This is a genomic window from Streptomyces sp. SKN60 (assembly GCF_026236535.1).
In the GTDB taxonomy this organism is placed as follows: Bacteria; Actinomycetota; Actinomycetes; order Streptomycetales; family Streptomycetaceae; genus Streptomyces.
In genome coordinates, this window is record NZ_JAHTMW010000019.1 from 1 (window position 1) to 110,839 (window position 110,839).

The 110,839-nt window shown below is 71.8% G+C and carries 111 protein-coding genes, 1 tRNA gene, 4 pseudogenes and 1 riboswitch (1 of these 117 cut by a window edge); of the genes and pseudogenes, 52 read left to right on the top strand and 64 right to left on the bottom strand.

The annotated features are described in order from the left end of the window. The first annotated feature begins 412 nt into the window (after nt 1-412). Together KV205_RS27440 and KV205_RS27445 are read left to right on the top strand one after the other, a co-directional pair. Complete coding sequence (locus KV205_RS27440) at nt 413-1,162, top strand: class I SAM-dependent methyltransferase (RefSeq protein ID WP_265867472.1); 750 nt, start codon at nt 413-415, stop codon at nt 1,160-1,162. A 58-nt stretch (nt 1,163-1,220) separates the two neighbouring features. Then, complete coding sequence (locus KV205_RS27445) at nt 1,221-3,389, top strand: LamG domain-containing protein (RefSeq protein WP_265867318.1); 2,169 nt, start codon at nt 1,221-1,223, stop codon at nt 3,387-3,389. Here the strand turns inward: KV205_RS27445 and KV205_RS27450 are convergent. Continuing rightward, entirely contained in the window at nt 3,383-3,751 is a 369-nt protein-coding gene (locus KV205_RS27450) for a VOC family protein (RefSeq protein WP_265867319.1), read from the bottom strand. The two genes, KV205_RS27445 and KV205_RS27450, sit on opposite strands and share 7 nt — an antisense overlap. Nucleotides 3,752-3,812: 61 nt before the next feature. Here KV205_RS27450 and KV205_RS27455 point away from each other — a divergent pair, with 61 nt between their 5' ends. Then, on the top strand, nt 3,813-4,142 hold the full coding sequence (locus KV205_RS27455) for a deoxyxylulose-5-phosphate synthase (protein WP_265867320.1): 330 nt from the start codon (nt 3,813-3,815) through the stop codon (nt 4,140-4,142). A 34-nt stretch (nt 4,143-4,176) separates the two neighbouring features. Here KV205_RS27455 and KV205_RS27460 read toward each other — a convergent pair whose 3' ends face one another. Continuing rightward, nucleotides 4,177-4,668: an SRPBCC family protein gene (locus KV205_RS27460; protein WP_265867321.1), complete on the bottom strand. Its 492-nt coding sequence runs from the start codon at nt 4,666-4,668 to the stop codon at nt 4,177-4,179. A 291-nt stretch (nt 4,669-4,959) separates the two neighbouring features. On the opposite strand from KV205_RS27460, the gene KV205_RS27465 reads away from it, so the two are divergent. Continuing rightward, nucleotides 4,960-6,552 (top strand): hypothetical protein, encoded by a 1,593-nt coding sequence (locus tag KV205_RS27465; RefSeq protein WP_265867322.1) that lies wholly within the window; start codon nt 4,960-4,962, stop codon nt 6,550-6,552. Beyond that, nucleotides 6,542-8,227 carry a carboxypeptidase-like regulatory domain-containing protein gene (locus KV205_RS27470; protein ID WP_265867323.1) on the top strand — a complete coding sequence of 562 codons (1,686 nt, stop codon included), beginning with the start codon at nt 6,542-6,544 and terminating at the stop codon, nt 8,225-8,227. The genes KV205_RS27465 and KV205_RS27470 overlap by 11 nt, the downstream gene beginning before the upstream one ends. Before the next feature lie 108 nt (nt 8,228-8,335). Here KV205_RS27470 and groL read toward each other — a convergent pair whose 3' ends face one another. The 4 genes from groL to thrC form a co-directional block, all read right to left on the bottom strand. Beyond that, entirely contained in the window at nt 8,336-9,958 is a 1,623-nt protein-coding gene (groL, locus tag KV205_RS27475) for a chaperonin GroEL (RefSeq protein ID WP_265867324.1), read from the bottom strand. Between the two features lie 332 nt (nt 9,959-10,290). Then, nucleotides 10,291-10,500 carry a cold-shock protein gene (locus tag KV205_RS27480; RefSeq protein WP_265867325.1) on the bottom strand — a complete coding sequence of 70 codons (210 nt, stop codon included), beginning with the start codon at nt 10,498-10,500 and terminating at the stop codon, nt 10,291-10,293. A gap of 441 nt (nt 10,501-10,941) precedes the next feature. Beyond that, complete coding sequence (locus KV205_RS27485) at nt 10,942-11,220, bottom strand: MoaD/ThiS family protein (protein ID WP_265867326.1); 279 nt, start codon at nt 11,218-11,220, stop codon at nt 10,942-10,944. 32 nt (nt 11,221-11,252) lie between these two features. Then, nucleotides 11,253-12,554, bottom strand: coding sequence for a threonine synthase (gene thrC, locus KV205_RS27490; RefSeq protein WP_265867327.1), 1,302 nt, complete (start codon nt 12,552-12,554; stop codon nt 11,253-11,255). Nucleotides 12,555-12,571: 17 nt separating this feature from the next. Further along, nucleotides 12,572-12,718, bottom strand: a riboswitch (SAM riboswitch). A 121-nt stretch (nt 12,719-12,839) separates the two neighbouring features. Between thrC and KV205_RS27495 the strand changes: the two genes are divergently transcribed. The 5 genes from KV205_RS27495 to KV205_RS27515 all read left to right on the top strand — a co-directional run bounded on the left by KV205_RS27495 (nt 12,840) and on the right by KV205_RS27515 (nt 21,815). After that, complete coding sequence (locus KV205_RS27495) at nt 12,840-13,784, top strand: glucosyl-3-phosphoglycerate synthase (protein WP_265867473.1); 945 nt, start codon at nt 12,840-12,842, stop codon at nt 13,782-13,784. 38 nt (nt 13,785-13,822) lie between these two features. After that, complete coding sequence (locus KV205_RS27500) at nt 13,823-14,194, top strand: hypothetical protein (protein ID WP_265867328.1); 372 nt, start codon at nt 13,823-13,825, stop codon at nt 14,192-14,194. A gap of 83 nt (nt 14,195-14,277) precedes the next feature. Next, on the top strand, nt 14,278-15,726 hold the full coding sequence (locus KV205_RS27505; RefSeq protein ID WP_265867329.1) for a trehalose-6-phosphate synthase: 1,449 nt from the start codon (nt 14,278-14,280) through the stop codon (nt 15,724-15,726). Between the two features lie 196 nt (nt 15,727-15,922). Further along, nucleotides 15,923-18,223 carry an immune inhibitor A domain-containing protein gene (locus KV205_RS27510; RefSeq protein ID WP_265867330.1) on the top strand — a complete coding sequence of 767 codons (2,301 nt, stop codon included), beginning with the start codon at nt 15,923-15,925 and terminating at the stop codon, nt 18,221-18,223. 127 nt (nt 18,224-18,350) lie between these two features. Continuing rightward, nucleotides 18,351-21,815 (top strand): hypothetical protein, encoded by a 3,465-nt coding sequence (locus KV205_RS27515; RefSeq protein WP_265867331.1) that lies wholly within the window; start codon nt 18,351-18,353, stop codon nt 21,813-21,815. Here the strand turns inward: KV205_RS27515 and otsB are convergent. From otsB to KV205_RS27530, 3 genes are all read right to left on the bottom strand, one after another. Continuing rightward, complete coding sequence (gene otsB / locus KV205_RS27520) at nt 21,803-22,696, bottom strand: trehalose-phosphatase (protein ID WP_265867332.1); 894 nt, start codon at nt 22,694-22,696, stop codon at nt 21,803-21,805. The two genes, KV205_RS27515 and otsB, sit on opposite strands and share 13 nt — an antisense overlap. 68 nt (nt 22,697-22,764) lie before the next feature. After that, on the bottom strand, nt 22,765-23,019 hold the full coding sequence (locus KV205_RS27525; protein WP_265867333.1) for a DUF3263 domain-containing protein: 255 nt from the start codon (nt 23,017-23,019) through the stop codon (nt 22,765-22,767). A 10-nt stretch (nt 23,020-23,029) separates the two neighbouring features. Continuing rightward, nucleotides 23,030-24,295, bottom strand: a complete 1,266-nt coding sequence (locus tag KV205_RS27530; protein WP_265867334.1) for an extracellular solute-binding protein — start codon at nt 24,293-24,295, stop codon at nt 23,030-23,032. A 241-nt stretch (nt 24,296-24,536) separates the two neighbouring features. Here KV205_RS27530 and KV205_RS27535 point away from each other — a divergent pair, with 241 nt between their 5' ends. The 5 genes from KV205_RS27535 to KV205_RS27555 all read left to right on the top strand — a co-directional run bounded on the left by KV205_RS27535 (nt 24,537) and on the right by KV205_RS27555 (nt 28,349). Beyond that, nucleotides 24,537-25,490: an ROK family protein gene (locus KV205_RS27535; RefSeq protein ID WP_265867335.1), complete on the top strand. Its 954-nt coding sequence runs from the start codon at nt 24,537-24,539 to the stop codon at nt 25,488-25,490. Next, nucleotides 25,490-26,635 carry an N-acetylglucosamine-6-phosphate deacetylase gene (gene nagA / locus KV205_RS27540; protein WP_265867336.1) on the top strand — a complete coding sequence of 382 codons (1,146 nt, stop codon included), beginning with the start codon at nt 25,490-25,492 and terminating at the stop codon, nt 26,633-26,635. The genes KV205_RS27535 and nagA overlap by 1 nt, the downstream gene beginning before the upstream one ends. A 128-nt stretch (nt 26,636-26,763) precedes the next feature. Next, on the top strand, nt 26,764-27,705 hold the full coding sequence (locus tag KV205_RS27545) for a 1-phosphofructokinase family hexose kinase (protein ID WP_265867337.1): 942 nt from the start codon (nt 26,764-26,766) through the stop codon (nt 27,703-27,705). Beyond that, the gene (locus KV205_RS27550) at nt 27,702-27,887 is read left to right on the top strand and encodes a hypothetical protein (protein WP_265867338.1); all 186 of its coding nucleotides are present in this window, start codon (nt 27,702-27,704) and stop codon (nt 27,885-27,887) included. Before KV205_RS27545 ends, KV205_RS27550 begins: the two co-directional genes overlap by 4 nt. Nucleotides 27,888-27,923: 36 nt before the next feature. After that, nucleotides 27,924-28,349 carry a hypothetical protein gene (locus tag KV205_RS27555; protein ID WP_265867339.1) on the top strand — a complete coding sequence of 142 codons (426 nt, stop codon included), beginning with the start codon at nt 27,924-27,926 and terminating at the stop codon, nt 28,347-28,349. 89 nt (nt 28,350-28,438) lie between these two features. Here KV205_RS27555 and KV205_RS27560 read toward each other — a convergent pair whose 3' ends face one another. Further along, nucleotides 28,439-29,425 (bottom strand): CBM35 domain-containing protein, encoded by a 987-nt coding sequence (locus tag KV205_RS27560; protein WP_265867340.1) that lies wholly within the window; start codon nt 29,423-29,425, stop codon nt 28,439-28,441. A gap of 119 nt (nt 29,426-29,544) precedes the next feature. After that, nucleotides 29,545-31,200: a diguanylate cyclase CdgB gene (cdgB, locus tag KV205_RS27565; protein ID WP_265867341.1), complete on the bottom strand. Its 1,656-nt coding sequence runs from the start codon at nt 31,198-31,200 to the stop codon at nt 29,545-29,547. A 348-nt stretch (nt 31,201-31,548) separates the two neighbouring features. Between cdgB and KV205_RS27570 the strand changes: the two genes are divergently transcribed. After that, nucleotides 31,549-32,115 (top strand): flavin reductase family protein, encoded by a 567-nt coding sequence (locus KV205_RS27570; protein WP_265867342.1) that lies wholly within the window; start codon nt 31,549-31,551, stop codon nt 32,113-32,115. Between the two features lie 29 nt (nt 32,116-32,144). Here the strand turns inward: KV205_RS27570 and arfB are convergent, their stop codons facing one another. Then, nucleotides 32,145-32,582, bottom strand: coding sequence for an alternative ribosome rescue aminoacyl-tRNA hydrolase ArfB (arfB, locus tag KV205_RS27575; RefSeq protein WP_265867474.1), 438 nt, complete (start codon nt 32,580-32,582; stop codon nt 32,145-32,147). 111 nt (nt 32,583-32,693) lie between these two features. Between arfB and KV205_RS27580 the strand changes: the two genes are divergently transcribed. Both KV205_RS27580 and KV205_RS27585 read left to right on the top strand, forming a co-directional pair. Further along, nucleotides 32,694-33,269: a TerD family protein gene (locus KV205_RS27580; RefSeq protein ID WP_265867343.1), complete on the top strand. Its 576-nt coding sequence runs from the start codon at nt 32,694-32,696 to the stop codon at nt 33,267-33,269. Between the two features lie 77 nt (nt 33,270-33,346). Continuing rightward, nucleotides 33,347-33,874, top strand: coding sequence for an N-acetyltransferase (locus KV205_RS27585; RefSeq protein WP_265867344.1), 528 nt, complete (start codon nt 33,347-33,349; stop codon nt 33,872-33,874). Nucleotides 33,875-33,882: 8 nt separating this feature from the next. Here the strand turns inward: KV205_RS27585 and KV205_RS27590 are convergent, their stop codons facing one another. Together KV205_RS27590 and KV205_RS27595 are read right to left on the bottom strand one after the other, a co-directional pair. Further along, nucleotides 33,883-35,343, bottom strand: coding sequence for a M1 family metallopeptidase (locus tag KV205_RS27590; protein ID WP_265867345.1), 1,461 nt, complete (start codon nt 35,341-35,343; stop codon nt 33,883-33,885). 111 nt (nt 35,344-35,454) lie between these two features. Beyond that, on the bottom strand, nt 35,455-36,000 hold the full coding sequence (locus KV205_RS27595) for a heme-binding protein (protein ID WP_265867346.1): 546 nt from the start codon (nt 35,998-36,000) through the stop codon (nt 35,455-35,457). A gap of 216 nt (nt 36,001-36,216) precedes the next feature. On the opposite strand from KV205_RS27595, the gene KV205_RS27600 reads away from it, so the two are divergent. The 4 genes from KV205_RS27600 to KV205_RS27615 all read left to right on the top strand — a co-directional run bounded on the left by KV205_RS27600 (nt 36,217) and on the right by KV205_RS27615 (nt 39,908). Beyond that, nucleotides 36,217-37,374, top strand: a complete 1,158-nt coding sequence (locus tag KV205_RS27600; RefSeq protein ID WP_265867347.1) for a sensor histidine kinase — start codon at nt 36,217-36,219, stop codon at nt 37,372-37,374. Further along, nucleotides 37,371-38,033 (top strand): response regulator transcription factor, encoded by a 663-nt coding sequence (locus KV205_RS27605; RefSeq protein WP_265867348.1) that lies wholly within the window; start codon nt 37,371-37,373, stop codon nt 38,031-38,033. Before KV205_RS27600 ends, KV205_RS27605 begins: the two co-directional genes overlap by 4 nt. A 67-nt stretch (nt 38,034-38,100) precedes the next feature. Then, nucleotides 38,101-39,312: an FAD-dependent monooxygenase gene (locus KV205_RS27610; protein WP_265867349.1), complete on the top strand. Its 1,212-nt coding sequence runs from the start codon at nt 38,101-38,103 to the stop codon at nt 39,310-39,312. A gap of 95 nt (nt 39,313-39,407) precedes the next feature. Further along, on the top strand, nt 39,408-39,908 hold the full coding sequence (locus tag KV205_RS27615; protein WP_265867350.1) for a hypothetical protein: 501 nt from the start codon (nt 39,408-39,410) through the stop codon (nt 39,906-39,908). A 26-nt stretch (nt 39,909-39,934) separates the two neighbouring features. Here KV205_RS27615 and KV205_RS27620 read toward each other — a convergent pair. Then, nucleotides 39,935-40,669 (bottom strand): annotated as a pseudogene (locus KV205_RS27620) (pentapeptide repeat-containing protein). Nucleotides 40,670-40,775: 106 nt separating this feature from the next. On the opposite strand from KV205_RS27620, the gene KV205_RS27625 reads away from it, so the two are divergent. Continuing rightward, on the top strand, nt 40,776-41,963 hold the full coding sequence (locus KV205_RS27625; protein WP_265867351.1) for an NAD(P)-binding protein: 1,188 nt from the start codon (nt 40,776-40,778) through the stop codon (nt 41,961-41,963). Between the two features lie 67 nt (nt 41,964-42,030). Continuing rightward, complete coding sequence (locus tag KV205_RS27630) at nt 42,031-43,038, top strand: zinc-binding dehydrogenase (RefSeq protein WP_265867352.1); 1,008 nt, start codon at nt 42,031-42,033, stop codon at nt 43,036-43,038. A 145-nt stretch (nt 43,039-43,183) separates the two neighbouring features. Here KV205_RS27630 and KV205_RS27635 read toward each other — a convergent pair. Beyond that, nucleotides 43,184-43,417, bottom strand: a pseudogene (locus tag KV205_RS27635) (zinc ribbon domain-containing protein); the annotation flags it as partial. Between the two features lie 250 nt (nt 43,418-43,667). On the opposite strand from KV205_RS27635, the gene KV205_RS27640 reads away from it, so the two are divergent. From KV205_RS27640 to KV205_RS27655, 4 genes are all read left to right on the top strand, one after another. Then, nucleotides 43,668-44,420 (top strand): DUF6879 family protein, encoded by a 753-nt coding sequence (locus tag KV205_RS27640; protein ID WP_265867353.1) that lies wholly within the window; start codon nt 43,668-43,670, stop codon nt 44,418-44,420. Further along, complete coding sequence (locus KV205_RS27645; RefSeq protein WP_265867354.1) at nt 44,417-45,259, top strand: helix-turn-helix transcriptional regulator; 843 nt, start codon at nt 44,417-44,419, stop codon at nt 45,257-45,259. Before KV205_RS27640 ends, KV205_RS27645 begins: the two co-directional genes overlap by 4 nt. Nucleotides 45,260-45,474: 215 nt before the next feature. Further along, nucleotides 45,475-45,603, top strand: a complete 129-nt coding sequence (locus tag KV205_RS27650) for a hypothetical protein (protein WP_265867355.1) — start codon at nt 45,475-45,477, stop codon at nt 45,601-45,603. A 471-nt stretch (nt 45,604-46,074) separates the two neighbouring features. After that, entirely contained in the window at nt 46,075-47,256 is a 1,182-nt protein-coding gene (locus KV205_RS27655) for a methyltransferase domain-containing protein (RefSeq protein ID WP_265867356.1), read from the top strand. Nucleotides 47,257-47,273: 17 nt separating this feature from the next. On the opposite strand, the gene KV205_RS27660 is transcribed toward KV205_RS27655, so the two are convergent. Continuing rightward, entirely contained in the window at nt 47,274-47,747 is a 474-nt protein-coding gene (locus tag KV205_RS27660; RefSeq protein ID WP_265867357.1) for a GNAT family N-acetyltransferase, read from the bottom strand. Between the two features lie 19 nt (nt 47,748-47,766). Beyond that, nucleotides 47,767-48,690 carry an aminoglycoside phosphotransferase family protein gene (locus tag KV205_RS27665; RefSeq protein WP_374214736.1) on the bottom strand — a complete coding sequence of 308 codons (924 nt, stop codon included), beginning with the start codon at nt 48,688-48,690 and terminating at the stop codon, nt 47,767-47,769. Nucleotides 48,691-48,743: 53 nt separating this feature from the next. Here KV205_RS27665 and KV205_RS27670 point away from each other — a divergent pair. Then, nucleotides 48,744-50,158 (top strand): annotated as a pseudogene (locus KV205_RS27670) (NAD(P)/FAD-dependent oxidoreductase). A 27-nt stretch (nt 50,159-50,185) separates the two neighbouring features. Here the strand turns inward: KV205_RS27670 and KV205_RS27675 are convergent. The 4 genes from KV205_RS27675 to KV205_RS27690 all read right to left on the bottom strand — a co-directional run bounded on the left by KV205_RS27675 (nt 50,186) and on the right by KV205_RS27690 (nt 54,687). Continuing rightward, complete coding sequence (locus KV205_RS27675) at nt 50,186-50,593, bottom strand: hypothetical protein (RefSeq protein WP_265867359.1); 408 nt, start codon at nt 50,591-50,593, stop codon at nt 50,186-50,188. Further along, nucleotides 50,590-52,320: a right-handed parallel beta-helix repeat-containing protein gene (locus tag KV205_RS27680; RefSeq protein WP_265867360.1), complete on the bottom strand. Its 1,731-nt coding sequence runs from the start codon at nt 52,318-52,320 to the stop codon at nt 50,590-50,592. The genes KV205_RS27675 and KV205_RS27680 overlap by 4 nt, the downstream gene beginning before the upstream one ends. Nucleotides 52,321-52,435: 115 nt before the next feature. Further along, entirely contained in the window at nt 52,436-54,517 is a 2,082-nt protein-coding gene (locus KV205_RS27685; RefSeq protein ID WP_265867361.1) for a restriction endonuclease, read from the bottom strand. A gap of 96 nt (nt 54,518-54,613) precedes the next feature. Next, nucleotides 54,614-54,687: transfer RNA gene (locus KV205_RS27690), tRNA-Thr, on the bottom strand. 181 nt (nt 54,688-54,868) lie between these two features. Here KV205_RS27690 and KV205_RS27695 point away from each other — a divergent pair. From KV205_RS27695 to KV205_RS27705, 3 genes are all read left to right on the top strand, one after another. Beyond that, a complete protein-coding gene (locus KV205_RS27695; RefSeq protein WP_265867362.1) occupies nt 54,869-55,966 on the top strand; it encodes an ABC transporter ATP-binding protein in 1,098 nt (365 codons plus the stop codon). Between the two features lie 249 nt (nt 55,967-56,215). After that, a complete protein-coding gene (locus tag KV205_RS27700) occupies nt 56,216-56,629 on the top strand; it encodes a hypothetical protein (protein ID WP_265867363.1) in 414 nt (137 codons plus the stop codon). 30 nt (nt 56,630-56,659) lie between these two features. Continuing rightward, the gene (locus KV205_RS27705; protein WP_265867364.1) at nt 56,660-57,373 is read left to right on the top strand and encodes a nucleotidyltransferase family protein; all 714 of its coding nucleotides are present in this window, start codon (nt 56,660-56,662) and stop codon (nt 57,371-57,373) included. Nucleotides 57,374-57,456: 83 nt separating this feature from the next. Here the strand turns inward: KV205_RS27705 and KV205_RS27710 are convergent, their stop codons facing one another. The 6 genes from KV205_RS27710 to KV205_RS27735 all read right to left on the bottom strand — a co-directional run bounded on the left by KV205_RS27710 (nt 57,457) and on the right by KV205_RS27735 (nt 63,730). Beyond that, on the bottom strand, nt 57,457-59,007 hold the full coding sequence (locus tag KV205_RS27710) for a DoxX family membrane protein (protein ID WP_265867365.1): 1,551 nt from the start codon (nt 59,005-59,007) through the stop codon (nt 57,457-57,459). 95 nt (nt 59,008-59,102) lie between these two features. Next, a complete protein-coding gene (rlmB, locus tag KV205_RS27715) occupies nt 59,103-60,059 on the bottom strand; it encodes a 23S rRNA (guanosine(2251)-2'-O)-methyltransferase RlmB (RefSeq protein ID WP_265867366.1) in 957 nt (318 codons plus the stop codon). 106 nt (nt 60,060-60,165) lie between these two features. Continuing rightward, nucleotides 60,166-61,566, bottom strand: a complete 1,401-nt coding sequence (gene cysS / locus KV205_RS27720; RefSeq protein ID WP_265867367.1) for a cysteine--tRNA ligase — start codon at nt 61,564-61,566, stop codon at nt 60,166-60,168. 99 nt (nt 61,567-61,665) lie between these two features. Continuing rightward, nucleotides 61,666-62,181, bottom strand: coding sequence for a 2-C-methyl-D-erythritol 2,4-cyclodiphosphate synthase (gene ispF, locus KV205_RS27725; RefSeq protein WP_265867368.1), 516 nt, complete (start codon nt 62,179-62,181; stop codon nt 61,666-61,668). Next, a complete protein-coding gene (ispD, locus tag KV205_RS27730; RefSeq protein ID WP_265867369.1) occupies nt 62,171-62,920 on the bottom strand; it encodes a 2-C-methyl-D-erythritol 4-phosphate cytidylyltransferase in 750 nt (249 codons plus the stop codon). Before ispD ends, ispF begins: the two co-directional genes overlap by 11 nt. A 327-nt stretch (nt 62,921-63,247) precedes the next feature. Continuing rightward, complete coding sequence (locus KV205_RS27735) at nt 63,248-63,730, bottom strand: CarD family transcriptional regulator (protein WP_003953493.1); 483 nt, start codon at nt 63,728-63,730, stop codon at nt 63,248-63,250. A 657-nt stretch (nt 63,731-64,387) separates the two neighbouring features. Here KV205_RS27735 and KV205_RS27740 point away from each other — a divergent pair. Next, the gene (locus KV205_RS27740) at nt 64,388-65,029 is read left to right on the top strand and encodes a DUF461 domain-containing protein (protein ID WP_265867384.1); all 642 of its coding nucleotides are present in this window, start codon (nt 64,388-64,390) and stop codon (nt 65,027-65,029) included. An 84-nt stretch (nt 65,030-65,113) separates the two neighbouring features. Here KV205_RS27740 and KV205_RS27745 read toward each other — a convergent pair whose 3' ends face one another. Then, nucleotides 65,114-65,794: a response regulator transcription factor gene (locus KV205_RS27745; RefSeq protein ID WP_116159717.1), complete on the bottom strand. Its 681-nt coding sequence runs from the start codon at nt 65,792-65,794 to the stop codon at nt 65,114-65,116. Beyond that, nucleotides 65,791-67,092, bottom strand: coding sequence for a cell wall metabolism sensor histidine kinase WalK (locus tag KV205_RS27750; RefSeq protein ID WP_265867386.1), 1,302 nt, complete (start codon nt 67,090-67,092; stop codon nt 65,791-65,793). Before KV205_RS27750 ends, KV205_RS27745 begins: the two co-directional genes overlap by 4 nt. Before the next feature lie 260 nt (nt 67,093-67,352). Here KV205_RS27750 and phoU point away from each other — a divergent pair, with 260 nt between their 5' ends. Both phoU and KV205_RS27760 read left to right on the top strand, forming a co-directional pair. Further along, on the top strand, nt 67,353-68,033 hold the full coding sequence (gene phoU, locus KV205_RS27755) for a phosphate signaling complex protein PhoU (protein WP_265867476.1): 681 nt from the start codon (nt 67,353-67,355) through the stop codon (nt 68,031-68,033). A 114-nt stretch (nt 68,034-68,147) separates the two neighbouring features. Continuing rightward, nucleotides 68,148-68,306 carry a hypothetical protein gene (locus KV205_RS27760; RefSeq protein ID WP_265867387.1) on the top strand — a complete coding sequence of 53 codons (159 nt, stop codon included), beginning with the start codon at nt 68,148-68,150 and terminating at the stop codon, nt 68,304-68,306. A gap of 38 nt (nt 68,307-68,344) precedes the next feature. On the opposite strand, the gene KV205_RS27765 is transcribed toward KV205_RS27760, so the two are convergent. Continuing rightward, the gene (locus tag KV205_RS27765) at nt 68,345-68,827 is read right to left on the bottom strand and encodes a GNAT family N-acetyltransferase (protein ID WP_265867388.1); all 483 of its coding nucleotides are present in this window, start codon (nt 68,825-68,827) and stop codon (nt 68,345-68,347) included. Nucleotides 68,828-68,910: 83 nt separating this feature from the next. Here KV205_RS27765 and KV205_RS27770 point away from each other — a divergent pair, with 83 nt between their 5' ends. Continuing rightward, complete coding sequence (locus tag KV205_RS27770; RefSeq protein ID WP_265867389.1) at nt 68,911-69,525, top strand: GNAT family N-acetyltransferase; 615 nt, start codon at nt 68,911-68,913, stop codon at nt 69,523-69,525. 11 nt (nt 69,526-69,536) lie between these two features. On the opposite strand, the gene KV205_RS27775 is transcribed toward KV205_RS27770, so the two are convergent. From KV205_RS27775 to KV205_RS27785, 3 genes are all read right to left on the bottom strand, one after another. Next, a complete protein-coding gene (locus KV205_RS27775) occupies nt 69,537-69,893 on the bottom strand; it encodes a hypothetical protein (RefSeq protein ID WP_265867390.1) in 357 nt (118 codons plus the stop codon). A 198-nt stretch (nt 69,894-70,091) separates the two neighbouring features. Then, nucleotides 70,092-70,763 (bottom strand): hypothetical protein, encoded by a 672-nt coding sequence (locus KV205_RS27780; RefSeq protein WP_265867391.1) that lies wholly within the window; start codon nt 70,761-70,763, stop codon nt 70,092-70,094. A gap of 240 nt (nt 70,764-71,003) precedes the next feature. Beyond that, nucleotides 71,004-71,762 (bottom strand): phosphoglyceromutase, encoded by a 759-nt coding sequence (locus tag KV205_RS27785; protein ID WP_265867392.1) that lies wholly within the window; start codon nt 71,760-71,762, stop codon nt 71,004-71,006. 124 nt (nt 71,763-71,886) lie between these two features. On the opposite strand from KV205_RS27785, the gene KV205_RS27790 reads away from it, so the two are divergent. Beyond that, a complete protein-coding gene (locus KV205_RS27790; RefSeq protein WP_265867393.1) occupies nt 71,887-73,212 on the top strand; it encodes an MFS transporter in 1,326 nt (441 codons plus the stop codon). On the opposite strand, the gene KV205_RS27795 is transcribed toward KV205_RS27790, so the two are convergent. The 3 genes from KV205_RS27795 to mshA all read right to left on the bottom strand — a co-directional run bounded on the left by KV205_RS27795 (nt 73,175) and on the right by mshA (nt 76,893). Beyond that, a complete protein-coding gene (locus KV205_RS27795) occupies nt 73,175-74,860 on the bottom strand; it encodes a glycosyl hydrolase family 28-related protein (RefSeq protein ID WP_265867394.1) in 1,686 nt (561 codons plus the stop codon). The genes KV205_RS27790 and KV205_RS27795 overlap by 38 nt on opposite strands. Before the next feature lie 118 nt (nt 74,861-74,978). Further along, a complete protein-coding gene (locus KV205_RS27800) occupies nt 74,979-75,515 on the bottom strand; it encodes a YbjN domain-containing protein (RefSeq protein ID WP_265867395.1) in 537 nt (178 codons plus the stop codon). Continuing rightward, a complete protein-coding gene (gene mshA, locus KV205_RS27805) occupies nt 75,508-76,893 on the bottom strand; it encodes a D-inositol-3-phosphate glycosyltransferase (protein WP_265867397.1) in 1,386 nt (461 codons plus the stop codon). The genes KV205_RS27800 and mshA overlap by 8 nt, the downstream gene beginning before the upstream one ends. A gap of 160 nt (nt 76,894-77,053) precedes the next feature. Between mshA and KV205_RS27810 the strand changes: the two genes are divergently transcribed. The 3 genes from KV205_RS27810 to KV205_RS27820 all read left to right on the top strand — a co-directional run bounded on the left by KV205_RS27810 (nt 77,054) and on the right by KV205_RS27820 (nt 80,757). Next, entirely contained in the window at nt 77,054-77,866 is an 813-nt protein-coding gene (locus tag KV205_RS27810; RefSeq protein WP_265867398.1) for a class I SAM-dependent methyltransferase, read from the top strand. A gap of 186 nt (nt 77,867-78,052) precedes the next feature. Continuing rightward, a complete protein-coding gene (locus KV205_RS27815) occupies nt 78,053-79,111 on the top strand; it encodes a C40 family peptidase (protein ID WP_265867399.1) in 1,059 nt (352 codons plus the stop codon). A 377-nt stretch (nt 79,112-79,488) separates the two neighbouring features. Further along, on the top strand, nt 79,489-80,757 hold the full coding sequence (locus KV205_RS27820) for a PP2C family protein-serine/threonine phosphatase (protein ID WP_265867400.1): 1,269 nt from the start codon (nt 79,489-79,491) through the stop codon (nt 80,755-80,757). A gap of 62 nt (nt 80,758-80,819) precedes the next feature. On the opposite strand, the gene KV205_RS27825 is transcribed toward KV205_RS27820, so the two are convergent. From KV205_RS27825 to KV205_RS27835, 3 genes are all read right to left on the bottom strand, one after another. After that, a complete protein-coding gene (locus KV205_RS27825) occupies nt 80,820-81,155 on the bottom strand; it encodes a DUF2516 family protein (RefSeq protein ID WP_265867401.1) in 336 nt (111 codons plus the stop codon). 112 nt (nt 81,156-81,267) lie between these two features. After that, a complete protein-coding gene (locus KV205_RS27830) occupies nt 81,268-81,783 on the bottom strand; it encodes a hypothetical protein (RefSeq protein ID WP_265867402.1) in 516 nt (171 codons plus the stop codon). Nucleotides 81,784-81,811: 28 nt separating this feature from the next. After that, complete coding sequence (locus KV205_RS27835) at nt 81,812-82,210, bottom strand: helix-turn-helix domain-containing protein (protein WP_265867403.1); 399 nt, start codon at nt 82,208-82,210, stop codon at nt 81,812-81,814. A gap of 249 nt (nt 82,211-82,459) precedes the next feature. Here KV205_RS27835 and KV205_RS27840 point away from each other — a divergent pair, with 249 nt between their 5' ends. Genes KV205_RS27840 through KV205_RS27865 form a run of 6 tightly spaced genes read left to right on the top strand, consistent with a single transcriptional unit; the run spans nt 82,460 to nt 86,430 of the window. Further along, nucleotides 82,460-82,792 carry a WXG100 family type VII secretion target gene (locus KV205_RS27840; protein WP_265867405.1) on the top strand — a complete coding sequence of 111 codons (333 nt, stop codon included), beginning with the start codon at nt 82,460-82,462 and terminating at the stop codon, nt 82,790-82,792. A gap of 22 nt (nt 82,793-82,814) precedes the next feature. Then, nucleotides 82,815-83,120 carry a WXG100 family type VII secretion target gene (locus tag KV205_RS27845; protein ID WP_265867406.1) on the top strand — a complete coding sequence of 102 codons (306 nt, stop codon included), beginning with the start codon at nt 82,815-82,817 and terminating at the stop codon, nt 83,118-83,120. Continuing rightward, a complete protein-coding gene (locus KV205_RS27850) occupies nt 83,120-84,826 on the top strand; it encodes an RNase A-like domain-containing protein (protein ID WP_265867407.1) in 1,707 nt (568 codons plus the stop codon). Before KV205_RS27845 ends, KV205_RS27850 begins: the two co-directional genes overlap by 1 nt. Before the next feature lie 11 nt (nt 84,827-84,837). Further along, nucleotides 84,838-85,416, top strand: a complete 579-nt coding sequence (locus KV205_RS27855) for a hypothetical protein (RefSeq protein WP_265867408.1) — start codon at nt 84,838-84,840, stop codon at nt 85,414-85,416. Nucleotides 85,417-85,443: 27 nt separating this feature from the next. Beyond that, complete coding sequence (locus KV205_RS27860; RefSeq protein WP_265867409.1) at nt 85,444-85,743, top strand: RNase A-like domain-containing protein; 300 nt, start codon at nt 85,444-85,446, stop codon at nt 85,741-85,743. Between the two features lie 12 nt (nt 85,744-85,755). Further along, nucleotides 85,756-86,430: a contact-dependent growth inhibition system immunity protein gene (locus KV205_RS27865; RefSeq protein ID WP_265867410.1), complete on the top strand. Its 675-nt coding sequence runs from the start codon at nt 85,756-85,758 to the stop codon at nt 86,428-86,430. Nucleotides 86,431-86,466: 36 nt separating this feature from the next. On the opposite strand, the gene KV205_RS27870 is transcribed toward KV205_RS27865, so the two are convergent. Then, nucleotides 86,467-87,030, bottom strand: coding sequence for a GNAT family N-acetyltransferase (locus tag KV205_RS27870; RefSeq protein WP_265867411.1), 564 nt, complete (start codon nt 87,028-87,030; stop codon nt 86,467-86,469). A 58-nt stretch (nt 87,031-87,088) separates the two neighbouring features. Next, nucleotides 87,089-89,449, bottom strand: coding sequence for an excinuclease ABC subunit UvrA (locus tag KV205_RS27875; RefSeq protein WP_265867412.1), 2,361 nt, complete (start codon nt 89,447-89,449; stop codon nt 87,089-87,091). A 221-nt stretch (nt 89,450-89,670) separates the two neighbouring features. Here KV205_RS27875 and KV205_RS27880 point away from each other — a divergent pair, with 221 nt between their 5' ends. Both KV205_RS27880 and KV205_RS27885 read left to right on the top strand, forming a co-directional pair. Then, nucleotides 89,671-90,090: a helix-turn-helix transcriptional regulator gene (locus KV205_RS27880; protein ID WP_265867477.1), complete on the top strand. Its 420-nt coding sequence runs from the start codon at nt 89,671-89,673 to the stop codon at nt 90,088-90,090. A gap of 10 nt (nt 90,091-90,100) precedes the next feature. Next, the gene (locus KV205_RS27885; protein ID WP_265867413.1) at nt 90,101-90,520 is read left to right on the top strand and encodes a VOC family protein; all 420 of its coding nucleotides are present in this window, start codon (nt 90,101-90,103) and stop codon (nt 90,518-90,520) included. 20 nt (nt 90,521-90,540) lie between these two features. On the opposite strand, the gene KV205_RS27890 is transcribed toward KV205_RS27885, so the two are convergent. From KV205_RS27890 to KV205_RS27900, 3 genes are all read right to left on the bottom strand, one after another. Beyond that, nucleotides 90,541-90,894: a hypothetical protein gene (locus tag KV205_RS27890; RefSeq protein ID WP_265867414.1), complete on the bottom strand. Its 354-nt coding sequence runs from the start codon at nt 90,892-90,894 to the stop codon at nt 90,541-90,543. 26 nt (nt 90,895-90,920) lie between these two features. Continuing rightward, a complete protein-coding gene (locus KV205_RS27895) occupies nt 90,921-91,274 on the bottom strand; it encodes a hypothetical protein (protein WP_265867415.1) in 354 nt (117 codons plus the stop codon). Nucleotides 91,275-91,375: 101 nt separating this feature from the next. After that, nucleotides 91,376-91,873 carry an HAD domain-containing protein gene (locus KV205_RS27900; RefSeq protein ID WP_265867416.1) on the bottom strand — a complete coding sequence of 166 codons (498 nt, stop codon included), beginning with the start codon at nt 91,871-91,873 and terminating at the stop codon, nt 91,376-91,378. A gap of 68 nt (nt 91,874-91,941) precedes the next feature. On the opposite strand from KV205_RS27900, the gene KV205_RS27905 reads away from it, so the two are divergent. Then, the gene (locus KV205_RS27905; RefSeq protein WP_265867417.1) at nt 91,942-92,427 is read left to right on the top strand and encodes a MarR family winged helix-turn-helix transcriptional regulator; all 486 of its coding nucleotides are present in this window, start codon (nt 91,942-91,944) and stop codon (nt 92,425-92,427) included. A gap of 97 nt (nt 92,428-92,524) precedes the next feature. Continuing rightward, nucleotides 92,525-93,952 (top strand): MFS transporter, encoded by a 1,428-nt coding sequence (locus tag KV205_RS27910; protein WP_265867419.1) that lies wholly within the window; start codon nt 92,525-92,527, stop codon nt 93,950-93,952. On the opposite strand, the gene KV205_RS27915 is transcribed toward KV205_RS27910, so the two are convergent. From KV205_RS27915 to KV205_RS27930, 4 genes are all read right to left on the bottom strand, one after another. Next, nucleotides 93,942-96,008 carry an AAA family ATPase gene (locus tag KV205_RS27915; protein WP_265867420.1) on the bottom strand — a complete coding sequence of 689 codons (2,067 nt, stop codon included), beginning with the start codon at nt 96,006-96,008 and terminating at the stop codon, nt 93,942-93,944. The genes KV205_RS27910 and KV205_RS27915 overlap by 11 nt on opposite strands. A 74-nt stretch (nt 96,009-96,082) precedes the next feature. After that, nucleotides 96,083-96,724, bottom strand: coding sequence for a TetR family transcriptional regulator (locus tag KV205_RS27920; protein WP_265867478.1), 642 nt, complete (start codon nt 96,722-96,724; stop codon nt 96,083-96,085). A 44-nt stretch (nt 96,725-96,768) separates the two neighbouring features. Next, entirely contained in the window at nt 96,769-98,019 is a 1,251-nt protein-coding gene (locus KV205_RS27925; RefSeq protein ID WP_265867421.1) for a GNAT family N-acetyltransferase, read from the bottom strand. 156 nt (nt 98,020-98,175) lie between these two features. After that, nucleotides 98,176-98,826, bottom strand: coding sequence for an ABC transporter substrate-binding protein (locus KV205_RS27930; RefSeq protein WP_265867422.1), 651 nt, complete (start codon nt 98,824-98,826; stop codon nt 98,176-98,178). A 141-nt stretch (nt 98,827-98,967) separates the two neighbouring features. Between KV205_RS27930 and dtd the strand changes: the two genes are divergently transcribed. Beyond that, nucleotides 98,968-99,393 (top strand): D-aminoacyl-tRNA deacylase, encoded by a 426-nt coding sequence (dtd, locus tag KV205_RS27935; protein WP_265867424.1) that lies wholly within the window; start codon nt 98,968-98,970, stop codon nt 99,391-99,393. Nucleotides 99,394-99,444: 51 nt separating this feature from the next. Here the strand turns inward: dtd and KV205_RS27940 are convergent, their stop codons facing one another. The 6 genes from KV205_RS27940 to KV205_RS27965 all read right to left on the bottom strand — a co-directional run bounded on the left by KV205_RS27940 (nt 99,445) and on the right by KV205_RS27965 (nt 104,444). Then, nucleotides 99,445-100,410 carry a folate-binding protein YgfZ gene (locus KV205_RS27940; RefSeq protein WP_265867425.1) on the bottom strand — a complete coding sequence of 322 codons (966 nt, stop codon included), beginning with the start codon at nt 100,408-100,410 and terminating at the stop codon, nt 99,445-99,447. Nucleotides 100,411-100,431: 21 nt separating this feature from the next. Next, nucleotides 100,432-100,941, bottom strand: a complete 510-nt coding sequence (locus KV205_RS27945; protein WP_265867426.1) for a Fur family transcriptional regulator — start codon at nt 100,939-100,941, stop codon at nt 100,432-100,434. Nucleotides 100,942-101,012: 71 nt separating this feature from the next. Then, the gene (locus KV205_RS27950; RefSeq protein ID WP_265867427.1) at nt 101,013-101,585 is read right to left on the bottom strand and encodes an FABP family protein; all 573 of its coding nucleotides are present in this window, start codon (nt 101,583-101,585) and stop codon (nt 101,013-101,015) included. Nucleotides 101,586-101,839: 254 nt separating this feature from the next. Continuing rightward, nucleotides 101,840-102,706: a hypothetical protein gene (locus KV205_RS27955; RefSeq protein WP_265867428.1), complete on the bottom strand. Its 867-nt coding sequence runs from the start codon at nt 102,704-102,706 to the stop codon at nt 101,840-101,842. After that, nucleotides 102,703-103,575, bottom strand: a complete 873-nt coding sequence (locus KV205_RS27960) for a hypothetical protein (RefSeq protein ID WP_265867429.1) — start codon at nt 103,573-103,575, stop codon at nt 102,703-102,705. Before KV205_RS27960 ends, KV205_RS27955 begins: the two co-directional genes overlap by 4 nt. Next, the gene (locus tag KV205_RS27965; protein ID WP_265867430.1) at nt 103,572-104,444 is read right to left on the bottom strand and encodes a hypothetical protein; all 873 of its coding nucleotides are present in this window, start codon (nt 104,442-104,444) and stop codon (nt 103,572-103,574) included. Before KV205_RS27965 ends, KV205_RS27960 begins: the two co-directional genes overlap by 4 nt. A 123-nt stretch (nt 104,445-104,567) precedes the next feature. On the opposite strand from KV205_RS27965, the gene KV205_RS27970 reads away from it, so the two are divergent. After that, nucleotides 104,568-104,930, top strand: a complete 363-nt coding sequence (locus KV205_RS27970; protein WP_265867431.1) for a DsrE family protein — start codon at nt 104,568-104,570, stop codon at nt 104,928-104,930. 174 nt (nt 104,931-105,104) lie between these two features. On the opposite strand, the gene KV205_RS27975 is transcribed toward KV205_RS27970, so the two are convergent. The 9 genes and pseudogenes from KV205_RS27975 to KV205_RS28010 all read right to left on the bottom strand — a co-directional run. After that, nucleotides 105,105-105,404 (bottom strand): DUF3099 domain-containing protein, encoded by a 300-nt coding sequence (locus tag KV205_RS27975; protein ID WP_265867479.1) that lies wholly within the window; start codon nt 105,402-105,404, stop codon nt 105,105-105,107. Between the two features lie 10 nt (nt 105,405-105,414). Further along, a pseudogene (locus KV205_RS27980) lies at nt 105,415-105,621 on the bottom strand (XRE family transcriptional regulator); the annotation flags it as partial. Nucleotides 105,622-106,105: 484 nt separating this feature from the next. Next, nucleotides 106,106-106,393, bottom strand: coding sequence for a DUF1416 domain-containing protein (locus KV205_RS27985; protein WP_265867432.1), 288 nt, complete (start codon nt 106,391-106,393; stop codon nt 106,106-106,108). A gap of 36 nt (nt 106,394-106,429) precedes the next feature. Then, on the bottom strand, nt 106,430-107,275 hold the full coding sequence (locus KV205_RS27990) for a sulfurtransferase (RefSeq protein WP_265867434.1): 846 nt from the start codon (nt 107,273-107,275) through the stop codon (nt 106,430-106,432). Between the two features lie 170 nt (nt 107,276-107,445). Continuing rightward, a complete protein-coding gene (locus KV205_RS36575; RefSeq protein WP_352021666.1) occupies nt 107,446-107,526 on the bottom strand; it encodes an Ms5788A family Cys-rich leader peptide in 81 nt (26 codons plus the stop codon). A 183-nt stretch (nt 107,527-107,709) separates the two neighbouring features. Next, on the bottom strand, nt 107,710-108,402 hold the full coding sequence (locus KV205_RS27995; RefSeq protein ID WP_265867435.1) for a DUF2993 domain-containing protein: 693 nt from the start codon (nt 108,400-108,402) through the stop codon (nt 107,710-107,712). 103 nt (nt 108,403-108,505) lie between these two features. Next, a complete protein-coding gene (locus tag KV205_RS28000; RefSeq protein WP_265867436.1) occupies nt 108,506-109,705 on the bottom strand; it encodes a hypothetical protein in 1,200 nt (399 codons plus the stop codon). Between the two features lie 10 nt (nt 109,706-109,715). Then, nucleotides 109,716-109,970, bottom strand: a complete 255-nt coding sequence (locus KV205_RS28005; RefSeq protein ID WP_265867437.1) for a MoaD/ThiS family protein — start codon at nt 109,968-109,970, stop codon at nt 109,716-109,718. Between the two features lie 45 nt (nt 109,971-110,015). Beyond that, nucleotides 110,016-110,839 carry the 3' portion of a S9 family peptidase gene (locus KV205_RS28010; protein WP_265867438.1) on the bottom strand. It continues 55 nt past the right edge of the window, so only the last 824 of its 879 coding nucleotides appear in the window; the start codon falls outside the window, past its right edge — the gene reads right to left on this strand; the stop codon is at nt 110,016-110,018.

A 110,839-nucleotide genomic window follows, 5' to 3' on the forward strand; every position in this document is an offset into this window, starting at 1 on the left:
GGTGGGCGCAGCCCATCGCGCAGCGACGCCGTAGGCGCCCTTGACGCGGTGGTGGAGGGGGCCACACTCGGAGAGAGAGGGCGGCCGCACCAGAAGCACACAAGAAACGGCCACCCGCCGACACCTCCACCCGCCGACACCTCCACCCGCCGGGACCCCCGCCCGGAGGGCCCGAGCCCCGCCCCGTACCCGCCGAAGAAACCACCCCGGGCGCGGCCCGAAAACCCCTCCAGGCGGCCCTGGGCGCCCCCTTCCCGCGCCTCCCCCATCCCTCCCGTACCTGGGCTCCGACCACTCCCCGTACACCCGCCAAGCGACCCCCCAAGACCTCACCCCACCACCCCTGACCTGGGCTTTTACGCCCTCCTCCCGTAGCGTTCCTCTTCCACGGAAGGGGACCCGCATGGACCACTTGGACCGCTCGACCCGTACCACCGACGACGTACTCCGCCTCCTCGACAAGCTGTTCGCCGAGGACGCCGACAAGTGGCAGGGCTTCTACGACGACCGGACGCGCCCGGTGCCGTTCTTCGTCGACAAGCCGGACGAGTGTCTGGTCGCGCACGTCGAGGCCGGACTGCTCCCCGCCGGCGGCCGCGTCCTCGACCTCGGGTGCGGGCCGGGGCGGAATGCGCGCTATCTCGCGGAGCGCGGCTTCGCGGTCGACGCGGTGGACCTGTCGGCGGGCGCGCTGGCGTGGGCGCGGGAGCGGGCGGCGGCGTCCGGCCTGGAGATCCGGTTCCTGCACGGCGACGCGTTCACGACGCCCGGTCTCGTGGACGGCGGTCCGTACGACCTGATCCACGACTCGGGCTGCTTCCACCACATCGCGCCGCACCGCCGCGTCACGTACCTCGACTTCCTCGCCCGCCACCTCGCCCCCGGCGGCCACTTCTCCCTCACCTGCTTCGCCGCCGGCCCCGACGGCATGGGCTCCGAACTCCCCGACCCGGCCTTCTACCGCGACGCCTCCCTCCACGGCGGCCTGGCGTACACCGCCGACGCCCTGCGCACGGTCTTCTCCTCCTACGAGGAACGCGAACTCCGCCGCATGCACGACGAACCCGCCGACTCCCCCTCCTTCGGCGAGCCGTTCCTCTGGACCGGCCTCTTCCACCGCCCCGTCGAAAACTCGGTCGGCGGCGTCAGTACTCGCTGTTAGCCTCCTCGCGCTCGGGCCGTCACAAGATCCCGGGCGACCACTGGGGAGGGATACGTACATGTCCGGCAGAAGAAGAGGCGGCGCCAGAGCCGCCGTGGTGGGCGGCTGCCTGGCCGCGGTCGTGGGGGCGGGGGTGGCGGTCCCCGGAGCGGCGTACGCGGTGGACAACCTGCCGCCGAAGCAGCCGCTGGTGCAGGACCTGCAGAACAACTTCAAGCCGTGCGCGACGGGCGACGAACCGTTCTACACGGGCCAGCCGCCGGTCCTCACCGCCCTGCTGTCCGATCCTGCCGAGGACGACAGGATCGGCTACCAGGAGCTGGTGTCCGGCGAGTTCGAGATCTGGTGGACGGACGCGGCCGGCGCCGAGCAGCGTCGCTCGTTCACGACGTACCAGCAGCACAACGACCGGATCCACCGCATCACCGTGCCCTCCGACATCCCCGCGGACACCGTGATCTCCTGGCGCGTCCGCGCCAACGACGGCACGCTGAACGGCGCTTGGAGCTCCGACGCCCCGAGCGGCGCGGCCTGCCGCTTCGTCTACGACAACGAGAGCCCCAAGGCTCCGAGCGTCAGCTCGCCCGAGTTTCCCGCGGAGACGTGGTGGGGTGGCGGGGTCGGCACCTACGGCAGCTTCACCCTGGACTCTCCCTCGCCCGACGTCGTGGAGTACCGCTACAGCCTCATCGACGCTCCGGGCGAGGTCGTCCTCCGTCCGACCGAGCTCGGCGGACCGGTCACGTTCCGCTACGCACCGCTGAGCAACGCGCCGCAGCGTGTCGAGGCGTACGCCATCGACCGTTCGGGGCGGCGAAGCGGGACCACGTACTACACCTTCTACCCGAAGGCGGCGAGCGCTCCCGTCTCCGAGTGGAAGCTGGCCGACCCGGCCGGTTCCACCACGGCCGCCGCCGAGACCGGCAAGGCGGCGCAGGCTGGCGACGGTGTGACCTTCGGCGGCCCCGTGCCCTCGGGCACCTCGCTGACCTCCACCGCCACGCTCAACGGCAGCAGCCACGCCCACCTCACCACGGACACCCCGGCGGTCGGCACCGGCGCAGGCAAGACCTTCGCCATCGGCGCGTGGGTGCGCCCGGCGGCGACCGGCCAGTCGATGACCGTGGCCAGTCAGGATGCCACCGACGAGGCGGCCTACTCCCTGGGCCTCGACGTCCCGGAGGGCGGGCCCGCCGCGTGGTCCTTCGCCATCGGCGACGCCAAGGTCACGGGCGGCGCGCCGGAGACCGGCGAGTGGGCGTACCTGCTCGGGATCTATGACGTGGAGACGGGATACGCCCAGCTCTTCGTCAACGGTCACGAGGTCGGCGCGAAGGTGAAGGCGGCGCCGGCAACGTCCGACGGCGCGTTCCAGATCGGCCGGGTGCTCTCCAAGACCGGCTACAAGCACCGCTGGAACGGTGAGATCGGCGACGTGCGGGCGTACGACCGGCTGGTCGTCCCGGCGGAGGTGTCCGAGCTCGCTCGCCGCAAGCCGAAGCTCCTCGGCCACTGGTCGTTCAGCACCGAGGCCGACGGCGCCACGCCGGAGCAGAACGGCGGAGCGCCGCTGAAGCTCGCGTCCGGCGCGACGATCTACCGGAACACGAACAACAACTGCCTCCCCGACATCGACCCCGACTGCACCTACCAGCCGCCGCCGCTGGTCGGCGACGGCAACCTGCGCCTGGACGGCACCTCCGGTTACGCGGCCACCGAAGGGCCGGTCGTCGACACCGGGAACAGCTTCACCATCGGCGTCCTCGTCCGGATCGCCGACGAGGACGCGACGCGGCCGATGACCGTGCTCTCGCAGGCCGGTGAGCACACCGACGCGTTCAAGCTGCGCTATGAGCCCTCGACGTACTCGTGGCAGCTGATCGTGCCGGAGCGGGACGAGGCCGGCGCGCCTGAGAAGGTCGTCTCCCAGGTCGAGATGCCGTCCGGCAGCAGCGGATGGGGCACCCGCCTCGCGGTGGTCTACGACGACGCGTCCGACACCCTCAAGCTGTTCGCCGACGGCTACACCAACGCCGGGGCGACCACCCACCTTCCCAACGGCTGGAAGAGCACCGGGGCCCTCACGGTGGGCCGCAGCCGGACCGCCGACGGCTGGGGCGAGTACCTGAAGGGCGACGTCGACGAGATCCAGGCCTACGAGGGCGCTCTGGAGGACGACGACATCATCGGCTTGGGTTGGGAGCCCGAGCCCTGCCTCTGCTACTGACCCCCTCGGCGCGGGCTCAGGCAGAACGGGTGACCCGCCGGGTCCGTGAGCACGACGAACCGCTCCGGATCCGGCTGGTACTCCGGCCGACCCGCGCCCAGGGCCAGGAGGCGGGCCTCCGCCTCCGCCAGGTCGTCGACGTCGAAGTCCAGGTGCAGCTGCTGGGGTTGCTCCTGGCCCGGCCAGCGGGGCGGGCGGTAGTCGTCGACCCGCTGGAACCCGAGCATCAGCCCGCCGACGCGCTGCACGGCGGCGAACTCCCCGTGGTTCCGGGGGTGCAGCGGCAGCCCGGTGGCCCGGTGGTAGAAGTCGGCGAGGGCGAGCGGATCGGCGCAGTCGAGGGTGATCGCGGAGAGCTCCATGAGCCCCACCCTAGGCAGCAATTCCGTGGCCGCACGGGAGCCCGGCTCCTACCCTGTCCGCATGGGCCACGCGAAGACCTCGTACGTCTGCCTGCCGTGCCGTGCCTCGTACAAGCAGCCGTACGACGCCTGGCGCGAGCGGCACTGCCCGCGCTGCGCGCGGGTGATGATCCATGCCGGCTCGGCCTTCCAGCCGCCGCGCCGCCGGGACCGAAACGCCTGGCGGGCCCTGTCCGTCGTCCTGAACTCCGGCATCGGCTTCCACAAATCCTGCTGCGGCGGCCCGGGTTGGCGCCCCCGCACCCTCCGCGAGGTCAAGGAACGCACCGCCTACGCCCGCCGCACCGGCGAGCCCGTGGCCCGCGCATTGCTGCGCTACGACCTGCCCTGAGGCGGGCCACGCGGGGCCGACCCACGCGGACGGGTCACCCCGTCCCCGCCGCCCCCGCCATCGTCCGCAAATACCCCGCCAGCCGGTCGTACTGCTCCCGCACCCCCGACTCCATGCCCGCCGCCAGCGCCTGGTCGCGGATCTCCGTGGTCGGCCAGAAGGACGTGCTGGTCAGGGCCGTGCCGCCGTCCGGGGTGGCGTCGAAGGAGAGGATCACGCGGACCGGGTCGGCGTCCGGCATCTGTTCGAAGAGCTCCGTGTAGACGAGGCGCTCGGACGGGACGATCTCCTCGTAGGTGCCGGAGAAGACGATCTCCTGGCCGTCGGGGCCGCGCTGGCCCCAGCGCCAGGCGCCGCCCGGGCGCAGGTCGATGTCGCAGACGGACATGGTCAGGGCGGCGGCGCCGTACCACTGCCGGACGTGCTCGGGGCGCGTCCACGCCTCCCAGACGCGGGTCACCGGCGCGTCGAAGGTGCGGGTGATGACCAGCTCGCGGTCCGCCGGTGTCGTCAGCAAGGTGATCATGTTCGATCACTCCCGTCTGCCTGGGCCGTCTCCGCCAGGTCTCCGCCAGAACCGACCGGATCCTCTCTCCTCAGGATGAACCCGACACACTCGCGCACGCGAGCGCGGAATCCGGTGAACGTGTTCAACCCACAGGCGCTATCGTGCTCCCACGCGGTACGCGATCGACTACGCGACCGCCTTTCCGACCTGTGGGGGGTCTCTCAGATGCGCTCAACGCGCACACTGCCGCATGCCCTCGTGCGCGCGGCAACCGTTTTCGCACTCTCGGCAGGTGTCGCCCTGCCCGCCGTGATCGCGGCCCCTGCCGCGTACGCGGCCACCGTGACCGCCACCACCACCCTGGACGACGGCCGGCTGACCCTCGGGGGGCTGCCGAGCAACGCGCTCTGGGTGAAGGTGAGCGTGCTCGCCTCCGCCGCCGAAGGGGCGGCCGTGCTCGCCGAGACCGACGAGCTCACCTCGACCGGCGCCTACGCATGGACCACCGACGCGCCGATCAAGCTGCCCGAGGGCACCGCCCTCGGCGACTACCCGCTCCGGGTCGACTACCGCCTGCCCGGCGGCCTGCTCACCCAGTGGACCGGCGGGACCTTCGGCTACAAGCTGCACACCGGTGTCTCCTCGGTCGTCTTCGACCGCAAGACCACCAGTTACGACCAGCGGGACGTCGTCCTCTCCGGCAAGGCCTCCACCTGGAACCCGGCCACCGGCGAGCGCACCAGCGCCGCCGAGGGCACCTCGGTGAAGGTCACGCTCAACCTGAAGGACGCCTACGGGCTGCCGCGCACCAAGGTCGCCACCGCGACCACGGCCGCCGACGGCGCCTTCGCCCTGCCCGTCACCCCGGACGCCGAGATCACCGGCGGCTCCGCCGAGGTGCAGGCCGCCACCGACGTCGACCCGGACAACGCGCGCCCGCTGCCCACCGTGGGCGTCGAGAAGCTGACGTACCGGATCACCTCGGACACCAGCAAGTACCGCGTCAACGCGGGCACCGACGTCACCGTCTCCGGCAAGGTCGAGCGCCTGACCGAGGCCGGCTGGCAGGGCTTCGGCGGCGCGCCCGTGGTCTCCACGGGCACCGCGCAGAACTCGTGGGAAACCGCCCTGCGGAACGAGATCGGCTCCGGCGCCACGCTCCAGGACGGCAGCTTCTCGTACCTGGCGCGGGTGCAGTACACGACGACCGGCGCCTACACGGGCCTGCGTCCCTCCGTGTACTGGGGCGCGGGCAATGAGCGTCCGACGGACGTGGCCGCGCTCGCGGTGCCGCAGCAGTTCTCGTACACCGGGCTCTCGCAGACGCTCGACCAGTTCGGTCAGGTCACCATGCGCGGCACCCTCGGGACCAACGGCAGCTGCTACCCGAAGCCCGACTGGGTCGCCCTCCAGGTCTCCCGGGACGGCGGGCGCACCTGGGGTCAGATGACGTCCAGGGCCGTCAGCGACTGGTGCTCCTACGAGTTCAAGGTCTGGGGCTACGACAACGCCCTCTACCGGATCTACCACCCGGAGACGGATCGTTTCGTCACCAAGTACAGCACCGCCGTCCGGCTCTCCCGGATCCCGACCCGGATCGTCAACGTCACCATCAGCCCCTCGCGTCCGCGCACCGGCGGCAGCATGACCGTCAAGGGCCTGGTGCAGCAGAAGGTCAACGGGGTCTGGAAGGCCATGCCGGGCGCGCGCCTGACGCTGTACTACAAGCCCAAGGGCGACCCGTCGTGGTACTGGGCCAAGAAGGACATCCCGACCAACACGTACGGGAACTTCAGCTTCAGCACCACCAACTACGGCGACGGCACGTGGGCCCTCGGCTGGCAGGAAAAGAACGGCTACTTCTACAGCGAGTCGAGGACGATCTATGTCGATGCGCTCTGATCTCCGACGGCTCTCGGCCGTCTCCCTCGTCACGGCGCTCACGGCGCTCACCCTGGGCGCGGCGGTCGGCCCGGCCTCCGCCGAGGACGTTCCGGCGACCCCCGCCGGCCCGGTGGGCATCGGCCGTGCGCTGACCAACGACGCCCAGCGCGGCAGCTTCAAGGTGACCGCCTGGACCGACGCGCCGGAGGCGACCGTCACCACCGTCTCGGCGAAGGTCCGGCAGGGCGACACCGTCCTCGCCGAGATCCCGGCCCTGGAGGAGAACGCGGCGAGCAAGGGCACCTTCGCGCTGCCCGCGGTCGCGACGCTGAAGCTCACCGAGGACGGCGGCACCATCCCGTCGCTCGGCAAGTACGCGATCGACGTCACCGCCACGGACTCGCTGGGCAACACGGTGACCCGCGCCGACGCGGGCACGCTGGACTTCACGCTGAAGCCGCGACTGAACGCCTTCGGCATCGGCGACCCGAGCTGGGCCGACCCGTTCCTGCACCCGAAGGGCGCGCTGGTCGGCGTCCAGCCCGGCTCGGGCGACGAGGTGCCGCTGTCCGGCCGCACCGTGTCGTACGACTACACCGGTACGGACACGACGTTCGGCTCCGCGGTGACCGGGGAGACCGGCGAGTTCACCGGCGAGCCGGTCCCGGTGGAGACGCGGTACGCGTCGACCCAGGCCCGGTTCACCGAGGACAGCGCCGAGGTGCACGGCACCGCGACCTACTACGCGTACACCAGCGGCCAGGAGAAGCAGGCCACGGTCACCGCCTCCGCCGACAAGGTCCGCGCGGCCTCCGGCGAGCTGGTCACCGTCAGCGGCCGGGTCACCGACCCGAACGCCGCCGGCGCCCCGATGGCGGACGTCCCGGTGTCGGCGCGGCTGGGCGGCGGTCTGTCGAAGACCGTGCGCACCGACGCCGAGGGCCGGTTCAGCGTGCAGCTCGTCGCCGCGCCGGGCCGGGACCCGTGGGGCAGCGTGGCGTCCGGCTGGTCGGTCCAGTCGGAGAGCCGGTTCCTCACCTTCTACGCGAACGGGCCGCTGGCCCTGCCCGCCGACTCGGTCACCACGGTGGTCGGGTACAAGCTGGCGACGGACGCGCGGCTGACCGTGTACGGCGAGCTGCGCGCCCCGTACGAGACCTGGATGTCCACCTCGTCCTCGCAGACGGTGGTCCTGGAGCAGTCCCCGGACGGGCAGACCGGGTGGAAGCAGATCGCCTCCACCAGCTTCTACAACAACAACGTGCGGACGCCGTTCACGATCGGCGCCTGGAACAAGGGCGGTTGGTTCCGGGTCCGGCACCTGGCCAACGACTACTTCGGCGAGTCGGCCGGCAAGCCCTTCTACATCGTCCGCACCGACTCGCGGGTGACCGGCCTCAAGGCCTCTCCGGACCCGGTCGCCAAGGGTTCGGCGATCACGGTGACGGGTTCGCTGCAGCACTACACCAGTGGTGCGTGGCGCGGTCTGGGCTACCAGCCGGTGAGCGTGTGGTTCAAGCCCTGGGGCAAGACGGGCACCTGGAAGCAGGTCGCGACCGGCAAGTCCTCGTCGACCGGCGCGGTGTCGGTGAAGACGACGGCGGGCGTCGACGGCTGGTACCAGATCCGCTACTACGGTGACGGCACCCACTTCCAGACCTTCAGCGGTCAGGACTGGGTCGACGTGCGCTGAGCACATCACGGCACACGACCGCATGACTGAAGGGCGGCACCCTCTCGGGTGCCGCCCTTCGGCGTTCGGCTTCGGCTCATCGAGCCGGGAACCTCCGATCCGTCAGGATCAGAAGTCCATGTCACCGCCCGGCATGCCGCCGCCGGCCGGCGCGGCGGCCTTCTCCGGCTTGTCGGCGATGACGGCCTCGGTGGTGAGGAACAGGGCCGCGATGGAGGCGGCGTTCTGCAGCGCGGAGCGCGTCACCTTGGCCGGGTCGATGATGCCCTCGGCGATCATGTCGACGTACTCGCCGGAGGCGGCGTTCAGGCCGTGACCGACGGGCAGGTTGCGGACCTTCTCCACCACGACGCCGCCCTCGAGGCCGGCGTTCACGGAGATCTGGGTCAGCGGGGCGGCCAGCGCCTTGCGGACGATCTCGGCACCGGTGGCCTCGTCGCCGTCCAGCTCCAGCTTCTCGAAGACCGAACCGGCCTGCAGCAGGGCCACGCCACCACCGGCGACGATGCCCTCCTCGACGGCCGCCTTCGCGTTGCGAACGGCGTCCTCGATGCGGTGCTTGCGCTCCTTGAGCTCGACCTCGGTCGCGGCACCGGCCTTGATGACGGCGACGCCACCGGCGAGCTTCGCCAGGCGCTCCTGGAGCTTCTCGCGGTCGTAGTCCGAGTCGCTGTTCTCGATCTCGGCGCGGATCTGGTTCACGCGACCGGCGACCTGCTCGCTCTCGCCGGCACCGTCGACGATGGTGGTCTCGTCCTTGGTGATGACGACCTTGCGGGCGCGGCCCAGGAGGTCGAGACCGGCGTTCTCCAGCTTGAGGCCGACCTCCTCGGAGATGACCGTGCCGCCGGTGAGGATGGCGATGTCGTTCAGCATGGCCTTGCGACGGTCGCCGAAGCCCGGGGCCTTGACCGCGACGGACTTGAAGGTGCCGCGGATCTTGTTGACGACCAGGGTCGACAGGGCCTCGCCCTCGACATCCTCGGCGATGATCAGCAGCGGCTTGCCCGACTGCATGACCTTCTCCAGGAGCGGGAGCAGGTCCTTCACGGAGGAGATCTTGGAGTTGACGATGAGGATGTACGGGTCCTCGAGCGCGGCCTCCATGCGCTCCATGTCGGTCGCGAAGTACGCCGAGATGTAGCCCTTGTCGAAGCGCATGCCCTCGGTGAGCTCCAGCTCCAGACCGAAGGTCTGGGACTCCTCGACCGTGATGACGCCTTCCTTGCCGACCTTGTCCATGGCCTCGGCGATGAGCTCGCCGATCTGGGTGTCGGCGGCGGAGATGGAGGCGGTGGAGGCGATCTGCTCCTTGGTCTCGACCTCCTTGGCCTGGTCGAGCAGCGCACCGGAGACGGCCTCGACGGCCTTCTCGATGCCGCGCTTGAGGGCCATCGGGTTGGCACCGGCGGCGACGTTGCGCAGGCCCTCGCGGACCAGCGCCTGGGCGAGCACGGTGGCGGTGGTCGTACCGTCGCCGGCGACGTCGTCCGTCTTCTTGGCGACTTCCTTGACCAGCTCGGCGCCGATCTTCTCGTACGGGTCCTCGAGCTCGATCTCCTTGGCGATGGAGACACCATCGTTGGTGATCGTGGGGGCGCCCCACTTCTTCTCGAGGACGACGTTGCGGCCCTTCGGGCCGAGGGTGACCTTGACGGCGTCAGCGAGCTGGTTCATGCCGCGCTCGAGACCGCGCCGGGCCTCCTCGTCGAACGCGATGATCTTGGCCATGTGAAGTGGTCCTCCCGGACATGGGGTGGATAACGCTCCAGGACCGCGCCGACGCCCGCGACGGACGGCCCGCGCTCCTCGTGGGTTCCTTCCCCACTCGGTCCGCGACCTCGTCTGCCCGATCCTCGTAAGCACTCTCAGCGTGAGAGTGCTAACGCCAATGATTAGCACTCGCCCTATGGGAGTGCAAGCGACTACGGAGGATCCGCCCATCCTGTGGACGCGCGAGGGGCACCGCGCGCGCCCCGCTCCGGGAACGCACGAGGGGCCCGCATCCCCACCGGGATGCGGGCCCCTCGACGGAAGTGCGTCGGTGGCCGATCGCGCCGCGCTCAGGCAGAGGCGGCGAGCTTGACCATGTCCGCCTGCGGGCCCTTCTGGCCCTGCGAGATCTCGAACTCGACCCGCTGCCCTTCTTCAAGGGTGCGGTAGCCGTCCATCTGGATCGCGCTGTAGTGGACGAAAACATCCGCACCACCGTCGACCGCGATGAAGCCGTAGCCCTTCTCCGCGTTGAACCACTTGACGGTGCCCTGAGCCATGCCTAACTCCCCTATTACTGGCCCTTGCGCGGATCCGCACTTCGCGGACCCGGGTCAGACCCTGCGCCGGAACGCGTCGACCGCGGCTGAATGTATCTGCCCAACTGCCCTCTGCAACAGGTCAATCGGACGAGAATTCTGGGCACGCCGGAAAGGGGAATTGGGGAGAATTTCCTTGATTACGGGGCAAGTCGGGCCCGGCAAACGGCGCAGATGGGGCACAAGGCGCGGGTACTTTGGCTGCTTCTTGTCAGGTCGGGGCGCATTCTCATATGCGTCTGGCATGAGCAGCGGAGGGGGCTTCCCCAACTCTATCGCGCTCAACCATGCAGAATTGCCCCTTCCGCTTCTTCTCGCGGAAGGGGCAATTCTGCACTCATCTGTACTGAACGGTAGTACCGCCAGTAAGTCGGCCGAGGTGACTCGGCTCAGCGCCTCGGCTCAGCAGCCGCCGGCGACCGCCGGAATGATCGAGATGCCGGCGCCGTCCGGCGTCGCCGTCTCCAGGCCCTGCTCGAAGCGCACGTCGTCGTCGTTCACGTACACGTTGACGAAGCGGCGCAGCTTGCCCTGGTCGTCCAGGACGCGGGCGGCGATGCCCGTGTGGTTCTTCTCCAGGTCGGCGATGACCTCGGCGAGGGTGCCGCCCTCGGCGGGGACCTCGGCCTGGCCGCCGGTGTAGGTGCGGAGGATGGTGGGGATGCGGACGTTCACGGCCATGTCTTCGTAACCTCTCAGCGATCGGGCGGGTCTCAGTGGGCCAGGCCCGCGTCGCGGAACGCGTCCAGGCTCGGGCGGATGGTGGCGGTCGCCTGAGAAGTCTCGGCCACGGCGTCCAGGGTCTTGAGTCCGTCGCCCGTGTTGAGGACGACGGTGGTGAGGGCCGGGTCGATGAGACCGGCCTCGACGAGCTTCTTCGTCACGCCGACGGTCACGCCGCCCGCGGTCTCGGCGAAGATGCCCTCGGTGCGGGCGAGGATCTTGATGGCCTCGACGACCTGCTCGTCGTCGACGTCCTCCACGGCGCCGCCGGTGCGGCGGGCGATGTCGAGGACGTACGGGCCGTCGGCCGGGTTGCCGATGGCCAGCGACTTGGCGATGGTGTTCGGCTTCTGCGGCCGTACGACGTCGTGGCCGGCCTTGAAGGCGACGGAGACCGGGGAGCAGCCCTCGGCCTGGGCGCCGAAGATCTTGTACGGCTTGTCCTCGACCAGGCCCAGCTTGATGAGCTCCTGCAGACCCTTGTCGATCTTGGTGAGCTGGGAGCCGGAGGCGATCGGGATGACCAGCTGGTCCGGGATGACCCAGCCGAGCTGCTCGCAGATCTCGTACGCGAGCGTCTTGGAGCCCTCGCCGTAGTACGGGCGGAGGTTGACGTTCACGAAGCCCCAGCCCTCGCCGAGCGGGTCGCCGATGAGCTCCGAGCAGAAGCGGTTGACGTCGTCGTAGTTGCCCTCGATGCCGACGAGGTCGCCGCCGTAGACGGCGGCCATGACGACCTTGCCCTGCTCCAGGTCGTGCGGGATGAACACGCAGGAGCGGAAGCCGGCGCGGGCGGCGGCGGCGCCGACGGCGCCGGCCAGGTTGCCGGTGGAGGAGCAGGAGAGGGTGGTGAAGCCGAAGGCGCGGGCGGCCTCGATGGCCTGGGCGACGACCCGGTCCTTGAAGGAGTGGGTCGGGTTGCCGGAGTCGTCCTTGACGAACAGCTTGCCGGGCTCGACGCCGAGCTCACGGGCCAAGTTGTCGGCCTGCACGAGCTTGGTCCAGCCGGGGTTCAGGTTCGGCTTCTCGGCGACGTCGGCCGGGACGGGGAGCAGCGGGGCGTAGCGCCAGATGTTCGCCGGGCCGGCCTCGATGCGCTTGCGCAGCGCCTCGGGGTCGCCGGTCGGCAGGTCGTAGGCGACTTCGAGCGGACCGAAACAGAGTTCGCAGGCGAAGATCGGGCCGAGCGGGAAGATCTCGCCGCACTCGCGGCAGGAAAGTCCGGACGCGGGACCGAGGTCGACAGAGGCGGTGGCGAAGGTGGTCGCGGATGCGACGGTCTGAACAGCCATGGAGGCGAGGCCCTTTCTCCTCATCTTCCTCGCGACGCACTTCGTCACGAGACGGATTTGGCACCTTCCCTAGTCGGGGGACCTCGCTGGAGGACGAGTAGTGACCGACTGGAGGGTTGCCGGGGCTTCAACGGGCCGTATCCCTCTGCCCCTCTGGATGAGCGGTATTCGATTGTGAGACGCGGTCGGCACCCCGACATGCATCGGGCATCCGCGTTGTTCAAGACTGTAACCGAAGCCTTCGACGGTGGAACCGGTCGTCCGATCCGCGAGATGGAGATCACGTTGCTGGAAGAAGTGGAGCGCTGGCTGTCCCGGCGGTCCTGGTCCGTGGCCGACCGCCCGCTGGAGGGGATCCTCGCCGCCAAGCGGGGTACGACGATCAGCGTCGTGCTGCCCGCGCTGAACGAGGAGGCGACGGTCGGGGACATCGTCCGGGTGATCCGCGGCGAACTGATGAGCGAGTCCGTGCCCCTCGTGGACGAACTCGTCGTCGTCGACTCGGGCTCCACCGACCGTACGGCGGAGGTCGCGGCGGCGGCCGGCGCGCGGGTGGTGGCGCGGGACGCGATCCTGCCGCGGATACCGGCGGTGCCCGGCAAGGGCGAGGTGCTGTGGCGGTCACTGATGGTGACGAGCGGCGACATCGTCTGCTTCGTGGACGCGGATCTCAAGGACTTCTCGGCGGACTTCGTCACGGGCATCGTGGGGCCGCTGCTCACCGATCCGGACGTGGCGTTCGTGAAGGCGATGTACGACCGCCCGCTCGCCGACGCGCCCGGTCAGGGCGGTCGGGTGACGGAGCTGGTGGCGCGGCCGCTGCTCAATCTGCACTGGCCGCAGCTGGCCGGTTTCGTACAGCCGCTGGGCGGCGAGTACGCGGCGCGGCGCTCGCTGCTGGAGCGGCTGCCGTTCCCGGTCGGTTACGGAGTGGAGCTGGGGCTGCTCGTCGACGCGCTGCACACGGTGGGCCTGGACGCCCTCGCGCAGGTGGACGTGGGGGTGCGCAAGCACCGGCACCAGGACGGGCGGGCGCTCGGCCGGATGGCGGCGGCGATCTACCGGACGGCCCAGCTGCGGCTCTCGCGGGGGCACCTGGTGCGGCCGCGGCTGACGCAGTTCGAGCGGAGCGAGGACGGCTTCACCCCTCGTACGTACGAGGTGGACACGGAGGAGCGGCCGCCGATGGTGGAGATCGCGGAGTACGCGGAGCGGCGCCGCGTGGCGTAACACCCGATAATGGGCATTTCTGCCTAAATTTCCGTCCCATGCGGTTCACAAGGGAAACGGGAATCCTGCTGGCGGCGGGGGCACTCCTGCTCACGGGTACGGGTACGGGCACGGCCGACACCTATGTGCCGTCCGCCCTGACCATGTCGGTCCCGCTACGGGACCCGAGCGCGCCCCCAACCCCGAGCACGCCCAGCCCAAGCGAGCCCGCGACCGGACCGAGCCCTTCTGCAGCGGTCTCCACTCCCCCTCCCCCGCACCCCGGCCCCCAGGGCGGCGCCAAGCCCCACGCGACGGCCGGGACCGGCGGCACCGGGGAGCGCCTGTGGCTGCTGGGTGCGCTGGGCGTGGCTCTGGCGGCGACCGGCGCGGTGGCGATGGCGGCGATGCGGGGCCACCGGGACTCCTGAGGCGGCTGGTGCATGGCTGGCCCGAATCCGTACGTCTGGAATCCGCACGTTTGAGCGTTTACCGGACGGGCTAGGTTCGCCGTATGGCTTCTGTCCTCGTGGCATCCAACCGCGGACCGGTCTCGTACAGCGTGCGCGACGACGGTTCGCTGAGCGCACGGCGGGGCGGCGGCGGCCTGGTCTCGGGCCTGAGCGCGGTGTCGTCCGAGGACAGCCTGTGGGTGTGCGCGGCGCTCGGCGCGGGCGACCGGGAGGCGGTGCGGCGCGGGGTGGCCGAGCCCGGGGTGCGGATGCTGGACATCGACCCGGAGGTGTACGCCGACGCGTACAACGGCATCGCGAACTCGGTGCTGTGGTTCCTCCACCACCACCTGTACGACATCCCCCGCGAGCCCGTCTTCGACGCGGCCTTCCGCCGCCGCTGGGCCTCGTACCGCGCCTACAACCGCGCGTTCGCCGAGGCGCTGGCCGCGGCCGCCGACGAGGGCGCGGCGGTGCTGGTGCAGGACTACCACCTGGCGCTTGTCCCCGGGATGCTGCGCGAGCTGCGCCCGGATCTGCGGATCGGGCACTTCACGCACACGCCGTGGGCGGAGCCGGGGTATCTGCGGATGCTGCCGGAGGACATCCTGCAGGAGCTGCTGTGGGGCATGCTCGGCGCGGACGAGCTGGGCTTCCACACGGCGATGTGGAGCGGTGCGTTCATGCAGGGCGCGTCCTTCGACAACGAGTCGGGGACCGCGGTGCCGTACTTCCCGGCGGGGACGGCCTGGCGGGGCGTGGAGCACCGGCGCGGCAGCGGGCCCGGCGCCCAGAAGCGCGTCACCAACGTCTCCGTCCACCCGCTCGGCGTCGACGGCGACGACCTGCGGGCCCTCGCCCACCGTCCCGAGGTGGACGCCCGGCTGGCCCGGCTCCACGCGGAGGTCGGGGACCGCAAGACCATCGTCCGGGTCGACCGCACCGAGCTGTCGAAGAACATCCTGCGCGGCCTCATGGCCTACCGGGAGCTCCTCACCACCCACCCCGAATGGCGCGACCGGGTCGTCCACCTGGCCTCCGCCTACCCGTCCCGCCAGGACCTGGAGTCCTACCGCGCGTACACGGCCTCCGTCGTCGCCCTCGCCGAGGAGATCAACGCCGAGTTCGGCACGGCGGACTGGCAGCCGGTCCTGCTCTCCGTCGAGGACGACTTCACCCGCTCCCTCGCCGCCTACCGCCTCGCGGACGTGGCCCTGGTCAACCCGGTCCGCGACGGCATGAACCTGGTCGCCAAGGAGATCCCGGTGGTCTCCGAGGCGGGCTGCGCGCTCGTCCTGTCCCGCGGCGCCGGCGCGTACGAGGAGCTGCACGCGGACGCCCTCCCGGTGAACCCCTTCGACATCACCGCCACCGCCGACGCCCTCCACCACGCCCTGTCGATGCCTCCGGCGGAACGCGCCGACCGCACCAAGCGCCTCGCCGCCGCGGCCACCGCCCTCCCACCCCAACGCTGGTTCCTCAACCAGCTGGAGGCCCTGCGGGGTTCCTGAGCGGATACCGGACCCTGCCCCTCCCCTACTGCACCCCTATGTACGGGGAGGAAATTCTTCGGGGTCTCCCCCCTCCTCGTGCGGGTCCTTCCGTGCCAGACTCGCCGCGATCGTTCCCCCAGGCGATCCGTAAGTCTCCTACGGAACCACGCGAACCATGCGGCACCCCGCATGTGAGCGAAGGGATCGCGCAGCCTTGAGAAACAAGATTGTCGTGGGCATGACCCTCGGGTCGGCGCTCACCGCACTTCTCGCCGCGGGACTCACCCCCGCCGCGGCGCAGGAGGCCAGGGACAGCAGCCCCGGCGCCACCGCCGCGCCCCGGGCGGACGACCGGCCCGGGCCGCTCAGCAAGCAGCGCAGCGAACTGCGCAAGAAGGCGATCGACCTGGTGGCCAAGGGCAAGGCGAAGGCGAACGCCCGTGGCGTCGTCGAGGTCGCGCCCGGCAAGTTCGCCGAGACCGAGACCACCACCGAGACGCGGCAGGAGAAGATCTTCACGATCCTCTCCGAGTTCGGCGACCAGAGCTCCGGGAAGCTCGGCTCGGTGCCCGGACCGCTGCACAACCAGATACCGCAGCCGGACCGCAGCACCGACAACTCCAACGCCTGGACCGCGGACTTCTCCAAGTCGCACTACGAGGAGCTGTTCAACGGCTCCGGCGAGTCGATGAAGACGTTCTACGAGAAGCTGTCCAGCGGCCGCTACTCCGTCTCCAACACCGTCGAGGACTGGGTCAAGGTCCCCGGCAACGCCTCCACCTACGGCGACAACTCCGTCGAGGACACCGGCGGCTCCTGGGCCTTCATCCAGGACACCGGCGACGCCTGGTGGAACGCCCAGCTCGCGGCCGGCAAGACGCCCGCCGAGATCGACGCGTACCTCGCGCAGTTCGACGTCTGGGACCGCAACGACTGGGACCACGACGGCAACTTCGACGAGCCCGACGGCTACATCGACCACTTCCAGGCCGTGCACGCCGGCATGGGCGAGGACGCGGGCGGCGGCGCGCAGGGCGAGGACGCCATCTGGTCGCACCGCTGGTACGTCAACGGTGACGACTTCGGGCTCACCGGCCCCGACGTCTCCGGCGCCCAGAACAAGGCGGGCGGCGCCCGCATCGGCCAGTCCAAGTACTGGCTCGGCGACTACACCACCGAGGGCGAGAACGGCGGACTCGGCGTCTTCTGCCACGAGTTCGGCCACGACCTCGGCCTGCCGGACTTCTACGACACCAACGGCGGCGAGAACTCCACCGCCTTCTGGACCCTGATGAGCTCCGGCTCCTGGCTCGGCCACGGCGCCGCCGCCAACGAGGGCATCGGCACCCACCCGGGTCTGATGGGCGCCGAGGAGAAGCTGTTCCTCGGCTGGCTGGACTACGCCGACGCGCCGCTCGGCGCCACCGGCTCGTACACCCTGAGCCCCGCCGCCCTCCAGGTCGCCGGCAAGGCGCAGGCCGTCCGCGTCGCGCTCCCCGACAAGACGAGCAGCACCCCGTACGCGACGCCCGCCTCCGGCACGCACGCCTGGTGGACCGGCTCCGCCGACGGCCTCAACCAGTCCCTCACCCGCTCCGTCCCCGCCACCTCGCGGGTCACGGTCAAGGCGAGCGCCTGGTACGAGATCGAGGCCGACTTCGACTACCTCTTCGCCGAGTACTCCGTCGACGGCGGCGCCAACTGGCAGCGCGCGGGTGCGGCCGTCTCCGGCTCCTCGGCCGGCAGGTGGACGACGCTGCGCTTCTCGTACGACGCCGCGGGCCAGCCCTCGCTGTTCCGCTTCCGCTACCAGACCGACGGCGGCGTGCACTTCGCCGGCGCCTTCCTCGACGACATCAGCTTCGCCACCGGCGGCACCACGCTCGCCTCCGACGACGTCGAGCAGGGCACCAACGGCTGGACCGCGCAGGACCGCTGGAAGATCTCCACCGGCACCGAGACGGCCACCTACCCGCGCTACTACCTGGTGGAGAACCGCGAGTACGTCGGCGCCGACGCGCTCCTCGCCGAGGGCCCGTACCAGTTCAGCAAGGGCATCACCGCCCCCGACTGGGTCGAGTTCTTCAAGTTCCAGAACGGCATGCTGGTCTGGTACGTGGACCGCTCGTACGACGACAACAACGTCAGCTCCCACCCCGGCGGCGGCTCGGCGATGGCGGTCGACGCCCGTCCGACCCCGTTCCGCTGGGACGACGGCACCGCGCCCAGCAACCGCCGTCAGCCCTTCGACGCCACCTTCGGCCTGGAGCCGACGGACGCGACCTGCCTCCACAAGGAGGTCCTTGTCGGCAAGGGCAAGCAGCAGACCGTCGCGACGAAGGCCGCCTGCGCGCCCTCCGTCCCCGGCATGCCGGTCTTCGACGACACCGACCCGAACGCCTACTACGACCCGACGGCCCCCCAGGCCAGCGTGAAGGTCGCGGGCCACGGCACGAAGATCACCGTCACCGGCGACGCGGGCGACGACCTGACGATCACGGTGGCGAACCCGTAGGTTCCGCCGCACTGATCCTGTTCAAAAAGGGGCGCCCCGCCTGCCGGGGCGCCCCTTCCCGCTGTTACGCTCCCGTCCACCTGCGGTGGGGGGCACGGCAGGCTTGTGAGTTCCTGGGAGGAACCGGGTGCTTCGACACACCCTGACGCGGGGCGCGTTCGCCGCCGCGACGGCGATCGCGCTGACGGTGGGCGGCGGCCTGACGCCACTGGCGGGGACGGCGACGGCGGAGGAGCCGGCGCCGGGAGAGGTCGTCGTACCGGCGGCCCCCAAACCGTCTCCCACCCCTGGGAGTCCCTACCTTCCCGCCCAGTCGCGGTACGCCCGGGCCGACGCCGCAGGAACCGAGGGCGTCTTCCACCAGGGAGCAAATCAGCAGCTTTTCTGGACCCGCTACGCGGACGGCAGCACCACCCCTGTCACCCGGCCGGACGGCACCGGGACGACCGTCGTCGGCACGGGCACCAGCAGCCTGGCATTCCTCCGCGCGGGGGAGGTCGAGCTGCGCGACATCGACGGCACCTCGCGCCGGATGAAGCTTCCCGAGGGATTGCGGGCCAGCGCGGTCTTCGATTCCACGGTGGTCGCCTACGCGGAAATCCTCCAGCCGGACGGGACGACCACGATCGGTTCGTGGCACCTGCTGTCCCTCAACCCCGACGGAACGGTCCGCGACCTGCCCGTGACCGGCCCGGACGCCGACACCTTCATGGGCGGATCCGCCGCCGGCGACCGTTCGGGCATTCTCACGACGACGCGCGTCCAGGACGAGACGCGCCGGTACGGCTTCGCCTCCACCGAGACGGGACACGTCGGAACACTCACCCCGCCCGTGCCCAAATCCTTCACCCGGGCGAAGCTCTCTCCGGACCGCGTCGCCCTGTACAGCTCCGACAGCACCAACCACAAGGTGCTGGTGGCCTCGCGAAGCGACCTCTCGGCTGCGCCCACCGAGGTCACCGTGGACAACTACCAGGCGAGCGGCACCTCGAACGACCAGTTCGCCATCGTCGGCGACTGGCTCGTCTACGTGTCGTCCCACAGCTCCCTCGACGCCGTACCGATCGCCGGCGGCCCGGCCATCACCCTGCTCCCCAAGGCCTATGTGGTGTCCACACCGTCCGACGGCACCGCCGCCGTGATCGGTGGCTCCGACGCCCTCGACTGGGGCGTCCGCCACGTCACCGCCGACGCCTCGGGCAAGCCCGTGGTGACGATGGTGAAGCCGCTGCCCAACCCCGCGAAGATCCGCGGCATCGCCCTTGCCCAAGGGCGCCTCTCCGTCGTCGACGACAGCATCCCCAACGCCTTCGAGCACGTCCGGGACATCAGCCTCTCCGGCGCCCTGACATACGGGAGCCGGTCGAAGCTCTCCGACATCCCGATGGACCTGTGCAGGGAGGACGACTCCGCCTGCGCCGCGTACATGGCGCTCGGAGACGGACGGTTCATCCGCCGTGTGGACACGGACGACACGAACTGGCGCTACTACATCAACGGTTCCGGGAACTACGATTTCTCCGACCTGTCCCTGCCCGCCGGCGGCAGGATCGACGCTCTCTCCTCCCGCTATCTGGTCCACACCGTCCCCAGCACGTCGACCACGCCCGGCACGCAGACGATCCGGTCGATCAGCGGCGGAATCCTCGAAACGCGCGCACCCGTCGCCGCGGCCCTGTGGAACACCTCGCTGTGGAGCGCGACCGGGGTGAACGGCGCTCTGGCCGCCAAGGACCTGAAGACCGGCAAGGCCGTCGAGACCGTGAACACCGGTGCCCCCTGCGTCCCCGCGGAACTCCAGGCCACTGACCGCTGGCTGTACTGGTCCTGCGGCGCGAACGGACCGGCCGGGGTCTACGACCGTACGGCGAAGTCGTCGAGGTCCGTGCCGTCCGGCGAGGCCCTGCTCGGCGACGGCTACGTCGTCACCCACGACAAGGCAGCCGGAAAGCTCGTGCTCACCGGCGCCGCCGCCGACGGCCCGGCGAGCCGAGTCGTCGGCGCTCTGCCCGACACCGGCGTCTCCCAGCGCCATGTCCGCTGGAGCGTCGACAAGTTCGGCGGCCACCTCGCCTACGTCGACGCCGAGCAGCAGGTGCACGTCGTCGCGACGGGCATCCCCGCGCAGCCACTGGCGGTGCTGGACGGAACGGCGGGGACGTACGTCGACGCCGCCTCCACCGGCAAGTGGCAACTCCTCACCCGTCGGTACAGCAAGCCGGTGGGCTCCTGGACCCTGACGGCCCGCCACGACCGGACGGGCCAGGTCAGCGACCTTGCCGTCGGAGTGGACGCACGCGGAAAGCTGGAGATCTTCTGGAACGGGCGTGACAAGGCCGGCACCCTGCTGGCCAACGGCGCGTACACATGGACGCTCACCGCCCCGCCCGCCGACGGCATCGGCCCCGCCGTCCAGGAGTCCGGCACCGTGACCCTGGTCGGCGGTGCCTCGCTCGCCTCCAGCCGGTTCGTCGGCGTGTCGGGGACCACGAATCATCCGGTCCGGATCCTCGACACACGCAGCGGCCTCGGCGCGCGCAAGGGCAAGGTCGGCCCCGGCGGCTCGATCACGCTCCAGGTCACCGGGCAGGGGCAGGTACCGGCGACCGACGTCACGTCCGTCGCGCTGAACGTGACCGCGGTCAACCCGAGCGCCTCGACGTACGTCACGGTCCACCCGTACGGCACCACCCGCCCCAACGCCTCCAACCTCAACGTGCCCGCGGGCCGGATCGTGGCCGGGATGGTCGTCGTCCCGGTCAAGGACGGCAAGGTCACTCTCTACAACCACGCCGGCAGCGTCGACCTCGTCGCCGATGTGACCGGCTACTACACGACCGGCCAAGGGTCGCTCTTCGAACCGCTCAAGCCGGCCCGGATCGTGGACTCCCGGATCGGGCTCGGCGTCGCGAAGGGCCGGCTGGAGGCAGGCATGCTCGGGTGGGCTCCGGTCCTCGGGCGCGGTGGCGTGCCGAATACGGGCGTCACCGCCGTGGTGCTCCAGCTGACCGCGACGAACCCTTCGGCGGCCACGTTCGTCTCGGCGTACGGCACCCCCTACGCCGACACCTATGTGCAGTCGCACGTCCAGGTGGCGGCCGGGCAGACCGCCTCCAACCTGGTGGTCGTCCCGCTGTACGACGACTCCCTGGCCCTTCTCAACCGGTTCGGCGCGGCCGACGTGATCGCCGATGTCGTCGGCTACTACCGCAACGACGACCTCGGCTCGCTCTTCCAGCCCCTCGCCCCCTCCCGCTCCCTCGACACCCGCGCCGCCATCGGCGCCCCCAAGGCCAAGCTCGGCGGCGGCAGGACGCTCACGCTGACCGTCGCCGGGCGGAACGGGGTGCCGGCCACCGGGGCGACGGCGGTCGTCATGAACGTGACGGCGACCAACGCGAGCAGCGGCACGTACGTGAGCGTGTACCCGTACGGGACGACCCGGCCGAACACGTCGAACCTCAACGTGGCGGCCGGACAGACGGTGTCCAACCTCGTGGTCGTGCCCGTCGTCGACGGCAAGGTCACGCTCTACAACAACGCCGGCACGGTCGACCTCGTCGCCGACGTGCAGGGGTTCTACGCCCCCTGACCGTCCGTCGGCCCGTCCGTCGACTCCTCCGTCCGCTCTTCCGCCATCGCCTCCGCGAGCCCCGCGAGGAGGCCCACCACCGCCGCCGGCCCCGGGACCGTGAGGTCGGCGCGGGCGGCGAGGTCGGGGACCGCGGAGGATTCGGCGGCGGAGCAGACGAGGAGGCCGGGGGTGCCGTCGGAGCGGAGTTTCTCGACGGCCGCGTAGGCGGGGAGGTCGCCGAGGTCGTCGCCCGCGTAGAGGACGGAGCGGGCGCCGGTCTCGCGGAGGTAGTCGGCGAGGGCGACGCCCTTGTCCATGCCCGGCGGGCGGAGCTCCAGGACCATCCGGCCCGGTTCCAGGACCAGGCCGTGGTGGGTGGCGAGGTCGCCGAGGGGGCCCTTCAGGGCCTCGAAGGCCCCCTCGGGGTCCTCGGCGCGGCGGGTGTGGACGGCGACCGCGCGGCCCTTCTCCTCGATCCAGACGCCGGGCCAGGCGCCGATCCGGTCGAGGAAGCCGGGGAGCTCGGCGCGGACCGAGGCGACCCCGGGGTGCGGGGCGGCGGCCTGGACGGTGCCGGTGACGGCGTCCCAGCGCTCCGCGCCGTAGTGCCCGAGGACGACCAGGTGGTCCAGGCCGGGGACGCCGGCGAAGCCCCCGTACCGTACGGCCACTCCGGCGGGGCGGCCGGTGACCACCACGACGGCGGCCACCCGCGGGGCGAGGGCGGCGAGCGCGGGCACGGCGCCCGGGTGGGCGCGGGCCCGTTCCGGGTCGGGGACGATCTCGGCGAGCGTCCCGTCGAAGTCGAGGGCGACGACGGCCTTCTCGGGCCGCGCGAGGAGCGCGGCGAGGCCGTCGCGGCCGGCGGCTGTGGTCGGGTGCGGAAGGCTGCTGACCATGCCCACGACCCTACCCAGGGTCGCCGGTCCCGTCAGCGGGACGGGCAGCGGGACGGTCAGCGGCGCGGTCAGCGGCGCGCACTCTTCTCGTCGCGCACCCGGCGCAGGCGGTTGACCGTGACCGGGTCGTGCGCCAGCGCGCGCGGGTCGTCCAGGAGCGCGTTGAGCAGCTGGTAGTAACGGGTGGCGGACAGGCCGAGCTGTTCGCGCACCGCGCGCTCCTTGGCGCCGGGGCCGGGCCAGGAGCGCCGTTCCACGGCGAGGACGGCCCGCTCGCGCTCGCCGAGCTCGTCGTGTCCCGGGTCCCCGTTTTCGCTCGTCATACAGACCAATTTATTCGGCGTTCTCGGCCGCCGTCGCCTGCCGGGCCAGCCGGGCCAGCACCTCCGCCGGCTTCGCGCCCGGTTGCACCGCCCGGCCGATGTCCTTCTTCACGCTGCTGCTGACCTGCGCCCACGACGTCTTGCCGACCGGCGGCAGCTGGGAGTCCGGCAGGGCCTCCAGGAACTCGCGCAGGTCGGCCGACTTCGGGTCGGACTGCATGGTCGCGGAGGCGGTGACGGTGGCCGGCAGCAGGTCGTTGTCGCCCGCGAACTTCAGGACGTTCTCGTCGCTGAAGACGAAGTCGAGGAAGGCGCCGATCTCCTTGCGGTGCCCGTTCTGCTTGAAGCCCATGATCCAGTCGGCGACACCCATGGTGGCCTTGGCCTTGCCGTCGGTGCCGGGCAGCGGCACCTTGCCGACCTTGACGCCCTTCTTGGCGGCCTCCTGCATGAGGGAGGGGTGCCCGTTGAGCATGCCGACCTCGCCGCGCGCGAAGGCGGCGAAGGCCTCCTTGCGATTCAGCTTGCCGGGGGCGGTGGGGCCGGTGAGGCCGGGGGTGACAAGGTTGTCGCGCAGCCAGTCGAAGGTGCGGGTGTTGGCGTCGGAGTCCAGGTTGTAGTGGCCGGTGGCGTCGATGTAGCCGCCGCCTCCGCTGAGCAGCCACATCATGGTCTCGGCCTGGGCCTCCTCGGGGCCGAGGGGCAGCGCGAAGGGGTAGGTGACGCCCTTCTTCTTCAGCTTCTCGGCGGCGGCGGCCAGCTCGGCCCAGGTGGTCGGGGCCGCGTCGACGCCCGCCTCGTCGAACAGCTCCTCGTTGAAGAAGAGCAGGCGCGTGGAGGCGACGAAGGGCAGCCCGTACTGGGTGCGCTTGTACTCGCCGGCGTCGACGAGCGGGGCCAGGAAGTTGGCCTGGACGGGGATGGACAGCAGCTCGTCGGCGGAATAGAGCTGCTCGGCGGCGGCGTAGTCGGCGTAGGCGCCGATCTGGGCGACGTCGGGCGCCTGGCCGGCCTTGACCATGTCGGCGACCTTGCGGTCGACGTCGTTCCAGGACTCGATCTGGACCTGGACCTTCACGCCGGGGTTCTTCGCCTCGAAGGCGGCGACCAGGCCGTTCCAGTACTTCTTGGTGGAGTCGCCGCCGGTCAGGTCGTAGTCGGCGGCCACGAGCCTCAGCGTGACGTCGCCGCCGAGGACGCCGCAGCCGGAGAGGCCGGCGGTCAGCCCGAGTGTGGTGGCCGCTGCGGCCAGTCCAAGGAATCGTCGCCGCTGCACAGCCGTAACCCACCTTTTGCTCGTCGTCGAGACAATGTTCGACGGCAAGTTTCCCGCATTTTCACCGGAGGTCTACACCACTCGCATATCGCTTCGGCAACGCATCCCACCGCCTGGCGCCGCACCGCCGGGGTTGCCGCGGCTTCGACGGCCGCCGGAGCCGGCCCGAATTTGTATCCGAGCGCAACAATCCTCCGCAGTGGACTAGACCTTTCGACCCCTGACACGCGACACTGTCCCCGTGAGACACGTCATCGCCCTCGATGTGGGCGGCACCGGCATGAAGGCCGCCCTCGTCGGGGCGGACGGCACCCTGCTCCACGAGGCCCGTCGCGCCACCGCCCGCGAGCGCGGGCCCGAGGCCGTCGTCGAGACGATCCTCGGGTTCGCCCAGGAGCTGCGCGCGCTCGGCCAGGAGCGGTACGGCGAGCCCGCCGCGGCCGCCGGCGTCGCCGTCCCCGGCATCGTCGACGCCGCGAACGGCATCGCCGTCTACGCCGCCAACCTCGGCTGGCGCGACGTCCCCATGCGCGCCCTGCTCAGCGAACGCCTCGGCGGCATCCCCGTGGCCCTCGGCCACGACGTGCGCACCGGCGGCCTCGCCGAGGGCCGGATCGGCGCGGGCAACGGCGCCGACCGCTTCCTCTTCGTCCCGCTCGGCACCGGCATCGCCGGCGCCATCGGCATCGGCGGCGAGATCGAGGCCGGAGCGCACGGTTACGCGGGCGAGATCGGCCACATCGTCGTGCGCCCGGGCGGTACGGAGTGCGGCTGCGGCCAGCGCGGCTGCCTGGAGCGCTACGCCTCCGCCTCCGCCGTCTCCCAGGCCTGGGCCGAGGCCTCCGGCGACCCCGAGGCCGACGCCGCCGACTGCGCCAAGGCCGTCGAGTCCGGCGACCCCGCCGCCGTAAGGGTCTGGCAGGACGCGGTCGACGCGCTCGCCGACGGTCTGGTCACGGCCCTCACCCTGCTGGACCCCCGCACGCTCATCATCGGTGGCGGTCTCGCCGAAGCAGGGGAAACGTTGTTCACACCCCTTCGGGCCGCCGTGGAGGAGCGCGTCACGTTCCAGAAGCTGCCCGCCATCGTCCCGGCGGCCCTCGGGGACACCGCCGGATGCCTGGGCGCGGGCCTCCTCGCCTGGGACCTGCTCGCTCAGGGCTCAACCGAATCCGACTCGGAGGTATCCGCCTGATGGCCGTTTCCACAGTTCTCACCGGGGCCCGCGTGGTGCTGCCGACCGGGACCGTCGAGAACGGACGAGTGATCGTCGAGAACGGCCGCATCGCAGGCGCCGCCCATGCGGACGCCACCGCGCTCGACCTGTCCGGCCACTGGCTCGTGCCCGGCTTCGTCGACATGCACAACCACGGCGGCGGCGGCGCGTCCTTCACCTCCGGCACCGTCGACGAGATCCTCACCGGCGTCCGCACCCACCGGCAGCACGGCACGACCACCGTCGTCGCCTCCTTCGTCACCGGCGACATGGACTTCCTGACCCAGCGGGCCGGGCTGCTCTCCGAGCTCGCCGAGCAGGGCGACCTGGCCGGCATCCACTTCGAGGGCCCCTTCATCTCGCCCTGCCGCAAGGGCGCCCACGACGAGACCCTGCTGCGCGACCCCGACCCCGCCGAGGTGCGCAAGCTGATCGACGCCGCGCGCGGCCAGGCCCGCATGGTGACCCTCGCGACCGAGCTGCCCGGCGGCCTCGACTCCGTACGGCTGCTCGCCGAGCACGGCGTGATCGCCGCCATCGGCCACACCGACGCCACGTACGAGCAGACCCAGGCCGCCATCGACGCGGGCGCCACCGTCGCCACCCACCTCTACAACGCGATGCCCGCCCTCGGCCACCGCGCGCCCGGCCCCATCGCCGCGCTCCTGGAGGACGAGCGGATCACCGTCGAGCTCATCAACGACGGCACCCACCTCCACCCCGCCGCCCTGGAACTCGCCTTCCACCACGCCGGCCCCGAGCGGGTCGCCTTCATCACCGACGCCATGGACGCGGCCGGCTTCGGCGACGGCCGCTACATGCTCGGCCCGCTGGAGGTCGAGGTGAAGGACAGCGTCGCCCGGCTCGTCGAGGGCGGCTCCATCGCGGGCTCCACCCTGACCCTCGACCGCGCGTTCAAGCGTGCCGCGACGATCGACGGGCTGCCCGTCGAGTCCGTCGTCCAGGCCATCTCCGCCAACCCCGCGAAGCTGCTCGGCGTGTACGACCGGGTCGGCTCCCTGGAACCCGGCAAGGACGCCGACCTCGTCGTCCTCGACGCGGACTTCGAGCTCAAGGGCGTGATGCGCAAGGGCGCGTGGGTGGTTGAGCCCAAGCTGGGCTGATTTCGCCCGCGCCTTCTCCAGGCGTGGTCCAGGCGGTTGGTCCGGGGGTCTGGGCCAACCGCCTTCTGTTTGGCATGATCAGGGCGCGCCTAGCGACAACACGGGCCAGGACAGGGGGAGGTGGGCCGGTGATCCTGACGGTCACCCTCAACACCGCGCTCGACCTCACCTATCGCGTCCCCGCGCTCCTCCCGCACGCCTCGCACCGCGTCACCCAGGTCATCGAACGCCCAGGCGGCAAGGGCCTCAACGTGGCCCGCGTGCTCGGCGCCCTGGGCCACGAGACCGTCGTCACCGGCTTCACCGGCGGCGCCACCGGCGAGACCGTACGCGGCCTGCTCGCCGCCACCACCGCCGGCCTCCCCGGCCGGGTCCACGACGCCCTGGTCCCGATCGCCGGCGCCACCCGCCGCACGGTCGCCGTCGTCGACGCCGCCAGCGGCGACACCACGCAGCTCAACGAACCCGGCCCGGCCATCTCCCCTACGGAATGGGCCGCGTTCACCGCGCGCTTCACCCGACTCCTCGACGGGGCCCGGGCCGTGGCCCTGTGCGGCAGCCTGCCGCCGGGCATCCACGTCGGCGCGTACGCCGAACTCGTCCGGCTCGCCCGCGCCGCCGGCGTCCCCGCGCTGCTCGACACCAGCGGCGAACCGCTGCGCCGCGGCATCGCCGCCCGCCCCGAACTCATCAAGCCCAACGCGGCCGAACTCGCCCAGCTCACCGGCTCCCGCGAGCCCTACCGCGCCACCCGCGACGCCCGCCGCCGCGGCGCCCACGCCGTCGTCACCTCGCTCGGCCCCGACGGCCTGCTCGCCGCCACCCCCGACGGCCTGTGGCAGGCCGCCCCGCCGGCCCCCGTGAAGGGCAACCCGACGGGTGCCGGCGACTCCGCCGTCGCCGCGCTCCTGGCCGGCCTCGTCGACGGCACCGACTGGCCCACCCGCCTCAGCCACGCCGTGGCGCTGTCCGCCGCGACCGTCCTCTCGCCGGTGGCCGGCGAGTTCGACGAGTCGGCGTACGAGTCCCTGCTCCCCCGCATCACGGTCCACGACCGAGCGGCGGCGTGACCAAGATCAACGCAGGAACGGCCCTGAACACGGCCTTCACGCCGGTACCTGCGCCCGACGCGGGAGGCGATGGCGGGCTTCCTGCGCCCGCCGTGAAGCCTTCATGCCACTTGAAAGCCGTGCAATTTCGGCCATTTTCGCCCGAAAAGCACCTGGACATCATCTGGTTCGCAAATAAATGATCAAACTCCAGAGGAGTTCATCCAAAAGGGTTTTACGTGAAGAAACTGACCGTTGCTGCCGGCACCATGCTTGGAGCCCTCGCGCTGGCTGTTGGCACAACTGCACCTGCTTACGCGGCCGGCTTCTCCGGCTTCCGTAGCTGCAGCACCACGGGGGCCTTCGGCGACTATCAGTACAGCAACTGGTACGGGCCCGATGCCACGATCAAGGTTTCCTTCAGCCTGACCGACAACGCGGCCGACGGGAACAGCGTGCGGATACGCATGATGTCGTTGGATGTCAACGGGGCCGTGACCCACTACCCGTGGCGCTCGAACGCGGGCGGGTACGGCACCACCAGCAAATGGCAGACCACCGCTTCGAACGGCCGGGGACTCTTCGAAATCGGGGTCCAGGTGGCTCGCATCAACAAGGATGGCAGCACCAGGAACTCCTGCGTGAGCTGGAACAAGGCCGGATAAGCAGACTGCCGGGGGCAGGTGCACTAAGGACCGACCCCCATCAGTCCGCTTCTGCGTTGTCCATGAGCCGCCCTCTTCCGGGCAGAGCCTCAGCCCGTTACATGGCCCGCCTTCAGCAGGACTTGGTCAAGTACCGCGTCACACTGGTCACCCGCCTCGCAGGAGATCTTCAGCGCGTTTTCGCCCTTGTTGAGGGAGACATAGGCGTAGGTGTTGGTCCAACCCTTCTCCCAGTCACCTTCCGCCGCCTTGGCGAAGTTGGACATGTTCAGGGAGCGTCGCTGGCCGCTGTTGACGGTCAGCGACGTCTGGGCGTCCTTGCCCGGCACGCTGTACGTGATGTAAAGCGTGTACTCGCCGCTCGCAGGAACGTTAACGGTCCAGCTCGCGGATCCGCCCTGCCCATTGAAATTCACGTAGGCGCCGTCCGCGCCCTTCGCACCCGGAATGTCCCGAGCGAGCGCCGCCGAGCCGCCCAGCTTCAGGGTCGCCGCGTCCTGCTGCGGCAGCGCCTGCGGGGGCTTCGAGGACTGGCTGGGGTCGACCGAGGGGGACTCCGAGACCTGGGTCGGCGCGCCCGTCGGCGAGCCGCCCGTGCCGCCCGCGTCGTTCGTCTTGTCGCCGCTGTTGGCGATCACAGCGGCGGTGATGCCGGCCACGACCACCGCGACGACCGCGACGGCGCCGATCAGCAGGCCCTTGGTGTTGGGGCCCCGGCCACCGCCGCCACGGCCGGCGGGCTGCGCCGGGCCGGGCCGGTGGGTACCGCCGCCGGGGTACGTCTCGGGGGCCGCGTACTGCGGGTTCGGCTGGCCGTAGCCCGGCTGCTGCTGCCCGTACCCCTGCTGCTGCGGGAACGGCGCCTGCGCCTGCTGGTGGCCGCCGTACTGCCGCTCGCCGACCGTGCGGACCTGGTTGTACGAGGTGCGGGGCACGCCCGGCTGCGCGGCCGGACCCGGGTAGCCGTAGCCGCCGCCGGAGGGGGGCTGGGCACCCGCCGCCTGACCGTCGGCGTACAGATAGCCGAACGGATCGTCGTCCTCGGGCTTGTTCGTGCCGTCGTTACCGGCAGCCATCCGGGTCACTCCTTTTCCCTGCTCGCCAGCCGTCGCCGACCGGCCGAGCCTACCTCGTACGGCCGTGCCACCGGTTCGGCGCTTCGTGTACGTCCGGTGAATGACGGCTGCGCGGGGCCCTATCCGGCCCGGCGGTGGACCTTCGACCGGGACCGCTTCTCGATGTACATCCGCTGGTCGGCGCTGTTCAGGACCTCTTCGACGGTCATGCCGCACTCGGCCCAGCCGATGCCGAAGCTGGCCCCGACCCGCACCGCCCGCCCGTCCACCCGGATCGGCGGGATGATCGCGTTCCGCAGCCGGACCGCGAGGTCGGCGGCGTCGGCCGAGCCGAGGCCGTCGGCGAGGACGACGAACTCGTCGCCGCCGAGCCGCGCCACCGTGTCCCCGTCCCGTACGCCCGTGGTGAGCCGGCGGGCGACCTCGATGAGCACGGCGTCGCCGGTGTGGTGCCCGAAGCGGTCGTTGATCGACTTGAAGCCGTCGAGGTCGCAGAAGAGGACGGCGAGGCCCTTCGTGCCGTCGTCGACGTCGCCGCCGGTGGGAGCGACGGAGTGCACATGGCCGTCGTACGCCCCGGGGGCGCCGGCGGCCGGGGAGAAACCGAAGCCGTGCTCGTGCTCGTAGTCGTACTCGTCGTAGCCGTACGGCGGCTCGAAGCCGGGCGTGCCCTCGGGGGCGGAGGCGGCGAAGGGGCGCTCGCAGAGCCGGGCGGAGAGCCGGGAGCGCAGCTCGGCGCTGTTGGGGAGGCCGGTGAGGGCGTCGTGCGAGGCGCGGTGGGCGAGCTGCAGCTCGTGCCGTTTGCGCTCCTCTATGTCCTCGACGTGGGTGAGGAGGAAGCGGGGGCCGTCGGCGGTGTCGGCGACGACGGAGTTGCGGAGCGAGACCCAGACGTACGTGCCGTCGCGGCGGCCCAGGCGCAGCTCGGCGCGCCCGCCCTCGGCGGAGGTGCGGAGCAGGGTGCCTATGTCCTCGGGGTGGACGAGGTCGGCGAAGCTGTAGCGGCGCATCACGGAGGCGGGGCGGCCGAGCAGCCGGCACAGGGCGTCGTTGGTGCGCAGCAGGCGTCCGTGCTGGTCGCCGCCCATCTCGGCGATGGCCATGCCGGACGGCGCGTACTCGAAGGCCTGCCGGAACGACTCCTCGCTGGCCCGCAGGGCCTGCTGCTCGCGCTCCAGGCGTATCAGGGCGCGCTGCATGTTGGAGCGGAGCCGGGCGTTGCTGATGGCGATGGCGGCCTGCGAGGCGTACATCTGGAGCGCCTCGCGGCCCCAGGGGCCGGGGTGCCGCCCGTTGCGCGGGCGGTCGACGGAGATCACGCCGAGCAGCTCGCGGCCGGAGCCCGAGGCGTACATGGGGGCGTAGAGGCGGTCGTGCGGGTGCCACTCGTCCTCGAAGCGGGGTGCGGGGCCCTCGGTGTGCCACTGCGGGACGTCGTCCTCGATGAGCACCCAGCCCTCGGTGTGCGGGATGAACCGCAGGTCGCCCCAGGCCTCGCCCATGGCGAGCCGCCGGTCCCAGGAGGTCCGGGAGCCGACCCGGCCGGTGATCAGGGCCTCGGCGGCGGGGCTGCCGGCGAAGGCGGAGACGATCAGATCGCCGTCGGGGCGCACGAGGTTGACGCAGGCCAGCTCATAGTTGAGGCCCGCGACGATGCCGTCGGCGACTGCCTGCACGGTGTCCGCAAGGCTTCGGGCGGTGTTGAGGTCCGCCACGACCTGATGCAGCTGACGCAGGGTCGCAAGACGGACGTACGGCTCCGACTCGGTCTCCATCGCTCGCTCTCCCCGAGACCTCGACAGCTGACTCCAGGGTTCTCATCGGCTTCATCGGCTTCGTGGTGCACTGTCTCCGCCACTGAATCACAGCGAGCTGTGCACCCGGTACACAGGGTCAACAAATACTGCTCTCTGTGACTCAAGTCACAGGATGTCGCAGGGGTTTGCGAACGGTGGGTGAACGGTGCGGGGCGTGGTCGTAAAGGCCCTCCATGTGCGGAACGTACGGGTCCGGGGGCGGTGGCCGTGAGGGGACCGGTCCGCCGGGTCCTAGGACCGGTGGGGCAGCCCGGCTGGTACCGGGGCCCGATGCCCGCGGGGCCGGGCCCGGATTAGCGTGCGAGGGTGCTGCAGAAGACGCCCGTGACGGCTACCACCGCCCTCGACCTGGCCATCCCTCATGCTGAGGGGGTGAGCAACGACGAGTTCAAGGCCGCCATGTCCCGCCTGGCGGCGGGCGTGGTCCTTGTCACGGCCCACGACCCGGACGACGGGCCGCACGGCGAGGACGTCGGCATGACCGCCACCGCCTTCCTCTCCGTCTCCCTGGACCCGCCCCTGGTCCTGGTCAGCCTCCGCAACGACTCCCGCATGGACGACCTGCTCGCGGACGTGCCCGTCTGGGCGGTCTCGCTGCTCTCCGAGCACCAGCGGCAGGTGGCCGGGCGCTTCGCCATGAAGGGCCGGGTCAGCGACCGTCTCCTCTTCGCCGACCTGCCGTACACCCGCGGCGAGCACAGCTCCGCCCCGCTGATCGGCGGCGCGCTCGCCACCCTGGAGTGCCGCACGGAGAGCCGGGTGGTCGCGGGCGACCACACGCTCGTCATCGGCCGGGTGCTCGACACGAAGCTCCCCTCGGCGGAGAGCGGCCCGCTCACCTACTTCCGCGGGAAGTACCGGACGCTGGGCTGAGCGGGGCGGGGGAGCCTCTGCCGGGCTCGTCAGCTCCAGTCGCGGGCCTGGCGGCCGCGCTTCGTCTCCGCGCGCTGCTTCTTCTCGCGCAGCCGGCGCTCGTTGATGCCGCGCGGGATCTTCGTCGCGCGGCGCGGCTTCGGGGGCGGGGCGGTGGCCTCGGCGAGGAGGGCGGTGAGGCGGACGGCGGCCGTCTCGCGGTTGCGCCACTGCGAGCGGTGCTCCGAGGCCCGTACGGTCACGACGCCGTTGACCAGGCGGCTCGCGAGCCGCTCCAGGGCGCGCGCCTTCCACACCTCGGGCAGCGCGTCGGTCGCCGCCAGGTCGAAGCGCAGCTCCACCTGCGAGTCGCTGGTGTTGACGTGCTGCCCGCCCGGCCCGGACGACCGCGAGAAACGCCACATGAGCTCGGCCTCGGGCAGCGAGACGGAGCCGCGGATGACATACGGACCGGACATGTGTCCCATCGTCCCGGAGCGCCGCACGCCCGTCACCTTCTTTTGGAACCGCAGCAGCTCCCTGTGCGTTAATGCGAGCGACGAGTTCGACACCCGCAGGACCTCAGAAAGGGACATCCCATGGCTGTAAGCCTCTCCAAGGGCGGCAACGTCTCCCTGACCAAGGAGGCCCCGGGCCTCACCGCCGTCACCGTGGGCCTCGGCTGGGACGTCCGTACGACCACGGGCACCGACTTCGACCTGGACGCCTCCGCCATCGGCGTGGACGCCGCGGGCAAGGTCGTCTCCGACGGTCACTTCGTCTTCTTCAACAACAAGTCCACCCCGGACCAGACCATCGTCCACACCGGTGACAACCGCACCGGCGAGGGCGGCGGCGACGACGAGCAGATCAACGTCAACCTGGCGGGCCTGCCGGCCGGCGTCGACAAGATCGTCTTCCCGGTCTCCATCTACGACGCGGTGAACCGCTCGCAGAACTTCGGCCAGGTGCGCAACGCCTACATCCGCATCGTCAACCAGGCCGGCGGCGCCGAGATCGCCCGCTACGACCTGTCGGAGGACGCCGCCGTCGAGACCGCCATGGTCTTCGGCGAGCTCTACCGCAACGGTGCCGAGTGGAAGTTCCGCGCGGTCGGCCAGGGCTACGCCTCCGGCCTGGAGGGCATCGCCCGCGACTTCGGCGTCAACCTCTGACCCCCAGCGCTCCCGCAGGACATCCGCAGAGCCCCGAACCCCGGTACCACCGAGGTCCGGGGCTCTACGCTTTCTCGATGATCGTCGAACCCCTGACCGCCAAGGACCCGTCCGACCTCCCCGGCCCGCTGCTCACCGAACTCACCGCCCTGTACGCGTCGAACGAGGAGTTCCAGCAGCTCAGCGGCGACTTCCCGGACCCGGACCGGATCCTGCCCGAGCAGGTCGCCGCCGCCCTCGCCGACGAACTCGCGCACCCGGACGCCGAGGTGCTGCTCGCCCGCTCCGAGGGCCGGCTTGTCGCGATCGCCATCACCCTCGCCCACCACCCCGACCCGGCCGAACCCGACCCGTGGCTGGGCCTGCTGATGGTCCACGCCGGCGCGCACCGCGCGGGCTTCGGCCGCCGCCTCGCCGCGTACGTCGAGGACTCCTTCCGCTCCCGCGGCCGCGCCGGGCTGCGCCTCGCGGTCCTGGAGAACAATCCGCGGGCGCTGGCCTTCTGGAGCTCGCTCGGTTACGAGGAGACCGCGCGCAGGCCCGACCTGGCGCACGGCCGCCCGTGCGTCGTGATGCGCAAGAGCCTCGGGGCCGTGGCGCCCTAGCCCGCCTCTCAGTCGGTGATGTGCGCGGGCTTCCCGTCCCCGTACAGCCACACGTCCCACACGTCCGACAGGTCCTCCTCCGTCATCGAGTCCACGTACTCCGTGAAGTCCTCGGTGGTGGCGGTGGCGTGCCGGTACTTCGCGGGCCAGCCGGCCAGGATCTCGTAGAAGGTGTCGTCGCCGACCACCTGCCGGATCCGGTGCAGCACCATCGCGCCCCGCTCGTACACGGGCGTGCCGAACAGGTCCTCGGCGGCGGGCGGTCGGGCGGGCGAGTAGGCCCAGGCGTCCTCGTTCGCGTACTGCTTCTCGAAGTTCTTCTGCGCCGGGGTGTGCCCGAAGTCCTCCGCGTACAGCCACTCCGCGTAGGTCGCGAAGCCCTCGTTGAGCCACAGGTCCGACCAGGTCGCGGGCGTGACGGAGTCGCCGTACCACTGGTGGGCGAGCTCGTGCACCAGCGTGCTCGGGTCGAAGGAGGAGGCGGGGAAGACCGGCCGGGTCTGGGTCTCGAGGGCGTAGCCGATGTCGTCGTCGCGCTCGACGACCACCCCGGCGGCGGCGAAGGGGTACGGCCCGAAGTTCTCCGTCTGCCAGTCGAGGATCTCGGGGACGCGGGCGCGCAGCGCGGCCGTCCGCGCGGCCACCTCCGGGTCGGCGGCGGAGAGCACCGGAATCCCGGAGCCGGAGCCGGACCCGGAGCCGGACCCGGACCCGGTCTTGCCGAGGGGGACGGTGCCCGTGCTCGTGTCGTACCGCCCGATCGCGAGCATCGCGAGGTAGCTGGCCATCGGCTCGGCGGCGTGCCAGACGGAGGTGGTGCGCCCGTCGGCCTCCTTGCGCTCGGCGGTGCGGACGCCGTTGGAGAGCGCCGTGAGCCCGGCCGGGACGGTGACGGTGATGTCGTACGCCGCCTTGTCGGAGGGGTGGTGGTTGCCGGGGAACCAGGCCATGGAGCCGGTCGGTTCGCCGAGCGCGAGGGCGCCGTCGGCGGTCTTGAGCCAGCCTTCCTTGGAACCGTCCGAGTCGGTGATGGTCTCCGGGACCCCGGAGTAGCGGACGACGGCGCGGAATTCCGTCCCCTTGTCGATGTCCTCGCGGGGGCGCAGGGTCAGCTCGTTCCCGGCCCGGTTCACGGCGGCGGGCGCGCCGCCGACGGTGGCGTCGCGCACGGTGAGCCCGGCGAGGGCGAGGTTGAAGGCGCTGAGGTCCTGGGTGGCCTCGGCGGTGATCTCGGCGCGCCCGTCGAGCCGGCCGGAGGCGGGGTCGTACGACAGGGTGAGCGCGTAGTGGCGTACGTCGTAGCCGCCGTTGCCCTGCTTGGGGAAGTACGGGTCGCGCAGCCCGGCCGCGCCGGGCGTGCCCTTCACCCCGCCGCTGCCGCCGCTCGTGCAGGCCGCGGCGAGCAGGGCGAGGGCGACGGCCAGGGCACCGGTCCGGACGCGGATGCGGATGCGGCTACGAGTGTTCACGAACCGATCCTAAGCAGACATAAGAAGTCGGCTGTGCGTTCCCGGGCGTTCCTCTATGGACAAACCGACGGCTCCTGGCGGGGGTCCGGGCGCCGTCGGAGTTCAGGAGGTTCAGCCGTTCAGCGACGCCACACCGGCCTGGGCGAACTTCTCGTCCAGGTCCCCGGAGGGCGCGCCCGCGACGCCGATGCCCGCGATCGGACCGCCGTTCGCGGTGACGGGGGCGCCGCCGGCGAGGAAGAGGGTGCCGGGGATGTCCTTCAGGGTCGGCGCGTTGGTGAGGCGCTTGACCAGCTCGGAGGTCGGGGCGTTCCAGGAGACCGCGGTGTACGCCTTCTTCACGGCCGACTCGTAGGACTGCGGGCCCGCGCCGTCGCCGCGCAGGGTCACGACGGTGTTGCCGTTGCGGTCCACGACCGCCACCGACACCCGCTGGTTCTCCTTCTCGGCGGCCTTCAGGGCGGCCTGCGCGGCCTTCGTCGCGGCCTCGATCGTCAGGTGGGTCGTCTGGCGCGTGTTGTCGCCCTCGGCGTCCGCCTTGGCGACGACCGCGGCCGGGGCGGCGGCGGGGGCCGTGGCGTTCGCGGAGACGGCGCCGAAGGTGCCGGCGGCGAGGACGACGGCGACGGTGGTGCCGAGGAGGAACTTCTTCTTCATGGCGGTCTCCTGAGGGGATCGTGAGGGGATCGTGAGGCGTTCGCTCTGCATCGATCCTCCGGCCGGAACCGGTGCCCGCCGGTCCGCGTTCCGGCTGCCGTCGGCGCGCATAGTGGACGACAGGGAGGTCAGCCGATCGGTTGATGCCCCCCTGGCCCTGCCGGGCCAGGATGGATACGTATCCCCAGGTCAAGTGCTACACGGAGCAGGTGGACGATGGAACGGGACCCGGACGCCCGCTGGCTGGCGCGGGTCATGCACGTGGCCTTCTTCCTGCTCCTCGGCGCCTCCCTCGCCCGCTTCCTGCTCCGCCACCCCTGGGAGGAGCGCAGCCCGTGGATCGTGGCGCTGTCCGGCGCGCTCGCCGCGCTCTATCTCCTCGGGCCGGTGCTCGGCACCCGCGCCACCCCGCGCCGGATCGCCTGGCTGGGCACGGTCGTCGCCGTGTGGGTGGTCCTCGTCGTCCTCGCGCCCAGCTTCGCGTGGTGCGCGGTCCCGCTCTTCTACACCGGTCTGCGGACCCTGCCGCACAAGGCGGCGTTCGGCCTGGTCGCGCTCCTCACCGCCTTCGTCGTCTTCGCGCAGGTGCAGCTCTCGCACGGCGGCTGGGACCCCAATCTGATCGTGGCCCCGCCGGCCGTCGCCGCCATCGCCACCGGCGTCTTCGTGCACGCCGACCGGCAGGCGGCCCGCCAGCGCAAGCTCATCGACGACCTGATCCGCACCCGCCGCGAGCTGGCCGCGACCGAGCGCCGCGAGGGCACCCTCGCCGAACGCCAGCGGCTCTCCATGGAGATCCACGACACCCTGGCGCAGGGCCTGTCCAGCCAGCAGATGCTGCTGCAGGCCGCCGACCGCACCTGGGACAGCGACCCGGGGACCGCCCGCCGCCATGTCCGTACGGCCGAGTCGATCGCCGAACGCAACCTCGCCGAGGCCCGCCGCTTCGTGCACGACCTCGCGCCCGCCGACCTCGCCGAGGGCGGCGGCCTGGAGGAGGCGCTGCGCGGGCTCGCGAGCCGGGAGTCGGCCGCGTTCCGGGTCGACGGGCTGCCCGTACCGCTGCCCGACCGGGTGCAGTCGGCGCTCCTGCGCATCGCGCAGGGCGCCCTCGCCAACATCCGCGAGCACGCCGAGGCCGCCTCGGCCGCGATCACCCTGACCTATCTGGACGACCAGGTCGTCCTCGACGTCGCCGACGACGGGCGCGGCTTCGACCCGGCCGTCTCGCGCGCGAACCCGGGGGTGCGCGGCCACGGACTGCCGGCGATGCGGGTGCGCGCGCAGCAGCTGGGCGGCACCCTGACCATCGAGTCCACCCCGGGCGAGGGCACCGTGCTCTCGGCCGCGATCCCGCTGGAGGTACGCCCGTGAACGCGCCGGCAAGCGACCCCGCCCGCGAGCCCGCCCCCGATCCCGTCCGCATCCTGCTCTGCGACGACCACGCGGTGGTCCGCGCCGGGCTGCTCGCCCTCCTTGGCAGCGCGCCCGGCATCGAGGTGGTCGGGGAGGCCGGCAGCGGCGAGGAGGCGGTCGCGATGGCCGCCCATCTGCGGCCGGACGTGGTCCTGATGGACCTCCAGCTGGGCGCGGGCATCGACGGCGTCGAGGCCACCCGCCGGATCGCCCCGACCGGTGTGCACGTCCTCGTCCTCACCACGTACGACACGGACGCGGACATCACCCGCGCCATCGAGGCGGGCGCCACCGGCTACCTCCTGAAGGCCGAGCGCCCGGAGGAGCTGTTCGCCGCGATCCACTCGGCCGCCCAGGGCCGTACGACGCTGTCGCCGCCGGTCGCCAGCCGGGTCATGGACCGGATGCGCGGCGCGGCCGGCCCGTCGCTCACCGACCGCGAGCGGGACATCCTCGGGCAGCTGGCCCACGGCCTCGGCAACCGGGAGATCGCCCGCGCGCTGTTCATCAGCGAGGCCACGGTGAAGACCCACCTGGGCCGGATCTACGCGAAGCTCGGCGTCGACACGCGGGCGGGCGCCGTGGCGGTGGCGAAGGAGCAGCGGCTGCTGCCGTAGGGGCGTCGGGACTGCTACTGTGCGTTGCCACTCAGGCGCACTGTGTCATGTCCTCGTGGGAGCGCACGTGAAGATCACCATCGTCGGCGGCGGGCCCGGCGGCCTGTATTTCTCGATCCTGATGAAGCGCCAGGACCCCTCCCACGAGATCACCGTGTACGAGCGGAACGCGGAGGGGGCGACCTACGGCTGGGGCGTCACCTACTGGGCCGGGCTCCTCGACAAGCTCCGCGCGGGCGACCCGGAGTCGGCGGAGGCCATCGCCGCCGCGTCGGTGACCTGGACGGACGGCGTGGCGATCGTCCGCGACGAGCGGACCGTGCACCGCGGCGACGCCGGCTTCGGCATCGGCCGCCGCCGGATGCTGGGGCTGCTCGCCGACCGGGCCCGCGAGCTCGGCGTCCGCGTCGCGCACGAGCACCCGGTGAGCGGCCCGGACGCCCCCGAGCTCGCCGGCGCCGATCTGGTCGTGGCCGCCGACGGCGTGAACAGCCTGCTGCGCGAGGCGCGCCCCGAGCGCTTCGGCGCCGAGGTCACCGGCGGCCGCAACCACTATGTGTGGCTGGGCACGACGAAGGTCTTCGACTCCTTCAGCTTCGCCTTCAAGGAGACCGAGCACGGCTGGATCTGGTGTTACGCGTACGGGTTCAGCGGCGAGCAGTCGACGTGCGTGGTGGAGTGCGGCCCGGAGACGTGGCGGGGCCTCGGTCTGGACCGGACGCAGGAGGACGACACCCTCCGCCTGCTGGAGAAGATCTTCGCCGACCTCCTCGACGGCGAACCGCTGATCGGCCGCGAGCAGCACGGCGACGGCGCCCCGGCCCAGTGGCTGAACTTCCGCACCCTGACCACCCGGACCTGGCACGACGGCAACACCGTCCTCCTCGGCGACGCCGCCCACACCACCCACTACTCGATCGGCGCGGGCACCACCCTGGCCCTGGAGGACGCCCTCGGCCTCGCCGCCGCCCTGCGCGCCCACGGCTCCGACCTGCCCACCGCCTTCGCCGTCTACGGCCGGCGCCGCCGCGCCGAACTCGTCTCCGCCCAGAGCGCGGCCCGCTACAGCGCCCAGTGGTACGAGAACCTCCCCCGCTACATGCACCTCCCCCCGCACCGGATGTTCGCCCTCCTCGGCCAGCGCCACTCCCCCCTGCTCCCCCACATCCCCCCGCAGCTCTACTACCGCCTCGACCGCGCCGCCGGCAGCCTCGAACCCCTGCGCCGCCTCAAGCGCTGGCTCGGCCCGAAGGTCGCGAAGGCGGCCCACCGGGGCTGAGCCCCGGCCGGGGCGGGGCGGGCCCCGGGACCGCCGGGGCGGGTTCCGGGACCCGCGCGGGGTCCGGGGCGCGGACGGCGTGGGACCATCGACGGGTGCTCGACATCGGCTACTCGCTCTCCCGCCGCTTCCCGGACCCCCCGCAGACGAACTACCGCGCGGCGGACGTCCACTCCCTGCGGCACGACCTGTTCTGCGGCGACGTGTATCTCGCGGACACCGTGAAGGACCAGGAGGTGTCCACAGCCTGGGGATGGGTGCCGGTGCTCGACTTCGCGTGGGCGCTGTGCGACATCGTCGAGCAGCTGGACCGCGACCCGCAGGGCAGCCGCGCCTCCCGCCCCCAGTACGCGGAGCTGGACTTCACCGAGTCCTCCGACCGCATGCTGTTCGAGCGGCGCTTCGGCTGGGTGGACGTCGAGGCCGACTGGATGCCGGGCGACGAACCGGCCCTCACCTTCAACCACGGCGAACTGCGCCGCGAGGCCCGCGACTTCCTGCACGACCTGATCGCCGACCTCACCGACATGCACGAGGGCCTCGCGGACAACCCGGCGATCTGGGACCTCCAGGCCCGCTTCCCCCGCCTCCCCTGACCGGCAGGGGCCAGGAGGTCTTCGACCTACGCGTCCTCCACCCGCACCCCCAACTGCGCCGCGAACACCGGCGCCAGGTCGAGCAGCTGCGCCGTGGAGATCACCGCCCCCGCCAGCGCGTCCACCCCGCGCGCGATCCCGAGCCGCTGCACCGTCCGCAGATCCACGTCCTTCAGCCGCACCCCGCTGAAGTCCGCCCCCGTCAGCACACAGTCCCGGAACTCCACCCTCCCCCACAGCCTTCGGCGTGGGAGGTGCCCCCAAGCACCGCGCCCGCGAAGTCCGGCTCGTCGAGCACGCACCCGTCGAAGACGACGTCCTTCAGCCTCGCCTTCCGAAGGTTCAGATAGTCGATCTTCCCCCCTCTCACCCTCACCCTCCCCCTACGCCCCAGGGGGCGTGGAGGCACCCCCAAACACCGCCCCGTGCAGCTGCGCCCCGCCGAGCCGCGCGTCCACCAGCTCCACGTCCCGCAGCTGCGCCCCCGCGAGATCGGTGCCCACCCCCCGTACCCCCGTGAGCACCGAATCGAGGAGCCGCGCCGCCGTCAGCCGGGCCCCGTCGAGCCCGCAGTCGCGCAGCGCGCAGTCGAGGAAGCGCGCCCCCACGCCGTCCTGGCCGGCCAGGTCCAGGCCGGTGAGCTCCAGGCCGTCATAGTCCCCGTCGGGCTCCAGACCGCCCTCGTACGGCTCCAGCGGGGGCAGCCGGACCTCGGGCTCGCGGGGCCTCGCGACGCCGCCCCGCTGACTCTTCCTCTTCATGGCATCCATCGTGACGCACGCCACTGACATTCCCCCGCCGCCGATGTCACAACCAGGGCCCCGCCACCCGTCCCGTCTTCGTAACCCCACACGAGGGAGACGAGAGATGCGGAAGATCACGATCATCGGCGGCGGCTTCGCCGGACTCACCGCGGCCGTCACCGCCGCCGAGGCGGGCGCCCGGGTCACCCTGTACGAGGCCCACCACACCCTCGGCGGCCGCGCCCGCACCGCCGAGGGCCCGTACCTGACCAACGACGGCCCGCACGCGCTCTACAACGGCGGCCCCCACTGGACCTGGCTGCACCAGCGCGGCCTGATCGGCGAGCTCGCCCCGCTCCCGCTGCGCGAGGCGGCCAGGCTGCGCTTCCACCACCGCGGAGCGCTGCGCCGGGTGCCGCCGCTCGGGATGCTGCGCCAGACGCTCCGTACGGGCGAACAGGCGCCGGTCGACGTCGACTTCCGCACCTGGGCGACCCGCCTCGCCGGCCCGGAGGCGGCCCGCGCCGCCGCCGCGTACAGCGGAGTGGCGCTCTACCACCACGACCCGGGCGCCCTGTCCGCCCGCTTCGTCCAGGAACGGCTGCACCGGGCCGCCGCCCTCCCGCCCGAGGCGCACTTCGTCAAGGGCGGCTGGGGCCGGCTGATCGGGCGGATGGCGGAGCGCGCCCGGCAGACGGGCGTACGGATCGAGACCTCCGCCCGGATCGACGCGCTCGGCGACCTGCCCCGCGACGCCGGCCCGGTGGTCGTCGCGACCGCGCTGCCCGCCGCCGCCCGGCTGCTCGGCGACCCGTCGCTGACCTGGGAGTCGGGCCGCACGGTCCTGTTCGACCTGGCGCTGCGCAGCCGTAAGGGCGACCCGTTCGCGATCTCGGACCTGGACGCGCCGGGCTGGGTGGAACGGTTCACCACCCAGGACCCGGGCCTCGCCCCGGCCGGCCAGGAGCTGATCCAGGCGCAGCTGCCGATCGCCCCCGGCGAGTCGAAGGCGGACGGCGTCGCGCACGCGGAGCGGCTGCTCGACCTGGGCTTCGCGGGCTGGCGCGAGCGCGCGGTGTGGCGGCGCGAGGCGGTGTCCAACGGACGTACGGGCGCGGTGGACCGCCCCGGCACGACCTGGCGGGACCGGCCGGCGGTGGACCGGGGCGACGGCGTGTACCTGGCGGGCGACCAGGTGGCGGCGCCGGGCGTGCTGGCGGAGGTGTCGTTCACGAGCGCGGTGGAGGCGGTGTCGCTGGCGATGCGGGCGGAGCACCTCCGTATCGAACCCCTTGACCTCAAGTCCGCTTGAGGTCAGAGGCTGTACGACGTCGAGCGCATCCGTCGATGCATATCCGTCGATCACCGGGGAGCCCACCATGCACGCCATCCGCCTCCACGCCTTCGGCCCGGCCGAGAACCTGACGTACGAGGAGGTCCCGGACCCGGTCCCGGGCCCCGGCCAGGTCCGCGTCAAGGTGACGGCGGCCGGCGTGCACCTCCTCGACACGGCCCTGCGCGAGGGCGGGACCGGCCCCTTCCCGGCGCCCGCCGCCCTGCCCACCGTCCCCGGCCGCGAGGTCGCCGGCACGGTCGACGCCCTCGGCGAGGGCACCGACCCGGCGTGGCTCGGCCGCCGGGTGGTCGCCCACCTCGGCATGGCACCCGGGGGTTACGCGGAGCTCGCCGTCACCGACGCGGCCCGCCTGCACGCGCTGCCCGAGCACCTCGGGGACGCGGAGGCGGTCGCGATGATCGGCACGGGCCGTACGACGCTCGGGATCCTGCAGTTCACCGAGCTCGGCCCGGACTCGGTGGCCGTCGTCCCGGCCGCGGCGGGCGGCATCGGCACCCTGCTCGTGCAGTACGCGAAGAACGCGGGCGCCGTCGTCATCGGCCTGGCCGGCGGCCCCGAGAAGGTGGCCCGGGTCCGCGCGAACGGCGCGGACCTCGCCGTCGACTACACGGCGCCGGACTGGCCGTCCGAGGTCCGCGCCTACCTCGACGCCCTCGGGAACCGCACCGCGACCGTCGTCTTCGACTCGGTGGGCGGCGACACCGGACGGGCCGCCGTCGACCTGCTCGGCAAGGGCGGGCAGCACCTCGTCTTCGGCTGGTCCGGCGCCGGCCTCCACGACGGCGAGCCGCTCACCTTCACCCCCGACGAACTCGCCGCCCGCGGCATCACCTCGGAGTCCGTCCTCGGCCCCGTCATGCTCCAGAAGGCCGGCGGCGACATCCGCAACCTCGAACTCGCCGCCCTCGCCGCCGCGGCCGACGGCACCCTGCGCCCGGCGGTCCACCGCTTCCCCCTCGCGGAGGCGGCACGGGCCCACCGGGCGCTGGAGACGCGGGGCACGATCGGCAAGGTGGTCCTGATCCCGTAGTCAGTTCTCCGGGATGCTAGATCCCGAGGACGTCCCAGGAGTGCCCCGTCAACTGCCCAGGGCTGGCGGCCCGGGCTTGCTGCTCGGATCATCACTGGCCGTGATGGGTCCCGGCTGCGTCCAGCGCTCACGCGACGAGGGTAAGCGCAGGGGCCTGTGACTCGGCCCCGCAGACCCACATCCACCAACCGCGTAGGGAGATGTTGTGGGACGAGTTCAGGTCGGCGTGCTCAACGAAGCCGCAGGACCTGCATGCGAACCGGGCCTGTGCGGGCCGGTTACGTCTGTCGATGTGGTGGCACAGCGAGCATTCCTGGCTGGTGTATGCCGGATTCACGTACACCAGTGGAACTCCGGCGCGCTTGGCCTTGCAAGCAATGGGGTGCACTTCTCACAAACGGCGCCGCTCACCCTCACTTCACCAGAACTAGTGAACTGCGCACTAATGTTCGCATGCCCCACTAAGGCATCTAGCACCCCAAAATTCGAGCACACAGCCGCGGGGCGCAGCATCGGGCAGCCTCTCAACGATTCGCGAATATTCGAGAATCACGGCGGACAGAACACCATCGGCGGTTCCATCCTGGACGCGGCCCAATCGGGCCATCCGGGCGAGAGGGGAAACGACGTTGGCAAGGCGACTTCGCTTCATCGGCACCAACTCCGGCAACGACGGCTGTCCGACGCTGTACGAAGACCTGGACACGGGTGAGGTCCTGGTACAAGGAGACGCTGTGACCAACCCCGACGACGTGGCCCAACTCCGCAACGTCAAGCCCGGTGAGGGGTTCGTGGTGGTGCCTCGCGTGCTCCTGGCCGACTTCGCGCCAAGGGATGCGGACCGGGTGCCGATGGTGATCAGCTTTGAGGAGTTCGGCGGGATGTTCGAGACCTTCGAGCACACCGCCTGGCGGCTGGAGACCCGCCGCCGGTACGCGTCGGACGAGGAGACGGAGACGTACGCCAGGTTCGCCCGGGGCGAGGATGCCGGATGGGACCTGGACGCCCCGTGGTGTGTGTCCCGGCGCGAACAGTCCGCACTCGGCAAACGGTTCGAGCGGGTACGCATCGTGGACAACCCGCCGAGCCTTGGCCAGCGCTACCTCCTGGACAACGCCCGCCGGAACAGTGCCGTAGGGGAGGACATCCGGAACCTGGGGCGGAGCGACGCCGAGCGGCTGAAGCTCCCCGAGGAGGACTTCTGGCTGTTTGATTCGCGCGTCATCGCACGACTTCGCTTCGATGGTGACGACCACATGACCGGCGTCGAACTGATCACGGACCCGGTGGAGGTCCTGCGCGCCTGCCAGGTCCGCGACGCCGCTTGGCACCACGCGATCCCATACGACCAGTTCGAGGCCCAGGTACCTTCCACCGAGTGAGTACCGACTTCCAACAGGCCCGGGTGGCCCTCGGCGCGCGGCTCCGTGAGCTGCGCGCCGCTCGGGGTTTCACGGGCCGGGAACTGTCGGCGGTGCTGCACTGGCCCCAGTCGAAGGTCAGCAAACTGGAGACCGGACGCCAGACCGCCACGTCCGACGACCTCCACGCATGGGCACAGGCGACAGGGCACCCTGAAGCCGCCGATGAGCTGATCACCCGGCTACGGACTTTGGAGTCCCGATCTCGCTCTTGGCAGCGTCAGCTCGCCGCCGGGCACAAGCCGGTCCAAGACACTCTGACCGCCGAGTACGAGCGGTCAAGGACGCTTCGAGCCTGGCAGGGCTCCATAGTCGTCGGGATGCTCCAGACCCCCGACTACGCCCGCCACGTGTTCAACCAGCACGTCGACCTCCACCAGTCCGTCCGAGACGTGGAGGAGGCCGTGCGGGCCCGCGTGCGGCGCCAGGAGATGCTGTACGCCCCGGGAAAGAGCTTCCACATCGTCATGTGGGAGGCGGCCCTCCACGCCCTCGTCTGCCCGCCGCCGGTGCTGGCAGCCCAACTGGACCGGCTCATGGGCGTTCTCGGGCTCGATACCGTAACCCTGGGAATCGTCCCCCTTGGGGCACCTCTCAGGCTCCCGCCGGCCAACGCGTTCTGGCTGTACGACGACCGCCTGGCCATCGTCGAGGACTGGCACGCGGAACTCTGGCTGAACGATGCGCCGACCGTCGGCGTGTACCAGCGGGTCTGGCAGACACTCGCCGATTCCGCCGTCTACGGCCCCGATGCCCACCGCGTGATCACACGCGCCCGCCGGTCCCTGGACCTCACCTGAGAATCACCACGAACAAGACTCGGCACCGCTCGAATCAAGGCGAATCAGCGCCGCCACGCAGCGCTCTGGACTCCTAACGTGCTTTGAGCTCAAGGCATTCGGAGCGCTGGAGGTGACGGTGAGACATGGCCGAGGAATGGCATCCAAGCGCCAGTCGGTACGCGGTGGACTCGAACGGAACGCTGGGCCGGGTGGACCGCAGTTGCGCGGGGAGCGTGTATCTCCGTCCACCGGGCGGGGGCCGGGAGTGGGCGGTCCCGCCGGACGAGCTGCGGGCGCCGCCGTCGGAGGAGCTGGGCCGGGTCCGCGTCTTCACCACCCCGGTGCCGGCGGTCGAGCAGTGACCGCCCGGACGGTTCTCCGGTTCGTTGCGCACCGGATCAAGCGGCATCCCGATTCGGAAGCCACAGCGTCGGCCCGATGCCTGCATGGCGAGTGCGAGTGGGAAGCCAGGCCCAGCACGGACGTGGGCCACGTGGATGACCAGTGCATGGAGCACACGGGCCGCAACAAGGACCACGCGACGTTCGCCAGGAGGTTTGAGGACGTGGCCCTGGTGGAGCGACTGGAGGGCTCCACGTGAGACTCCCGGCCCTGGCGGTCACCCACCCAGGGCGGGCACATCCCGAGCTGACACGGCTCGACCTGACAGTCCACAACCAAGAGGAGCACGGAATGGGATGGGGAACGGGTAAGGGCGGAAGCGGAGGCAACGGGCAGCACTCCGGCGGGAAGGACCCGGGCACGTCCAAGCCATCGTCGGACACGGCCAAGCCGAAGGACCCGCCGAAGCACAAGAAGGACTAGCGCAGGCGATGACACCCGAACTGTCGGCGTCCGAGCAGATCGCCATGCGCGATCTGCTCGGCGCGGTCAACAACGACCTGGAGAAGCCGTTGGCTCCCGAATGGGAGCGCGCTGCCTGGGCGGTGCCCCGCCACCGCTTCCTCCCGGAACGCATCTACCTGGGCGAGGAGCTGACCCCCTGCGCCCGTGCCGAGGCACCCGAGACATGGCTGCGGGCCGCGTACACCGCCGACTCCGTGGTGACCCAGGTCAACGACGGCCATGACCCCGGCAACCAGGAGCGGTGGGCCTCGTCGTCCGCGTCGGACCCTTCCATCGTGTTCCGGATGCTTGACATGCTGGACGTGGCCGACGGACACCACGTCCTGGAGATCGGTACGGGGACCGGGTGGAACGCGGGTCTCCTGGCCCACCGTGTGGGGTCGAAGAACGTCACGACGGTGGAGGTGGACCCGGTCCTGGCGACGGACGCGGACGTACGTCTGCGCAAGCTGGGCCTGGCACCGACGGTCATCTGCGGGGACGGCGCCCGGGGTCACTCGTCCTCCGGGCCGTACGACCGGGTAGAGGCCACCTGTTCCGTGCGATCCGTCCCTCGGGCCTGGGTGCAGCAGACCCGACCCGGCGGGGTCGTCCTCACCCCCTGGGAGAGCCCGTGGATCTGCTACGGCTTGCTGCGCTTGGAGGTGTCCGACCGGGGCGACGCGTCGGGGCGGTTCTCTCCCCACTCCGCGTTCATGCTCATGCGGGGCCAGCGCACGGACCTGAGGATCTTCCGGGATGTGGTCCGCGACGACCACCGGCCGGACGAGTCATGGACCACGCTGTCCCCGTGGGCGGTCACGGGCGACGACTGGGCGGCCCAGTTCGCCGTCGGCCTCCAGCTCCGCGATGTCTGGCGGACATGGCACGACAACCCCGACGTGGAAGGGGTCGCCTCCAGGTTGTGGGTCGCGACGACCGACGCCACGTCCTGGGCGGCCGTGGACTGGGATGGCCAGTCGGACGACCGGTTCACCGTCTGGCAGCACGGCCCTCGTCGGCTCTGGAACGAAGTGGAGGCCGCGTACGTCTGGTGGGAGCACGTCGGCCGACCCGGCCCGGAGCGGTTCGGGCTGACCACCACCCCGGACGCGGCGGAGTGGGCCTGGCTGGACAGCCCCGACCGGCCCGTTCCCACGTCCGGCTGACCTCTCCTGGCCTGCTGCTACGCCGCACCCAGCGTCTTCAGCGCCCCGTCCGTGAGCCGGTAGACCGTCCACTCGTCCTGCGGGCGGGCGCCCAGGGACTCGTAGAAGTCGATGGAGGGCTTGTTCCAGTTCAGGACGGACCACTCCAGGCGCTCGTAGCCGCGCTCCACGCAGATGCGGGCCAGTTCGGTGAGGAGGGCCTTGCCGTGGCCGCCGCCGCGGAGGTCGGGGCGGACGTAGAGGTCTTCGAGGTAGATGCCGTGGACGCCGCGCCAGGTGGAGAAGTTGAGGAACCAGAGCGCGAAGCCGGCGATCTCGCCGGTGTCGGTCTCCGCGATGTGGGCGAAGGCGGCCGGGCGGTCGCCGAACAGGGCCTCGTGGAGCTGGTCGGGGGTGGCGCGGGCCTCGTCGAGGGCCTTCTCGTACTCCGCGAGGTCGCGGACCATGCGGTGGATGTGGGGGACGTCGGCAGGCCTGGCGGTACGGATCATGAGGTCAGGGTGCACCCCGTCAGGGGTGCCTGGCCAGCAGGTTCCGCGCAATGGACACCTGGTCGGGGTCGAGGGCCGGTGCGCCGTCCTCGACCTCCCACAGCCCGTTCTGCAGCACCCGCCCCAGCGTCCACGCCCGGGCCCGCGCCCGGTCGAGACCGAGCCGCTCCGTGAGCAGGTCGAAGCGCCACCGGGTCTCCGCCGGATCCGGGTCCCACCGGTTCGTCAGCGCCGGGAGCAGCTCGAAGCCGGGGTCGCCGGACAGCGGCTTGGGGTCGATGGCCAGCCACGGCTCGCGCTCGGCGGCCAGGACGTTGTCGTAGTGCAGGTCCCAGTGCAGCAGCCGGTCGCCGGGCTCGCCCATGACCTCCCGTACCGCCGCCGCGCAGTCCCGCAGCAGCGCCGCCTCGTCCGGGTCCGCGAGCCGGGCCGCCGCGGCGGGCGTACGGTCCACCAGCCGCGCCGCGATGTCACCGAGCCGCCGAAGGCCGGGCGGCGCCGGCACCGCGGCAAGCCGGGCCAGCAGATCCGCCAGGATCCCGACCGCCTCGCGCGCGTCCGCCACCCGCGACAGATGCCGCCCTGCATCGGCTCGTTCGAGCAGCATCGTGCCCGTCCCCGGGTCGTGCGCCAGGAGCCGTACGGCCCCGTCCCCCGCCCACGCCCGCAGCGCGACCGGCTCGCCCGCCGTCTCCTCGTCGAGCAGCTGGAGCTTCAGCGCCGCCGGGACACCGTCCCGCGCCACCACCACCGGCAGCACCAGAGACGCGACCCCGTGCATGGACGGGCCCGTCACCCGCAGCCCCCACCGCTCCAGGAACTCCTCCGCCCGTGACGGCAAGGCGGCGATGAAGGCGCGCCCCGCCTCCCCGTTGTACTTCGCCTGCGACGCCGCCAGTTCCGCCGGGATCTCGATCACCCGACCGAGCCTAGGCCTCTGGATCGCCGCCGCGCCCCCGGGTAACCTCCGCGCACGAACCCGGAAGAGGGATACACATGAGCACGACCAGCCCGGCCGGCCCGAGCAGCACCGTCAACGGCGGAATTTCCTTCTGGTACGCGCAGGAGGGCGCCCCCGCGCCCCGCGAACCGCTGCCCGGCGACACGACCGCCGATGTCTGCATCGTCGGCGGCGGCTACACCGGCCTGTGGACCGCCTACTACCTCAAGAAGGCCGTCCCCTTCCTGAACATCACCGTCCTGGAGGCCGCCTTCTGCGGCTACGGCGCCTCCGGCCGCAACGGCGGCTGGCTCTACAACGGCATCGCCGGCCGCGACCGCTACGCCAAGGAACACGGCCACGAGGCCGCCGTACGCCTCCAGCACGCCATGAACGACACCGTCACCGAGGTCGTCGACGTCTGCGCCGCCGAGGGCATCGACGCCGACCTCCACCGCGGCGGCGTCCTGGAAGTGGCCACCTCCCCCGCCCAGCTCGCCCGCCTCAAGGACTTCCACGCCGTCGAGATCGCCTTCGGTGAGAAGGACCGCGAGCTGTACGGCGCCCGCGAGACCGCCGACCGCATCCGCGTCACCGGCGCCGTCGGCTCCTCCTGGACCCCGCACGGCGCCCGCCTCCACCCGGTCAAGCTGGTCAAGGGCCTGGCCGCCGCCGTCGAGGCGCTCGGCGTGACCATCCACGATCCACGCCGGTCACCGAGATCCGCCCCAAGCACGCCGTCACCCCGTACGGCACGGTCCGCGCCCCGTACGTGCTGCGCTGCACCGAGGGCTTCACCGCCTCCCTCGCCGGCCAGCGCCGCACCTGGCTCCCCATGAACTCCTCCATGATCGCCACCGAGCCGCTCACCGACGCCCAGTGGGAGTCGATCGGCTGGACCGGCCTGGAGACCCTCGGCGACATGGCGCACGCCTACATGTACGCCCAGCGCACCGCCGACGGCCGCATCGCGCTCGGCGGCCGGGGCGTCCCGTACCGCTACGGTTCGAAGACCGACAACGACGGCCGCACCCAGCCGCAGACGGTCGAGGCCCTGCGCGAGATCCTGATCCGCTTCTTCCCACAGCTCGCGGGCGTACGGGTCGCCCACGCCTGGTCCGGCGTCCTCGGCGTGCCCCGCGACTGGTGCGCCACCGTCACCCTCGACCGCTCCACCGGCCTCGGCTGGGCGGGCGGCTACGTCGGCTCCGGCGTCGCCACCACCAACCTCGCCGCCCGCACCCTGCGCGACCTCATCCAGCAGGACTCCGGCCAGGCCGGCCCCACCGACCTCACCGCACTGCCGTGGGTCAACCACCGGGTGCGCAAGTGGGAGCCGGAACCACTGCGCTGGCTCGGCGTGCAGACCATGTACGCCGCCTTCCGCGCCGCCGACCGCCGCGAGACCGCCGCGCGCAGCGCCACCACCGACCGCATCGCGGTCATCGCGAACCGCCTCAGCGGCCGGTAGCGCCTACGAGCGGGGGCGGCGCCGGGTTCACATCCCGGTGAGGCTCGCGATCGCGTTCTGCGCCCACTGCTGCGACCCGGCCGTCGCCCCCGCCGCCACCCCGGTGGCGACCGGGGCGAGCGCGCCCCGCAGCAGGGTGAGGGCGCGCCGCAGCCGCCCCGGCTCCGGCTCGGCGGTCCCGCTGATCGTGTCCAGGACCTCGTGGGCCGCCGCCTCGGTGTCCTCGCGCTCCGGGTCGCCGAGCCCCTGCTCGGGCAGCCGCAGCAGCAGCTCCCGTACGAGCTCGGCGAGCTCGGCGTGCTCCGGGGCGACCTCCGCGGCCGCGGTGTGGTTGATCTGGTTCTGGGTGACCTGCTCGTTGCCCACGGCGATCTGGGATCCGGACACCGAGCCGTGGATGTGCAGCCCCGGGGTCTGGTGCTGGGGATCGTTCATGCGGGAGCTCCGTCCTCGTCACTGTGCTGCCGGGCGATCTGCTGATTCATCTCGACCCGCTCGTTGCCCACGGCGATCTGGGCATCCCTCACACCACCGTGCACCGTCACGTGGTTGTTGTACGTGACGTGCGTGGGCGGCGCCGGGTTCTCCTTCTCCGCCCACTCCTTCACCGGCAGCGAACTCTCCAACGCGACCAGCGACACCAGCCCGTTGTGCACCACGCCCACCCCGCGCGTACCGGAGACGGTGCACCTCACGAACCTTCCGCCGGCCTTGTCCATGAAGAACGCCCCCATGTCCGCGCAGTCGGCGAAGTCACTGTCGGAGACGTCCAGAACGGCTTGGTCGCGAGCGAAGAGACCGATCGCCCCCGAGCCGCTCACACTGAGCCGCTCCGCCACCAGACGCCCCTTCCCCAGTGCCCCCACCCCGGCCGACTCCACCTCCCGCACGCCGCAGTCCGCGACGAACAGCTGTGCCTCCTCCGCGACGGCGAAACCCACCATGCCGCGTTCAGCCGTGACATGACGCAGCATCACCCGTGAGAGCCCGATGGCCTCCACGGCCGACAGGGAGAAGTCCCGGAACACCCCGCCCTCCACCTCGGCCGTCGTCCCCGCGTCGCCCCGCGTCTCCAGATGCGTCGCACAGCGCTCCACCCGCACATCCCGGAAGACGGCCTTCCCGCCCTCGTACGCCCGAAGCGCCACGCTCCGCAGGTCCGCGACCCGCACCCCGCGGAAGGTGCCCCGCGAACCCGTACCCGTGACGACGACACCGACGTTGCCGCCCACCACCCGCAGACCGTTCACCTCCGGGGCGCCGCCCTCGGACACGTACACCGCGACGTTCCCGGCCTCGGCGACCTCGCACTCCTCGAACCGGCCGCGCCCCTCCGCCCGCACGTTGATACCGGTGTCCCGGCACCGGACGAACGCGCAACCACGCACCACCGGGTCCGCGCCGCTCACCACCGCGATGCCGTGCTCGGCGCCGCTGACCCGGGTGCGCTCCACCGTGCCGCCCGCCTGCTCCACATACGCGATGCCGTCCGTGTGCACGTCGTCCACGGCGCAGTCCGCCACGGCCAGCCAGCCCTGCCCGTCCGCCGCCAGGGCGGCCTTGCCGATGCCGGTGAACGCGCAGCCGGACACCTCGGCATGCGCGCCGATCACCCGGATGCCGTGGATCCGCGCCCTCGCGAACCGGCTGTCCCGCACCACCACCCGAGCGCCTTCGGTCGCGGCGAGCGCGTTGCCCGTGCCGTCCCGGAACTCACAGCGCTCCACCAGACCGCCCGACCCGGCGAAGACGACCCAGCCGTGCAGCACGGCGGTCTCCCGCAGCGTGACAGCGGTGCCGCGCGCCGCGTACACGGCCCCACACCCCTGATACGCCCGGATCTCCCCCTGCTCCACGGTGAGGGTCCCCGCCTCGCAGCGCACCACGTCGGCGTCCCGCCCCTCGATGACGAGCCCCGACACCCGCACCGCACCGGCGGCGTCGAGGACCGTCCCCTGCGGCGCGCTCACCACGACCGACCCGGGCTCGCCCCGCGCCACCAGCTCGACCTCACCGCGCACGACGAGCGGCCCTGCGTAGTGCCCCGGCTCGATCTCGATCCGCGCCGGCCGCCCCCGCCGCCCCGCCTCCGCGAGCGCGGACGCGATGTCCCCGTACGCCCGGCGTCCGCCCCGCGGCGAAACGACATACCTGACAGCCATCCGCACCTCCCCCAGTGCTCCCCGGCGATCCCAACCCGCATACCACTTTAGGCCGTTGCTCTGACACTCCCCCGTCCCCGAGGGGCACCCCCACCAGACCCCCGCGCCCAGGCGCTCACTCCACCTCGATACCGAAGTCCCCCACCAGTTCCGCGAGCCCGCCCCCGTACCCCTTGCCGCCAAGGACGAAGTCCCAGTCGCCGCCCGCCCGCCGCCGGAACGACCCCAGAACGAGCGCCGTCTCACCCGGCCGCCCGTCCGACACCACCAAGCGGTCCAACTCCGCGCCCGCGTCGTCCCGCAGCACGATCCCCGCGTCCACGAACCCCGCCAGATCCGCGTCCGGGTTCACCTCCGGATCCACCGCGGCCACCAGGACCAACCGGTCGGCACCCGCCGGCAGCGCGTCGAAACCCACCCGTACCGCCGCCTTGTCCCCCGCGGGCGGTGTCACCATCGCCACCGAACCGTCCACCGTGGCCGGGTTGTTGAAGAAGACGAACCAGTCGTCGCCGAGCACCCGGCTCCCCGCGCACACCAGCGCGCAGACATCGAGCGCCACCGACCCCGACCACACCATCCCGAGCAGGTTGAAGTCCTCGTCCGCCTCCACCGGAGCCCGCACCGGCTCCACCAACGTCGGCGTCGGCACCGGCCCGGACGCCGACGCCGCGTCCCCCGACCCGAGCCGGCCTCGCAGCCCGTGCTGCCGCAGCAGCTCCACCAGCTCCGTACCCGATATCAGTGTCAGCGGCTTGCCGTTGGCGAAGGCGTACGAGCCGGGGCCGAACTTCGACGTCGTGACCAGGACCCCCTTGTTCGCCCCGGCGCTCTGCACCGTCCCGAACAGATCCCGCACCGCGCTCGGCGGCACCGTGTTCCGGTACCGCTTCACCTGCACGATGATCGAACCGCCACTGATCGGATCGGGATCCAACGCCTCCACGTCCACCCCGCCGTCGTTCGACCGCTGCGTCGTCACCGCCTGAAGGCCCCGGGACCGGAACAACTCCGCCACCAGACCCTCGAAGGCGATCGGATCCATCGCCAGCAGATCCGGCTCCTCGCCGTCCCCCTGCGACACCACCCCTGAGCCTCCCGAGCCCGAGCCCACCTGCTCCGGCAGCAGCAGCGGCTGCACCGCCACCCGCTCGTCGGGCTTCGCCGAGAGCCGCCCCGACAGCGCCCCGGTCAGGCACTCCAGCGGGCTGACCAGCTCCAGGTTCAGCTCCTCGAAGGTCCGCCGCTCGACCGCCACCGACGCCACACAGACCCGGCCCGCCACCCCCGTGGCCGGATCGACGCCCTCCACGAAGCCGTTCAGCGTCACCCGCTCCAACGCCCCGGAGCGATCCGCGGCGAACAGCTCCCGCAGCGCGAGCAGCACGCTCTGCGCCAGCACCCCCCGGTACAGCGCCCGCCGCTGCGACACCGGCCGCGGGACCTCCTTCTCCTGATCCGTGCTGGGCAGGTACTTGATCCCCTTCGCGGCCGGCACCACCTCGTAGCCCGGCAGGTCCCACTCCAGGGCGAGGCCGCGGGACGCCCGGTCGAACGCGGCCGAGACCTGCCGCGGGAACCCGTCGGGCCACGCCGTCGACGCGTACAGCACCGCCGAGAAGTACTCGACCACCGTGTCCGGATCGCCGTCCCGCAGCGCCGTCCCGGTCCCCGCGATCCCGGCGTTGTGCGCCCGGATCTCGGCCAGCCGCGCCGCCGCCCACTCGTCGTACTGCCTCCGGTACGCCGCCAGCTGCTCGACCCGCCGGGCCTCCGCCGCCTGGGCCGCGTACCAGTCCCGCTCGAACCCGGCCCGGTCCCGGTAGAGGCGCTGGTCCGGCATCGCCACCGGCTCGCCCAGCGGGCCCGGCGCGAACGGCGCCACCTCCTCCGGCTGCCGCAGCCCCTCCACCGAGAACGGCCGGCTCCGGCAGCCCGCGACCAGCAGCCCCTCCAGGGCCGCCACCCGCTCGTCCAGCTCCCGGGTCCGCCGCAGCGCGTCCGCGTCCCGGTGCCGCCGGTACTCCGCCCGCTGCTCCCGGTGCATCCGCGCCACATCGCGCTCGTGCGCCCGCAGCGCCCGCTCGGCGTCCCGCTGCTGCCGCAGCACCGCCTGCTGCCGCCCCTCACGCTCCCGCTGCGCCTGCCGCTGCGCCTCGGCCCAGACCCCGATCAACCCACTGGAACGCCGACCCATCCGCCGCACCCCTCCCCGGTGACACCCTGCGCGCATCCGCCCCCGTAACGCACAAGTGTCCCGGACCCTGAGGGGTCCGGGACACGAGACAGACAGAGCCCCCTGTCGGGTTCGAACCGACGACCCCCGCTTTACAAGAGCGGTGCTCTGGCCAGCTGAGCTAAGGAGGCAGCGAGTGCAGTGTAACGAACCGCCGCCCGCCCCTGGTCGGAAATCTCACGTCCCCCGGACTGCTGACAGATCGGGCATCGCCAGGTAGCGTCACCCGGAGTTCACCCAGGTGGACTACACCACATCCTTCCTTTACTCGGATCGTCCGGCACGTTCCTGCCGGTGAAGGGACACATCACCATGGCTTCTGTCACCTACGACAAGGCGACGCTGGTCTACCCCGGCGCCGAAAAGCCCTCCGTCAACGAGCTGGAGATCGAGATCGCCGACGGCGAGTTCCTCGTTCTCGTCGGCCCCTCCGGCTGCGGCAAGTCGACCTCTCTGCGCATGCTGGCCGGTCTGGAGGACGTCACCGCCGGCGCCATCCGCATCGGTGACCGGGACGTCACGCACCTGCCGCCGAAGGACCGGGACATCGCCATGGTGTTCCAGAACTACGCGCTGTACCCGCACATGACCGTCGCCGACAACATGGGCTTCGCGCTCAAGATCGCCGGCGTGAACAAGAGCGAGATCCGCACGAAGGTCGAGGAGGCGGCGAAGATCCTCGACCTGACCGAGTACCTGGACCGCAAGCCCAAGGCGCTCTCCGGCGGTCAGCGGCAGCGCGTCGCGATGGGGCGCGCCATCGTGCGTGAGCCGCAGGTGTTCCTCATGGACGAGCCGCTGTCGAACCTCGACGCCAAGCTGCGCGTCTCGACCCGTACGCAGATCGCGAGCCTGCAGCGCCGCCTCGGGATCACGACCGTGTACGTGACGCACGACCAGACCGAGGCGCTCACCATGGGCGACCGGGTCGCGGTCCTGAAGGACGGTCTGCTGCAGCAGGTCGACACCCCGCGCAACATGTACGACAAGCCCGCGAACCTCTTCGTCGCCGGCTTCATCGGCTCCCCGGCCATGAACCTGATCGAGGTCCCGATCACCGACGGCGGCGTGAAGTTCGGCGAGAGCGTCGTCCCGGTGTCCCGCGAGGCCATCGCCGCCGCGGCCGCCAAGGGCGACACGACGGTCACCGTCGGCGTGCGCCCCGAGCACTTCGACGTGCAGAGCGCCACCAGCAAGGACGGCCTGGCCGTGACCGTGAACGTGGTCGAGGAGCTCGGCTCCGACGGCTTCGTCTACGGCTCCACCCGCGTCGGCGGCGAGGACAAGGACGTCGTGGTCCGCGTCGGCGGCCGCGAGGTGCCGGCCAAGGGCTCCACGCTCCAGGTCGTGCCGCGCCCGGCCGAGCTGCACGTGTTCTCGACCTCCACCGGCGAGCGCCTCTCAGACTGACGCCCCGCCCCGCCCCCACGCGCCCTCTCCAGGCCGCTCCTGACGGCCCCGTTCCCGCTTGCGGGTGCGGGGCCGTTGGCGTACAGGAGGCATGAAACCCGAAGTCGGCGAAAACCCCGGCAGAACTGGGCAATCGGGCACCCGCCACCACCTCGGCGTCAACACGGGATTCGAAAAGGCGCCTCGAACCGTCCCTCGCGAGAGTGACTAAATGTCGCCAATTCACTACTGGCCGCTACGCTCACCTGCGTGACGCACACTGCCCGCCGTATCGGCCGAACTCTCGCCCTCGTCCTGCCCGTCGTCCTGGTGCTCTCCGGAACGCTCGCGGTGTCCGCCGTTCCGTGGGTCGGCCATGGCTCCGGGACCCAGATGCTGACCGCGTCGTCCACGGACGTCTCCACCCGGGCCAAGTCCCGTGCCCCGCAGGACGTTCTCCGCGACAAGCTCCTCGCAGAGCTCCAGGAGAAGGACCCCGCGGTCGCCCTGACCCACCTGCAGCGCGAGGTGGAGAACCGCCCGTCGCTCGCCAAGCACTGCATGTCGATCGCCCGCTCGCTCGGCACCGCCGCCGTCCAGCGCTACGGCCCGACCAAGGCCCAGACGTTCTCCCGCCCGGTCTGCGACACGTCCTTCGCCTACGGCGTCATGCACGCGAGCTGAGCGGGGCCCGGTCCGCATATCGTTCCGGGTATGAACTCCTCCCCGACGCAGGCCGTGGTCCTGGCGGGCGGCCAGGGCTCGCGGCTCCGCCCGTACACCGATGACCGCCCCAAGCCGATGGTCGAGATCCCGGGCACCGGGACCCCGATCATCGGCCATCAGCTGTCCTGGCTCGCCGCCGAGGGAGTCACCGACGCCGTCGTGTCCTGCGGCCATCTCGCCGAGGTGCTCCAGGAGTGGCTGGAGACCGCCGAGCTGCCGCTGAAGGTGACCACGGTCGTCGAGTCCGAGCCGCTGGGCCGTGGCGGCGGCCTCAAGTACGCCGCCGCGCACCTGCCCGACCCCGACCGCCCCTGGTACGCCACCAACGGCGACATCTGGACCCGCTTCTCGCTGCGCGAGATGGCCGAGTTCCACGCCGAGCGCGACGCCACCGCGACCCTCGCCCTGGCCCGGCCGCGCATCCCCTGGGGCGCCGTCGAGACCGACGCCTTCGGGCACATCACCGACTTCATCGAGGCGCCGCCGTCGCCGTACCTCATCAACGCCGGCGTGTACGTCTTCTCCCCCGCCTTCACCGGCCTCCTGCCGGACCGCGGCGACCACGAGCGCACCACCTTCCCCCGGCTGGCCCGTGAGCGGCGCCTGGCCGGTTTCCCGCTGCCCCAGGGGGCGTACTGGCGGGCCATCGACACCGCGAAGGACCTCACGGAGGCGGCCAAGGAGCTCGCCGCGCAGGCCTGAGCCCTCCGCCTGAATCCTGAGGGCATACGAGAGGGGCTGCACCACGCGTTCGTGGTGCAGCCCCTCTCGCTTGGCCGGATCCGTCAGCCCAGCAGGCCGCCGATCGGGTTCCGCGCCCCGCCCGAGGTCGAGCCGCCGTCCGACGAGCCGCCGCCCGTGCTGCTGCCGCTCGTCGGGGTGCCGCTGGTGCCGCCGGAGGTGGAGTCCGAGGACGACGAGCTCGGCGAGGTCGTACGCGTCTGGCTCGGGCTCCGCGTGGTGGTCGAGGCGCTCGGGCTGCGCTGCTGCGTGCGGGTCGACTCGCGCGCCGACTCCGACGGGGTGGCCTCCTTCGTCGGCTCCTTGGTGCCGGCCGCCCCGCTGGTCGCCGTGGGGCGCGGGCTCTTGGTGGCCGTACGGGACGGGGTGGTCGTGCCCGGCTCGGCCGGCAGCGGCTCGCCCGGCAGGTGGTTGACCGGGTCCTCGTTCGGCCCGGGCACCGTGACCATGGTGGTCGAGCGCACCGCGCCGCCCAGCATCGAGCCGATGAGCAGGGTGAGGCCGACGACCACGGCGGCGACGACGGTGCCGCGGCGCAGCACCCGGCGGCGCAGCTCCCACAGTTCGGAGCGCGGGCCGAGGGTCCGCCAGGCCTCGCCGGCGAGGCGGCCGTCGACCGAGTAGACGGGGGCGCCGGCGATGATCAGCGGCGACCAGGCGGCCAGGTAGATGATGTCGGCCGAGTCGTAGACCGGGACGGTCTTCCAGCTGACGGTCAGCAGGAGGGCGGCGGAGAGCAGGCCGCCGACGACGGCGGCGACGCGCTGCCACAGGCCGAGGACCGTGAGGACGCCGACGACGACCTGGAGGAAGGCGACGGTGAGGCCGGCGCCGACCGGGTGCTGGAGGGCGAAGTCGCGCAGCGGCTCGGCCAGCGCCCAGGGGTGCAGCGAGTTCAGCCACTTGACCATGGAGCCGCGCTCGCCGCCGTCGAAGTAGACGGGGTCGCAGAGCTTGCCCATGCCCGCGTAGATGGAGATGAAGCCGAGGAAGACCCGGAGCGGGAGGAGCACGACCCCGAGGTTCATCCGGCGGCCGGGGTAGTAGGCGTGCCGGACCGCGTCCGCGCCGTGCCGGTGGGCGCCGCGGGCGTCCGGGTCGGCGCCCTGGTCCGCGTACCCGTCGGGCCCGAGCTCGTACACCTCGTCGTACGCCCCCTCCGCGCGCCGCATCGGCGGCAGCAGTGGGGCGGCGGGGCCGGACGGCACGACCGGGGTGGGCATCGTGTCGGTGATGCGCGGGATGGTCTGGGTGGTCGGCTCCAGGGTGGAGACGCCGCCCGGCCGGTCGGGGTCGGCGGAGGCGCGGACGGCCTGCAGCAGTCCGGTCGCGCCGGGGGCCGACTTGCCGGTCCAGACGACGGGCCGGCGGCGGCCCGCGGCGCCGCCGGCGGCGACACCGGTCATCCCGGCGGCTCCGGCGAGCGCCGCGAGACGGGGGTTCGCGGCGAACTTCGGCTGGCCGGCCGCCGCGAGCCGCACACGGAAGCTGGCGTGGTTCACGATCACCTGGGCGGGATCGGAATCCACCTTGACCATGCTCAGCGCGGGCTGATCGTCGAACCCCGGCCGGGGCGTTCTGGTGTCCACACTCATCTAACCGAGTGACGCGCGGTTAGGACACTGCCTTGACGGCCCCGAAATGTCCGAGGCCCGTCAAGATCACGGCCGGGGGGATTAACTCGTTCGGGTCAGCCCATGCGGCGGCGCGCCGCCTCGTACAGCACCACGCCCGCGGCCACACCGGCGTTCAGCGACTCGGCGCCGCCGGGCATCGGGATGCGGACGAGGAAGTCGCAGGTCTCGCCGACGAGGCGGGACAGGCCCTTGCCCTCGGAGCCGACCACGATGACGACCGGGCCGGAGAGCGCCTCCAGCTCGTGCACCTCGGTGTCGCCGTCCGCCGACAGGCCGACGACGGTGAGCCCGGCCTTCTGGTACTGCTCCAGGCAGCGGGTCAGGTTGGTGGCGCGGGCCACCGGGGTGCGGGCGGCGGTGCCGGCCGAGGTCTTCCAGGCGCCCGCGGTCATGCCGGCCGCGCGCCGCTCGGGCACGACCACGCCGTGGCCGCCGAACGCGGAGACGGAACGGACGACGGCGCCGAGGTTGCGCGGGTCGGTGACGCCGTCGAGGGCCACGATCAGCGGGTCCTCGTGGTCGTCGTAGGCCGCCTCGGCGAGGTCCTCGGGGTGCGCGTACTCGTACGGCGGGACCTGGAGGACGAGGCCCTGGTGGTTCAGGCCGTTGGTCATCCGGTCGAGCTCGGGGCGCGGCGCCTCCATGATGTTGATGTTGCCGCGGCCGGTGGCGAGGTTCAGGGCCTCGCGCACGCGCTCGTCGTTGTCGATGAACTGCTGCACGTAGAGCGTGGTGGCGGGCACGCCGTCGCGCAGCGCCTCGAAGACCGGGTTACGGCCGACGACCATCTCCGACTGGCCCTTGCCGCCGCGGCGGGCGACGGGCTTGCGCTTGGCCGCGTTCCGGGCCATCGCGTTGGAGACGCGGTACGCCTTGTGGCCCTTGCGGTTCTCGGCCTTGGGCGTCGGGCCCTTGCCTTCGAGGCCCTTGCGCCGCTGGCCACCGCTGCCGACCGTCGCGCCCTTCTTGTTGGACGTACGACGTCCCCTGCGCTGACTGTTCCCGGCCATGACTACTACCTGTTTCCTCTGCCTGCTGCGTACGAAGTCTGTATGTGAAGTGTGCCGCCAAGTGAAGTGTGCCGCCCGGAGCCCCGGACGGCACACTCTCTCGGTTCTAGCGGCCGGTGACCGACCAGCGCGGGCCGTCCGGGCTGTCCTCGATGACCAGGCCGGACTGCGTCAGCTGGTCGCGGATGGCGTCCGCGGTCGCCCAGTCCTTGCGCGCCCGCGCCGCCTCGCGCTGGTCGAGCACGAGCCGTACGAGGGTGTCGACGACGCCGTGCAGCTCCTCGCCGCGGTCGGACTCGTCGGCCCAGTGCGGGTCGAGCGGGTCCAGGCCGAGGACGCCGAGCATGGCGCGCACCTCGGCGAGCCGGGCGATGGCCTCGTCCTTGTCGTCGGCGGCCAGGGCGCTGTTGCCCTGGCGGACGGTGGTGTGGATGATCGCGAGCGCGTGCGGCACGCCCAGGTCGTCGTCCATGGCCTCGGCGAAGGCCGGCGGCACCTCGGCGGCGGGGGCGACGGGCGCCCCGGCCTTCTCGGTGGCGCGCTGCACGAAGCCCTCGATGCGCCCGAAGGCGGCCTCGGCCTCGCGCAGGGACTCCTCGCTGTACTCGATCATCGAGCGGTAGTGCGGGGTGCCCAGGTAGTAGCGCAGGACGATCGGGCGCCAGTTCTTCACCATCTCGGAGACGAGGACGCTGTTGCCCAGCGACTTCGACATCTTCTCGCCGCTCATGGTGACCCAGGCGTTGTGCACCCAGTAGTGCGCGAAGTCGTCGCCGAAGGCCTTGGCCTGGGCGATCTCGTTCTCGTGGTGCGGGAAGATCAGGTCGAGGCCGCCGCCGTGGATGTCGAAGGCGGAGCCCAGGTACTTGTGGGCCATCGCCGAGCACTCCAGGTGCCAGCCGGGCCGGCCGCGGCCCCACGGGGTCTCCCAGTCGGGCTCACCCGGCTTGGTCGCCTTCCACATGGCGAAGTCGCGCGGGTCGCGCTTGCCGGTGATGCCCTCCTCGGCGGGCTGGCGCAGGTCGTCGATGTCCTGGTTCGACAGCTGCAGGTAGCCGGGGAAGGAGCGCACGTCGAAGTAGACGCTGCCGTCGGCCTCGTAGGCGTGGCCGCGCTCGATGAGGCCGCGCATCATCTCGACCATCTCGGTGACGTGGCCGGTGGCGCGCGGCTCGTAGGTGGGCGGCAGGCAGCCGAGGGCCTTGTAGCCGTCGTTGAACGCGCGCTCGTTCTCGTAGCCGATGGACCACCAGGGGCGGCCCTGCTCGGCGCCCTTGGTGATGATCTTGTCGTCGATGTCGGTGACGTTGCGGATGAACGTGACGTCGTAGCCGCGGTAGTCGAACCAGCGGCGCATGATGTCGAAGTTCAGGCCCGAGCGGATGTGCCCGATGTGCGGGGCGGCCTGCACGGTCGCGCCACAGAGGTAGATCGAGACGCAGCCCGGCTTGATCGGGGTGAAGTCACGGATCTGCCGGGCGCTGGTGTCGTACAGGCGAATAGTCACCACACCAGGGTAGTGGGCGGGGGGCAGTGCCCCGCGACCCCTTCGGGATCGCGGGTGACGATTTTCGCCGCCTGGGCTCTGCCCCGGGCTTTACGGGGATCAGCGCACCGGGTAGACGAGGGCGGTCGCCAGCGCGGCGAGCCCCTCGGCGCGGCCGGTGAGGCCCAGGCCGTCGGTCGTGGTGCCGGAGACGGAGACGGGCGCGCCGGCCGCCTCGCTGAGCGCCTTCTGGGCCTCGTCGCGGCGCTTGCCGATCTTGGGGCGGACGCCGACGACCTGGACGGCGATGTTGCCGATCTCGTAGCCCTCGGCGCGCACGATCCGGGCGGCCTCGGCGAGCAGCGTGACGCCGGCGGCGCCGGACCACTCGGGGCGGGAGGTGCCGAAGTGGGCGCCGAGGTCGCCGATGCCGGCGGCGGAGAAGAGGGCGTCGCAGGCGGCGTGGGCGGCGACGTCACCGTCGGAGTGCCCGGCGAGCCCGTACCCGTCGCTGTCGGGGCCTTCCCAGAGCAGGCCCGCGCACCACAGCTCCCGCCCCTTCTCGAAGGCATGGACGTCGGTGCCGATGCCGGTACGGGGAAGGACCGGGGTCTGCGGGGTGGGCTCAGAAGCCATCGTTGGCCCTCCTGCGGGCGAGTACGGCCTCGGCGAGGACGAGGTCGAGGGGGCGGGTCACCTTGAAGGCCTCTTCGTGGCCGGGCACGACGACCACGGGCGCGCCGAGCTTCTCGACCATGCCGGCGTCGTCGGTGGCGCCGTCCCCGATGAGGGCGACGGTGGCGTGGGCGTTGACCAGGGTCTCCCGGTCGAAGCCCTGCGGAGTCTGTACGGCGCGGAGGCGGGCGCGCACCGGGGTGGCGACGACCTGCTCGGGGCCGCCCGGACGCTCGGCCGGCTCGACCTCCTTGACGGTGTCCGCGACGGGCAGCGCGGGGACGACGGCGACGGCCCCGTCCCGTACCGCCTCGATGACCGCGTCGACGGTGTCGACCGGCACCAGCGGGCGGGCGGCGTCGTGGACGAGGACGGTGGTGATGTCGTCCGGGACGGCCTTGAGGCCGAGGTGGACGGACTCCTGGCGGGTCTCGCCGCCGGGGACGACCACGTAGTCGGTGCGGTCGGGCAGGGCGTGGGCGTCGAGGAGGTTCTTCACCTCGGCGGCGCCGTCGGACGGCGCGACCACGACGACGAGGGAGACGGCGCGGGAGGCGGCCATCGCCCGGACGGCGTGGATGAGCATGGGGGTGCCGTTCAGCGCGCGCAGCGCCTTGGGGGCGCCCGGGCCGAGGCGCACGCCCCGGCCGGCCGCGGGAATCACCACGGCGGTGCGAGGAGGACGCGCTTGGTCTGTCATCGGTTCCACTCCGGCAGGTTTGTTTCCGAGGGCGTCGTGGGTATGGCGTCAACAAGCTGGTGGCGACGCCTCGACCGGGCCCTTCCGTGACGACGGTCGAGGCGTCGCCATGCGAGAGCCACGAGAGCCATGGGGGACGGGAGAGAGAAGAGAGACGAACATGCCGCAGTGCCCGGCGACGGCACTGTGGAATCGATGGAACCGATGGGATTCATCGATCGGATTCACAGCGCGCCGACGGGCACCGCGGCATTGATGCTGGGCTTGCTGGGCATGGCGGGTGGTGCGCCAGGCGTCAGACAGCTTCAGGCGACACAGGAGCCGGCGTCAGGACGCGAGCACCTCGTCGAGGAGCGCCTCGGCCTTGTCCTCGTTGGTGTTCTCCGCGAGCGCCAGCTCGCTCACCAGGATCTGCCGAGCCTTGGCGAGCATGCGCTTCTCACCTGCGGAGAGACCGCGCTCGCGCTCTCGGCGCCACAGGTCGCGCACCACTTCGGCGACCTTGATGACATCGCCGGAGGCGAGCTTCTCCAGGTTTGCCTTGTAGCGACGGGACCAGTTCGTCGGCTCTTCTGCGTACGGTGCGCGCAGCACCTCGAAGACCCGGTCCAGCCCGTCCTGACCGACCACGTCGCGAACACCGACGAACTCCGCATTGTCCGCCGGCACACGAACCGTCAGGTCGCCCTGCGCGACCTTGAGCACCAAGTAGGTCTTGTCCACGCCTTTGATCTGGCGAGTTTCGATGGCCTCGATCAGCGCGGCCCCGTGATGGGGATAGACCACGGTGTCGCCAACCTTGAACGTCATGTGACAGGTACCCCTTCCGTGGCTATCCAGGGTAACACGGATACGGCTTCTTCTGAATGGCGTTTTCGCAGGTCAGGGCATATCTCGGGGCTTGACAAGTGCGTCGCCCGCGTGCTGCGGCGGGCTTCCGGAAGGCGGTATTCGCAGGTCGGAGCGGCTGCGTCGACGCAGCGAAACGTCGACGTCACAGGCTTCGGAGGGGGCCGGGAGGAGGGGTGATGCCCCGGTTTGCCGGGTTCGATGTGGCCTGCTTCACGTACTCCGTTCGAGGATCGACCACCCGTACGGACGGATTCCCGAATTGATCAACATTGCTCGGCAGGGGTTTCTCGAATGGCGCCGGCGTCCCGTCCATGGCGTAATGCGCGGCCGGCGGCCGAATTGATCACGACACTTATGTGAACGCCACGTCAATGCGTCATGTTCCGGCCATGACGGCAAGTTCTCGCCGTGGGGTGCGCGACCGGCTGGGTGACAGCTACGTGACCGGCTGGGTGACCGGCTGGGTGACCGGCCGGGGAGGTGCCGGGCGGACGCACCTGTGCGCAGGGGGCGGGTCGGGTGCGGGACGGAGAGTGCGGCTCGGTAACCTAAGCGCGCTGACACACCTTTAGTCCGTCCTTAGCCTGTCCGTACGTCCTAGGAGTTGCCGCCGCCGTGAGCCGCAGCCTTCGACGCGGCGCCCTCGCCGCCACCGCCGTCGTGATCTCGATCGCCGCCCTGTCCGCCTGTGGTGCGGGCAACGACGCACAGACGCTCGGCGTCCGGCCGGACAACGCCGCCGTCACCGTGGACGACGTCAAGGTCCAGAACGCCCTCGTGATCACCCAGCCCGACCCGGGCGCGGTCGGTCCGGCGGTCGTCTCCGCCACCGTCTTCAACAACGGCACGACCCGCCAGACCCTCGAGTCGATCACCCTGCCGGGCACCGTCGGCACCGTGAAGCTCAAGGCGGCCGAGGGCAACGGCCCGATCGTCGTCCCCGCCGGCGGCTACGTGGTCATCGGCGGCCAGGGCAACGCGTCCGCCGTGATCGAGGGCGGCCTGCGCGAGGCGAAGAACGGCGACCAGCAGGCGGTCGTCTTCAAGCTGAGCCAGACCGGCGACGTGGCGCTCCGCGCCTTCGTCGTCCCGGCGCAGAGCTACTTCAAGGACTTCGGCCCGTCCGAGCTCCCGAAGGCCCCGGTCGCCACCCCGACCGCCACGGCCACCACCACGGCCACCCCGACCGGCACGGCGACCCCCACGGGCACCGCCACCCCGACGGGCGAGGCGAGCCACGAGGCCGCCGGCCACTGAGCCGGACTCGTAGATCGGCATGCGTAAGGGGCGCCCCCTCCGAGGAGGGGGCGCCCCTTACGCATGCCGATCTACGAGTCCGGCTTACGGCTCGAACTTGTAGCCGAGGCCGCGCACCGTCACCAGGTACCGCGGCGCGCCCGGATCGGGTTCGATCTTGGCGCGGAGGCGCTTCACGTGGACGTCGAGGGTCTTCGTGTCGCCGACGTAGTCCGCGCCCCAGACGCGGTCGATGAGCTGCATGCGGGTGAGGACGCGGCCCGCGTTGCGGAGCAGCATCTCCAGGAGGTCGAACTCCTTCAGGGGCAGGTCGACCTTGCCGCCGCCGACGGTGACCACGTGGCGGTCGACGTCCATGCGGACCGGGCCGGCCTCCAGGGCGGCGGGGGTGACCTCCTCCGGCTCGCCGCGGCGGCGCAGCACCGCGCGGATGCGGGCGACCAGCTCCCGCGAGGAGAAGGGCTTCGTCACGTAGTCGTCGGCTCCTATTTCCAGGCCGACGACCTTGTCGATCTCGCTGTCCTTGGCGGTCACCATGATGACCGGGACGTTCGAGCGGCTGCGCAGCTGGCGGCACACCTCCGTACCGGGCAGACCCGGCAGCATGAGGTCGAGGAGGACGAGGTCCGCCCCGTTGCGCTCGAACTCGTCGAGGCCGTCGGGCCCGGTCGCCGCGACGGCGACCTCGAAGCCCTCCTTGCGGAGCATGTACGACAGGGCGTCGCTGAAGGATTCCTCATCCTCGACGACAAGCACACGGGTCACGGAAGGACCTCCGGGGCGGGGAGTGGTTCGGTCATGAGATCGGGGGTGGGGGAGGTGGAGGCGGCACCGTGGCCGGAGCCGAACCCGCCGCCGCCTTCGGCGTCGGGGTCGGCGTCGGGCCCGTCCTCGTCGGATCGGCGGTTCCGCGCGGCGCCCGCCTCGGGGAGCCGCAGGGTGAAGGTCGAGCCCTGGCCCTCGGTGCTCCACACGGTGACCTCGCCACCGTGGGAGGCGGCCACGTGCTTGACGATGGCCAGGCCGAGCCCCGTACCACCGGTGGCACGGGAGCGGGCCGGGTCGACCCGGTAGAAGCGTTCGAAGATCCGCTCGCGGTCCTTCTCCGAGATGCCGATGCCCTGGTCGGTCACCGCTATCTCGATCAGATCCCCGCCGGGCGCCGCCACCCGGCGGGCGGCGATGCCCACCCGGGTGCGGGCCGGCGAGTAGTTGACGGCGTTCTCCACGAGGTTGCCGAGGGCGGCGGCGAGCTGCCCCCGGCTGCCCCAGACGGACAGGTCGGCCGTGCCGCCGGACGCCATGGTGATCTGCTTGGTGGACGCGGTGTGGCGCGAACGGTCGATCGCCTCGGCGACCAGCTCGTCCACCCGCACCGGCTCGGAGTCCTCCAGCGGGTCGTCGTTCTGCACCCGCGAGAGGTCGATGAGCTCCTGCACGAGATTGGTGAGGCGGGTGGCCTCGATCTGCATCCGGCCCGCGAAGCGGGTGACCGCCTCGGGGTCGTCCGAGGCGTCCATGACCGCCTCGGAGAGCAGGGAGAGCGCGCCCGTCGGGGTCTTCAGCTCATGGCTCACGTTCGCCACGAAGTCCCGCCGCACCGCTTCGATGCGCCGCGCCTCCGTCAGGTCCTCGACGAGCAGGAGCACGAGCCGGGATCCCAGCGGGGCGACCCGGGCGGAGACGGCGAGGGCCTCGCCGCGCCCGGTGCCGCGCCGCGGCAGGTCCAGCTCGACCTGTCGTATCTCCCCGTCCCTGCGGGTGTCGCGGGCCATGTTGAGCATGGGCTCCACGGCCAGCTTCCCGCCGCGGACCAGGCCGAGCGCGTACGCCGCCGAGCTGGCCTTGACCACCGAGTCGCTCTCGTCGAGGACGACCGCGGAGGAGCGCAGCACAGACAGCACGGTGTCGACGCCGGGCGGCAGCACGGCGTCGGTGTGCAGGGAGGTACGGGTGGGTCGCGCCTGGTCGCGCTCGCTCCAGCGGAATGCCAGCATGGCGATCACGCCGGTGCACACCCCGGCGATCGCGGCCAATGCGGCGACCGCCGCGTTCACGTCCATGCCATCCAGGTTATGCGGGACGAATGACACTCTCCCAGCCGTCCGAGTGGCTGCTCGAACAGTCGTCGCCCAGAGTTCACCGAGGGGACGGGCCGGGTTCATTTGCCCTGATGGGGGCTGCGGCGTCCGTTGCCCAGAGTTCACCTGGGTGACAGGGGTGATTCACGCAAGGGGCTGGTGCCGGACGCGTAGGGGCCCGACCGTAGGGGGTACGTACGGCCGTACAGGCGTACAGCAGAGGCGTGAAGAGAGGGACATCGATGCGGGACGCGTACCACGAGGAACTTGACTCGATCGGCGAGGGCCTGGTCGAGATGGCCCGCCTGGTCGGGTCCGCGATCGGGCGCGCCACCACGGCCATGCTGGACGCCGACCTGAAGCTCGCGGAGAGCGTCATCGCCGCGGACCAGAAGGTCGACGACCTCCAGCACGACCTGGAGGCGCGCGCGATCGCGCTGCTCGCCCGGCAGCAGCCGGTGGCGACGGACCTGCGGATCGTGGTGACCTCACTGCGGATGAGCGCCGACCTGGAGCGCTCGGGCGACCTGGCCCAGCACGTGGCCAAGCTGACCCGGCTGCGCTTCCCGGACCGGGCCGTGCCGAACGACCTGCACGCGACGATCCTCCAGATGGGTCAGCTGGCGCAGCGCCTGATGGCGAAGGCCGCCGAGGTGATCATCACCAAGGACGTCGACATGGCGATGCAGCTGGAGCAGGACGACGACGAGATGGACCTGCTGCACCGCACGCTCTTCCAGCACCTGATGGACGACCGCTGGAAGCACGGCATCGAGACCGCCGTGGACGTGACGCTGCTCGGCCGCTACTACGAGCGGTTCGCCGACCACGCGGTGTCGGTGGCCAAGCGCGTGGTCTACCTGGTGACGGGTGAGCACGCGGACGAGCTGCAGCCGGCGGACGTGCCGGTCGAGGGCGCGTAGGGCTTGTAGGGCGCGACGGGGGAAGGTCGTCGCACAACAGTGCGCCGTTGATGCGCCCTGGGCGGTGGGCATGCAATGGGGGGAGGCGAGGTACGCCTCTGAGGGAGGGACCCCATGGCCGACACCGCTCCGACCACCGACCGCCCGCAGGAGCCGCCGGCCCCGCGCGGCGCCCAGTTCCTGCCCGTCCTCGGCGCCTGCGGCTGCGGCTCCGGCTGCGGCTGCGGCTGCCAGTCCGGCGGGCCGTGCCAGTGCGGGGGCTGCTCCTCGTAGGACTCGCGATGGGCCCGCCGCTCGGCGGGCCCATCGCGCTACCTGAGGTCGAGTACGCCGACGGTCTGGTCGCCGGCGAGCTCGCCGGTATCGCGGAATCCGAGCCGGCGGTAGAAGTCGCCGGGCCCGTGCTCGCCGCGGTGCCAGGTCACGTACAGCTGCCCGGCCCCGCGCCGCCGCAGCTCGTCGCGCACGGCGTCGACGGCGAACCGCCCGTACCCCTTGCCCTGGTGCTCGGCGCCGATGTTCAGCCGCCACAGGCCGCTGCGCAGGTCGGCCGGGTCGCGCTCGGCGTCCCACTGGATGTCGACGAAGGCCATGACGAAGCCGACCAGCTCGTCCCCGTCGAAGATCAGCCGCGGCCAGGCGGTGTTCCCGTACGCGTAGGCCTCGGCGAGCGAGTGGGCGACGGGTGCGACGTTGTCCTGCTGGTGGGGGTGGACCTTCAGGGCGAGGGCGGCGTCGACGGTGGCCGGGGTGACCGGCTCCAGGCGCGGCGCCGGTATCGGTGACGAACTCATGGGCGGACGTTAGACGAGGGACGTCCGGCGCCGCCCGTCAATAAAGCCTTGCGTTGTGTACGGGCAGCGCCAGGATGGGGCGCATGCCTGCCGTACCCGCGCTGCTCCGCCGTACCGTCCTCGCCCGGGCGAACGCCCCCGAGGAGGTGTCCCCCGCGCTGCGCCGGCAGCTGATCGACTGCTGGATCGCGGTCACCAACGCGGGTGGCGCCGCCGGTTTCCCCTTCCCGCCGGTCGCGGAGGCGGAGGTCGCCCCGGTCGCGGACGCGCTGATCGCGCGCCTCGCGCCGGACGGGCACCGCCTGATCACCGCGACGGTGGGTGCGCGCCTCGCCGGCTGGGTGGTCCTCGGCCACGACCCGAACCCGCTGGTCGCGCACTGGGGCTCGGTCCACCACCTGCAGACCCACCCCGACTTCCGCGGCCACGGCCTGGGCACCGCCCTGATGCGCGAGCTCCACCGCGTGGCCCGCGACGAGCTCTCCCTCACCCACCTCCGCCTCGCCGCCCGCGGCGGCGAGGGCCTCGAAGCCTTCTACACCGCCCTCGGCTGGACCGAAACCGGCCGCTGGCCCCAAGCCCTCCGCCTGGGCCCGACCCCGGAGGACCTCCGGGACGAGGTCCTGATGTGCCTGGACCTCGCCCCGGCGGCGGCCAAGGCGCTGCCGGCGGCCGGCGCGGAGGTTCGTACGCGGTAGCCGGGCGCGGGTCAGTTCCTGAGGAGGAAGACCACCGAGCGCAGCTTCAGCCGGTCAGAGGCCGGGCGGCCGTGGGGGCGGAGGGTCCAGGAGTCACCGGTGCAGTCGGGCTCGGTGAAGACCATCGCGTACTCGTCGGTGTCGTTGTGCGGGGCGAAGGCCGGTGCGGAGGCGTCCGGGTCCGCGACCTCGGCGAGGGTGATGCACTGGTCGCTCGCCGGGTCGTGCAGGGTGACGGCGATGGGCTCGCCGTTCAGGCCGGCCACGCGGTAGGAGAAGTCGCCGGTGGTGGCCTGGGCGGGGGTGGCGAAGGCGGCGGTGAGGGCGAGGGCACCGCAAGCGGCGGCGAGGGTGTGCCGAAGGCGCACGGGAAGGTCTCGTTTCTTGGTGAGGAGAGGGTGTACGGGACAGGGCGGATCCGGACGGAACGGAACTGCACTGCCCGACCTCTACCGCTCCCCGTACGCCCCTCATGCCGCGCCCGCGAGCCGGAAGGTTTCTTTGTCACCCGTCCGGCCCACGCCCGCGCCCCGCGCCACTACGCCCCACGCCCCACGCCCCACGCCTTACGGCATGAACACCTGGTCCAGGCGGTGGATCGCGCCGTCCTCGCCCACCTCGTAACGGAAGACCAGCCCGGAGTCCGGGTGCGCGTTCACCCAGTCGATGAGCTCCTGGACACCGATCCGCTGGTTCTCGGTGCTCGGGACGATCGGGTCGGTGGCGGTGACGTACGCCGCCTGGTCGAGGGCCCAGCGGCTGTCCTCGCCGCTGACGACGAACGGCGCGCCGTCACTGTCCGGGGTGCCGCAGCCCCACGCACCGTGCTGAAGGACGAGGTTGACCTTGCCCGTACTTCCGGGAAGCTCCTCGATGCGGTAAAGGGCGAACTCGTCGGGGTCGTACGCGTCGGGGTTCGGCGCGCTCGTCACGCACCCGGGCGCCCCCGTACCGCCACCACCGGAAGTGGTGCCCTTCTTGGTGCCCGTCTTGGACGTCTTCTTCTTGGTGCCGGACGTGGAGGACGGCTTGGAGGACGGCTTGGAGGCCGGCACGGCGGTGGGCGCGTCCGTAGGCGCGTCCGTGGTCGTGGCCGGGGCGGGCGCCGTGGTCGAGGCGGGCGAGGCGGCCGGCGCGGGCGCCGCGGCCTTGTCCTTCTGACACCCCGTGAGCGCGGCGGTCAACGCGACGGCGGCGAGCGCGACGGCGGCGGCGGATCTGAAGCGCGTGATGTTCATTCCGGGACTCCCCCTCTTCTGCGGCGGCCATCCGAAGCCGCATCCCGTCCCGGAACGTAGCAACGCACCCCCCACAGCCGCGAGATCCGGCCACCCTCTGTCGCACACCCGGGACATTCCCGTCACGCGACCCGAACGCCCGGATCCCACCCATCCCAGACGTCCCAGGGGCACCGGCGACAAACGAAGGACCCGCCCTGCCGTACACCGGCAGAACGGGGGCCCATTCGTACAAGAAGGCTACTTCTTGCCCTGGTTCTTCACGGCCTCGATCGCCGCGGCCGCCGCCTCCGGGTCCAGGTACGTGCCGCCCGGCTTGATCGGCTTGAAGTTCTCGTCGAGCTCGTAGGCCAGCGGGATGCCCGTGGGGATGTTGAGGCCCGCGATGTCGGCGTCCGAGATGCCGTCGAGGTGCTTCACCAGGGCGCGCAGGCTGTTGCCGTGGGCGGCGATGAGGACCGTGCGGCCGGCGAGGAGGTCGGGGACGATGCCGTCGTACCAGTACGGGAGCATGCGCTCCACGACGTCCTTCAGGCACTCGGTCCGCGGGCGCAGCTCCGGCGGGATCGACGCGTAGCGGGCGTCGTCGGCCTGGGAGAACTCGGAGTCGTCGGCGAGGGCCGGCGGCGGGGTGTCGTAGGAGCGGCGCCACAGCATGAACTGCTCCTCGCCGAACTCCGCGAGGGTCTGCGCCTTGTCCTTGCCCTGCAGCGCGCCGTAGTGGCGCTCGTTCAGACGCCACGAGCGGTGGACCGGGACCCAGTGGCGGTCGGCGGCCTCGAGGGCGAGCTGCGCCGTGCGGATGGCGCGCTTCTGCAGCGAGGTGTGCAGCACGTCGGGCAGCAGGCCGGCGTCCTTCAGCAGCTCACCGCCGCGGACCGCCTCCTTCTCGCCCTTCTCGGTGAGGTTGACGTCCACCCAGCCGGTGAACAGGTTCTTCGCGTTCCATTCGCTCTCGCCGTGGCGGAGGAGGATCAGCTTGTACGGTGCGTCGGCCATGCGTCCGAGCCTAGACGACGGCCGCCGATTGACGCGCACCGTCAATTCACTGGCGTCCGGCCTATGAGATTCGTAAGTTACGAGGGCTGCAAGCGGGACTTACTCACAGGGGGCCGGGCCACACATGTCCATCGATTCGCTCAGACGATCAGCGCGCGCCACCGTCTCGGGGTTCCCGGGCGGCTTCTGGTGGCTCTGGCTGTCGACCCTCGTCAACCGGACCGGCGCCTTCGTCCTCACCTTCCTCTCCCTCTACCTCACCCAGGAGCTCGGCCTCTCCGCCTGGTTCGCCGGACTCGTCGTCGCCCTGCACGGCCTCGGCGGCGTCGCCGGCTCCCCGCTCGGCGGCATGCTCACCGACCGCTGGGGCCGCCGCCCCACCATGGTCACCATGCACCTCGCGGCCGCCTCCTGCGCCGTACTGCTCGCGCTCGTCACCAGCGCCTGGGCCATCGCCCTCGTCGTCTTCCTCATGGGCATCGCCATGCAGGGCGTCCGGCCGTCCATCAACGCCGCCATCGCGGACATGGTCCCCGCCCACGAGGTGCGCCGCGCCTACGCGCTCAACTACTGGGCGCTCAACCTCGGCTTCGCCATCGCCGCCATCGGCGGCGGCGTCGCGATCGTCCTCGGCTACCGCACCCTCTTCCTCGTCGACGCCGCCGCGACCGCGCTCTGCGCCCTGATCGTCTTCCTCCGCCTGCCGGAGACCCGGCCGGCCGCCGCGCTCGACGCGACCACCGGCAAGGCCGTCGCCGAGGAGAAGGTCAGCATCCTCACCGTGCTGCGCGACGCACCCTTCCGCACCCTGGTGACCCTCAACCTGCTCGTCTGCCTGGTCTTCACCGCGCCCTGGATCGGCCTGCCGCTCACCATGACCGGCGAGGGCCTGAAGCCCTCGGCGTACGGCGCGGTCATCGCCGTCAACGGCATCGTCATCGTCGGTTTCCAGCTGCTCGTCAACAAGGTCACCGACAAGCGCTCGCCGGTGCTCCTGCTGACCGTGTCCTCCCTCCTCTTCGCCCTCGGCACCGGCGCCACCGCCCTGGCCGGCAGCCCCGTCGCCTTCGCCGCGACCGTCATCGTCTGGACCATCGGCGAGATGGTCCACGTCCCGACGAACGCCGCCGCCACCGCCCGGCTCGCGCCCGAGCACGCCCGCGGCCGCTACCAGGGTGTGATGGGCATGTCCTGGGCGGTGGCCGGTTTCGTCGCCCCGATCCTGGCCGGCTGGATCGTGGACGGGCCCGGCCCGGACGTCCTGTGGATCTCCTGCTTCGTGATCGGCGCCGTCGCCGCCCTCGGCTACCAGACCCGCCTGCGGACGGCCCTCGCGGACGCCGAGGAGGACGAGGTCCAGGAGACTGCGCCGGCGCCGACCGCCCAGCCCTCCGAGGAGGCCGAGGAGAAGGTCAGCTCCTCCCGAACCCGAACCCGAACCCGGACCTGAACCGCTTCTGCGCCTCGTACAGATTCCGGGGGCGTACGGCGCCGGGCGCGCCGTACGCCTCCAGGCGCGCGTGCAGCTCGCCCGCGAAGTCGGGCACGTCGATCTGGTCGAACTCCCGCACCTCGCTGATGCCGACGGTCGCGCTGTACGGGGCCACCGTGTCGATCTTCACCAGGCCCGCCCGGCCGTTGGTCACCGTCACGTTCCAGTGGGTGAACCGGGCGCCGTAGAGCGGTCCCGCGGAGGCGTCGCCGCCGTGCCGGCCGTCGTTCTCGACGGTGATCTCGGTGCGGACGTTGGCGAAGGGCATGCCCCGGTGGGTGTCGAAGGTGCCCGTCTCCATGACCCCGCGCGACCACACGTTGTGGCTGGACAGGCCCTCGACGTTGATGCCGTGCAGCTGGGTGCCGGGAACGGCGGGGACGCTGCGGGCGGCGATCCGGAAGTCCTCGACGAGGTTGTCGTGCGCGCCCTCCCGGCAGAAGTACGGGTGGTGGGCGCCACGTCCCTCGACGGCGGTACGGCGCAGGGTGCAGGCGGAGGCGGCGACGAGCCCGAACCCGTTGTCGACGTGGCGGACGACCACGTCCTCGGCCCAGCAGTCGTACGCGCACTGGAAGGTGACGCCGTTGAAGCCCTTGTCCAGGAGGTGCGGGGACTGCGGGATCAGGGGCGCCTCCAGGGTCAGGCCGGTGACCCCCGAGCCGGTGAGTGGGGTGATCCCGGAGATCAGCCGGGGGTCCCACTCGGGGCGGACGTCGAGCGGCAGGGGGCGTTCCAGATGCACCCGGCGGCCCTCGACCCGGGTGATCCGTACGGGCCACTCGTAGGGGACGTAGCTGGTCAGCTTGGTCTTGTCGGCCCAGGTGTACGCCTCGGGGCCGGGGCCGCCGCCCGCCATGTGCTCCAGGAGGGTGTGCCCGGCGTCGTCGGCGAGCCGGAGGATCACGAACCGGCCGCGCCGGAGCGGGGCCGGGTCGTCGACGGTGACGGTGCGGTCGCCGCGCCGGGCGGGGCGTACGGCGGTCAGGGTGGTCCACTCGTCGCGCTTGTCGCCGGTCCAGCCCTCGAAGGGCCAGGCCTTCGCCCGTATCGCGGCGAGGAGGGAGGCGTGCCGTGCCCGGGGCGAGAGCCAGATCAGGCCGCCGGCCCAGGACCAGGAGGACTTGTCTCCGCCGTAGCGGGACCCGTAGGGGCCGACGAGTTCGGTGAGGCTGCGGGTGGCCCTCAGGGTCGTACGGCCGGAGCCGGCGCCGCGCAGCACGACGTCGCTGTCGCCGATGTGCACATAGCCGTCGATCCGGTACGTCCCCGGCGGCACGAGCACGGTGCCGCCGCCCCGCTCCCCCGCCGCCGCGAGGGCGCGGTTGAAGGCGGGGGCGGAGTCGGTGGAGCCGTCGGGCGTGGCCCCGTAGGTGAGGACGTTCGCGACGACGGGCGGGCGCGGGAGGCGGGCGGCGCCGCCGTGGGCGCCGGCGGAGCCCACGTAGGGGATCTGGGGGTGGGTGTAGGGGGCGTCGAGGTACTCCTCCCAGAGGGAGGCGGGTGGGGCCGCGAATCCGGTGACGGTCGTGGCCGTGGCCGCGGCCGCCGCCACCCCGATCGCACCGCCGACGAACTGCCTTCTGCTGAGCCTGCCGAGTGCCATGAACCTGAGCCCTTCACGTATATGAACGGTGTTCAGATCTGCGATGGCGGTGAGCATGGCAGGGCGAAGCCCTTACGGGAAGAGGGCAAGAGGGGGTTGGTTCGCCGTCAGTTCGCCGTCAGTTCGCCGGCTTCTGGGTCAGGTTCTTGAACGCGTCGAGGTTACGGGTCGACTCCCCGCGCGACACCCGCCACGCGTACTCGCGGCGGATCGCCGACGCGAAGCCCAGCTCCAGGAGCGTGTTGAAGTCGCCGTCCGCCGCCTCCAGGACGGACCCGAGGAGCCGGTCCAGCTCCTCGGGGGTGACGGCCGCGAGCGGGAGCTTGCCGGCGAGGTAGATGTCGCCGAGCGGATCGATCGCGTAACTCACCCCGTACAGACGCAGATTGCGTTCGAGCAGCCAGCGGTGCACGCCGGCCTCGTTCTCGTCGGGGTGCCGGATGACGAAGGCGTTGAGCGAGAGGGAGTGGCGCCCCACGCGCAGCGAAAGCGTCGTGAACAGCTTGCGCGTGCCCGGCAGCTTGACGACGTAGGAGCCCGGTTCGGTGGACTCCCACTCCAGTTCCGCGCCCTTGAAGGTGTCCTCGACGATCCGCCGGACGTCCCCGGTCTTCGCCGCCTCCGCCGCCTTCGCCGCCTCCGCTGCCTCAGCCATGGTGGGAGCGTACGCGACGCCGGTGCTCGCGCAGCTCGCGCAGGCCGTGCTCGTGGCGCGCGCGGTGGTCGTGCATCGCCGCCGTGTACACGTCCGCCGTCGCCGAGGCCGCCGTGTCCCAGCCGAAGGAACCGGCGTGCCGCGCCGCCGCCGCGCCCATCCGGTCGGACAGCCGCGGCTCGGCGGTGAACCGCTCCAGGGCGCGGGCGTAGTCCGCCGGGTCGTGGCCCTGCACGAGGAAACCGGTCACGTCGTCCCGTACGGCCACGGGCAGACCGCCCACCGCGGCCGCGACGACCGGCGTGCCGGCCGCCTGGGCCTCGATGGCGACCAGGCCGAAGGACTCGCTGTACGAGGGCACGACGAGCACGCTCGCGGCCCGGAACCAGTCGGCGAGCCGGTCCTGCCCGACCGGCGGGTGGAACCGTACGACGTCGGATATGCCGAGCTTGGCGGCGAGCTTCTGCAGCCCCTCCGGCTTGGCGAGCCCGCTGCCGCTGGGGCCGCCGACCACCGGCACGACCATCCGGGAGCGGAGGGAAGGGTCGCGGTCGACGAGGATCGCGGCGGCGCGGAGCAGTATGTCGGGGGCCTTGAGTGGCTGGATGCGGCCGGCGAAGGCCGGGATGAAGGCGTCCTGCGGCAGCCCGAGCCGGGCCCGGGCGGCGGCGCGGCCGTCGGCGGGGCGGAAGTGGTCCAGGTTGACCCCGGGGTGCACGACGGCGATCTTGGCCGGATCGGCGTCGTAGAAGCGGGAGAGCTCGTCGGCCTCCTCAGCCGTGTTGGCGATGAGCCGGTCGGCGGCCTCGACGATCTGCGTCTCGCCGATCACGCGGGCGGCGGGCTCGGGGGTGTCGCCGTCCGCCAACGCCGCGTTCTTGACCTTGGCCATGGTGTGCATGGTGTGGACGAGCGGGACGCCCCAGCGCTCGGCGGCGAGCCAGCCGACGTGGCCGGACAGCCAGTAGTGGGAGTGCACCAGGTCGTAGTGCCCGGAGCGGTGCCCCGCCCACGCCTGCATCACGCCGTGCGTGAAGGCGCACAGCTGCGCCGGCAGCTCCTCCTTGGCCAGCCCCTCGTACGGACCGGCGTCCACGTGCCGTACGAGCACACCGGGCGCGAGCTCGACGACCGGCGCGAGGCCGCCGGTGGTGGCGCGGGTGAAGATCTCCACCTCGACGTTGATCGCGGCGAGCCGCTTGGCCAGCTCCACGATGTAGACGTTCATGCCGCCCGCGTCGCCGGTCCCCGGCTGGTGCAGCGGCGAGGTGTGCACACTGAGCATGGCCACCCGGCGCGGCCCGCGGTGCCGGCCGGGAAGCCGGAGCCGGGACTGCGTCGCCAGGGTGCCGGCGAACCGGGACACGTACTGGCTCACGTCGGCGGTCCTTCCGCTGTGGTTCCGCTGTCGGGCATGGCAGAGGGAGGGTGCGGAACACCCACCGGCGTCCAGAACACCGGAATGCCCAATTTCATTTCCGTCCGGGGCCGCGCTTTGCCAATTCATTACGGCACTGCCCACCCCTTACGCTCGTGCCATGGCCCGCCGCACCACCCCCCGCACCACCGTCCGCCCCGTCGGGACGGTGACGCGCGGGACCACCAATCCGAACCGGCTGCGACGCCAGGACCGGTGGATCGCGGCCGTGCACGGCCCGGCGATGCGGCGCTCGGAGGGGGCCCCGGTCGCGGTGGACCTCGGGTACGGGGCCGCGCCGTGGACCGCCGTCGAACTGCTCGGGCGGCTGCGGACCGCCGATCCGCGGGCGGTCGTCGTCGGGGTCGAGATCGAGCCGGCCCGGGTGGCGGCCGCGCAGCCGTACGAGCGGGAGGGGCTGACCTTCCGGCACGGCGGCTTCGAGGTGCCGGTGCCGGGCGAGGTCTCGCTGATCCGGGCCGCGAACGTGCTGCGGCAGTACGACGAGGAGCAGGTCGCCGCCGTCTGGGAGCGCCTGTGCCGGCGGCTCGCGCCGGACGGGCTGCTCGTCGAGGGCACCTGCGACGAGATCGGGCGGCGGCACGTCTGGGTCGCACTCGACCGTTCCGGTCCGCGCACGGTGACCTTCGCGACCCGCCTCGGTTCGCTCGACCGCCCGTCCGATCTCGCCGAGCGGCTGCCCAAGGCCCTCATCCACCGCAACGTGCCCGGCGAGCCCGTGCACGCCTTCCTCCGCGACTTCGACCGCGCCTGGGCCGCCGCCGCGCCCTTCGCCTCGCTCGGCGCGCGGCAGCGCTGGATCCGCTCCGTGCGGGCCCTGGCGGCGGACTGGCCGCTCACCGACGGGCCACGGCGCTGGCGCCAGGGCGAGGTGAGCGTGCGCTGGGACGCGCTGGCGCCCCGTACGGGATGAATGAACTCCCTCTGAATTTCCCCGGGCTGTGGAACGCGCCCGGCGCCACGTACGTCCACCGTGGGGGGAAGTGACCCGACAGGCCCGGCTTTCCCCTGTTGCTTTCGGGTCCGACATGGCACTATCGCCAAGGTCACCAGTAAGTTACTGACGGTAAATCAGATTCGGTGTCCTGAGGGGGAGCCAGTGAACCGACGCCGCCACGCCATCGCCACGCTCACCGTGGTCTGCGCCCTGACGGTGCTTGCCTCACCCGCGCTCACCCTCCAGGCCGCCGCGGCCCCGCTGCCGCCCGGGCCGCCCGCGCAGCCGAAGAAGACCCTCGAAGAGGTCCGCAAGGAGATCGACGGGCTCTACCGTCAGGCGGCCGCCGCCACCGACGCGTACAACCTGGCCGAGGAGAAGGCCAAGGAACAGTCCGACGAGATCGTGAAGCTCGCCCAACAGATCGTGGCCGGCCAGGAGAAGATCGACGACCTCAAGGCACGCGCCGGCGCCGCCGCCCGCGCGCAGTACCGCAACGGCGGCCTGCCGGACGGCGCGCAGTTCGTCCTCACCAACGACCCGCAGCTCTTCCTCGACAACGCCGGCCGCCTCAAGGAGGGCCATAAGGCCACCAAGGACCTGCTCGCCGAGATGACGAGCACCCAGGCGCTGTTGACCGCCTACGCCAAGGACGCCAGCCTCAACTGGACGAAACTGGAGGCCAACCGGGTCAAGCAGGCCAAGGCGAAGAAGGAGATCAACGGCAAGATCGAGGCGGCGAAGAAGCTGGAGTCGCAGCTCGCCGCCGAGGAGCGGGCCCGGCTGCTGCGTCTGGAGGAGCAGGCGCAGTACCAGGCGCAGACCGCCTGGCTCGACTCCGGCGTCCTCAAGGGCCTCAGCGAGAAGGCCACCCCGGCGGGCAAGCGCGCGGTGGAGTTCGCGACGGCGCAGATCGGCAAGCCGTACGTGTGGGGCGCCGAGGGCCCCGCCTCGTACGACTGCTCCGGCCTCACCCAGTCCGCCTGGGCGGCGGCCGGCCATCCGATCCCGCGCACCTCGCAGGAGCAGTGGCGCCTGCTGCCGCACGTGGACATCAAGGACATGCGCCCCGGCGACCTGATCGTCTACTACAAGGACGCCACCCACATCGGGATGTACGTGGGCAACGGGGCGATCGTCCACGCGCCGCGCCCCGGCCGGAACGTGACGATCGCGGGCGCGGGCTCGATGGAGATCCTGGGCGTGGTGCGGCCGGAGTAACCGGAGTACGGGCCGCCGGAGCCGTACGGCTCCGCGCGCCGCCCCGTCTTCGTACCCCCTCCTCGTGCCCCCCTGCACTCCCCTGCACTCTCCCGCGCGCCCTCCACGTACTCCCCGCGCGGCCTCCGCATGCCCTCCTCGCACTCTCCGCACGCCCTCCGCACGCCCTCTTCGCACCCACCCCGACGTGACGTTTCTCATCGCTCGGAGCGCCCACCGGCCCGCGGTCACACGCTCCGAGCGGCGACTACCTCCCCATCCGTGGCATATGCCATACCGCCGTGCCGGTTCACTCGGTGATCGCCATTCCGCTGCGCCCCGCGGTACCGCTATGGTCGGTCCCCGGCCCTCGGGGGGAGGGAAGGAAACCCAAACCGATGCCCGTACCCGTACCGCGCCAGAGAATCGATTCTCCCGCGGCACCCGGAACGCCCGGCACCGCCCACGACCTCACGCTCCTGGTCGTCGAGGACGACCCGGCCGGCGCCCTCGCCGTACCCGAGCTGCTCGACGCGGCCGGGACCCGGGTCCGTATCCGCACCGCCCGCAACCTCACCGAGGCCGAGCGGCTGCTCACCGACGACGTGCACTGCGTCCTCGTCGACCTCTCCCTGCCCGCCCCCCGCGGGGCCGAGGACGACCTGCTCGCACCGCTGCGGCACATCCTGCGGCTCGCGCCGCGGCACGCCGTGCTCGCGCTCGCGGCGGCCGGGGACGCGGAGCTCGCGGCCGAGGCGGTACGGGTCGGGGCGCAGGACCACCTCTTCAAGGAGGAGCTGGACGGGCGGCTGCTGAGCCGCGCCATCCGCTACGCGGTCGAGCGCAAGCGCAACGACGTCGTGAAGATCAAACTGGCCGAGTCGCGGCTGCGCGCCCAGGAGAACGCCCGCCTGGAGCGCGGGCTGCTGCCCACGCCGCTCCTGGAGGGCTCCGACCTGCGGTTCGCGGCCCGCTACCGGCCCGGCCGGTCCCGGGCGCTGCTCGGCGGCGACTTCTACGACACCGTGCGCACCCCGGACGGCACCGTGCACGCGATGATCGGCGACGTCTGCGGCCACGGCCCTGACGAGGCGGCGCTCGGCGTGGAGCTGCGGATCGCCTGGCGGGCGCTGACCTTCGCGGGGCTGTGCGGGGACGAGCTGCTCTCCACCCTCCAGCAGGTCCTGGAGCACGAGCGCGAGAACGACGAGATCTTCGCGACGCTGTGCACCGTCGACATCTCGGCGGACGGGCGCCGCGCCGGGCTGTGCCTGGCGGGCCACCCCTCGCCGCTGATCGCCCGGCACGGGCGGGCGGCTGAGCTGCTGCCGTACGAGGACGGGGGCCCGGCCCTGGGTCTGCTGCCGCGCGCCCGCTGGCCGCGCCGGCAGGTGGAGCTGGGCGGTTCGTGGAGCCTGCTGATGTACACCGACGGGCTGATCGAGGGCCGCTCGGCGGGGCCCGACTCGCCGCGGCTCGGTCAGGACGGCATGGTCGAGATGATCAACCGGCAGCTGGCGGAGGGGCTGCGCGGCGAGGAGCTGCTCGACGCGGCGGTGACGGAGGTGCGCTCGCTGAACGGCGGGGAGCTGACGGACGACGTCGCGGTCCTCGCCCTGGAACGGGACAGGGAACGGGACAAGGAACGCGGCAAGGCCCGGGCGTAACCGCCCGGACCTTGATCGCGCTCTTCCTGCTGCGGGCCACCGGCAACCGCTGCCGGCAACCGCTACCGGCCGCCGTTGTAGGGGCCGTACGGGCCGTCGCTGCTGGAGCCGCCGCGACGGCCGCCACCCGAGACCTGGCGAAGGGCCGGCCGCACGTCGACCATGAAGACGATGGCGGCGATGAGCCCGGCGATCTGCAGGAACAGCATCGGCAGCAGCAGGTTGAGGAGCAGGTTGATGCCGAGCAGGATCAGCCAGAACTTCTTGGTCTGCTTGTCCGCCGCGCGGTAGGCGTCCTCGCGCGCCGTGGCGGCGAAGGCGAACGCGGCGACGGCGAAGCCGGTGAAGACCAGGAAGGTCACCAGGGAGAGGATCGAGTCGAAGCCGTTCGCCAACATGCTGAGCACCGCCTAGGTGTGTGGGTGGAGCGCCTCGCGGCCAAGGTACCCGGTACAACGCTCCGGACACCGGGTTTGGTGCCCGGACCGCCCGCCCGGCTCTACTCGGCCCTTACTCGGCGGTTTCGGCGGCCGCGGCCTTCTTGGCGGGCGCCTTGCGGGTGGTGGCCTTGCGGGCGGCCGGAGCCTTCTTGGTCTCGGGCTCGGGCTCGGGCTCGACAACCGGCTCGGGCTCGACGACGACGGCGATCTCGGTGATCTCCTCGGCGGCCTCGCCGCGCCAGGCCTTCACGGTCTCCTCGCCGTGCGCGGCGAGCTCCTCGTACTTCTCGCGCGCCTTGACCGCGTACTCGGCGGCGACGCCGACCCCGCGCAGCGCCAGGTCCTGGGCCTGCTCGCCGAGCTTCTTCAGGTCGGTGTCCAGACCGCCGACGAACTCGGCGAACTTCGCCTGCGCCTTCTCCTGCACCGCCTTCGTGTCCGTGTTGCGCACGGCCTCGATCCGCGCGGGCGCGTCGGCGGCGAGCTGCTCGATCAGCCCGGGCACCTTCTTGGCCTGCTGCGCGGCGAGGTCGGCGGCGCCGGCGGCGAAGTAGAGGGGGGTACGGAGTTCGTCGATGATGGCCATGGTCGTGGTCCTCCCGGAAGTTCAGGTGCTACGTATCGGTGGGCTGCGCCTGCTGGTCTGCCTGCTGTGCCTGCTGCTGCTCGGCGGCGTTCTCCTTGCGGAAGGAGTCGTAGATCTGGAGCAGCACCTGCTTCTGCCGCTCGTTGATCGACGGATCGGCCAGAATGACGGCCCGCGTCTCCAGCTCGTCCCGCTCCTGCTCGTCGAGGATCCCGGCGCGCACGTACAGCGTCTCGGCGGAGATCCGCAGCGCCTTGGCGACCTGCTGCAACACCTCGGCACTGGGCTTGCGCAGCCCCCGCTCGATCTGACTCAGATACGGATTCGACACCCCCGCCGCCTCGGCGAGCTGCCGCAAGGACAACTGCGCGGTGCGCCGCTGCTCACGGAGGTACTCACCGAGATTCCCGACGTTGAGTGAAGCCATGCTCCGACCATGCCAGCTGCTGCTAACTATTGCAAGCAGCCGCTTGCAATAGTTTTGCAACGGCGGTCACCATCCGCGTTTGCTAACGTCTGCAGAGTGATCAGCCACTGACCACGCCGGGGGAGAGACACCGTGAACGCTGCACCTCATGCGGCGAGTTCGGCCGCCACAGCCGGTACACCAGGTTCCGCGGCAGACCTTGCATTTACCGAGAGCAAACTCAAAACACTCGCCGGGGACCTCGACACGATGCAGGAGGTGCTGAAGAAGCAGCTCCTGCGCATGGACGAGATCGTCGACCGCATCGAGTACCGCTGGCGCGGACCGGCCTCGGAGGTCTACCGGACCAGGCACCGCGCGGCGGCCGAGGACGCCGTCCGCATCCGGGAGACGATGAAGATCCTGGCCAAGGCGATCCGCCTGAGCAAGGACGGGTTCTCGGCACAGGACCTGGAAGTCCTGGAGGAGTTCCGGCGCGTCCGGTCCCACACCGACATCCAGGCGGAGACCGACACCCTGTCCACGCCGAACACCGAACCCGCGGCGCCGTCCGCACCGCGCAGCCGCATCGCCGACCTGTGACGACAACGAACGAGGGGGATTCATGCCGTCGAGCGACGACCACATATCCGTCGACTTCGCCACCCTGCAGGGCATGGCCGGGGACCTGGAAGAGATCCTCAAGACACTCAACGAACAGCTCGACCTGCTCTACCGACGCGTCGAGAAGGTCGTCCTGACCTGGGACGGCGAGGCCCGCCAGACGTTCGTCGACCAGCTGGACAAGTGGGACCGGTCCGCGCAGGACCTCCAGGCCGCCCAGGCGTGGCTGCACGACATCGTGGTGAACGGGCACCTGGCCTACGCCGCGGCCCACCGCGCCGTACTGCGCGGCTGGGGGGCGGCCTGATGGCCGGGTCGGCACCGCCCTCCCCAGCGGCGAACGGCGGTTTCGACGTCCAGCCGGTGCACGTCCACCATGCGGCGGACCTGGTGAAGGAGGCCCAGTTCGCCCATGCCGAACGGGCGTTCGTCCTGGTCGACGTCCTGAACGAGTACAACCAGTCCGCCGGCACCGGCTGGGGCGCGGACGCGTTCGCGGTCAAGTACGCGGAGGTGGTCGAGAAGTTCCTCGACGCGTGGGGCCGCAGCGTGGTCAGCGTGGGCGGTGCCTCCATCGGCCTGAACCACACCGCCAACCACTATGTGCTGGCCGAATGGGAGGCGTCCGGCCGCAAGGGGGCGATGCCGCACCAGCAGCCGGAGCCGGTGGTCATCAACAAGCCTCCGCGCTACGGACCGGTCAACCCCATCGAATGGACGGGCACCGGCGAGGACGTCGACTCCTGGTGGATCACCGGCGCGATCGGCGAGTTCCCCGACTTCCTCGCCGACGTCATCCGGCCCGCCATCGAGCACGGCCTCCGCCTGGGCAAGGTCCACGAGATCACCCCGGGCATCAAGGAGGACGAGACCCGGGCCATGGCCAAAGCCTGGCGAAAGCTCGGCTCCGAGGCCGTGAAGGCATCGGACGAGCTCAACACCGCCATCGCCACCATCACCAACCCAAGGGACAAGGGCGAGTGGCAGGCAGCCATGCGGACCTTCGGCCAGAGCATCTGGGGCGCCACGGCGTGGGGCAGGCAGCTGGACACGGACGGCAACCGGGTCGAGAAGGACGGCCGCCAGTGGCGGCACAGCAAGGACGTCACCCCCGACCGCCGCCGCCCCATCATCGACGTGCTGAAGGAGACCGCGGACAAGATCGCGGACGTCCTGGATCACCTCTCCGACGTCGGCGAGAAGACCACCAAGTTCACCGAGCAGGCCGGCATCAAAGCGGCGAAGGCCACGGCCGAGGATCTCACCGACCTCAGCCTGTCGAACCTCACCAAGCTGGCGGTCGGCGCAATCATGGGCCGGATCGTGCTCACCTTCCGGAGCCATATGGACAAGCAGGGCGTGAACGCGGTCGTCGAGGCGTACCACAAGGAGTTCGTCGACGCCGCGAACACACTCAACGCCCTCGTCTGGGAGCTGGACTTCGCGGCCCAGAGCGCCCCGACCTACCAGGCGGAGATCGCCCGCGCCCAGGGCTTCGGCGCGCGCGCGCTCAACGAGTTCAAGAAGGAACACAGCTGGCAGATCGGCGGGGAGAGCCCCTCCCCGTACATGTACTCGCTGGACCTGGCGACGAACGAGGGCCTGAACGGCGCCCACACGCTGGACAAGCACGTCGGCAAGACCGACGAACAGCTCCTTCAACGGATCAAGGACGAGCAGCGCGCGAACGGCAAGTTCGACATCCGGACGTCCTCGTCCTTCTCGGACATCAATTCGGCCCAGAAGTACACCCAGTACTGCATTCGCCAGAACACCCCGGAGATTCAGGACTGGCTGAAGAATCCTCCGCCCAGTCCGCCGACGAAGCCTTTCAGCGTGCCGTCGGTGCCGAACGAGGGGCCGCTCGGCACACCCGCCGTGACCGGCCGGACCGTGAAGGTGGAGAACGAACAGATCACGCCTCCTGAGGACGCGCACGGTGTAGTCGTCAAGCTGAAGTACGACGCAAACCTGACCCCGCCGTTCGTCGTCTTCACATCGGCGCCCGAATAATGGAGAGAGTGATGGAAGAGGGTCGGCAGGACGCTCAGACCTGGTCGGACGCGCTGAAGCTGTACGAGTGGCTGTGCACATTCGTGGCCGTCGCGCAGCGCGAGCACGAGGACTGGTGGCTCGACGTCGGGGCGATCATGCGCCTCGAAACCCGGGACCCCCGGGGCTGGGAGTCCATCGACCCCTACGAGGGCGAGGAGGAACGCCGGGAAGACCCGCTGTTCCCGTGGCTGGAGACACCCTCCACACCCGCCGATGCGGAACGCTACCGGCCAAGGGTGAGCGAGCTCCCCCGATCCTCGGTCAGGTCGCTGATCGTCCTGCTGGGAGTGCTCGGCCTGGACGTCTCCAAGACTGGGCGCTGGGAGGAACGCAGACCGGACATGGAGCGTTGGGCCGACGTGATCCTGTCGCGCTTCCCGGAGAGCACGCGCTTCTATTCCAACGTCGGATGGAAGGGTGACCATCCTGACTTCTACGAGCAGGGCGTCTGGGGTGGATGGGACCCCTTCAGTCATTACGACTGCGATGCCGGACTGATCGCTGTGAACGACGACGAAGTCGCCGTGTTCTGGAACTTCCTCAACTGATCCGACCCGCCGACCGAGGAACACCCCATGCTCACCAGATCCGCCACCTACCCCGACCGGGAAACCGCCCAGTGGGCCGCCCAGCAGGTCGTCACCCGCAACGAGCAGGCCATCCACCGGTGGCTCGCCCAGGGCACCCGGCCCCGGCTGACCGTCGAGGCCTCCTGGCCGTCCCGTGAGGAGCCGGTCGGGCGCGTGCTCATCCAGGCCATGGCGCTCGCCGGGCGCGGCGCCGTGGACGTGCGGGCCGCGCGGGTGGTGCTGCGGCGCGACCCGGCCAGTCCGCTCGGATTCATCGTGCACAGCACCTTCCCGATCTACGTGTGAAGGGACCGGCACATGTCCATGAAGCCCCTGGAGTTCGACCGGCGGTACGGCGAACTCGACCAGGTCGTCAGCGCCTACGTCGGCCGGCCCGCCGACGACACGCCCGAGGCGCCCGGCGCCGCACTGACCTCCTACCTCCGCCACACCTGGCACACCCGCCCCTGGGCCCTGGCTGCCGCCGAGCAGCAGCTCCGCAGCTACGCCCAGAACCCGCCCGGCCGGCTCCGGCTGCGGCTCGGTGAGTTCTACCCGGTGCCGGACGTCGGACTGCCCGAGTCCGGGATCCAGGACTGGCTGGTCCTGCTCGCCGATCACATCGGACGGAGCATCGAGGAGGGGCGGGTCCCGCCGCCCGCCGCCCTGCCGGAGACGCACTGGGAGTGGCACGCCCGCTTCCCCGAGCTCGGCCAGTTCCTCGGCGGCTGGTTCTCGCAGGACATGCCGGACGAGTTCGAGGACCACGACGCGGCCGTCCGCGACTACGCCGCGACGGCCCACCCGACACTGGTCGCCCGGCTCGTCGGCGAACTGCGCGAGCTGCTCGCCCTCAGGCTCGACGAGGTCGACTACGCGCTCGGCGTGGCCGAGCTCGGCATGGAGGTCGACCCGCCCGCCCCGTACACGGCGAGCGCGTGGCTGCTCACCGTCGCCGAGCAACTGGCCGGGCCCCGCGCCGAGTACGCGTAGGCCCCGGGTCGGCCCTGCCCGTGCGGGGCGCCCGGGTCAGTGCGGGCCGGCCTGCGGTGTGACGTCCGCGCGCAGGAGGCCGTACACGTACATGTCGCGGCGCTCGACGCCCACCTGCTGCCAGCCGCGCAGGAGGCCCTCGCGGTGGAAGCCGGCGTGTTCGGCGGTGCGGAGGGAGGGGGTGTTCCAGGGTTCGACGTGGAGTTCGAGGCGGGGGATGCGGAGGGTGTGGAGGGCCCAGGTGGTGACCGTGGTGAGGGCGGAGGCGGCGGCGCCGTGGCCGCGGGCGCGCGGGGTGAGCCAGTAGCCGAGGGAGGCGCGGCCCTGGGAGAGGTCCTTCAGCCAGAGGCCGATGGTGCCGACCGGGCGGGCGTCGGGGGTCTCGATCACGAAGGGGTAGCCCGCGCCGCTGCTCGCCCGCTCCCACTGGCGGCGGACGAAGGCCTCGCCCTCCGCCTCCGTGTAGGGGGCGGGGACCGTCGTGATCAGCGGGATGTACGGGTCCGCCGAGGCCTCACGGACCAGCGGGAGGTCCGTGAGGCGCCAGGGGCGGAGGGTGAGGCCGGACGGGGTCGGGAGGACGGGGACGTCGAGGGGCATCCACCGATCCTGCCCGACCCCCGCGCCGTCCCGGCCGGGGACGGGCTGGGGACGGGCCTCACGCGCCCACGTAGTCCGCCAGGTGCCGGCCCGTGAGGGTGGAACGGGCGGCGACCAGGTCGGCGGGTGTGCCCTCGAAGACGATGCGGCCGCCGTCGTGGCCGGCGCCCGGGCCGAGGTCGATGATCCAGTCGGCGTGGGCCATGACCGCCTGATGGTGTTCGACGACGATGACGGACTTGCCGGAGTCGACGAGGCGGTCGAGCAGGCCGAGGAGCTGTTCGACGTCGGCGAGGTGGAGGCCGGCGGTGGGCTCGTCGAGGACGTACACCCCGCCCTTGTCGCCCATGTGCGTGGCCAGCTTCAGACGCTGCCGCTCGCCGCCCGAGAGCGTGGTCAGCGGCTGCCCCACCGTCAGATAGCCGAGGCCGACGTCCACAAGACGCTCCAGGACGCGGTGCGCCGCCGGAGTGCGGGCCTCGCCCGCGCCGAAGAACTCCTCCGCCTCCGCCACCGACATCTCCAGGACCTCGGCGATGTTCCGCCCGCCGAAGCGGTATTCGAGCACCGAGGCCTGGAACCGCTTCCCCTCGCACTCCTCGCAGACGGTCGCGACCCCGGCCATCATCGCCAGGTCGGTGTAGATCACCCCGGCGCCGTTGCAGGTGGGGCAGGCACCCTCCGAGTTCGCGCTGAACAGCGCCGGCTTCACCCCGTTGGCCTTGGCGAAGGCCTTGCGGATCGGTTCGAGCATCCCGGTGTACGTGGCGGGGTTGCTGCGCCGCGAACCGCGGATGGCGCCCTGGTCGACCGAGATGACGCCCGCGCCCGCCGGGATCGACCCGTGCACCAGGGAGCTCTTGCCGGAGCCCGCGACACCGGTCACGACGGCCAGCACCCCGAGCGGCACGTCGACGTCGACGTCCTGGAGGTTGTTGGCGTGCGCGCCGCGGATCTCCAGGGTGCCGGTGGGCGTGCGCACCGCGTCCTTGATCTTGGCGCGGTCCCCGAAGTGCCGGCCGGTCACCGTGCCGCTCTTCCGCAGCCCCGTCACCGTGCCCTCGAAGCAGACGCTGCCGCCCGCCGACCCCGCGCCCGGGCCGAGGTCCACGACATGGTCGGCGACCGCGATCGTCTCCGGCTTGTGCTCCACCACCAGGACCGTGTTGCCCTTGTCGCGCAGCCGGAGCAGCAGGTCGTTCATGCGCTGGATGTCGTGCGGGTGCAGACCGGTGGTCGGCTCGTCGAAGACGTAGGTGACATCGGTGAGGGAGGAGCCGAGGTGCCGGATCATCTTGACCCGCTGCGCCTCGCCGCCGGAGAGCGTGCCGGAGGGCCGGTCGAGCGCCAGATAGCCGAGGCCGATCTCCACGAACGAGTCCAGGGTCTGCTGGAGCGTGGCGAGCAGCGGCGCCACGGAGGGCTCGTCGATCCCGCGCACCCACTCCGCGAGGTCGCTGATCTGCATCGCGCAGGCGTCGGCGATGCTCACCTTGCCGATCTTCGAGGAGCGAGCCCCCTCGTTGAGCCGGGTGCCCTCGCAGTCCGGGCAGGTGGTGAAGGTGACGGCGCGCTCCACGAAGGCGCGGACGTGCGGCTGGAGGGAGTCGACGTCCTTCGACAGCATCGACTTCTGCAGCTTGGGGATCAGGCCCTCGTAGGTGAGGTTGATGCCCTCGACCTTGATCTTGGTGGGCTCGCGGTGGAGCAGGTCGGCCAGCTCGCGCTTGGTGTAGCGGCGGATCGGCTTGTCCATGTCGAAGTAGCCGCTGCCGCTGAAGATCCGCCCGTACCAGCCGTCCATCGTGTAGCCGGGGATCGTCAGGGCGCCCTCGGCGAGCGACTTCGAGTCGTCGTACAGCGCGGTGAGGTCGATGTCGGAGACCGTGCCCCGGCCCTCGCAGCGCGCGCACATGCCGCCGGTGACGGTGAAGCTGCGCTTCTCCTTGACCGTCCGGCCGCCCTTCTCGACGGTCACCGCGCCGGCGCCGCTGATCGAGGCGATGTTGAAGGAGAAGGCCTTCGGGCCGCCGATGTGCGGCTCGCCGAGCCGGCTGAAGAGGATCCGCAGCATCGCGTTGGCATCGGTGGCGGTGCCGACGGTGGAGCGCGGGTCGCCGCCCATCCGCTGCTGGTCGACGGTGATCGCCGTGGTCAGACCGTCGAGGACGTCGACGTCGGGGCGGGCGAGGGAGGGCATGAAGCCCTGCACGAAGGCGCTGTACGTCTCGTTGATCAGCCGCTGCGACTCGGCGGCGATCGTGTCGAAGACCAGGGAGCTCTTGCCCGAGCCCGAGACGCCCGTGAACACCGTCAGGCGGCGCTTCGGGATCTCGATGCTGATGTCCTTCAGGTTGTTCTCGCGCGCGCCGTGCACGCGGATCAGGTCGTGGCTGTCGGCGGCGTGCGGCTTGGTCATCGTCTCTCCCTGCGGCCCCGTGTCATGTCCTGGAGCCAGGCTAGGCGCGGGCCCGCCGCCGTGCTTCTCGATTCCTGCCCACCTGTGGAAAACCCGATCGCGCCTGCTCGTCCCCCGGCGCCTGTGGACAACCGGGGGTGGGACGGGCGCCGCGTGCCATCCTTGGGGTTGTGGCGCCACCCACCCTCGACGACCTGGTCAGACTGCGGCGGGCCCGGGACATGATGGACCGCGACTACGCGGAGCCGCTGGACGTCCCGGCCCTGGCGCGGGCCGCCCTGATGTCGCCGGGACACTTCCAGCGCAGCTTCCGGGCCGCGTACGGGGAGACGCCGTACAGCTACCTCATGACCCGCCGGGTCGAGCGGGCGAAGGCGCTGCTGCGGCGCGGCGACCTGAGTGTGACGGAGGTCTGCTTCGCGGTGGGCTGTACGTCGCTGGGGTCGTTCAGCACGAGGTTCACGGAGCTGGTCGGGGAGAGCCCGAGCGCGTACCGGGGGCGGAACCACGACGCGGGGGAGCCGATCCCGGCGTGCGTGGCGAAGTTCCTGACCCGCCCGACCCGGGCCAGGCCTCCCGCCGCGGAGTCGGCGCCGGAACCGGTCAGGAACGGAGAAGCGGAAAGCCCGGCGCCCTCGTAGCGTCGACGGCATGAACAACACCATCAATCTCGCCCAGTGCTTCATCGCCGTCGACGACCACGACAAGGCGCTCGCCTTCTACCGCGACGCGCTCGGTCTGGAGGTCCGCAACGACGTCTCCTTCGAGGGCATGCGATGGGTGACCGTCGGCTCCCCCACCCAGCCGGACGTCGAGATCGTCCTGGAGCCGCCGCTCGCCGACCCGAACGCCCCCGCCGCCGACCGCCAGGCCGCGGCCGAACTCCTCGCCAAGGGCATGCTGCGCGGCGTCATCTTCCGCACCGACGACGTCGACTCCACCTTCGAACGCGTCCGCGCCGCGGGCGGCGAAGTCCTCCAGGAGCCCATGGACCAGCCCTACGGCGTCCGCGACTGCGCCTTCCGCGACCCGGCCGGCAACATGCTCCGCTTCAACCAGCCCCGCGCCTGAGGCGTGCCTGAGGCGTGCCTTCAGCCGGCTGAGACGGTGGCCCAGAGCGCGAGCCCGAGGAAGATCGGGAGGGCCACCGCCCCGGCGGCGAGGAAGCGGCCCGGCACGGTCAGCCGCCTCGCGGCGGGCGTGCAGGCCACGACCGCCGGCACCGCCACGGCGGGCAGCCCGGCCAGCGCGCCGCGCACCAGCAGCCCGTCGGTGGACTCGCCGCCGGCCAGCAGCAGGAGCGCCAGCAGGGCGAGCCAGTGCAGTACGAGCACGACGATCCCCCACACCACGCCCGCCGCGAGCGCGACGACCGTGCTCCCGCTCCGCGACCCCGGCGCCACCCGGCTCGGCCCGTACAACCGCGTGTACGTCTCGGCGTTCATCGGCGCGCTCCCGGTGTCCACGTGCCTCAGCCCACCCATGCGTTCGTCCACAGCAGGAGGCCACCGGCGATCGGGAGGGCCGTCGTGCCCGCGAGCAGGAAGCGCCCCGGCACGGAGAGGCGCCGCCGCACGGACGGGGCGAAGGCCAGCAGGGTGGGGATGAGGAACGGGGCCAGCGTGACCCCGGCCGCGTAGAGCAGCAGGCCGTCGTCGAAGTGTCCTGCGGCCGCGCCCCAGATCACCCCGATGAACACCAGCGACATCGGCGCGGCCAGCACCAGCAGCACCACCGCCCACACGACCCCCGCCGCGAGCGCGGCGGGGGTCTGCCGGCGTCGCGCCTCCGCCGCGGTCGCCTGCGCGTACGCCTCGCGATGCATGTTCAGCTCCTGGATGGTGCGGGTTGGTGGAGGCCTTCATCCTTGCCGCGCCGCCGCGCAGGCTCCTGAGCACCGGCGCTCATCTTCCGGTGCCCGCGTACTCACCCGAGTCGGGTCAGCCACTCGCGCACCGCGGTGTAGTCCGCGTCCGTGAGGCCCGTGTGCGGGTTGACGCGGTGGAGGAGGGTGGGGGCGGGGTGGTGGGTGCGGGTCCAGGTGCGGTCGGTGGGGGTGATCTCGTCGTCGAGCCAGACGTACGGGCGGCCGGCCGCCCATGCCGCGAGCGGGCGGGTCTTCCAGTGCAGCCCGCCCTCGGGCTCATCCTCGTCCTCGGGCTCGTCCTCGTCCGGCCAGTCGACGACCGGGAGGGGCGGCAGCCCGAGGCGCGGGGCCAGGACCTCGTTGGCCTCGGAGGTCCAGGTGGTCGCCCAGACCAGCTCGCCGCCGAGGGCCGCGAGCCGGGGGCCGTGGGACGGGTCCACGCGGTGGAGCAGGGGGTGGGCGTCCGGCGGGGGTTCCGGGGCGTAGGACGGGTGGGGGCCGGGGCCGCCGAAGGGGATCAGGGGGCCGTCCGCGTCGAGGAAGATCAGGGGGCGCATGGGGTCCAGCCTGGCAGCGGGTGGGTGGGGATCGTCCGCAACGGAACGGTTCGCCTTACCCTGGCCGCATGACTGCCATGGCGCCCACCCGGACCGAGCCCGATCTCTCCTACCTCCTCGATCACACCAGTCATGTGCTGCGGACGCAGATGGCCGCGCGGCTCGCCGAGATCGGGCTGACCGCGCGGATGCACTGCGTCCTCGTGCACGCGCTTGAGGAGGAGCGGACGCAGGCGCAGCTCGCCGAGCTCGGGGACATGGACAAGACGACGATGGTGGTCACCGTCGACGCGCTGGAGAAGGCGGGGCTCGCCGAGCGGCGGCCGTCCAGCAGTGATCGGCGGGCGCGGATCATCGCCGTGACCGAGGAGGGGGCGAAGGTCGCCGGGCGGAGTCAGAAGATCGTCGACGAGGTGCACCGGGGGGCGCTGGGCGCGCTGCCGGACGAGGAGCGCGCGGTGCTGCTCAGCGCGCTGAACCGGCTGGTCACCGGGCATCTCGAAACGCCTGCCGAGGCGCCGCGCACCGCCCGCCGGGCACGGCAGAAGGCCTGACCGACCGGAACCCCGACCATCGATCCGAGATAGATGGTCTGCAACAAAACTATCTGCTAGCGTCCTACCTGTCGCCTCACCCGACAGGAGAACCGCCATGCGCCCCTGGACCGCCCTCGGCGTCCTCGCCACCGCCCTCCTCATGACCGTGCTCGACGGCAGCATCGTCACCGTCGCCATGCCCGCCATCCAGGCCGACCTGGGCTTCACCCCGACCGGACTCAGCTGGGTCGTCAACGCCTACCTCATCGCCTTCGGCGCCCTGCTCCTGCTCGCCGGGCGCCTCGGCGATCTGCTCGGCCGGAAGCGGATGTTCCTCGCCGGGACCGGCGTCTTCACCGCCGCCTCGCTGCTCGCCGGCGTCGCCGCCTCCCCCGCCGTTCTGATCGCCGCCCGCTTCCTGCAGGGCGTCGGCAGCGCGATGGCCTCCGCCGTCAGCCTCGGCATCCTCGTCACGCTCTTCACCGAGCCCCGCGAACGCGCCAAGGCCATCGCCGTGTTCAGCTTCACCGGCGCCGCCGGCGCCTCCATCGGCCAGGTCGCGGGCGGACTGCTCACCGACGCCCTGTCCTGGAACTGGATCTTCTTCATCAACCTCCCCATCGGCGTCGCCGCCCTGCTCCTCGCCGTCCCCGCGCTCCCCGCCGACCGCCCAGCCGAAGCAGGGGGCCGCGCGGACGCGATCGGCGCCGTGCTGGTCACCTCCGGGCTCACCGCCGGCATCTACGCCGTCGTCACCATCGGGGAGTACGGGGCCGGTTCGGCCCGCACGCTCGGGCTCGGGGCGCTCGCGCTCGTCCTCCTCGCCGGGTTCCTGGTCCGTCAGGCGACCGCCGCGCAGCCCCTGATGCCGCTGCGGATCCTGCGCTCACGGGCCGTCGCCGGGGCCAATCTGGTGCAGATGCTGATGGTGGCCGCGCTGTTCTCCTTCCAGATCCTGGTCGCGCTCTACCTGCAGAAGGTGCTGGGGTACGGCGCCGCCGAGACGGGTCTGGCGATGCTGCCCGCCGCGGTCGTGATCGGCGTCGTCTCCCTCGGCCTCTCGGCCCGGCTGATCGGCCGCTTCGGCGAGCGGAACGTGCTGCTCACCGGCCTCGTCCTGCTCGTCGGCGTGCTCGCCCTGCTCGCCCGGGTGCCGGTCCGCGCCTCCTACGCCGTCGACCTGCTGCCGGTGATGCTGCTCGCCGCCGGGTTCGGGCTCGCACTGCCCGCGCTCACCGGGCTCGCCATGTCGGGCGCCCGGGAGGCGGACGCCGGCCTGGCCTCCGGTCTCTTCAACACCACCCAGCAGATCGGCATGGCCCTCGGCGTCGCCGTCCTGTCCACCCTGGCCGCCTCACGCACCGAGTCACTCGCCGCCGCCGGACGGCCCGCCGCCGAGGCCCTGACCGGCGGCTACCACCTCGCCTTCGCCGTCGGCGCCGGACTGCTCGTCGCCGCCTTCGCGGTCGCCTTCACCCTCCTCCGCAAGCCGAAGCGGGAGAAGCCTGTCGGCCGGCCCAGCCAGGTGAGCGTCACCGTATGAGCGCGGGCGGCAGCGCCTCCCCGTGGACCACGTCGAGCCGGGACACCGCGCGGGTCAGCACCACGTACAGCCGGTGCAGCCCGCGCGGCTCGGCGGCCACGATCGCGGCGGGCTCCACGACCACCACGTGGTCGTACTCCAGGCCCTTGGCGAGCGAGGCCGGGACGACTGAGACCCGGCCGGAGACCCGGTCCGAGAGGTCGAGCCGCTCCGCCAGCGCGGCCACCGCCCCGTCCGCCGCGATCACGCCCACCGAACCCTCCTCCGCCAGCGCCGCCCGTACCGCCTCCGCCACGCCCCCGGCCACGTCCGCGGTCTGACGTATGGCCACCGCCCCGCCCGCACGCAGTGAACGCCCGGCCGGCACCCCGGCGCCCAGCTCCGGCAGCAGCCGGTTGGCGAGCTCGACGACGGCGGCCGGGACCCGGTAGCCCGTGGTCAGCGGCACCAGTGCCGCGTCCGGTTTGCCGAGATGGGCCAGCTGCTCGGGCCAGTCCCGGGCCGCCCACGGGGTGGTGCCCTGCGCCAGGTCGCCGAGCACGGTCAGCGAACCGAAGTCCGCCCGGCGCGCGATGGCCCGGCACTCCATCGGCGACAGGTCCTGCGCCTCGTCGACGACGACATGCCCGTAGCTCTCGGGGCGCTCGATCAGCCCGGCGAGTTCGTCGAGGAGGACGAGATCGGCGGCGCTCCAGCGGGCGCTGCGGTACGAGCGCGGGGGCTTCACCCAGCGGATCGCCGCCCGCTCCTCGGACGAGAGCGAACCACGCGAACCGAGCGAACCGCCGTTCCACCGCTCGTCGTCCGGGTCGGTCAGGAAGGCGGCGAGCACCTCCTCCGGGGTGGTCCTGGGCCAGCAGGCCTCGACGGCCGCCGCCACCGGCCGGGCCCGCTCGATCCGCCGCACCCAGGCCCCGCCCTGCGGCCCGGCCCGCCGCTCGGCGCGCAGCTGGAGGGAGCGCACGATCCGGGCCCGCACCCGCTCCCGGCCGGTCGCGTAGGGCGGGGCCTCCTCCCGTACGTCCGCGACGATCCGGGCCAGTTCGGCGGCGGGCACCCGCCAGCGGTACGAGTCGTCCGGCACCGTCACGTCCCCGGCGGGCGCGGGGTCCACGCGCGCGTACAGCGCGCGGCGCAGCACCCCGGCCATCCGGGCGTCGTGCTTGACCCGGGCCGCGGCGGCGCCGTCCTCGGCGCGCACCTCGTGCCGGGCGATCTCCTCGCCGATCGTGGACTGGCGCACCCCGGTCTCGCCGAGCGCGGGCAGCACCTCGGAGATGTAGGAGAGGAAGGTGCGGTTGGGGCCGAGGACGAGGAGTCCGGAGCGCCGCAGGCGCTGCGGATGCGTGTAGAGGAGATACGCGGCACGGTGCAGGCCGACGGCGGTCTTGCCGGTGCCGGGGGCGCCCTGCACACAGATCGACGCGGCGGGCCCGGACCGCACGAGATCGTCCTGCTCGGGCTGGAGCGTCGCCGCGATGTCCCGCATCGGGCCCACGCGCGGGCGCTCGATCTCCCCGGCGAGGATCCCGCTCACCGCACTCGCCGCGCCCTCGCCGGTGCCACCAGGACCAGGGTCCTCAGCAGGACCAGGGCCCCCGGCCAGATGCTCGTCCTCCAGCGCCGTCAGGTCCTCCGACGCGCCCACACTGCCCGGTGCCCAGCCGAACCTCCGCCGCCTGACCACGCCCTGCGGATCCTGCGGTCCCGCCTGGTAGTACGCGCGGGAGACCGGCGCCCGCCAGTCGACGACGAGCGGCGGCGCGGCCGGATGCTCCGCGACCCGGCGCCGCCCGATGTGGTGCACCTGCCCGTCCTCGCGGTCGAGCCGGCCGAAGAACAACGGCCCCGGCGGCATCTCCCGGAAGACCTTGGCACGGCTGCGCAGGTGGTACACGAGGATCTCCGCGTCGGCCCCGGACGCGGCGGTGTCCTCACCTATGACCACCTGCTCCTCGACGTCCTCGGTCATCCGGACGAGGGCGGCGCGGCAGGCGTCGTGGTGGGCACGCTCCCGTTCGAGAGCCTGGTCGAGGTCGTGATGCAGGAGCTTCATGACACGACGATACCCGGAGAACGTTACTCAGTAACATTTTTTACCCGGTCAGTTTCGCCGCCTCGCGCGCCCCGTCAGTACGGCAGGCCCTCCGCGAGGCGCCGGAACGCCTCCCGCGTCGCCGCCTCCGCGTCCGGCAGCAGCTCCGCCACCCGCTCCCCCGCCTCGACCCGCCGCACGTTCTCGTGCGCCAGGACCCGCAGCACCGCCACGATCTGCGCCGCCGCAAGCCGCGCCGCCAGGGAGTCCGCATCTCCCGAGGCTGCGCCCGAGCCGCCGCCCAGCGCCGCCGCGAGGGCCTCCTCCGAACGGCCCTGGTACGCGGCCATGCGGGCGACCAGCGCAGGAGTGCCGTACAGCAGGCGCAGGAAGGCGAGGACCCGCGGATCGTCGTTCAGCCCCGTCACCGGGTCGCGGCGGGCCAGCCCCGCGAGGACGTGGTCGCGCAGGGCCGCGAGCGGCTCGGCGCCCGCCGCCCGCGCGGCGGCCACCACGCGGGCCGGCTCGTCCTCGTGGTCGGCGAAGCGATAGAGCGCCAGGTCCTCCTTGGCCGGGAAATAGCGGAACAGCGTCGGCTTCGACACCTCCGCCGCCGCCGCGATCTCCGCGACCGACACCGCGTCGAAGCCGCGCTCCAGGAACAGCTCGACGGCCGTGTCCGAGAGCGTCTGCCGCGTCCGCTCCTTCTTCAGCTCCCGAAGCCCGCTCACGGTCACGGTCACCCCTTCACACGCTCGCACGCGTTCTCACACGCTCTCGATCAGAAGATGTCCATGCTCCACGGTCGCCGCGACGTGCGCAGCAGCAGGTCCGCCCGCGCCGCCGCGCCGGCCGCCGGCTCCTCGATCCGGCCGAGGGCGGCGAGCCGTACCGCCGACTCGTCGCCGAGCGCCAGCGTCGCCAACTCGGCCACGTCCAGGACCAGGTCGGGCGCGGCGGTGGTCGGGACGCAGCTGCCACCCGCCGGGGAGGCATCGAGCCGGTAGCGCCCGTTCGCGTAACCGGCCGCGTCCTGCACCTCCAGGACGAGGGCGCCCTCCGTCGCGTACGTCCGCGGCTCGAACACCTTCGGTACGTCCAGGATCCGCAGCCACACCATGTCGGCGTGGGTGAGCACCTGCGCGGCGCGCGGGTCGGGCAGCAGCAGCGGGAGGACGTCGTCCGGCGCGCGGTAGCCCGTACGCACCTTGGTGACCCAGTCGACGGAGCAGACGAAGCGCCACAGGGCGCGCTCGGCGGCCGGCGTGACCGCGATCAGATCGCGCACGGTCGCCGTGTTGACCGGCTGCTTCTGGTCGCTCCACTTGTCGTCGGTGGTGTACGCGACATAGCCCTCGACCTCGCCGACGGCGGACCGGTAGATCGCGTAGAACGGCTCGGTCCACGGCTGGGCGTGGTACGCGTTTCCGGTGCCGAGGTCCCAGCCGCGCGGCGTCCGGTCGGTGATCCCGGCGCACTGCGCAGCGAACCGGCGGTGCAGCTCCGGGCCCTCCTTGCGGATCTCGGCGGCGTCGGAGAAGTCGATCCGCCCGCCGCCGTCCTCCGCCGACGGCCCCGACCAGTGGCGGTCGAGCCCGGAGCGGGTCACGTCGACCAGCCATTCGGTGGCCCAGCTGGCGACGCCGAAACCGAACCGTCCGTAGATCGGGTACTCGGCGGCGATCAGCGTCGCGCAGGCGTCGCCCCGCTCCTTCGCGAGCGCCAGGTCGTCCGCCATCATCCGGCTGAGCAGGCCGCGCCTGCGGTGGGTCGCGGCGACGGTGACCGCGCTGACCGCGTTCGCGGCGAGGTCCGCGCCGCCGACCGTGGACAGCTTCTGGTCGAAGGAGTGGAAGGTGGCCACCATCCGGCCGCGGTCGAACGCGCCGAAGGTACGGGAGAGGTCGGTGTGCGGCAGCCGGTCGGCGACCTCCTCATCCGCGACCACCGGTGGGCTGAGGAAGCCGCCCCGCTTGGCCACCAGCCACGCGTGGAACTCGGACTCGTCGATCGCACGCACCTCAAGGCTCATCCTTCGAGGCTATGCGGGCGCGCCGGGCCGCCGCACGCGAGTTTCCACGCGCCAGCTCCACGCGCGTGTGCCCGTACGCGAGCTCCACCGCGCGCGTGCCCGTACGCGAGTGTCCACGCGCGCGTGCGTGAGGCGCGTGCGTCAGGGCTGCACGGCTCACGCCAGCAGGTCGTCGACCTGCGCCTCGCCCTCCCGGTAACGGCGGGCGATCTCCGCGCTGCAGTCGTCGGCGGTCCGCTGGAGCTCCTGCCGGCGGCGCGAGACCTGCTGCTCGTAGCCCGCGAGCCGCCCCATCGCCAGGTGCAGCTCCTCGTCCGTACGCGCCGTGAGGTCCGACAGCTCGACCTCCGACAGCATGTCGGACGCCAAGCGCCGGTACTCCTCGCTGCGCGGCGTCGACAGCGTCACGTGCCGCGCCGAACGCGCCACCGCCCCGGACCGGGACGGCGCGTCCGCGAGGATCTCCGACAGCCGGTCGACGACCGGCGTCTCCGGGTCCGTACGCCGCGCCAGCTCCGCGCGCAAGATGTCGATCCGGCCTTGCAGCATCCGCCGTACGTAGCTGAGGTCGGCCTCGTCGCCCTGCGCGTCGCGGCGCAGCGCGCGCAGCTCGGGCAGCCGGAGGCCGCCGAGGTCCGGCTGCGCCCCGTCCGGCAGCTCCGGCTCGGCGGAGCGCTGCACGGGCGGGCGCCCGACGGCGCCACCCGTACCACCACGGGCGGTGGATGCGGATGTGGATGTGGTGGATGTGGTGGTGATCAGCGGTACGGGACCGGACGGCGTCGGCCCGGTGCCAGGTGCACTCATGTGAATCGTCCCCTCGACCGGTGCGGTCGGCCGCACCGCCTGACACGCATGGTGCCACTGCGGACCCGGCGGACGCAGGCGCTCTGCACCCGTTCGGCCCTCCCCGTGTCAGCCGCTGGGCCGATCGGTAGGTTGGTCCGTATGCGAGCAGTGGTGCAGAGGGTCGACGGCGCGAGCGTCGTCGTCGCAGGGGAGACCGTCGGCGAGATCGTCGGCGAGGGGCTGTGCGTCCTGGTCGGGGTGACCCACGACGACACCCCCGAGAAGGCCGCGCAATTGGCCAGAAAGCTCTGGTCCGTCCGGGTACTGGAGGGCGAGAAGTCCTGCTCCGACGTGAACGCGCCGCTGCTCGTCATCTCGCAGTTCACCCTGTACGGCGACGCCCGCAAGGGCCGCCGCCCCACCTGGAACGCCGCCGCGCCCGGCCCGGTCGCCGAGCCCCTCGTCGACGAGGTGGTGGCGCAGCTGCGGCAGCTGGGCGCGCACGTGGAGACGGGCCGGTTCGGAGCGGACATGCGCGTCTCGCTCACGAATCACGGCCCGTTCACGGTGCTGGTGGAGGTGTAGCCGTAGGGATCAGCCTTACGGCTACAGCCACGGCCACAACCACGGCTACGGCTACGGCTCGACGACGGTCTCCTGCGCGGCGGCCGTCGTCCCCGCGATCAGCTCGGCGTCCACCGGCACGTTCCGCTTCACCAGGGCGAGGGCGATCGGCCCCAGCTCGTGGTGCCGGGCCGAGCTGGTGACGAAGCCCAGCTGGCGGCCCTCCTCGCCGTCCGCGGCGAGCCGCACCGGCGTGCCGGGCCCGGGCAGCAGCACCTCGCTGCCGTCCAGGTGCAGGAAGACCAGGCGGCGCGGCGGCTTGCCCAGGTTCTGCACCCGGGCGACCGTCTCCTGGCCGCGGTAGCAGCCCTTCTGCAGGTGCACGGCGCTGCCGATGAGCCCGATCTCGTGCGGGATGGTCCGGTGGTCGGTCTCGAAACCGAGCCGCGGCCGGTGCGCCTCGACCCGCAGCGCCTCGTACGCGAGGATGCCGGCGGCCGGCCCGTGCGAGGCGGCGAAGGCCTCCAGGTCGGCGCGCGGCAGGAACAGGTCGCGGCCGTGCGCCGTCTCCCGTACGACCACGCCGTCCGGCACCTCGGCGATCGAACCGGCCGGGAGGTGGACGACGGCGAAGTCCTCGGTCCGGTCGGCGATCTCCACCCGGTAGTAGAACTTCATCGACTCCAGGTACGCGAGGAGCGCCTCCTCCGTCCCCGGCTCGACGTGCGCCCAGACCGTCTCGCCGTCGTCGACGAGGTACAGGGCGTGCTCGATGTGCCCGTTCGCGGAGAGGATCAGCGCCTCGGTGGCCTGGCCGGCCGGCAGGTCGCTGACGTGCTGGGTGAGCAGCAGGTGCAGCCAGCTCAGCCGGTCGGAGCCGGTGACGGTGACGACGCCGCGGTGGGAGAGGTCGACGAAACCGGTGCCGTCGGCGAGGGTCCGCTGCTCGCGGAACAGGTCGCCGTAGTGCGCGGCGACGCCTTCGTCACGGCCTTCGGCGGGGACGGCGCCGGGCAGGGACAGCAAGGGGCTCTTCATGCAGAAAAGCCTACGACTCCGCTACGACTCCGTGGCCGCGGCCTTGTGCGCGGAGTCGTCCGCGGCCGTGTCCGCGGCCTTGTTCGCCTTGTTCGCCTTGTTCGCCTTGTTCGCCTTGCTTGCGCAGTCCTGGCAGCGGCCGAAGATCGCGAAGTGCTTCATGTCCGTCTCGAAGCCGAAGGTCTCGCGGAGCTTGCCGGTGAACTCGGCGGCCACCTCCACCTCCGCCTCGATGACCTCCGAGCAGTCCCGGCAGACCAGGTGCAGATGGTGGTGCCGGTCGGCGAGGTGGTAGGTCGGCGCGCCGTGGCCCAGATGGGCGTGGCTGACCAGGCCGAGCTCCTCCAGGAGCTCCAGGGTCCGGTAGACGGTGGAGATGTTCACGCCGGACGCCGTCCTGCGGACCTCGACGAGGATCTCGTCCGGGGTCGCGTGCTCCAGCGCGTCCACGGCCTCCAGGACAAGCTGGCGCTGAGGCGTCAGCCGGTAGCCGCGCTGCCGCAGGTCGCTCTTCCAGTCGGTGCTCACCACGCCCCCAGTGTATGAGGGGGCGTGGCGGACACAGGCCGTCCTGCTCGAACGTCCTACTTGGAGAAAACGTCCTACTTGAAGAAGGCGATGCCGTCGTCGGGCATGTCGGGGAGGTTGCGCGCCATCTCGGCGACCTCCTCCGGGGTGACGACCTTCTTGAGCTGCGCCGACATGTAGGGGCGGAGCGGCACCTCGGGGGTGGCCTTCTCGGCGACCCACATCAGGTCGCCCTTCACGTAGCCGTAGAGACGCTTGCCACCGCTGTACGGGCCGGAGGCCGCGGTACGGGCGACGGCGTCGGTCGCGATGTCGATCTGCGGCTTCTGGTCGGCGAGCTCGCCGTACCAGACCTCGACGACGCCCTGGTCGCGGACCATGACGATCTCGACCTGGCGCTCCTTGTCGATGCGCCAGTAACCGCTCTCGCTCTCCAGCGGGCGGACCTGCTTGCCCTCGGCGTCGAGGACCCAGGTGCGGGAGTGGTACTCGATGAAGTCCCGGCCGTCGTGGCTGAACGTCACGGTCTGGCCGAAGTTGCACTTCTCGGCGCCGGGGAAGTCGGAGACGCCCGCGCCTTCCCACGTGCCCAGCAGGAACGCGAGGGGAACGAGGCCCGGGTTGAGGTCGGACGGGATCTGGATCATGAGCAGCTCAGGCGATCTCTGTGGTGGGGGGTTAGCGCTGGCCCTGGTACAGCTTCTTCACGGTCAGACCGGCGAAGGCGAGAACCGCGACGCAGACGAGCGCCAGCAGGGTTTCGAAAAAGACGATCACTTTGGTGCTCCTCGGTGAGCGGTGAAGGCGGTACGGGCCGGCCCCCAGCTTAGTGGGCGGGGACCGGCCCCTCTCGGTGAGGTGGGTCTCGTACGCGATCTCGTACGGGATCTCGTACGGGATCTCAGCCGAGCAGCTGGTTCTGCAAGGTGACCGTCTGCTGGAACGGTACGGGCGCCGCCTCGCCCTTGCGGGACTGGACGACCAGCGCGAGCGTGTCGCCGGCCTGGATGTAGGCCCAGCGGGTCTGCTCGGGGCCGTACGGCTCCTTTTCGGCCGTCGCGTACTGCACCGTGTCCGGCACCCGGGCGTCGTTCCCGAGCGCTTCGGTCCCGACGGACTGTATTCCTTCCAGGGGCGTGGTCGCGGCGGTGCCGGCGTGCACCGCATAGTCCTTGAAGTGCTCCGAGAAGGCTACGGACTTGAAGCGCAGCAGGTAGACGGCGCTCTTCGTGCCATCCGGCATGGTCCAGGCCCGGGCGGTGATATGCCGCAGCGCGGAGTCGTCGAATGCCTGCTTCAGCTCGGGGCGCTCGTCCTTGGAGTAGAGGGAGACGTACTGGTCGACGCTCACCCACACGCCGTCGAGCTTCGGGTCGACGGTCGCCCCGGCCGGCGCGGGCAGCAGTAGGGCGCGCAGGTCGGCGTGGTGCACCTCGCCCTCGTTGCCGATGGTGAAGGGGCGCGGGGAGCCCTCGGGCAGCGGCGGCAGGCTCAGCTTCGGGTACGCCCAGCGGCCGTCGTTCTCGGTCGCGAGACCGGGCACGTCCGTGCGTTCCATCGAGGTGATCGCGGCGGCCGTCCCGGCCCCGAGCCCGCCGCACACCACGACGGCGGCGGCCCAGCGCAGGACGCTGCCGAGCAGCTTGCGGGAGCGGGGGTTCTTCGGAGCGGTCTCCGGGGCGGCCGGAGCCTCCTGGGCGACTGCGGCGTCCAGCGTGGCGTCTGGCGTGGCGTCCGGAGCGACGTCCGTCGGCTCGGTGACGGTCATACGTACTCCCCCGGGGACTTGATGTGGTCGAGCTGCTTCTTCACGAGCTCGGCGACGGCGGACTTGTCGAAGGGCCGGCTGCCGGAGGCGGTGACGGTGACCGAGTACTCGGAGTCGTACGCGGAGCAGACCATCCCGTCGAGGCTCTCCTCCGCGTGTTCGCCCTTCGGCTTCGGCATCGCCCAGCAGGTGGCGTTCTTGTGGCCGGCGATCTTCGGCCCCTTGGGGAACTTCAGGAGGCCGGCGAGCTCGTTGCGCATCTTGTGCATCTCGGCGCCGAACCGCTTGTTCTTCATCCGCACGACCTGCACCTCGAGGACGACGTTGGCGTCGTCGGAGGCGTAGGAGCGGACCGCGATGCCCTGGATGCCGAGCTTCTCGATCCGCTTGTCGAACTCGCGGCGCTTCTTGCCGGACAGGCCCTTTCCGGACTGCTTGACGAGGGCGACGGCGTCCTTGGCGCTGACCTCGCCGTCGTTGCCGAACTCCTCGACGTCGGGGCCGAGGCCGTACCCCTCGGGCACCGGCAGGAGCAGCTTGCTCAGCGGGGTCGAGGCGCGGCCGTCGGCGGCGTTCGCGGCCGGGTCCTTGGCCGGGGTGGGCGGCTCCTCCCAGGCGACGGTGGGCGCGTGGCGGTCGGCACCCGCGACGGTGACGCCGGTGAAGGTCGCGCCGGCGCCGACGCCGAGGACGAGGACGCCGGTGAGGACGTACGGGAAGAGGCGGCGCGGCGCGCGGGGCGCGGGCGTCTCGGCGACGGCGGGCGGCTCCACGAGCTCCGGCCCGTTCTGGCCCTGGTCCTGGTCCTTGTTCTGGTCCCGGTCCTTGTTCTGGTCCTGGTTCTCCACGGTGGTGGTCTCCTCGCTCACAGGCGCCCCAGCTGTCGCTCGGCCAGCGAGGTGATCTCCTTCTGGCTGATCTTCTTGGTGTCCAGGATGTAGACCTCGACCGCGACGTCTCCCCGGTGGACGACGGCCCTGGCCTCGTAGACGTCGACGAACCCTGCCTCCCGGTTGACGGGGAGGACGTAGCTGCGGCCCTCGGCGCTGCCCTTGAGCGGCTGGCCGTAACCGTTCTCCTCCTCCAGGCCCTCCCGCAGGGTCGTCGCCCGGTCGGCGGCCCCCAGACGGTCGTTGGAGCGGTACTGCAGCAGGTTGATGTGGACGGTCTTGAACTCGCCGATGGTCCAGGAGGTGGTGGCGATCCGGCGGATGCCGTTGTCCATGAGGTCTTCGAAAGCGCCGCTGGGCGACTCGAAGTCCTCGGCGTACGAGCTGACGCTCATCCAGTGGTCCTTGGGCGCGTAGTCCACGTCCTTCGCGCCGGCCGGCTTGGGCAGCAGCAGCTTGCGCAGGTCGCCCTCGGTCTTGAGGCCGCGGTCGTCGGCGACGGCGAGCGCGGGCGGCTCCTGACCCTTGGCGGCGGGCTTGGCCGGGTAGGCGAGGTCGACCTGGTTGAGCGGCGGCAGCGGGGTGGGCTCGCGCTCGGCCTGGACGCCGTAGCCGACGGCGACACCGCCGACGATGCCGAGCACGGCGGCGGCCGCGAGCAGCGCGAGCGTGCGGCCGCCGCGACGGCGGCGCGGCGCCGGCTCGTCGTCGGCGGGCACGGGACCGGCCGCGGGAACGGGCGGCACGTCTTCGGCAGGAACCGGCACCGTTGCGGGTTCCGCGGATTCGACGACCGGGCCGGGGGCGGGTGTCGGCTCGGCCTCCGGGGTGTTTCGAGCGGATTCCACCGCTTCTGTGGCTTCCAAAGCAGTCCCCCCACGAGACTAGAAGCGCGGATTCCGTTACCCGCGCGCCTAGCTGACACGCGAGGGGTGCATGAGGTTGCCGGGAACCGCATTACAGTTCGGTATATGGCGAAGAAGCTCGTGATCAAGGTGACCGCCGGGGCGGACGCCCCCGAACGCTGCTCCCAGGCCTTCACCGTGGCCGCCGTCGCCGTCGCGAGCGGCGTCGAGGTGTCCCTCTGGCTGACCGGCGAGTCCTCCTGGTTCGCCCTCCCGGGCCGCGCGGCCGAGTTCGACCTCCCGCACGCCGCCCCGCTCCCGGACCTGATCGACTCGATCCTGGCGGCCGGCCGCATCACCCTCTGCACCCAGTGCGCCGCCCGCCGCGAGATCACCGAGGACGACGTCCTGAAGGGCATCCGCATCGCGGGCGCGCAGGTCTTCGTCCAGGAAGCGATGTCGGATGAGACCCAGGCCCTGGTCTACTGACCTACCGGTCCCGCTTGTCCTTGCCGTCCAGCTCGTCCCACCACTCGTCCGACTGCTTGACTGATTTCCCGACGCGCCTCTCGCACTGCTCGGCCCCGGAGGGCCTCACAGGCTTCGAGCCGCTGCGCCGGACTCCGTCCGCCGAGCGTGGTGGGCCAGGGCCGGACAGCCCCCTCACCGGTCCCGCTTGTCCTTGCCGTCGAGCTCGTCCCACCACTCGTCGGACTGCTTGTCGCCCGTCGGATCGTCCCACCAGCGGTCCTCCGGGCCGCGCCGGTTCGCGATCATCGCCGCGACCGGCGGGATGACCATGGCGACCACGCACATGGCGATGGCGGCGGGGACGGAAAAGAGCCGCACGACGGCCCAGGCGCCCACGAAAAGCACCAGGCAGACGCCCATCATCCAGAAGTAGACGCGCCGTCGCCGTGCGTACACATCTTCAGCGTACGACCGGAACCCGACCCCGGACAGCGCGCGGGCGCTACTCCGGCGGCCGGCTGTACCGCTCCAGCGTCGCCTTCCTCATCAACGTGTCGACCAGCCGCAGCTCCCACGGACCGGTGCTCACGTCGAAGTCCTTGCCGAACCCGACCCACTTTCCGGTCATCCGCCGCCCGGTCGGCTCGACCAGCATCTGTACCGCCCCGTGGTACCGGGCGCTGTTGTAGTAACCGTCCTGGTCCTGCTGCCCGCAGTCCGCGACCGTCTCCGGCTGGGCGGCGTCTTCGTGATGTCGCAGTATCCCGCGGTCGAGGGGTGCTACGGCTGTCAGGCGTCCTTCATCCCCCGTGGCCCCGACAGGGACCCGGCGGTCGTGAGGCGCTGGGACCATCCCCCCGAGACATGGACGGAGTTGTTCCGGGCACACGGCTTCACCGATGTCGCAGCGACCGTCCTGCCGGCCCCGGGCACCGGGACCCGCCGCGTCGGCACGCTTCTGGTGCGCGGTGTGCGGGACGCATGCTCCTGAGCGAGCCTGGACGTTGCACGGCCCCGGGCCGACGACGTCGGCGGACGGAGTCCGGCGCAGCGCCTCGAAGCCCGTGAGGCGCCCCGGCGCCGAGTGGTGCGAGGGGCGCGTCGGGGAAATGGACCGAAGGGCCGTGCCTCAAGTCCCGGAAAGCGTCCAACCCCCAGGAGGCACGGCCCTTCGGCCGGTCAAGCGTGCGGCGTCACACCGCGATGGCGACCTCGGCCAGGCCGCCGTGCTGGGCCACGACCTGGCGGTCGGCGGTGCCGCCGGGGACCAGGGCGCGGACGGTCCAGGTGCCCTCCGCCGCGTAGAAGCGGAACTGGCCGGTGGCGGAGGTGGGGACCTCGGCCGTGAACTCGCCGGTCGAGTCCAGGAGGCGGACGTAACCGGTGACGGGCTGGCCGTCCTTGGTCACGTAGCCCTGGATGGTGGTCTCACCGGGCTTGATGGTCGAGGCGTCGGGGCCGCCGGGCTGCGCTCCGCACATGTCAGTAATCCTTACGGTCGAAGGGGGAGGAAGGTCTTACTTGTTGGCGCCGAGCTCGATCGGCACGCCGACGAGGGAGCCGTACTCGGTCCACGAACCGTCGTAGTTCTTGACGTTCGTGACCTCGAGCAGCTCGTGCAGGACGAACCAGGTGAGCGCGGAGCGCTCGCCGATGCGGCAGTAGGCGACGGTGTCCTTCGCCAGGTCGACCTGCTCGGCCTCGTAGAGGGCCTTCAGCTCCTCGTCCGACTTGAAGGTGCCGTCGTCGTTGGCGTTCTTCGACCACGGGATGTTGCGGGCGCTCGGCACGTGGCCCGGGCGCTGCGACTGCTCCTGCGGGAGGTGGGCCGGCGCGAGGAGCTTGCCGGAGAACTCGTCGGGCGAGCGCACGTCGACGAGGTTCTGGGTGCCGATCGCGGCCACGACGTCGTCGCGGAAGGCACGGATGGAGGTGTCCTGGGCCTGGGCCTTGTACTCGGTGGCCGGGCGGTTCGGGACCTCGGAGCCGTCGACCAGGTCGCGGGAGTCGAGCTCCCACTTCTTGCGGCCGCCGTCGAGGAGCTTCACGTCCTGGTGGCCGTAGAGCTTGAAGTACCAGTAGGCGTACGAGGCGAACCAGTTGTTGTTGCCGCCGTAGAGGACCACGGTGGTGTCGTTGCCGATGCCCTTGGCCGAGAGGAGCTTCTCGAAGCCCTCCTGGTCGATGAAGTCACGGCGGACCGGGTCCTGGAGGTCCTTCGTCCAGTCGATCCGGATGGCGTTCTTGATGTGGTTCTTCTCGTAGGCGGACGTGTCCTCGTCCACCTCGACGAGGGCGACCTGCGGGTTGTCGAGGTTGGCCTCGACCCAGTCGGCGTCGACCAGGACGTCGCTGCGAGCCATGCTGTTTCTCCTCCGGGGCAGTGTGCGGCGGTTCGTGCGGGGTGGTGCGGGTACGCGTCGGCTCGCGGTGCGGACGACGGCGTACGGCTGCGCAAGGGTGGCCCCGGCATCACGACGCGGGAATTTCACGCCGTAGGGGCCTGAGGGAATACGGGAGATGTGCGTCCCGCTCAGACCGAGCGACAGAGCATGGCGGCGACGCGGCACAGGTCTACTGCCCGCCGCTTCGTGAGTTCCGCCTGTCGCTTCATGCCCTCGATCGTAGGGACGGACCGGCGGCCGTGTCACCGGTGTGTCGTATTCTGAGACGCGATCATCCGATATACGAGATCGAAGGCGAGTACGGATCTCCCCCGGACGCCCGCCGAGCGCCCGCGTCCCTTCACTTTCTACAGATCGGACGCCGCCGTCTCAGAATGTGATCAGTTGGCTGCTCAGCCGGCGCCGAGCGCCACGTTCCGGCCGGTCACCGTCACCACGAGACCGTTCTCCCGGGCCTCGACCTTCGTCAGGCGCATGCCCTTCGGCAGGCCCTCGATCCGCCGGTCGAAGTCGGTGCGGGAGCGCACCATGCCCTCCAGGCCCGGGATGCCCTCGCCGGGCACCTCGTCCGCGCGCACCCGGATGGTGTCGCCGTTCACCAGGGTCACCGTGGACAGCACGGAGCGGGTCAGCGTCCGGCCCAGGATCCGCACCCCGCCCGTCACCTTCAGCTTGCCGTCGCCGCCGTACGCCACCTTCGCGTCCCGGCCCGAGGCCGCGGCCAGGTCGGGGTAGGCGATCAGGGCGGTGCCGTCGGCGCTGCCCGCGCGCTCGATCCCGTAGGCGTCGGTCAGGATCACGTCGTGCAGCGTGGCGTTCATCTCGTCGATCCGCACCGGGCGGCCCCCGGCCATCACCTGGACGCCGGTGAAGCGCACCTCGACCTCGTCGAAGCCGCGGCCGGCGGCCTGGGTGAGGAACGGGAAGCCCTTGATGTCGACGTCCGTGGACTCGGGACGCACCGCGCCGACCTGCACCCCCTCGGCGGCCTCCGACTCCGCGTACGACGCGGCGACCCGGTCCGCACCGACCAGGAGCCCGCCCAGCACCACGGCCACGATCAGCACCATCCGTAGTGCTCGCATGCGTTTCTGCCCCCAGATCACGAGTCCGGCCCCCCGACACAAGATCGACGTGTCAGGGGGCCGGTCGGTTCCCCGGAGTCTCACGCTCCGGTCGGTGCGGGGGCTACGCGAGCGCCCTGCCGAGCAGATAGATCGCGGGCACGGCGGCGGTCAGCGGCAGCGCCACACCGGCCGTCATGTGCACGAACCGCGACGGGTAGTCGTAGCTCGCCACCCGCAGCCCGACCAGCGCGCAGACGCCCGCGCCGAGGCCGAGCAGCGCGCCGGAGCCGCCGAGTCCGGTGAGCCCGCCGGCCGCGATGCCGCCGCCCGCCGCCGCGAGCAGCGCGACGACCACGGAGGCCGGGCCGGGCAGCGGGAGGGCGCGGGCCAGGACGGTGGCGGCGACGGCGACCGCGCCGACGACCACGGCGTCCGCCTCGGCGCCGAGCTGTCCGGCGGCCAGGATCGCCAGGGCCGCCGAGGCGACCGTCGCCATCAGGCCGTACATCCGCTCGTCCGGATCGGCGTGGCTGCGCAGCTGGAGCACCAGCGTGAGCAGCACCCACACGCCGAGGGTGCCGATGACGGCGGCCGGGGTGTGCTCCCGGCCGGCGATCAGGAGCACGGCGTCGGCGACGACCCCGCCGAGGAAGGCCAGCGCGATGCCCTGCCGGGCGGGCCACATGCCGTTGAGCCGGAACCAGCCGGCCGCGGTGAGGCCCTGGAGCAGCAGCAGTGGGACGAGTAGCGCGTACGGGCCGACGGCCGCGCCGACCGCGAGCAGCACGCCGAGACCGGCGGTGAGCGCGGCCGGCTGCATCCCGGGCTCGATGATCGGCGACCGGCCCTCGGCGCGGGCGCGCTGGGCGTCGGTGACCCGGGAGTTCCCGGAGAGGGTCGGCGGGGAGTAGGCGGGGCCGGGCTCCGCGGGGGCCGCCATCGCCTCGGGAGCGGGCGCGGGAGCGGGAGCGGGCTCGTACGCCACGGGGGCCGGGGCCTGGGCCTCGTACCCCTCGTACCCCTCGTACCCCTCGTACCCCTCGTACCCCTCGTACCCGTACGGCATCTCCGGGGGCAGCGGGTGGCCGCCCGTGGCGGGCTGCCGGCCGTACCCCTGGCCCTGGGGAGGCAGATACGTGGTGTCGTACGACACGGGCGCCTGCGGCTGCTGCACCACCGGCTGGTACTGCGTGTCCCAGGTCTGACCCTCCCACGTCTGGGTGATGCTCGGGTCGTACGGTTGACCGCCCTGGGGGCTCCCTTGGGCGCTCCCCTGGGGGCTCCCCTGCGGGTCGTACGGGTACTGCTGATCACTGCTCATGGTGTGCGGTTCACCCTCCTGCGAACGGGGGGAGCACCTCGACCGTGCCGCCCTCGGCCAGCCGTACCGTCTCATGCGCGCGGGTCCCGACCGGGTCGCCGTCGATGAGGAACGAGCAGCGCTGGAGGACCCGGGTCAGCTCGCCGGGGTGCCGCTCGCGGACCGAGGCCAGGGCCTCCGCGAGGGTCTCGGCGGCGTACGGCTCCTCGGCGACCCCCGCGGCCGCCTTCGCCGCGGCCCAGTAGCGGATGGTTCCCGCTGCCATAGCGGCACTCCCTTCGTTCGTGTGCGCGCCGCCCCCCATGATGGGCTATGGCCGGGCGAGCCAGTTCCCGAGGCGGTCGAGCAGCTCGTCGCCCGCCGCGTTCTCGGCGTGGCCCATGCCGCGCTCCAGCCACAGTTCGGCCGGACTGCCGGCCGTCTCCGCGGCCTCCACGAGCATCCGGGGGTGGTCGAGCGGGAAGTACGGGTCGCGGTCCCCGTGCACCACGAGCAGCGGGGTCGGCGCGATCAGCGGCACCGCCTCGAACGGCGCGAGCGGCACCGGATCCCACTCCTTGCGGTCGATCCGCGTCCCGAGGCCGTAGCGCCCGACCAGCCGGCCCACCGGCCGGGTGACCACCCAGTGCACACGGCGCATCGACGGCGTCCCCCGGTAGTACCAGCGGGCCGGGGCGGAGACGGCGGCCACGGCGTCCGCGCGGGCGTCCGTCCCCTTCTCCAGAGCGGCGTGCCGCAGCACGACCGAGCCGCCCATGGAGAAGCCGACCGTCGCCACGCGCGCGTGGCCGAGCTCGCGTGCCCAGCGGACGGCGGCGGACAGGTCCAGGACCTCGCGGTCGCCGACCGTGGAGCGGCCGCCGGAACGCCCGTGGCCGCGGAAGGAGAACGAGACCACGGCGGCGTGCCGGCGGAAGGCCTGCGCGGCGCGCCTGACCGCCGGCCGGTCGGCCGAGCCGGTGAACCCGTGCGCGAGGACCACCGCGGTACCTGCGCCCGCAGAGGCACCCGCGTAGGCACCCGCATCGGCGCCCGTATCGGTGACACTGGCTGTGGAGGGTTCGTAAACCGCCTCGATCCGGACACCGTCATCCGTACGCAACACCGTGCGCAAGGTGGCGCGGCGCGGGACGG

Excerpts from the sequence above, each read along its gene's own strand:
- KV205_RS27445 (WP_265867318.1), top strand. The coding sequence starts at position 1,221 with ATGTCCGGCAGAAGAAGAGGCGGCGCCAGAGCCGCCGTGGTGGGCGGC.
- KV205_RS27450 (WP_265867319.1), bottom strand. The coding sequence starts at position 3,751 with ATGGAGCTCTCCGCGATCACCCTCGACTGCGCCGATCCGCTCGCCCTC.
- KV205_RS27455 (WP_265867320.1), top strand. The coding sequence starts at position 3,813 with ATGGGCCACGCGAAGACCTCGTACGTCTGCCTGCCGTGCCGTGCCTCG.
- KV205_RS27460 (WP_265867321.1), bottom strand. The coding sequence starts at position 4,668 with ATGATCACCTTGCTGACGACACCGGCGGACCGCGAGCTGGTCATCACC.
- KV205_RS27470 (WP_265867323.1), top strand. The coding sequence starts at position 6,542 with ATGCGCTCTGATCTCCGACGGCTCTCGGCCGTCTCCCTCGTCACGGCG.
- groL (WP_265867324.1), bottom strand. The coding sequence starts at position 9,958 with ATGGCCAAGATCATCGCGTTCGACGAGGAGGCCCGGCGCGGTCTCGAG.
- KV205_RS27480 (WP_265867325.1), bottom strand. The coding sequence starts at position 10,500 with ATGGCTCAGGGCACCGTCAAGTGGTTCAACGCGGAGAAGGGCTACGGC.
- KV205_RS27485 (WP_265867326.1), bottom strand. The coding sequence starts at position 11,220 with ATGGCCGTGAACGTCCGCATCCCCACCATCCTCCGCACCTACACCGGC.
- thrC (WP_265867327.1), bottom strand. The coding sequence starts at position 12,554 with ATGGCTGTTCAGACCGTCGCATCCGCGACCACCTTCGCCACCGCCTCT.
- KV205_RS27500 (WP_265867328.1), top strand. The coding sequence starts at position 13,823 with ATGCGGTTCACAAGGGAAACGGGAATCCTGCTGGCGGCGGGGGCACTC.
- KV205_RS27505 (WP_265867329.1), top strand. The coding sequence starts at position 14,278 with ATGGCTTCTGTCCTCGTGGCATCCAACCGCGGACCGGTCTCGTACAGC.
- otsB (WP_265867332.1), bottom strand. The coding sequence starts at position 22,696 with ATGGTCAGCAGCCTTCCGCACCCGACCACAGCCGCCGGCCGCGACGGC.
- KV205_RS27525 (WP_265867333.1), bottom strand. The coding sequence starts at position 23,019 with ATGACGAGCGAAAACGGGGACCCGGGACACGACGAGCTCGGCGAGCGC.
- nagA (WP_265867336.1), top strand. The coding sequence starts at position 25,490 with ATGGCCGTTTCCACAGTTCTCACCGGGGCCCGCGTGGTGCTGCCGACC.
- KV205_RS27560 (WP_265867340.1), bottom strand. The coding sequence starts at position 29,425 with ATGGCTGCCGGTAACGACGGCACGAACAAGCCCGAGGACGACGATCCG.
- cdgB (WP_265867341.1), bottom strand. The coding sequence starts at position 31,200 with ATGGAGACCGAGTCGGAGCCGTACGTCCGTCTTGCGACCCTGCGTCAG.
- arfB (WP_265867474.1), bottom strand. The coding sequence starts at position 32,582 with ATGGGACACATGTCCGGTCCGTATGTCATCCGCGGCTCCGTCTCGCTG.
- KV205_RS27580 (WP_265867343.1), top strand. The coding sequence starts at position 32,694 with ATGGCTGTAAGCCTCTCCAAGGGCGGCAACGTCTCCCTGACCAAGGAG.
- KV205_RS27585 (WP_265867344.1), top strand. The coding sequence starts at position 33,347 with ATGATCGTCGAACCCCTGACCGCCAAGGACCCGTCCGACCTCCCCGGC.
- KV205_RS27595 (WP_265867346.1), bottom strand. The coding sequence starts at position 36,000 with ATGAAGAAGAAGTTCCTCCTCGGCACCACCGTCGCCGTCGTCCTCGCC.
- KV205_RS27600 (WP_265867347.1), top strand. The coding sequence starts at position 36,217 with ATGGAACGGGACCCGGACGCCCGCTGGCTGGCGCGGGTCATGCACGTG.
- KV205_RS27625 (WP_265867351.1), top strand. The coding sequence starts at position 40,776 with ATGCGGAAGATCACGATCATCGGCGGCGGCTTCGCCGGACTCACCGCG.
- KV205_RS27630 (WP_265867352.1), top strand. The coding sequence starts at position 42,031 with ATGCACGCCATCCGCCTCCACGCCTTCGGCCCGGCCGAGAACCTGACG.
- KV205_RS27655 (WP_265867356.1), top strand. The coding sequence starts at position 46,075 with ATGACACCCGAACTGTCGGCGTCCGAGCAGATCGCCATGCGCGATCTG.
- KV205_RS27660 (WP_265867357.1), bottom strand. The coding sequence starts at position 47,747 with ATGATCCGTACCGCCAGGCCTGCCGACGTCCCCCACATCCACCGCATG.
- KV205_RS27675 (WP_265867359.1), bottom strand. The coding sequence starts at position 50,593 with ATGAACGATCCCCAGCACCAGACCCCGGGGCTGCACATCCACGGCTCG.
- KV205_RS27680 (WP_265867360.1), bottom strand. The coding sequence starts at position 52,320 with ATGGCTGTCAGGTATGTCGTTTCGCCGCGGGGCGGACGCCGGGCGTAC.
- KV205_RS27685 (WP_265867361.1), bottom strand. The coding sequence starts at position 54,517 with ATGGGTCGGCGTTCCAGTGGGTTGATCGGGGTCTGGGCCGAGGCGCAG.
- KV205_RS27695 (WP_265867362.1), top strand. The coding sequence starts at position 54,869 with ATGGCTTCTGTCACCTACGACAAGGCGACGCTGGTCTACCCCGGCGCC.
- KV205_RS27705 (WP_265867364.1), top strand. The coding sequence starts at position 56,660 with ATGAACTCCTCCCCGACGCAGGCCGTGGTCCTGGCGGGCGGCCAGGGC.
- KV205_RS27710 (WP_265867365.1), bottom strand. The coding sequence starts at position 59,007 with ATGAGTGTGGACACCAGAACGCCCCGGCCGGGGTTCGACGATCAGCCC.
- rlmB (WP_265867366.1), bottom strand. The coding sequence starts at position 60,059 with ATGGCCGGGAACAGTCAGCGCAGGGGACGTCGTACGTCCAACAAGAAG.
- ispF (WP_265867368.1), bottom strand. The coding sequence starts at position 62,181 with ATGGCTTCTGAGCCCACCCCGCAGACCCCGGTCCTTCCCCGTACCGGC.
- ispD (WP_265867369.1), bottom strand. The coding sequence starts at position 62,920 with ATGACAGACCAAGCGCGTCCTCCTCGCACCGCCGTGGTGATTCCCGCG.
- KV205_RS27735 (WP_003953493.1), bottom strand. The coding sequence starts at position 63,730 with ATGACGTTCAAGGTTGGCGACACCGTGGTCTATCCCCATCACGGGGCC.
- KV205_RS27750 (WP_265867386.1), bottom strand. The coding sequence starts at position 67,092 with ATGGACGTGAACGCGGCGGTCGCCGCATTGGCCGCGATCGCCGGGGTG.
- phoU (WP_265867476.1), top strand. The coding sequence starts at position 67,353 with ATGCGGGACGCGTACCACGAGGAACTTGACTCGATCGGCGAGGGCCTG.
- KV205_RS27760 (WP_265867387.1), top strand. The coding sequence starts at position 68,148 with ATGGCCGACACCGCTCCGACCACCGACCGCCCGCAGGAGCCGCCGGCC.
- KV205_RS27765 (WP_265867388.1), bottom strand. The coding sequence starts at position 68,827 with ATGAGTTCGTCACCGATACCGGCGCCGCGCCTGGAGCCGGTCACCCCG.
- KV205_RS27770 (WP_265867389.1), top strand. The coding sequence starts at position 68,911 with ATGCCTGCCGTACCCGCGCTGCTCCGCCGTACCGTCCTCGCCCGGGCG.
- KV205_RS27780 (WP_265867391.1), bottom strand. The coding sequence starts at position 70,763 with ATGAACATCACGCGCTTCAGATCCGCCGCCGCCGTCGCGCTCGCCGCC.
- KV205_RS27785 (WP_265867392.1), bottom strand. The coding sequence starts at position 71,762 with ATGGCCGACGCACCGTACAAGCTGATCCTCCTCCGCCACGGCGAGAGC.
- KV205_RS27790 (WP_265867393.1), top strand. The coding sequence starts at position 71,887 with ATGTCCATCGATTCGCTCAGACGATCAGCGCGCGCCACCGTCTCGGGG.
- KV205_RS27795 (WP_265867394.1), bottom strand. The coding sequence starts at position 74,860 with ATGGCACTCGGCAGGCTCAGCAGAAGGCAGTTCGTCGGCGGTGCGATC.
- KV205_RS27800 (WP_265867395.1), bottom strand. The coding sequence starts at position 75,515 with ATGGCTGAGGCAGCGGAGGCGGCGAAGGCGGCGGAGGCGGCGAAGACC.
- KV205_RS27810 (WP_265867398.1), top strand. The coding sequence starts at position 77,054 with ATGGCCCGCCGCACCACCCCCCGCACCACCGTCCGCCCCGTCGGGACG.
- KV205_RS27820 (WP_265867400.1), top strand. The coding sequence starts at position 79,489 with ATGCCCGTACCCGTACCGCGCCAGAGAATCGATTCTCCCGCGGCACCC.
- KV205_RS27825 (WP_265867401.1), bottom strand. The coding sequence starts at position 81,155 with ATGTTGGCGAACGGCTTCGACTCGATCCTCTCCCTGGTGACCTTCCTG.
- KV205_RS27830 (WP_265867402.1), bottom strand. The coding sequence starts at position 81,783 with ATGGCCATCATCGACGAACTCCGTACCCCCCTCTACTTCGCCGCCGGC.
- KV205_RS27835 (WP_265867403.1), bottom strand. The coding sequence starts at position 82,210 with ATGGCTTCACTCAACGTCGGGAATCTCGGTGAGTACCTCCGTGAGCAG.
- KV205_RS27840 (WP_265867405.1), top strand. The coding sequence starts at position 82,460 with ATGCAGGAGGTGCTGAAGAAGCAGCTCCTGCGCATGGACGAGATCGTC.
- KV205_RS27845 (WP_265867406.1), top strand. The coding sequence starts at position 82,815 with ATGCCGTCGAGCGACGACCACATATCCGTCGACTTCGCCACCCTGCAG.
- KV205_RS27850 (WP_265867407.1), top strand. The coding sequence starts at position 83,120 with ATGGCCGGGTCGGCACCGCCCTCCCCAGCGGCGAACGGCGGTTTCGAC.
- KV205_RS27855 (WP_265867408.1), top strand. The coding sequence starts at position 84,838 with ATGGAAGAGGGTCGGCAGGACGCTCAGACCTGGTCGGACGCGCTGAAG.
- KV205_RS27860 (WP_265867409.1), top strand. The coding sequence starts at position 85,444 with ATGCTCACCAGATCCGCCACCTACCCCGACCGGGAAACCGCCCAGTGG.
- KV205_RS27865 (WP_265867410.1), top strand. The coding sequence starts at position 85,756 with ATGTCCATGAAGCCCCTGGAGTTCGACCGGCGGTACGGCGAACTCGAC.
- KV205_RS27870 (WP_265867411.1), bottom strand. The coding sequence starts at position 87,030 with ATGCCCCTCGACGTCCCCGTCCTCCCGACCCCGTCCGGCCTCACCCTC.
- KV205_RS27875 (WP_265867412.1), bottom strand. The coding sequence starts at position 89,449 with ATGACCAAGCCGCACGCCGCCGACAGCCACGACCTGATCCGCGTGCAC.
- KV205_RS27880 (WP_265867477.1), top strand. The coding sequence starts at position 89,671 with ATGATGGACCGCGACTACGCGGAGCCGCTGGACGTCCCGGCCCTGGCG.
- KV205_RS27885 (WP_265867413.1), top strand. The coding sequence starts at position 90,101 with ATGAACAACACCATCAATCTCGCCCAGTGCTTCATCGCCGTCGACGAC.
- KV205_RS27890 (WP_265867414.1), bottom strand. The coding sequence starts at position 90,894 with ATGAACGCCGAGACGTACACGCGGTTGTACGGGCCGAGCCGGGTGGCG.
- KV205_RS27895 (WP_265867415.1), bottom strand. The coding sequence starts at position 91,274 with ATGCATCGCGAGGCGTACGCGCAGGCGACCGCGGCGGAGGCGCGACGC.
- KV205_RS27900 (WP_265867416.1), bottom strand. The coding sequence starts at position 91,873 with ATGCGCCCCCTGATCTTCCTCGACGCGGACGGCCCCCTGATCCCCTTC.
- KV205_RS27905 (WP_265867417.1), top strand. The coding sequence starts at position 91,942 with ATGACTGCCATGGCGCCCACCCGGACCGAGCCCGATCTCTCCTACCTC.
- KV205_RS27910 (WP_265867419.1), top strand. The coding sequence starts at position 92,525 with ATGCGCCCCTGGACCGCCCTCGGCGTCCTCGCCACCGCCCTCCTCATG.
- KV205_RS27915 (WP_265867420.1), bottom strand. The coding sequence starts at position 96,008 with ATGAAGCTCCTGCATCACGACCTCGACCAGGCTCTCGAACGGGAGCGT.
- KV205_RS27925 (WP_265867421.1), bottom strand. The coding sequence starts at position 98,019 with ATGAGCCTTGAGGTGCGTGCGATCGACGAGTCCGAGTTCCACGCGTGG.
- KV205_RS27930 (WP_265867422.1), bottom strand. The coding sequence starts at position 98,826 with ATGAGTGCACCTGGCACCGGGCCGACGCCGTCCGGTCCCGTACCGCTG.
- dtd (WP_265867424.1), top strand. The coding sequence starts at position 98,968 with ATGCGAGCAGTGGTGCAGAGGGTCGACGGCGCGAGCGTCGTCGTCGCA.
- KV205_RS27940 (WP_265867425.1), bottom strand. The coding sequence starts at position 100,410 with ATGAAGAGCCCCTTGCTGTCCCTGCCCGGCGCCGTCCCCGCCGAAGGC.
- KV205_RS27950 (WP_265867427.1), bottom strand. The coding sequence starts at position 101,585 with ATGATCCAGATCCCGTCCGACCTCAACCCGGGCCTCGTTCCCCTCGCG.
- KV205_RS27955 (WP_265867428.1), bottom strand. The coding sequence starts at position 102,706 with ATGACCGTCACCGAGCCGACGGACGTCGCTCCGGACGCCACGCCAGAC.
- KV205_RS27970 (WP_265867431.1), top strand. The coding sequence starts at position 104,568 with ATGGCGAAGAAGCTCGTGATCAAGGTGACCGCCGGGGCGGACGCCCCC.
- KV205_RS27985 (WP_265867432.1), bottom strand. The coding sequence starts at position 106,393 with ATGTGCGGAGCGCAGCCCGGCGGCCCCGACGCCTCGACCATCAAGCCC.
- KV205_RS27990 (WP_265867434.1), bottom strand. The coding sequence starts at position 107,275 with ATGGCTCGCAGCGACGTCCTGGTCGACGCCGACTGGGTCGAGGCCAAC.
- KV205_RS36575 (WP_352021666.1), bottom strand. The coding sequence starts at position 107,526 with ATGAAGCGACAGGCGGAACTCACGAAGCGGCGGGCAGTAGACCTGTGC.
- KV205_RS27995 (WP_265867435.1), bottom strand. The coding sequence starts at position 108,402 with ATGCGAGCACTACGGATGGTGCTGATCGTGGCCGTGGTGCTGGGCGGG.
- KV205_RS28000 (WP_265867436.1), bottom strand. The coding sequence starts at position 109,705 with ATGAGCAGTGATCAGCAGTACCCGTACGACCCGCAGGGGAGCCCCCAG.
- KV205_RS28005 (WP_265867437.1), bottom strand. The coding sequence starts at position 109,970 with ATGGCAGCGGGAACCATCCGCTACTGGGCCGCGGCGAAGGCGGCCGCG.